The organism is Salmonella sp. NW884, from assembly GCF_051700745.1.
In the GTDB taxonomy this organism is placed as follows: domain Bacteria; phylum Pseudomonadota; class Gammaproteobacteria; order Enterobacterales; family Enterobacteriaceae; genus Salmonella; species Salmonella enterica.
In genome coordinates, this window is the sequence record NZ_JAMMDE010000006.1 from 1 (window position 1) to 114,701 (window position 114,701).

113 protein-coding genes, 1 tRNA gene and 2 pseudogenes (1 of these 116 running past the window's edge) are annotated in these 114,701 nt (G+C 52.8%); 72 read left to right on the plus strand and 44 right to left on the minus strand.

All coding sequences use genetic code 11. The annotated features are described in order from the left end of the window. Positions 1-76, plus strand: a tRNA-Gly gene (locus tag NA197_RS14180). 269 nt (positions 77-345) lie between these two features. On the opposite strand, the gene queG is transcribed toward NA197_RS14180, so the two are convergent. Then, positions 346-1,485: a tRNA epoxyqueuosine(34) reductase QueG gene (gene queG / locus NA197_RS14185; RefSeq protein WP_001670426.1), complete on the minus strand. Its 1,140-nt coding sequence runs from the start codon at positions 1,483-1,485 to the stop codon at positions 346-348. On the opposite strand from queG, the gene nnr reads away from it, so the two are divergent. From nnr to NA197_RS14295, 22 genes and pseudogenes are all read left to right on the plus strand, one after another. Continuing rightward, positions 1,484-3,031, plus strand: coding sequence for a bifunctional ADP-dependent NAD(P)H-hydrate dehydratase/NAD(P)H-hydrate epimerase (nnr, locus tag NA197_RS14190; RefSeq protein ID WP_064043010.1), 1,548 nt, complete (start codon positions 1,484-1,486; stop codon positions 3,029-3,031). The two genes, queG and nnr, sit on opposite strands and share 2 nt — an antisense overlap. Beyond that, a complete protein-coding gene (gene tsaE / locus NA197_RS14195; protein ID WP_000981984.1) occupies positions 3,003-3,464 on the plus strand; it encodes a tRNA (adenosine(37)-N6)-threonylcarbamoyltransferase complex ATPase subunit type 1 TsaE in 462 nt (153 codons plus the stop codon). The genes nnr and tsaE overlap by 29 nt, the downstream gene beginning before the upstream one ends. A gap of 16 nt (positions 3,465-3,480) precedes the next feature. Next, the gene (amiB, locus tag NA197_RS14200; protein WP_000640355.1) at positions 3,481-4,803 is read left to right on the plus strand and encodes an N-acetylmuramoyl-L-alanine amidase AmiB; all 1,323 of its coding nucleotides are present in this window, start codon (positions 3,481-3,483) and stop codon (positions 4,801-4,803) included. Positions 4,804-4,812: 9 nt separating this feature from the next. Next, positions 4,813-6,669: a DNA mismatch repair endonuclease MutL gene (gene mutL, locus NA197_RS14205; RefSeq protein ID WP_064043011.1), complete on the plus strand. Its 1,857-nt coding sequence runs from the start codon at positions 4,813-4,815 to the stop codon at positions 6,667-6,669. Then, complete coding sequence (gene miaA / locus NA197_RS14210; protein WP_048591153.1) at positions 6,662-7,612, plus strand: tRNA (adenosine(37)-N6)-dimethylallyltransferase MiaA; 951 nt, start codon at positions 6,662-6,664, stop codon at positions 7,610-7,612. The genes mutL and miaA overlap by 8 nt, the downstream gene beginning before the upstream one ends. Positions 7,613-7,694: 82 nt before the next feature. Then, a complete protein-coding gene (hfq, locus tag NA197_RS14215; RefSeq protein WP_001051875.1) occupies positions 7,695-8,003 on the plus strand; it encodes an RNA chaperone Hfq in 309 nt (102 codons plus the stop codon). Between the two features lie 71 nt (positions 8,004-8,074). Further along, the gene (gene hflX, locus NA197_RS14220; RefSeq protein ID WP_000460338.1) at positions 8,075-9,355 is read left to right on the plus strand and encodes a ribosome rescue GTPase HflX; all 1,281 of its coding nucleotides are present in this window, start codon (positions 8,075-8,077) and stop codon (positions 9,353-9,355) included. 214 nt (positions 9,356-9,569) lie between these two features. Then, the gene (hflK, locus tag NA197_RS14225; protein ID WP_000312505.1) at positions 9,570-10,829 is read left to right on the plus strand and encodes an FtsH protease activity modulator HflK; all 1,260 of its coding nucleotides are present in this window, start codon (positions 9,570-9,572) and stop codon (positions 10,827-10,829) included. Positions 10,830-10,831: 2 nt separating this feature from the next. Then, a complete protein-coding gene (hflC, locus tag NA197_RS14230) occupies positions 10,832-11,836 on the plus strand; it encodes a protease modulator HflC (RefSeq protein WP_001232417.1) in 1,005 nt (334 codons plus the stop codon). Positions 11,837-11,914: 78 nt separating this feature from the next. Continuing rightward, positions 11,915-12,112 carry a DUF2065 domain-containing protein gene (locus NA197_RS14235; protein WP_001089290.1) on the plus strand — a complete coding sequence of 66 codons (198 nt, stop codon included), beginning with the start codon at positions 11,915-11,917 and terminating at the stop codon, positions 12,110-12,112. A 102-nt stretch (positions 12,113-12,214) separates the two neighbouring features. Continuing rightward, positions 12,215-13,513 (plus strand): adenylosuccinate synthase, encoded by a 1,299-nt coding sequence (purA, locus tag NA197_RS14240; protein ID WP_000527972.1) that lies wholly within the window; start codon positions 12,215-12,217, stop codon positions 13,511-13,513. Between the two features lie 206 nt (positions 13,514-13,719). After that, positions 13,720-14,145 carry a nitric oxide-sensing transcriptional repressor NsrR gene (nsrR, locus tag NA197_RS14245; RefSeq protein ID WP_001177632.1) on the plus strand — a complete coding sequence of 142 codons (426 nt, stop codon included), beginning with the start codon at positions 13,720-13,722 and terminating at the stop codon, positions 14,143-14,145. A gap of 37 nt (positions 14,146-14,182) precedes the next feature. Further along, positions 14,183-16,621: a ribonuclease R gene (rnr, locus tag NA197_RS14250; RefSeq protein WP_000076359.1), complete on the plus strand. Its 2,439-nt coding sequence runs from the start codon at positions 14,183-14,185 to the stop codon at positions 16,619-16,621. Positions 16,622-16,711: 90 nt separating this feature from the next. After that, complete coding sequence (gene rlmB / locus NA197_RS14255; RefSeq protein WP_001293277.1) at positions 16,712-17,443, plus strand: 23S rRNA (guanosine(2251)-2'-O)-methyltransferase RlmB; 732 nt, start codon at positions 16,712-16,714, stop codon at positions 17,441-17,443. Between the two features lie 131 nt (positions 17,444-17,574). Beyond that, a complete protein-coding gene (locus NA197_RS14260; RefSeq protein WP_001621793.1) occupies positions 17,575-17,979 on the plus strand; it encodes a YjfI family protein in 405 nt (134 codons plus the stop codon). Positions 17,980-17,993: 14 nt separating this feature from the next. After that, complete coding sequence (locus NA197_RS14265) at positions 17,994-18,692, plus strand: PspA/IM30 family protein (RefSeq protein ID WP_064043012.1); 699 nt, start codon at positions 17,994-17,996, stop codon at positions 18,690-18,692. Continuing rightward, positions 18,692-18,793, plus strand: a pseudogene (locus NA197_RS14270) (hypothetical protein); the annotation flags it as partial. The gene NA197_RS14265 and the pseudogene NA197_RS14270, both read left to right, overlap by 1 nt. 122 nt (positions 18,794-18,915) lie before the next feature. Continuing rightward, positions 18,916-19,599 carry a YjfK family protein gene (locus tag NA197_RS14275; RefSeq protein WP_000090290.1) on the plus strand — a complete coding sequence of 228 codons (684 nt, stop codon included), beginning with the start codon at positions 18,916-18,918 and terminating at the stop codon, positions 19,597-19,599. Between the two features lie 17 nt (positions 19,600-19,616). Continuing rightward, complete coding sequence (locus NA197_RS14280) at positions 19,617-20,015, plus strand: DUF350 domain-containing protein (protein ID WP_000547737.1); 399 nt, start codon at positions 19,617-19,619, stop codon at positions 20,013-20,015. A gap of 9 nt (positions 20,016-20,024) precedes the next feature. Beyond that, positions 20,025-20,663: a DUF1190 domain-containing protein gene (locus NA197_RS14285; RefSeq protein WP_064043013.1), complete on the plus strand. Its 639-nt coding sequence runs from the start codon at positions 20,025-20,027 to the stop codon at positions 20,661-20,663. A gap of 2 nt (positions 20,664-20,665) precedes the next feature. Next, positions 20,666-21,829 (plus strand): glutathionylspermidine synthase family protein, encoded by a 1,164-nt coding sequence (locus NA197_RS14290; protein ID WP_064043014.1) that lies wholly within the window; start codon positions 20,666-20,668, stop codon positions 21,827-21,829. 84 nt (positions 21,830-21,913) lie between these two features. Continuing rightward, positions 21,914-23,536 carry an isovaleryl-CoA dehydrogenase gene (locus NA197_RS14295; RefSeq protein WP_064043015.1) on the plus strand — a complete coding sequence of 541 codons (1,623 nt, stop codon included), beginning with the start codon at positions 21,914-21,916 and terminating at the stop codon, positions 23,534-23,536. Between the two features lie 44 nt (positions 23,537-23,580). On the opposite strand, the gene yjfN is transcribed toward NA197_RS14295, so the two are convergent. Together yjfN and bsmA are read right to left on the minus strand one after the other, a co-directional pair. Continuing rightward, positions 23,581-23,856: a DUF1471 family protease activator YjfN gene (gene yjfN / locus NA197_RS14300; protein WP_001518964.1), complete on the minus strand. Its 276-nt coding sequence runs from the start codon at positions 23,854-23,856 to the stop codon at positions 23,581-23,583. 130 nt (positions 23,857-23,986) lie between these two features. After that, positions 23,987-24,316 (minus strand): biofilm peroxide resistance protein BsmA, encoded by a 330-nt coding sequence (bsmA, locus tag NA197_RS14305; protein WP_000586836.1) that lies wholly within the window; start codon positions 24,314-24,316, stop codon positions 23,987-23,989. 183 nt (positions 24,317-24,499) lie between these two features. Here bsmA and yjfP point away from each other — a divergent pair, with 183 nt between their 5' ends. Next, complete coding sequence (gene yjfP / locus NA197_RS14310) at positions 24,500-25,249, plus strand: esterase (protein WP_058116279.1); 750 nt, start codon at positions 24,500-24,502, stop codon at positions 25,247-25,249. On the opposite strand, the gene ulaR is transcribed toward yjfP, so the two are convergent. Beyond that, positions 25,246-26,001 (minus strand): HTH-type transcriptional regulator UlaR, encoded by a 756-nt coding sequence (gene ulaR, locus NA197_RS14315; protein ID WP_000133618.1) that lies wholly within the window; start codon positions 25,999-26,001, stop codon positions 25,246-25,248. The genes yjfP and ulaR overlap by 4 nt on opposite strands. Before the next feature lie 104 nt (positions 26,002-26,105). Beyond that, the gene (ulaG, locus tag NA197_RS14320) at positions 26,106-27,170 is read right to left on the minus strand and encodes an L-ascorbate 6-phosphate lactonase (RefSeq protein WP_000049161.1); all 1,065 of its coding nucleotides are present in this window, start codon (positions 27,168-27,170) and stop codon (positions 26,106-26,108) included. 362 nt (positions 27,171-27,532) lie between these two features. Between ulaG and ulaA the strand changes: the two genes are divergently transcribed. From ulaA to NA197_RS14350, 6 genes are read left to right on the plus strand one after another with little or no spacing between them, the layout of a single operon-like run. After that, positions 27,533-28,930, plus strand: a complete 1,398-nt coding sequence (ulaA, locus tag NA197_RS14325) for a PTS ascorbate transporter subunit IIC (RefSeq protein WP_064043016.1) — start codon at positions 27,533-27,535, stop codon at positions 28,928-28,930. A gap of 15 nt (positions 28,931-28,945) precedes the next feature. Continuing rightward, on the plus strand, positions 28,946-29,251 hold the full coding sequence (ulaB, locus tag NA197_RS14330; protein WP_000218358.1) for a PTS ascorbate transporter subunit IIB: 306 nt from the start codon (positions 28,946-28,948) through the stop codon (positions 29,249-29,251). 9 nt (positions 29,252-29,260) lie between these two features. Further along, positions 29,261-29,725, plus strand: a complete 465-nt coding sequence (ulaC, locus tag NA197_RS14335; protein ID WP_000776531.1) for a PTS ascorbate transporter subunit IIA — start codon at positions 29,261-29,263, stop codon at positions 29,723-29,725. Positions 29,726-29,738: 13 nt separating this feature from the next. Continuing rightward, positions 29,739-30,389, plus strand: coding sequence for a 3-keto-L-gulonate-6-phosphate decarboxylase UlaD (ulaD, locus tag NA197_RS14340; protein ID WP_000056761.1), 651 nt, complete (start codon positions 29,739-29,741; stop codon positions 30,387-30,389). Positions 30,390-30,398: 9 nt separating this feature from the next. Further along, positions 30,399-31,253: an L-ribulose-5-phosphate 3-epimerase UlaE gene (gene ulaE / locus NA197_RS14345; RefSeq protein WP_000949529.1), complete on the plus strand. Its 855-nt coding sequence runs from the start codon at positions 30,399-30,401 to the stop codon at positions 31,251-31,253. After that, positions 31,253-31,939: an L-ribulose-5-phosphate 4-epimerase gene (locus NA197_RS14350; RefSeq protein WP_001170772.1), complete on the plus strand. Its 687-nt coding sequence runs from the start codon at positions 31,253-31,255 to the stop codon at positions 31,937-31,939. The genes ulaE and NA197_RS14350 overlap by 1 nt, the downstream gene beginning before the upstream one ends. A gap of 128 nt (positions 31,940-32,067) precedes the next feature. Here NA197_RS14350 and yjfY read toward each other — a convergent pair whose 3' ends face one another. After that, positions 32,068-32,343 carry a DUF1471 family protein YjfY gene (yjfY, locus tag NA197_RS14355; protein WP_023226968.1) on the minus strand — a complete coding sequence of 92 codons (276 nt, stop codon included), beginning with the start codon at positions 32,341-32,343 and terminating at the stop codon, positions 32,068-32,070. Positions 32,344-32,512: 169 nt separating this feature from the next. Here yjfY and NA197_RS14360 point away from each other — a divergent pair, with 169 nt between their 5' ends. The 6 genes from NA197_RS14360 to NA197_RS14385 all read left to right on the plus strand — a co-directional run bounded on the left by NA197_RS14360 (position 32,513) and on the right by NA197_RS14385 (position 35,327). Next, positions 32,513-32,743 (plus strand): hypothetical protein, encoded by a 231-nt coding sequence (locus NA197_RS14360; protein WP_024148172.1) that lies wholly within the window; start codon positions 32,513-32,515, stop codon positions 32,741-32,743. A gap of 70 nt (positions 32,744-32,813) precedes the next feature. After that, positions 32,814-33,209, plus strand: a complete 396-nt coding sequence (rpsF, locus tag NA197_RS14365; RefSeq protein ID WP_001216673.1) for a 30S ribosomal protein S6 — start codon at positions 32,814-32,816, stop codon at positions 33,207-33,209. Between the two features lie 6 nt (positions 33,210-33,215). Beyond that, positions 33,216-33,530, plus strand: a complete 315-nt coding sequence (priB, locus tag NA197_RS14370; RefSeq protein ID WP_001519453.1) for a primosomal replication protein N — start codon at positions 33,216-33,218, stop codon at positions 33,528-33,530. A 4-nt stretch (positions 33,531-33,534) separates the two neighbouring features. Next, positions 33,535-33,762, plus strand: coding sequence for a 30S ribosomal protein S18 (gene rpsR, locus NA197_RS14375; RefSeq protein ID WP_000135199.1), 228 nt, complete (start codon positions 33,535-33,537; stop codon positions 33,760-33,762). A 41-nt stretch (positions 33,763-33,803) separates the two neighbouring features. Further along, the gene (rplI, locus tag NA197_RS14380) at positions 33,804-34,253 is read left to right on the plus strand and encodes a 50S ribosomal protein L9 (RefSeq protein WP_001196065.1); all 450 of its coding nucleotides are present in this window, start codon (positions 33,804-33,806) and stop codon (positions 34,251-34,253) included. Positions 34,254-34,400: 147 nt separating this feature from the next. Next, positions 34,401-35,327, plus strand: coding sequence for a DMT family transporter (locus tag NA197_RS14385; RefSeq protein WP_023226969.1), 927 nt, complete (start codon positions 34,401-34,403; stop codon positions 35,325-35,327). A 49-nt stretch (positions 35,328-35,376) separates the two neighbouring features. On the opposite strand, the gene NA197_RS14390 is transcribed toward NA197_RS14385, so the two are convergent. After that, complete coding sequence (locus tag NA197_RS14390; RefSeq protein ID WP_023226970.1) at positions 35,377-36,012, minus strand: LysM-like peptidoglycan-binding domain-containing protein; 636 nt, start codon at positions 36,010-36,012, stop codon at positions 35,377-35,379. 219 nt (positions 36,013-36,231) lie between these two features. On the opposite strand from NA197_RS14390, the gene fklB reads away from it, so the two are divergent. Next, positions 36,232-36,852, plus strand: a complete 621-nt coding sequence (fklB, locus tag NA197_RS14395) for an FKBP-type peptidyl-prolyl cis-trans isomerase (protein WP_000235161.1) — start codon at positions 36,232-36,234, stop codon at positions 36,850-36,852. A gap of 295 nt (positions 36,853-37,147) precedes the next feature. After that, positions 37,148-38,557 carry a D-serine/D-alanine/glycine transporter gene (gene cycA / locus NA197_RS14400; RefSeq protein ID WP_023217940.1) on the plus strand — a complete coding sequence of 470 codons (1,410 nt, stop codon included), beginning with the start codon at positions 37,148-37,150 and terminating at the stop codon, positions 38,555-38,557. 111 nt (positions 38,558-38,668) lie between these two features. Here the strand turns inward: cycA and ytfE are convergent, their stop codons facing one another. The 3 genes from ytfE to NA197_RS14415 form a co-directional block, all read right to left on the minus strand. Then, on the minus strand, positions 38,669-39,331 hold the full coding sequence (gene ytfE, locus NA197_RS14405; protein WP_023226971.1) for an iron-sulfur cluster repair protein YtfE: 663 nt from the start codon (positions 39,329-39,331) through the stop codon (positions 38,669-38,671). A gap of 102 nt (positions 39,332-39,433) precedes the next feature. After that, complete coding sequence (locus tag NA197_RS14410; RefSeq protein WP_371062074.1) at positions 39,434-40,399, minus strand: DMT family transporter; 966 nt, start codon at positions 40,397-40,399, stop codon at positions 39,434-39,436. Positions 40,400-40,479: 80 nt separating this feature from the next. Beyond that, a complete protein-coding gene (locus tag NA197_RS14415; protein WP_000560616.1) occupies positions 40,480-41,328 on the minus strand; it encodes an SDR family oxidoreductase in 849 nt (282 codons plus the stop codon). An 87-nt stretch (positions 41,329-41,415) separates the two neighbouring features. On the opposite strand from NA197_RS14415, the gene NA197_RS14420 reads away from it, so the two are divergent. Continuing rightward, entirely contained in the window at positions 41,416-41,802 is a 387-nt protein-coding gene (locus NA197_RS14420) for a winged helix-turn-helix transcriptional regulator (RefSeq protein ID WP_001201297.1), read from the plus strand. 57 nt (positions 41,803-41,859) lie between these two features. On the opposite strand, the gene NA197_RS14425 is transcribed toward NA197_RS14420, so the two are convergent. Beyond that, complete coding sequence (locus tag NA197_RS14425; protein ID WP_048590413.1) at positions 41,860-43,803, minus strand: bifunctional 2',3'-cyclic-nucleotide 2'-phosphodiesterase/3'-nucleotidase; 1,944 nt, start codon at positions 43,801-43,803, stop codon at positions 41,860-41,862. 267 nt (positions 43,804-44,070) lie between these two features. Here NA197_RS14425 and cysQ point away from each other — a divergent pair, with 267 nt between their 5' ends. Further along, positions 44,071-44,811, plus strand: a complete 741-nt coding sequence (gene cysQ / locus NA197_RS14430) for a 3'(2'),5'-bisphosphate nucleotidase CysQ (protein WP_064043017.1) — start codon at positions 44,071-44,073, stop codon at positions 44,809-44,811. Here cysQ and NA197_RS14435 read toward each other — a convergent pair. Further along, positions 44,801-45,358, minus strand: a complete 558-nt coding sequence (locus NA197_RS14435) for a YtfJ family protein (RefSeq protein ID WP_064043018.1) — start codon at positions 45,356-45,358, stop codon at positions 44,801-44,803. The genes cysQ and NA197_RS14435 overlap by 11 nt on opposite strands. 325 nt (positions 45,359-45,683) lie before the next feature. Between NA197_RS14435 and NA197_RS14440 the strand changes: the two genes are divergently transcribed. Next, positions 45,684-45,890 (plus strand): DUF1107 domain-containing protein, encoded by a 207-nt coding sequence (locus NA197_RS14440; RefSeq protein WP_000689229.1) that lies wholly within the window; start codon positions 45,684-45,686, stop codon positions 45,888-45,890. A gap of 85 nt (positions 45,891-45,975) precedes the next feature. On the opposite strand, the gene NA197_RS14445 is transcribed toward NA197_RS14440, so the two are convergent. After that, positions 45,976-47,319, minus strand: coding sequence for a hemolysin family protein (locus NA197_RS14445; RefSeq protein WP_000934974.1), 1,344 nt, complete (start codon positions 47,317-47,319; stop codon positions 45,976-45,978). A gap of 182 nt (positions 47,320-47,501) precedes the next feature. Then, positions 47,502-48,140, minus strand: coding sequence for a peptide-methionine (S)-S-oxide reductase MsrA (gene msrA, locus NA197_RS14450; protein ID WP_000051466.1), 639 nt, complete (start codon positions 48,138-48,140; stop codon positions 47,502-47,504). A gap of 211 nt (positions 48,141-48,351) precedes the next feature. Between msrA and tamA the strand changes: the two genes are divergently transcribed. From tamA to NA197_RS14465, 3 genes are read left to right on the plus strand one after another with little or no spacing between them, the layout of a single operon-like run. Then, on the plus strand, positions 48,352-50,085 hold the full coding sequence (gene tamA / locus NA197_RS14455) for an autotransporter assembly complex protein TamA (RefSeq protein ID WP_001120237.1): 1,734 nt from the start codon (positions 48,352-48,354) through the stop codon (positions 50,083-50,085). Beyond that, complete coding sequence (gene tamB, locus NA197_RS14460) at positions 50,082-53,861, plus strand: autotransporter assembly complex protein TamB (protein ID WP_064043019.1); 3,780 nt, start codon at positions 50,082-50,084, stop codon at positions 53,859-53,861. Before tamA ends, tamB begins: the two co-directional genes overlap by 4 nt. Before the next feature lie 2 nt (positions 53,862-53,863). After that, positions 53,864-54,208 (plus strand): gamma-glutamylcyclotransferase family protein, encoded by a 345-nt coding sequence (locus NA197_RS14465; protein WP_001219167.1) that lies wholly within the window; start codon positions 53,864-53,866, stop codon positions 54,206-54,208. A 53-nt stretch (positions 54,209-54,261) separates the two neighbouring features. On the opposite strand, the gene NA197_RS14470 is transcribed toward NA197_RS14465, so the two are convergent. The 4 genes from NA197_RS14470 to fbp all read right to left on the minus strand — a co-directional run bounded on the left by NA197_RS14470 (position 54,262) and on the right by fbp (position 58,795). After that, the gene (locus NA197_RS14470) at positions 54,262-55,470 is read right to left on the minus strand and encodes an MFS transporter (protein ID WP_000203131.1); all 1,209 of its coding nucleotides are present in this window, start codon (positions 55,468-55,470) and stop codon (positions 54,262-54,264) included. Continuing rightward, positions 55,467-56,630: a metallo-dependent hydrolase gene (locus NA197_RS14475; RefSeq protein WP_064043020.1), complete on the minus strand. Its 1,164-nt coding sequence runs from the start codon at positions 56,628-56,630 to the stop codon at positions 55,467-55,469. The genes NA197_RS14470 and NA197_RS14475 overlap by 4 nt, the downstream gene beginning before the upstream one ends. A gap of 409 nt (positions 56,631-57,039) precedes the next feature. Continuing rightward, positions 57,040-57,570 carry an inorganic diphosphatase gene (gene ppa / locus NA197_RS14480; RefSeq protein WP_000055079.1) on the minus strand — a complete coding sequence of 177 codons (531 nt, stop codon included), beginning with the start codon at positions 57,568-57,570 and terminating at the stop codon, positions 57,040-57,042. Positions 57,571-57,796: 226 nt separating this feature from the next. Beyond that, positions 57,797-58,795 (minus strand): class 1 fructose-bisphosphatase, encoded by a 999-nt coding sequence (gene fbp, locus NA197_RS14485; protein WP_000853764.1) that lies wholly within the window; start codon positions 58,793-58,795, stop codon positions 57,797-57,799. A 174-nt stretch (positions 58,796-58,969) separates the two neighbouring features. On the opposite strand from fbp, the gene mpl reads away from it, so the two are divergent. Then, positions 58,970-60,349 (plus strand): UDP-N-acetylmuramate:L-alanyl-gamma-D-glutamyl-meso-diaminopimelate ligase, encoded by a 1,380-nt coding sequence (gene mpl / locus NA197_RS14490; RefSeq protein WP_001219833.1) that lies wholly within the window; start codon positions 58,970-58,972, stop codon positions 60,347-60,349. A gap of 490 nt (positions 60,350-60,839) precedes the next feature. Then, the gene (iolR, locus tag NA197_RS14495) at positions 60,840-61,673 is read left to right on the plus strand and encodes a myo-inositol utilization transcriptional regulator IolR (protein ID WP_000033840.1); all 834 of its coding nucleotides are present in this window, start codon (positions 60,840-60,842) and stop codon (positions 61,671-61,673) included. 50 nt (positions 61,674-61,723) lie between these two features. Here iolR and iolT1 read toward each other — a convergent pair whose 3' ends face one another. Together iolT1 and NA197_RS14505 are read right to left on the minus strand one after the other, a co-directional pair. Next, complete coding sequence (gene iolT1, locus NA197_RS14500; RefSeq protein ID WP_000107709.1) at positions 61,724-63,157, minus strand: myo-inositol import MFS transporter IolT1; 1,434 nt, start codon at positions 63,155-63,157, stop codon at positions 61,724-61,726. A 227-nt stretch (positions 63,158-63,384) separates the two neighbouring features. After that, a complete protein-coding gene (locus NA197_RS14505) occupies positions 63,385-63,579 on the minus strand; it encodes a hypothetical protein (protein WP_017465835.1) in 195 nt (64 codons plus the stop codon). Positions 63,580-63,615: 36 nt separating this feature from the next. On the opposite strand from NA197_RS14505, the gene iolT2 reads away from it, so the two are divergent. Then, on the plus strand, positions 63,616-65,052 hold the full coding sequence (gene iolT2, locus NA197_RS14510) for a myo-inositol import MFS transporter IolT2 (RefSeq protein ID WP_000083108.1): 1,437 nt from the start codon (positions 63,616-63,618) through the stop codon (positions 65,050-65,052). A 353-nt stretch (positions 65,053-65,405) separates the two neighbouring features. Here iolT2 and iolB read toward each other — a convergent pair whose 3' ends face one another. Genes iolB through NA197_RS14525 form a run of 3 tightly spaced genes read right to left on the minus strand, consistent with a single transcriptional unit; the run spans position 65,406 to position 68,063 of the window. Further along, on the minus strand, positions 65,406-66,215 hold the full coding sequence (iolB, locus tag NA197_RS14515; protein WP_000002010.1) for a 5-deoxy-glucuronate isomerase: 810 nt from the start codon (positions 66,213-66,215) through the stop codon (positions 65,406-65,408). A gap of 24 nt (positions 66,216-66,239) precedes the next feature. Continuing rightward, on the minus strand, positions 66,240-67,745 hold the full coding sequence (iolA, locus tag NA197_RS14520) for a malonate-semialdehyde dehydrogenase IolA (protein ID WP_000450729.1): 1,506 nt from the start codon (positions 67,743-67,745) through the stop codon (positions 66,240-66,242). A 15-nt stretch (positions 67,746-67,760) separates the two neighbouring features. Further along, complete coding sequence (locus NA197_RS14525) at positions 67,761-68,063, minus strand: hypothetical protein (protein ID WP_074181584.1); 303 nt, start codon at positions 68,061-68,063, stop codon at positions 67,761-67,763. 122 nt (positions 68,064-68,185) lie between these two features. Here NA197_RS14525 and reiD point away from each other — a divergent pair, with 122 nt between their 5' ends. The 5 genes from reiD (at position 68,186) to iolI1 (ending at position 73,493) form a co-directional block, all read left to right on the plus strand. Continuing rightward, positions 68,186-69,010 carry a myo-inositol utilization transcriptional regulator ReiD gene (reiD, locus tag NA197_RS14530; RefSeq protein ID WP_000332219.1) on the plus strand — a complete coding sequence of 275 codons (825 nt, stop codon included), beginning with the start codon at positions 68,186-68,188 and terminating at the stop codon, positions 69,008-69,010. A 258-nt stretch (positions 69,011-69,268) separates the two neighbouring features. Beyond that, complete coding sequence (gene iolE / locus NA197_RS14535) at positions 69,269-70,189, plus strand: myo-inosose-2 dehydratase (RefSeq protein WP_012601329.1); 921 nt, start codon at positions 69,269-69,271, stop codon at positions 70,187-70,189. 18 nt (positions 70,190-70,207) lie between these two features. After that, positions 70,208-71,218, plus strand: a complete 1,011-nt coding sequence (gene iolG1, locus NA197_RS14540; protein ID WP_064043021.1) for an inositol 2-dehydrogenase IolG1 — start codon at positions 70,208-70,210, stop codon at positions 71,216-71,218. A 97-nt stretch (positions 71,219-71,315) separates the two neighbouring features. Further along, entirely contained in the window at positions 71,316-72,659 is a 1,344-nt protein-coding gene (srfJ, locus tag NA197_RS14545) for a lysosomal glucosyl ceramidase-like type III secretion effector SrfJ (protein WP_000678388.1), read from the plus strand. Continuing rightward, on the plus strand, positions 72,660-73,493 hold the full coding sequence (gene iolI1, locus NA197_RS14550) for a 2-keto-myo-inositol isomerase IolI1 (RefSeq protein ID WP_077950660.1): 834 nt from the start codon (positions 72,660-72,662) through the stop codon (positions 73,491-73,493). Here the strand turns inward: iolI1 and NA197_RS14555 are convergent. Then, the gene (locus tag NA197_RS14555) at positions 73,490-74,656 is read right to left on the minus strand and encodes an MFS transporter (protein ID WP_064043022.1); all 1,167 of its coding nucleotides are present in this window, start codon (positions 74,654-74,656) and stop codon (positions 73,490-73,492) included. The genes iolI1 and NA197_RS14555 overlap by 4 nt on opposite strands. Before the next feature lie 60 nt (positions 74,657-74,716). After that, positions 74,717-76,654 carry a bifunctional 5-dehydro-2-deoxygluconokinase/5-dehydro-2-deoxyphosphogluconate aldolase gene (locus tag NA197_RS14560; RefSeq protein WP_014343940.1) on the minus strand — a complete coding sequence of 646 codons (1,938 nt, stop codon included), beginning with the start codon at positions 76,652-76,654 and terminating at the stop codon, positions 74,717-74,719. Positions 76,655-77,070: 416 nt separating this feature from the next. On the opposite strand from NA197_RS14560, the gene iolD reads away from it, so the two are divergent. The 5 genes from iolD (at position 77,071) to iolH (ending at position 83,426) form a co-directional block, all read left to right on the plus strand. Next, entirely contained in the window at positions 77,071-79,011 is a 1,941-nt protein-coding gene (iolD, locus tag NA197_RS14565) for a 3D-(3,5/4)-trihydroxycyclohexane-1,2-dione acylhydrolase (decyclizing) (RefSeq protein WP_000849477.1), read from the plus strand. Between the two features lie 180 nt (positions 79,012-79,191). Then, positions 79,192-80,214, plus strand: a complete 1,023-nt coding sequence (gene iolG2 / locus NA197_RS14570; protein WP_024149458.1) for a D-chiro-inositol-2-dehydrogenase IolG2 — start codon at positions 79,192-79,194, stop codon at positions 80,212-80,214. Positions 80,215-80,286: 72 nt separating this feature from the next. Next, positions 80,287-81,513 carry an MFS transporter gene (locus NA197_RS14575; RefSeq protein ID WP_000661783.1) on the plus strand — a complete coding sequence of 409 codons (1,227 nt, stop codon included), beginning with the start codon at positions 80,287-80,289 and terminating at the stop codon, positions 81,511-81,513. A 160-nt stretch (positions 81,514-81,673) separates the two neighbouring features. Further along, positions 81,674-82,489, plus strand: a complete 816-nt coding sequence (gene iolI2 / locus NA197_RS14580) for a 2-keto-myo-inositol isomerase IolI2 (protein WP_001019386.1) — start codon at positions 81,674-81,676, stop codon at positions 82,487-82,489. Between the two features lie 52 nt (positions 82,490-82,541). Next, positions 82,542-83,426: a sugar phosphate isomerase/epimerase IolH gene (gene iolH / locus NA197_RS14585; RefSeq protein WP_064043023.1), complete on the plus strand. Its 885-nt coding sequence runs from the start codon at positions 82,542-82,544 to the stop codon at positions 83,424-83,426. Between the two features lie 55 nt (positions 83,427-83,481). Here iolH and yjgA read toward each other — a convergent pair whose 3' ends face one another. Then, the gene (gene yjgA, locus NA197_RS14590) at positions 83,482-84,033 is read right to left on the minus strand and encodes a ribosome biogenesis factor YjgA (RefSeq protein WP_000166287.1); all 552 of its coding nucleotides are present in this window, start codon (positions 84,031-84,033) and stop codon (positions 83,482-83,484) included. A gap of 95 nt (positions 84,034-84,128) precedes the next feature. On the opposite strand from yjgA, the gene pmbA reads away from it, so the two are divergent. The 11 genes from pmbA (at position 84,129) to NA197_RS14645 (ending at position 93,673) form a co-directional block, all read left to right on the plus strand. After that, a complete protein-coding gene (gene pmbA, locus NA197_RS14595; RefSeq protein WP_000852989.1) occupies positions 84,129-85,481 on the plus strand; it encodes a metalloprotease PmbA in 1,353 nt (450 codons plus the stop codon). A gap of 98 nt (positions 85,482-85,579) precedes the next feature. Then, positions 85,580-85,966: a cytochrome b562 gene (gene cybC, locus NA197_RS14600; protein WP_001232231.1), complete on the plus strand. Its 387-nt coding sequence runs from the start codon at positions 85,580-85,582 to the stop codon at positions 85,964-85,966. Between the two features lie 277 nt (positions 85,967-86,243). Further along, positions 86,244-86,582 (plus strand): glycine dehydrogenase, encoded by a 339-nt coding sequence (locus NA197_RS14605; RefSeq protein WP_001255103.1) that lies wholly within the window; start codon positions 86,244-86,246, stop codon positions 86,580-86,582. Between the two features lie 10 nt (positions 86,583-86,592). Beyond that, entirely contained in the window at positions 86,593-86,955 is a 363-nt protein-coding gene (locus NA197_RS14610) for an SFCGS family glycine-rich protein (protein ID WP_000435389.1), read from the plus strand. After that, positions 86,955-87,257, plus strand: a complete 303-nt coding sequence (locus tag NA197_RS14615) for a DUF4312 family protein (protein ID WP_000975187.1) — start codon at positions 86,955-86,957, stop codon at positions 87,255-87,257. Before NA197_RS14610 ends, NA197_RS14615 begins: the two co-directional genes overlap by 1 nt. A gap of 22 nt (positions 87,258-87,279) precedes the next feature. Then, complete coding sequence (locus NA197_RS14620; protein WP_000478578.1) at positions 87,280-88,056, plus strand: DUF4311 domain-containing protein; 777 nt, start codon at positions 87,280-87,282, stop codon at positions 88,054-88,056. A gap of 11 nt (positions 88,057-88,067) precedes the next feature. Beyond that, on the plus strand, positions 88,068-88,712 hold the full coding sequence (locus NA197_RS14625) for a DUF4310 family protein (protein ID WP_000392128.1): 645 nt from the start codon (positions 88,068-88,070) through the stop codon (positions 88,710-88,712). Between the two features lie 58 nt (positions 88,713-88,770). Next, positions 88,771-89,904, plus strand: a complete 1,134-nt coding sequence (locus tag NA197_RS14630; RefSeq protein ID WP_064043024.1) for an amidohydrolase/deacetylase family metallohydrolase — start codon at positions 88,771-88,773, stop codon at positions 89,902-89,904. Continuing rightward, on the plus strand, positions 89,888-91,006 hold the full coding sequence (locus NA197_RS14635; protein WP_064043025.1) for a DgaE family pyridoxal phosphate-dependent ammonia lyase: 1,119 nt from the start codon (positions 89,888-89,890) through the stop codon (positions 91,004-91,006). The genes NA197_RS14630 and NA197_RS14635 overlap by 17 nt, the downstream gene beginning before the upstream one ends. Next, entirely contained in the window at positions 91,003-91,743 is a 741-nt protein-coding gene (gene dagF, locus NA197_RS14640) for a 2-dehydro-3-deoxy-phosphogluconate aldolase (RefSeq protein ID WP_048591337.1), read from the plus strand. The genes NA197_RS14635 and dagF overlap by 4 nt, the downstream gene beginning before the upstream one ends. A 16-nt stretch (positions 91,744-91,759) precedes the next feature. Further along, positions 91,760-93,673: a BglG family transcription antiterminator gene (locus tag NA197_RS14645; protein ID WP_064043026.1), complete on the plus strand. Its 1,914-nt coding sequence runs from the start codon at positions 91,760-91,762 to the stop codon at positions 93,671-93,673. Between the two features lie 60 nt (positions 93,674-93,733). Here the strand turns inward: NA197_RS14645 and NA197_RS14650 are convergent, their stop codons facing one another. From NA197_RS14650 to treR, 7 genes are all read right to left on the minus strand, one after another. Beyond that, positions 93,734-94,150 (minus strand): type II toxin-antitoxin system VapC family toxin, encoded by a 417-nt coding sequence (locus tag NA197_RS14650; protein WP_000048134.1) that lies wholly within the window; start codon positions 94,148-94,150, stop codon positions 93,734-93,736. After that, positions 94,147-94,377, minus strand: a complete 231-nt coding sequence (gene vapB, locus NA197_RS14655) for a type II toxin-antitoxin system VapB family antitoxin (protein WP_001261294.1) — start codon at positions 94,375-94,377, stop codon at positions 94,147-94,149. Before vapB ends, NA197_RS14650 begins: the two co-directional genes overlap by 4 nt. Positions 94,378-94,543: 166 nt before the next feature. Continuing rightward, the gene (gene nrdG / locus NA197_RS14660; RefSeq protein ID WP_001009177.1) at positions 94,544-95,008 is read right to left on the minus strand and encodes an anaerobic ribonucleoside-triphosphate reductase-activating protein; all 465 of its coding nucleotides are present in this window, start codon (positions 95,006-95,008) and stop codon (positions 94,544-94,546) included. A 216-nt stretch (positions 95,009-95,224) separates the two neighbouring features. After that, positions 95,225-97,363, minus strand: coding sequence for an anaerobic ribonucleoside-triphosphate reductase (gene nrdD / locus NA197_RS14665; RefSeq protein ID WP_000187818.1), 2,139 nt, complete (start codon positions 97,361-97,363; stop codon positions 95,225-95,227). Between the two features lie 408 nt (positions 97,364-97,771). Next, positions 97,772-99,424 (minus strand): alpha,alpha-phosphotrehalase, encoded by a 1,653-nt coding sequence (treC, locus tag NA197_RS14670; RefSeq protein ID WP_000155045.1) that lies wholly within the window; start codon positions 99,422-99,424, stop codon positions 97,772-97,774. 49 nt (positions 99,425-99,473) lie between these two features. Then, positions 99,474-100,892, minus strand: a complete 1,419-nt coding sequence (gene treB / locus NA197_RS14675; protein ID WP_064043028.1) for a PTS trehalose transporter subunit IIBC — start codon at positions 100,890-100,892, stop codon at positions 99,474-99,476. A gap of 137 nt (positions 100,893-101,029) precedes the next feature. Next, a complete protein-coding gene (gene treR / locus NA197_RS14680) occupies positions 101,030-101,977 on the minus strand; it encodes a trehalose operon repressor TreR (RefSeq protein WP_001181297.1) in 948 nt (315 codons plus the stop codon). 189 nt (positions 101,978-102,166) lie between these two features. Between treR and mgtL the strand changes: the two genes are divergently transcribed. Further along, positions 102,167-102,220, plus strand: coding sequence for a mgtA regulatory leader peptide MgtL (gene mgtL / locus NA197_RS14685; protein WP_099374030.1), 54 nt, complete (start codon positions 102,167-102,169; stop codon positions 102,218-102,220). A gap of 140 nt (positions 102,221-102,360) precedes the next feature. Further along, the gene (mgtA, locus tag NA197_RS14690; protein ID WP_000920862.1) at positions 102,361-105,069 is read left to right on the plus strand and encodes a magnesium-translocating P-type ATPase; all 2,709 of its coding nucleotides are present in this window, start codon (positions 102,361-102,363) and stop codon (positions 105,067-105,069) included. A 115-nt stretch (positions 105,070-105,184) separates the two neighbouring features. Here the strand turns inward: mgtA and NA197_RS14695 are convergent, their stop codons facing one another. The 5 genes from NA197_RS14695 to pyrL all read right to left on the minus strand — a co-directional run bounded on the left by NA197_RS14695 (position 105,185) and on the right by pyrL (position 107,715). Next, a complete protein-coding gene (locus tag NA197_RS14695) occupies positions 105,185-105,631 on the minus strand; it encodes a transposase (protein ID WP_000252555.1) in 447 nt (148 codons plus the stop codon). Between the two features lie 74 nt (positions 105,632-105,705). Beyond that, positions 105,706-106,092, minus strand: a complete 387-nt coding sequence (gene ridA, locus NA197_RS14700; RefSeq protein WP_000047544.1) for a 2-iminobutanoate/2-iminopropanoate deaminase — start codon at positions 106,090-106,092, stop codon at positions 105,706-105,708. A gap of 76 nt (positions 106,093-106,168) precedes the next feature. After that, positions 106,169-106,630: an aspartate carbamoyltransferase regulatory subunit gene (pyrI, locus tag NA197_RS14705; RefSeq protein ID WP_000148570.1), complete on the minus strand. Its 462-nt coding sequence runs from the start codon at positions 106,628-106,630 to the stop codon at positions 106,169-106,171. Between the two features lie 12 nt (positions 106,631-106,642). Further along, entirely contained in the window at positions 106,643-107,578 is a 936-nt protein-coding gene (gene pyrB / locus NA197_RS14710) for an aspartate carbamoyltransferase (protein ID WP_000013055.1), read from the minus strand. Between the two features lie 35 nt (positions 107,579-107,613). Continuing rightward, positions 107,614-107,715: a pyr operon leader peptide gene (gene pyrL / locus NA197_RS14715; RefSeq protein ID WP_064043029.1), complete on the minus strand. Its 102-nt coding sequence runs from the start codon at positions 107,713-107,715 to the stop codon at positions 107,614-107,616. Here pyrL and NA197_RS14720 point away from each other — a divergent pair. Next, positions 107,695-107,836: pseudogene (locus tag NA197_RS14720) on the plus strand (hypothetical protein). The gene pyrL and the pseudogene NA197_RS14720 sit on opposite strands and share 21 nt — an antisense overlap. Here NA197_RS14720 and NA197_RS14725 read toward each other — a convergent pair. The 5 genes from NA197_RS14725 to arcA all read right to left on the minus strand — a co-directional run bounded on the left by NA197_RS14725 (position 107,806) and on the right by arcA (position 113,219). Next, entirely contained in the window at positions 107,806-108,294 is a 489-nt protein-coding gene (locus NA197_RS14725; RefSeq protein ID WP_000666051.1) for an arginine repressor, read from the minus strand. The pseudogene NA197_RS14720 and the gene NA197_RS14725 overlap by 31 nt on opposite strands. Positions 108,295-108,480: 186 nt before the next feature. Further along, positions 108,481-109,884 carry a YfcC family protein gene (locus NA197_RS14730; RefSeq protein ID WP_000514435.1) on the minus strand — a complete coding sequence of 468 codons (1,404 nt, stop codon included), beginning with the start codon at positions 109,882-109,884 and terminating at the stop codon, positions 108,481-108,483. A gap of 55 nt (positions 109,885-109,939) precedes the next feature. Beyond that, entirely contained in the window at positions 109,940-110,944 is a 1,005-nt protein-coding gene (argF, locus tag NA197_RS14735; protein WP_000237031.1) for an ornithine carbamoyltransferase, read from the minus strand. Positions 110,945-111,055: 111 nt separating this feature from the next. Continuing rightward, the gene (gene arcC / locus NA197_RS14740) at positions 111,056-111,988 is read right to left on the minus strand and encodes a carbamate kinase (RefSeq protein WP_064043030.1); all 933 of its coding nucleotides are present in this window, start codon (positions 111,986-111,988) and stop codon (positions 111,056-111,058) included. 10 nt (positions 111,989-111,998) lie between these two features. Continuing rightward, the gene (gene arcA, locus NA197_RS14745; protein ID WP_064043031.1) at positions 111,999-113,219 is read right to left on the minus strand and encodes an arginine deiminase; all 1,221 of its coding nucleotides are present in this window, start codon (positions 113,217-113,219) and stop codon (positions 111,999-112,001) included. 675 nt (positions 113,220-113,894) lie between these two features. Here arcA and NA197_RS14750 point away from each other — a divergent pair. Then, positions 113,895-114,347: a YhcH/YjgK/YiaL family protein gene (locus NA197_RS14750; RefSeq protein WP_000583462.1), complete on the plus strand. Its 453-nt coding sequence runs from the start codon at positions 113,895-113,897 to the stop codon at positions 114,345-114,347. A 73-nt stretch (positions 114,348-114,420) separates the two neighbouring features. Here the strand turns inward: NA197_RS14750 and argF (NA197_RS14755) are convergent, their stop codons facing one another. Next, positions 114,421-114,701 carry the final stretch of an ornithine carbamoyltransferase gene (gene argF, locus NA197_RS14755; protein WP_000103041.1) on the minus strand. It continues 724 nt past the right edge of the window, so 281 of the gene's 1,005 nt are visible here — the last part of the coding sequence; its start codon lies off the right edge, out of view — the gene reads right to left on this strand; its stop codon occupies positions 114,421-114,423.

Here is a 114,701-nt window from a genome sequence, read left to right on the forward strand (position 1 = left end):
GCGGGAATAGCTCAGTTGGTAGAGCACGACCTTGCCAAGGTCGGGGTCGCGAGTTCGAGTCTCGTTTCCCGCTCCAATTCTTATCTACAGTAAAATTATCCACAACGAATATCGCGTTGGGGCACGTTTTGTTCCGCTTTCGTCAGATCCTTGTAAACAGACTTATCCACAGGGCGGCCCATTACTCCTGGAATGCAAAAAATTATACCTGACGCGTAGAATTTCTATAATTTACTGAAAAATATAGAAAAAATAAGATTTCAAAACGTTAGCGTTATTGTCTGTTCCTTTTTTCCCTCTTGAATCGCAATGTGTTTTTATTTTTATACACAGCCTGTGAATAATTCACGCATCGCGCACCAGCCCTTTTTCAATCACCCTGACCAGACGCTGTTTTTTCGGTAGCTGCACTTCAATGATGCAGGCGTTCCGCTTTTCAATTTGTTGCGCAATCGCCCATTCGATATGCTCATCAAGAAGTGGATGCTCACCCTTGCGGCTTTCCAGCGCCGTAATGACGGCATTACTCCACGGCGCATTCCCCAGCGCGACGGCAACATTGCGCAGCCAGCGTAAATGACCAATGCGCCGAATCGCAGAACCTTCAGTGACTTTCAGAAACTGCGCTTCGCTCCAGCTAAACAACTCAAGCAAATCTGGATTATGCAGCGCCTTGCGTGGGCTAAAATCTGCTTCGTCGGTCAACTGAGAGTAACGATTCCACGGACAGATAAGCTGGCAGTCATCGCAGCCGTAAATACGGTTACCTATCAGTGGGCGAAATGCTTCCGGAATAGCGCCTTCCAGCTCAATGGTGAGATAAGAAATACAGCGCCGCGCGTCCACCGTATACGGTTCGACAATCGCCCCGGTCGGGCAAATGGTCATACAGGCGACGCATTTGCCGCAACCTTCCTCGACCGGCTGGTCGACCGGCAGCGGTAAATCAATCAGCAATTCCCCCAGGAAAAAGAATGAGCCCGCCTCCCGATTAAGGATAAGTGAGTGCTTACCCGTCCAGCCAAGTCCGGCTTTTTCCGCTAATGGGCGTTCAAGAATAGGCGCAGAGTCGACAAACGGTCTAAAATTCAGCGAACCGCAGTACTGCTGGATCTGCTCGCCCAGTTTTTTAAGGCGGCTGCGCAACAGCTTGTGATAATCACGCCCCAGCGCATATCGGCTAACGTAGCCCAGCGTGGGATCCTTCAACGTACTGGCAAACGCGGCGTTGGCGGGCAGATAGTTCATGCGCACGCTGATGACACGTAGCGTACCGGGTAAGAGTTCATGAGGCCGGGCGCGCATCATACCGTGGCGCGCCATCCATGCCATCTCGCCGTGGTATTGTTTGTCCAGCCACGCCTGCAGCGCAGGTTCGGATGCGCGCAGATCGGTATCAGTAATACCGACCTGCTGAAAGCCCAGCTCCAGCCCCCACTGCTTAATATTTTGCGCTAACTGATTGAGATCGAGGGGCTTTGACATGATGGACCATAACATGAAGAAAAACCCTGTAAGTATACCACACTCCATTTGGCCCGCCGATGACATCAAACGGCTGGAACGCGATGCGGCGGATGCCTTCGGACTCACACTCTATGAATTGATGCTGCGCGCTGGCGACGCGGCATTTCGGGTAGCCCGTGACAGTTATCCTGACACCCGACACTGGCTGGTGTTGTGTGGTCATGGCAACAACGGCGGCGATGGTTACGTCGTGGCGCGACTAGCGCAAGCGGCGGGCATTAGCGTAACGTTGCTGGCGCAGGAGAGCGACAAACCGTTACCTGAAGAAGCGGCGCAGGCGCGCGATGCCTGGCTGAATGCCGGCGGCATTATCCATGCTGCCGATATTATCTGGCCGGAAGCGACGGATCTGATTATCGACGCGCTGCTTGGCACCGGCATAGCCCAGGCGCCGCGCGCCCCGGTAGCCCGTCTGATTGAACAGGCGAACGCCCATCCTGCGCCGGTTGTCGCCGTCGATATCCCGTCAGGCCTGTTGGCGCAAACGGGCGCCACGCCTGGCGCGGTGATAAGCGCCGCGCATACGGTCACGTTTATCGCCCTGAAACCAGGCCTGCTGACCGGCAAAGCGCGTGACGTTATCGGCATACTGCATTATGACGCGTTGGGACTGGAAGGCTGGCTGGCGAGCCAGACGCCGCCGCTCCGGCGTTTTGACGCGACGCAGTTGGGGCAATGGTTAACGCCGCGTCGACCGACCTCGCATAAGGGCGATCATGGTCGTCTGGCGATTATCGGCGGCGATCAGGGAACAGCGGGCGCAATTCGGATGGCTGGCGAGGCAGCGCTGCGTACGGGGGCTGGGTTGGTCAGAGTACTGACCCGCGGTGAAAACATTGCGCCGTTGCTGACGGCCCGCCCGGAACTGATGGTACATGAACTCACGCCTCAGTCGCTGGAAGAGAGCCTGACCTGGGCTGACGTTGTGGTGATCGGCCCGGGGCTTGGGCAGCAGGAATGGGGCAAAAAAGCCTTACAGAAAGTAGAAAACGTCCGTAAACCTATGCTGTGGGATGCGGATGCGTTGAACCTACTGGCAATCAATCCTGATAAACGTCACAATCGCGTGATTACGCCGCATCCGGGAGAGGCGGCCCGCCTGTTAGGATGTTCTGTGGCAGAAATTGAAAGTGATCGCTTACTTTCAGCACAGCGTCTGGTAAAACGGTACGGAGGCGTGGTCGTGTTAAAAGGCGCAGGAACGATTATTGCCGCTGAACACCACCCTCTGGCTATCATTGACGCTGGTAATGCGGGGATGGCGAGCGGCGGGATGGGCGATGTCCTGTCCGGCATCATCGGCGCATTGCTCGGACAGAAGTTTACCCCGTATGATGCGGCATGTGTGGGATGTGTGGCTCACGGCGCGGCGGCGGACTTACTGGCAGCGCGTTATGGCGCTCGCGGCATGTTGGCGACCGATCTTTTTACTACGCTGCGGCGTATTGTTAACCCTGATGTGATTGACGTAAACCATGATGAATCGAGTAATTCCGCTACCTGACGAACAGGCGACGCTAGACCTGGGGCAACGGGTAGCCAACGCCTGCGATGGCGCGACCGTTATTTATCTGTATGGCGATTTAGGTGCCGGTAAAACGACGTTTAGCCGGGGATTTTTACAGGCGTTAGGCCATAACGGTAATGTAAAAAGCCCCACCTATACGCTGGTAGAGCCTTATGCGCTTGATAACATGATGGTGTATCACTTCGACTTATACCGTCTTGCGGACCCGGAGGAGCTGGAGTTTATGGGCATTCGCGATTATTTCGCCAACGACGCCATTTGTCTGGTGGAGTGGCCGCAACAAGGTAAAGGCGTTCTCCCCGACCCGGACGTCGAAATCCATATTGATTACCAGGCGCAGGGGCGTGAGGCTCGCGTAAGTGCGGTATCCTCATCGGGTCATTCGTTACTGGCGCGTTTAGCCGATTAGCTATAAAGGTGGCGGGATGATTTATCGCATCAAAAATGCCGTAATAGCAGCCTTAATCCTGCTGTGCGCGCAGGCGGGCGCCGCCAGTCTCTCTGATATTCAGGTGTCCAACGGCGAGCAGCAGGCGCGCATTACGCTGAGTTTTATCGGCGAGCCGGAATATGCTTACTCACAGGACGGTAAACGGACCGTGGCGCTGGATATCAGGCAGACCGGCGTGATTCAGGGGCTGCCGCTTCAGTTTAGCGGTAACAATCTGGTAAAAACGATCCGTGCCGGAACGCCGAAAGATGCGCAATCTTTACGGTTGCTTGTCGATCTGACGGAAAATGGTAAAACCGAGGCGGTGAAGCGGCAAAACGGCGGCAACTATACGGTCATTTTCACCATTAATGCCGATGTTCCGCCGCCGCCACCACCGCCTGTCGTCGCGAAACGGGTTGAAAGCGCGCCCCGCCCGACGGAGCCGGCCCGTAATCCGTTTAAATCTTCTGATGATCGCCTGACCGGCGTAACCAGCAGCAATACCGTTACGCGGCCTGCGGCGCGCGCGTCGGCAGGCGCTGGCGATAAAGTGGTGATTGCTATTGATGCCGGACATGGAGGCCAGGACCCCGGCGCGATAGGCCCGGGCGGTACGCGCGAGAAAAATGTCACCATCGCTATCGCGCGTAAGTTACGCACATTGCTGAATAACGATCCGATGTTTAAAGGCGTGCTGACGCGTGACGGCGACTATTTTATTTCGGTGATGGGGCGGTCTGACGTGGCGCGTAAGCAAAACGCCAACTTCCTTGTCTCTATTCATGCGGATGCCGCGCCAAATCGCGACGCCACCGGCGCCTCCGTCTGGGTATTGTCCAATCGTCGCGCGAACAGCGAAATGGCAAACTGGCTTGAGCAGCATGAGAAGCAATCCGAACTGTTAGGCGGCGCTGGCGATGTGCTGGCGAACAGTCAGTCAGACCCTTACCTGAGCCAGGCGGTACTGGATTTGCAATTCGGTCATTCGCAGCGGGTAGGGTATGATGTGGCGACGAACGTACTAAGCCAACTCGACGGCGTGGGGTCGCTGCATAAACGTCGCCCGGAACACGCGAGCCTGGGCGTGCTGCGTTCGCCGGATATCCCGTCCATTTTGGTGGAGACGGGTTTTATCAGTAATCACGGCGAAGAACGATTGCTGGCGAGCGACCGCTATCAGCAGCAGATTGCTGACGCTATATACCGGGGGTTGCGTAAGTACTTTGCAGCGCATCCGATCCAGTCTGCGCCGCAGGGCAGCCCAGGCCAGACGGCCAGTACCAACCAGCCTGGCGCTATAACCGCCGCGAATTAAGGAGATTTCATGCCGATTCAGGTTCTGCCGCCGCAGCTTGCGAACCAAATCGCCGCTGGCGAAGTGGTGGAACGCCCTGCGTCGGTTGTTAAAGAGCTGGTAGAGAATAGTCTGGATGCAGGCGCCACCCGCGTTGATATCGACATCGAGCGTGGCGGCGCGAAGCTTATTCGTATTCGCGACAATGGCTGCGGCATTAAAAAAGAGGAGCTGGCGCTGGCGCTGGCCCGTCATGCCACCAGTAAAATCGCCTCGCTTGACGATCTGGAAGCGATTATCAGTCTGGGATTTCGCGGCGAAGCGCTGGCCAGTATCAGTTCGGTCTCGCGTTTGACGCTAACGTCGCGCACGGCGGAGCAGGCGGAAGCCTGGCAGGCGTATGCGGAAGGGCGTGACATGGACGTGACGGTAAAACCCGCCGCGCACCCGGTCGGCACCACCCTGGAAGTTCTGGATCTCTTTTATAATACGCCCGCCCGTCGCAAATTCATGCGTACCGAAAAAACGGAATTTAATCACATCGATGAGATCATCCGTCGTATTGCATTGGCCCGTTTTGACGTCACGCTTAACCTGTCGCACAACGGCAAATTGGTACGGCAGTATCGCGCTGTCGCAAAGGACGGGCAAAAAGAGCGCCGGTTAGGCGCCATCTGCGGCACGCCGTTTCTCGAACAGGCACTGGCGATCGAGTGGCAGCATGGCGATCTGACCCTGCGCGGCTGGGTCGCCGATCCGAATCACACCACCACGGCGTTAACGGAGATCCAGTACTGCTATGTGAATGGCCGCATGATGCGCGACCGCTTGATCAACCATGCCATTCGCCAGGCCTGTGAAGATAAACTGGGCGCGGACCAACAGCCTGCGTTTGTGTTGTATCTGGAGATTGACCCGCATCAGGTGGATGTCAATGTTCATCCCGCCAAGCACGAAGTGCGTTTTCATCAATCGCGGCTGGTGCACGACTTCATCTATCAAGGGGTGCTGAGCGTTCTACAACAGCAGACGGAAACGACGCTGCCGCTGGAGGAGATTGCGCCAGCGCCGCGGCATGTCCCGGAAAACCGTATCGCCGCCGGGCGCAACCATTTTGCTGTACCCGCCGAGCCAACTGCGGCGCGCGAGCCCGCGACACCGCGTTATTCCGTCGGCGCATCGGGCGGTAACGGCGGGCGTCAGTCCGCTGGTGGTTGGCCGCACGCGCAGCCAGGTTATCAGAAGCAGCAGGGCGAGGTTTATCGCGCGCTTTTACAGACGCCGACGACGAGCCCCGCGCCGGAGGCGGTTGCGCCTGCGCTTGACGGACATAGCCAGAGTTTCGGTCGCGTACTGACGATAGTCTGCGGTGACTGCGCGTTGCTGGAACACGCGGGGACTATCCAGCTCTTGTCGCTGCCGGTTGCGGAGCGTTGGCTGCGTCAGGCGCAGCTTACACCGGGTCAAAGTCCGGTTTGCGCGCAGCCGTTGCTGATTCCGCTGCGTTTAAAAGTGAGCGCCGATGAAAAAGCCGCACTGCAAAAAGCCCAATCTTTGTTGGGAGAATTGGGTATTGAATTTCAGTCAGATGCGCAGCATGTGACCATTCGGGCGGTGCCTTTACCCTTACGACAACAAAATTTACAAATCTTGATTCCTGAACTGATAGGCTACCTGGCGCAACAGACCACATTTGCAACGGTCAATATTGCACAATGGATAGCGCGTAATGTGCAGAGCGAACATCCGCAGTGGTCGATGGCGCAGGCCATATCGCTGCTGGCGGATGTTGAGCGGCTATGTCCGCAGCTGGTAAAAGCGCCGCCGGGTGGCCTGTTACAACCTGTTGATTTACATTCGGCGATGAACGCCCTGAAGCATGAATGATGTAAGCAAGGCGAGCCTGCCTAAGGCGATATTTTTGATGGGGCCGACGGCCTCCGGCAAAACGGCGCTGGCGATAGAACTGCGTAAAGTTTTGCCAGTAGAGTTGATAAGCGTTGATTCCGCCCTCATTTATCGGGGGATGGATATTGGCACGGCTAAGCCGAATGCCGATGAGCTGAAAGCGGCGCCGCATCGACTACTGGATATACGCGACCCGTCGCAGGCGTATTCGGCGGCGGATTTTCGCCGCGACGCGTTAGCGCAAATGGCGGAGATCACTGCTGCGGGGCGTATCCCGCTGTTAGTGGGCGGTACCATGCTGTATTTTAAGGCATTGCTGGAAGGGTTATCGCCGCTGCCTTCAGCAGATCCGGAAGTCAGATCCCGGATAGAGCTGCAAGCAGCGGAGCTTGGATGGGAGGCGTTGCATCAGCAACTTCAGGAGATAGATCCGGTTGCCGCCGCGCGAATTCATCCAAATGATCCGCAAAGACTTTCCCGGGCACTGGAAGTTTTTTTCATTTCGGGTAAAACTTTAACGGAGCTAACGCAAACGTCAGGAGACGCGCTACCGTACCAGGTGCATCAGTTCGCTATCGCCCCGGCGAGCCGTGAACTGCTCCATCAGCGCATTGAACTGCGTTTTCATCAGATGTTGGCTTCAGGTTTTGAAGCAGAAGTCCGGGCGCTTTTTGCCCGAGGAGATTTGCATACGGACTTGCCTTCCATCCGTTGTGTGGGATACCGCCAGATGTGGTCATACATTGAGGGCGAAATCTCATATGATGAAATGGTTTATAGAGGTGTTTGCGCCACGAGACAGTTGGCGAAGCGCCAGATGACCTGGTTGCGCGGTTGGGAAGGGGTGCGCTGGCTTGACAGTGAGAATCCCGATCGGGCGCGAAAAGAAGTATTACAGGTTGTTGGTGCTATCGCAGACTGAATGTGTACAATTGAGACGTATCGTGCGCAATTTTTCAGAATCGAAAGGTTCAAAGTACAAATAAGCATATAAGGAAAAGAGAATGGCTAAGGGGCAATCTTTACAAGATCCGTTCCTGAACGCATTGCGTCGGGAACGTGTTCCAGTTTCTATTTATTTGGTGAATGGTATTAAGCTGCAAGGTCAAATCGAGTCCTTTGATCAGTTCGTGATCCTGTTGAAGAACACGGTCAGCCAGATGGTTTATAAGCACGCGATTTCTACTGTTGTCCCGTCTCGCCCGGTTTCTCATCACAGCAACAATGCCGGTGGCGGCGCCAGCAATAACTACCATCACGGTAGCAACGCGCAGGGTTCTACTGCGCAACAGGACAGCGAAGAGACTGAATAAGTTCACGCGCTGTTTATCCATGTCGGGGGCGTCGGATAATCGCCCCCGCTGGTTATTAAGAGGGTTTACGCTTGTTTGACCGTTATGATGCCGGTGAGCAGGCGGTACTGGTACACATCTATTTTTCGCAAGACAAAGATATGGAAGACCTCCAGGAGTTTGAATCTCTGGTCTCTTCCGCCGGTGTCGAAGCAATGCAGGTGATTACCGGTAGCCGTAAAGCACCGCACCCGAAGTACTTTGTAGGTGAAGGTAAGGCAGTTGAAATTGCGGAAGCCGTGAAAGCGACTGGCGCAGCGGTCGTATTGTTTGATCATGCATTGAGTCCAGCCCAGGAGCGAAACCTGGAGCGTTTGTGCGAGTGCCGGGTTATCGATCGCACCGGTCTTATCTTAGATATTTTTGCCCAACGTGCGCGAACCCACGAAGGTAAGTTGCAGGTTGAGCTGGCGCAGCTACGCCATCTGGCTACGCGTCTGGTGCGTGGCTGGACCCACCTTGAACGTCAGAAAGGCGGGATTGGTTTGCGCGGTCCGGGTGAAACCCAGCTCGAAACCGACCGTCGTTTACTGCGTAATCGCATTGTGCAGATTCAGTCGCGCCTGGAGAAAGTTGAGAAGCAACGTGAGCAGGGGCGGCAGTCGCGCATCAAGGCCGACGTTCCGACAGTATCGCTGGTGGGCTATACCAACGCCGGAAAATCCACCCTTTTTAATCAGATCACTGAAGCGCGGGTCTATGCGGCAGATCAGCTATTTGCGACGCTGGACCCCACGTTACGTCGTATTGATGTAGCGGATGTCGGTGAAACCGTTCTGGCGGATACGGTAGGCTTTATCCGCCATTTACCGCACGATCTGGTGGCTGCCTTTAAAGCCACCCTGCAGGAGACGCGTCAGGCGACGCTGCTGCTGCATGTAGTCGATGCGGCGGATGTTCGTGTGCAGGAAAACATCGAGGCGGTAAACACCGTTCTTGAAGAGATTGATGCTCACGAAATCCCCACCTTAATGGTGATGAACAAAATCGATATGCTGGACGACTTTGAACCGCGTATCGACAGAGATGAAGAGAATAAACCCATCCGCGTTTGGCTTTCAGCGCAAAGCGGCGTGGGAATACCACAGCTTTTTCAGGCTTTGACGGAGCGTCTTTCCGGCGAGGTGGCGCAGCATACGCTGCGTTTGCCGCCGCAGGAAGGGCGTCTGAGAAGCCGGTTTTATCAGCTTCAGGCAATAGAAAAAGAGTGGATGGAGGAAGACGGTAGCGTCAGTCTGCAGGTACGAATGCCGATTGTCGACTGGCGTCGCCTCTGTAAACAAGAACCGGCGTTGATCGAATACGTGATCTAGACGCGAAGTCATTCAGGTCGTATTGAAGCGGTAGCTGAGAGAATTTCAGGAGCTCACAACGAAGTGACCTGGGGTAAAAAAGCCGCCACTCAAGGCGTGGCCTGAAAGATGATGTCTGTAACGGCGGTTCGTCTGAAGCATGGAGTAATTTCGCCTTATCCTCTGAGGTCGAAAGACAACGGGGATCACCGCATAACAAATATGGAGCACAAACATGGCGTGGAATCAGCCCGGTAATAACGGACAGGACCGCGACCCGTGGGGAAGCAGCAAACCTGGCAGCAACTCTGGGGGAAATGGAAACAAAGGTGGCCGCGATCAGGGACCTCCCGATCTGGATGATATCTTCCGTAAGCTGAGTAAAAAACTCGGTGGTTTTGGGGGCGGTAAAGGCACCGGTTCCGGCGGCGGTAGCTCATCGCAAGGCCCGCGTCCGCAACTGGGAGGCCGTATTGTCGCCATCGCCGCGGCGGCAGTAGTCATTATCTGGGCGGCCAGCGGTTTTTATACCATTAAAGAAGCCGAGCGCGGCGTTGTGACGCGTTTTGGTAAATTCAGCCATCTGGTAGAGCCAGGTCTGAACTGGAAGCCGACATTTATTGACGACGTCACGCCGGTGAACGTCGAAGCGGTGCGCGAACTGGCGGCGTCAGGCGTGATGCTGACGTCTGATGAAAACGTCGTGCGCGTTGAAATGAACGTGCAATACCGCGTCACCGATCCGCAGAAATATCTGTTTAGCGTGACCAGCCCGGACGATAGCCTGCGTCAGGCCACCGACAGCGCGTTGCGTGGCGTCATTGGTAAATACACGATGGATCGCATTCTGACCGAAGGTCGTACCGTTATTCGTAGCGATACCCAACGCGAGCTGGAAGAGACTATCAAACCGTACAACATGGGGATTACCCTGCTGGACGTGAACTTCCAGGCTGCGCGTCCGCCGGAAGAGGTGAAAGCCGCCTTTGACGACGCGATTGCCGCACGTGAAAACGAGCAGCAGTACATTCGTGAAGCGGAAGCGTATACCAACGAAGTTCAGCCGCGCGCCAACGGTCAGGCGCAGCGTATTCTGGAAGAGGCACGCGCCTATAAAACCCAGACTATCCTGGAAGCGCAGGGTGAAGTCGCCCGGTTTGCGAAGATTTTGCCGGAATATAAAGCCGCGCCGCAGATTACACGCGAGCGTCTGTATATTGAAACGATGGAAAAAGTGCTGAGCCATACCCGTAAAGTACTGGTTAACGACAAGAGCGGTAATTTAATGGTGCTGCCGTTAGATCAGATGCTGAAAGGCGGGAATGCGCCGGCGGCAAAGAGCGACAATAGCGCCAGCAACCTGCTGCGCCTGCCGCCGTCCACAAAGTCTAACGCCAGCGGAGCAAGCAACACGTCGTCCTCAAATCAGGGCGATATTATGGACCAACGCCGCGCGAATGCGCAGCGTAACGACTACCAGCGTCAGGGGGAATAACGATGCGTAAGTCAGTTATTGCGATTATCATCATCGTGCTGGTAGTGCTCTACATGTCCGTCTTTGTGGTCAAAGAGGGCGAGCGCGGCATTACGCTGCGTTTTGGTAAAGTTCTGCGTGACGATGAGAACAAACCGCTGGTTTACGCGCCGGGTCTGCACTTTAAGATCCCGTTTATTGAATCAGTGAAAATGCTTGATGCGCGTATCCAGACGATGGATAACCAGGCCGATCGCTTTGTGACTAAAGAGAAGAAAGACCTGATTGTCGACTCCTACATCAAATGGCGTATCAGCGACTTTAGCCGTTACTATCTGGCGACCGGCGGCGGCGATATTTCGCAAGCCGAAGTGCTGTTAAAACGTAAATTCTCGGACCGTTTGCGTTCTGAGATTGGTCGCCTGGACGTAAAAGACATCGTGACCGATTCTCGTGGTCGTCTGACTCTGGAGGTGCGCGACGCGCTGAACTCCGGTTCAGCCGGTACCGATGATGAAGTAGCGACCCCGGCGGCGGATGACGCGATTGCCGAAGCGGCGGAACGCGTTACGGCGGAAACCAAAGGTAAAGTACCGGTCATCAACCCGAACAGTATGGCGGCGTTGGGTATCGAAGTGGTCGATGTGCGTATTAAGCAGATCAACCTGCCGACCGAGGTTTCTGAGGCGATTTACAACCGTATGCGCGCCGAGCGTGAAGCGGTCGCGCGTCGTCATCGCTCACAAGGTCAGGAAGAAGCGGAAAAACTGCGTGCGGCTGCTGACTATGAGGTGACGAAAACTCTGGCGGAAGCCGAGCGTCAGGGGCGTATCATGCGTGGTGAAGGTGATGCTGAAGCCGCGAAGCTGTTTGCCGACGCGTTCAGCCAGGACCCTGATTTCTACGCGTTCATTCGTAGTCTGCGCGCTTACGAGAAGAGCTTCGAAGGTAATCAGGACGTGATGGTACTGAGCCCGGACAGCGATTTCTTCCGCTACATGAAGACACCGAGTTCGACGACACGCTAAAATAGCGTCAGCGGTTTTAGACCAGCAAAACCACCGCATCCAAAGGATGCCGGTGGTTTTCTTTTATAAGGGCGATAAATGAATTCAACAATCTGGTTGGCGCTTGCTCTGGTATTAGTCCTCGAAGGGCTGGGACCGATGCTGTATCCCGGCGCATGGAAAAAAATGGTTTCGGCACTGGCGCAACTGCCGGAAAATGTTTTACGTCGTTTTGGCGGCGGACTTGTGGTCGCGGGAGTTGTGGTCTACTACATGTTGAGGAAAACGATTGGCTGAGCAAAAAGTGGTCGGATTTGCCGCAGATTGAGTGCAAAAAGTGCTGTATATCTGAAAAAGCGATGGTAGAATCCATTTTTAAGCAAACGGTGATTTTGAAAAATGGGTAACAACGTCGTCGTACTGGGCACCCAATGGGGTGACGAAGGTAAAGGAAAGATCGTCGATCTTCTGACTGAACGGGCTAAATATGTTGTACGCTACCAGGGCGGTCACAACGCAGGCCATACTCTCGTAATCAACGGTGAAAAAACCGTTCTCCATCTTATTCCATCAGGTATTCTTCGCGAGAATGTAACCAGCATCATCGGCAACGGTGTTGTGCTGTCTCCGAGCGCGCTGATGAAAGAGATGAAAGAACTGGAAGACCGTGGCATCCCCGTTCGTGAGCGTCTGCTGCTGTCTGAAGCCTGTCCGCTGATCCTTGATTATCACGTTGCGCTGGATAACGCGCGTGAGAAAGCGCGTGGCGCGAAAGCGATCGGCACCACCGGTCGTGGAATCGGGCCTGCTTATGAAGATAAAGTGGCACGTCGCGGTCTGCGTGTTGGTGACCTTTTCGACAAAGAAACCTTCGCTGAAAAACTGAAAGAAGTGATGGAATATCACAACTTCCAGTTGGTTAACTACTACAAAGCTGAAGCGGTTGATTACCAGAAAGTTCTGGATGATACGATGGCTGTTGCCGACATCCTGACTTCTATGGTTGTTGACGTTTCGGACCTGCTCGACCAGGCGCGTCAGCGTGGCGATTTCGTCATGTTTGAAGGTGCGCAGGGTACCCTGCTGGATATCGACCACGGTACTTATCCGTACGTAACTTCTTCTAACACCACTGCAGGTGGCGTGGCGACCGGTTCCGGCCTGGGCCCGCGTTATGTTGATTACGTTCTGGGTATCCTCAAAGCTTACTCCACTCGTGTAGGTGCAGGTCCGTTCCCGACTGAGCTGTTTGATGAAACCGGCGAGTTCCTCTGCAAGCAGGGTAACGAATACGGCGCTACTACCGGCCGTCGTCGTCGTACCGGCTGGCTGGACACCGTTGCCGTTCGTCGTGCGGTACAGCTGAACTCCCTGTCTGGCTTCTGCCTGACCAAACTGGACGTGCTGGATGGCCTGAAAGAGGTGAAACTCTGCGTGGCTTATCGTATGCCGGATGGTCGCGAAGTGACTACCACTCCGCTGGCAGCTGACGACTGGAAAGGTGTAGAGCCGATTTACGAAACCATGCCGGGCTGGTCTGAATCCACCTTCGGCGTGAAAGATCGTAGCGGCCTGCCGCAGGCGGCGCTGAACTACATCAAACGTATCGAAGAACTGACCGGCGTGCCGATTGATATTATTTCTACCGGCCCCGATCGTACTGAGACGATGATTCTGCGCGACCCGTTCGACGCGTAAATCTGGTACGCCTGGCAGATATTTTGCTTGCCGGGCTAACAGTGTGATACATTGCTGTGTCGGGTAAGCCATTACGCTATCCGACACAGTGTTAAATCCTCGCTTTTTTCCTTCCCCGAACTGAAATAAATTAGCGACACAGCTTGTGGCTGGTTTATCATCAATATAAATGTATTTTTCCCGTTTTCCCTTTTCCTGAGGTTGATGTGCAGTTAACGAGTTTCACCGATTACGGCTTACGTGCGCTAATCTATATGGCGTCGTTACCAGATGGACGAATGACCAGCATTTCTGAGGTGACAGAAGTCTACGGCGTGTCCCGTAATCATATGGTCAAAATTATCAATCAGCTTAGCCGGGCGGGCTTTGTCACCGCCGTTCGGGGAAAAAATGGCGGTATCCGCCTGGGTAAACCGGCTAATACTATTTGTATTGGCGATGTGGTGCGTGAGCTGGAACCCTTATCACTGGTCAACTGTAGCAGCGAATTTTGCCACATCACCCCTGCCTGTCGTCTGAAACAGGCGCTTTCTAAGGCCGTGCAGAGTTTTCTCAAGGAGCTGGATAACTACACGCTTGCCGATTTGGTTGAAGAGAATCAACCGCTTTATAAATTATTACTGGTGGAGTGAAGTAAACTTCATTAGAGATGACAATGGAGGAACCTCAATGTCACAAGATCCTTTCCAGGAACGCGAAGCAGAAAAATACGCGAATCCTATCCCGAGCCGGGAATTTATCCTCGAACATTTAACGAAACGTGAAAAACCGGCCAGTCGCGAAGAACTGGCCGTAGAACTGAATATTGAAGGCGAAGAGCAGCTTGAAGCCTTACGTCGCCGCCTGCGCGCGATGGAGCGCGACGGACAACTGGTCTTTACCCGCCGCCAGTGCTATGCGCTGCCGGAACGCCTCGACCTGCTGAAAGGCACCGTGATCGGTCATCGTGATGGTTACGGTTTCTTACGTGTCGAAGGCCGCAAAGACGATCTGTATCTTTCCAGCGAGCAGATGAAAACCTGTATTCATGGCGATCAGGTGCTGGCGCAGCCGCTGGGCGCCGATCGTAAAGGTCGCCGCGAAGCGCGTATCGTCCGTGTACTGGTACCGAAAACCAGTCAGATAGTCGGGCGTTATTTCACCGATGCGGGCGTCGGCTTTGTGGTGCCGGACGACAGCCGCCTCAGCTTCGACATTCTTATCCCGCCAGAAGACGTCATGGGCGCGCGGATGGGGTTCGTGGTCGTGGTTGAACTGACCCAACGTCCAACTCGCCGTACTAAAGCGGTAGGGAAAATCGTCGAAGTGCTGGGCGACAATATGGGCACCGGTATGGCGGTTGATATGGCGCTGCGTACCCATGAAATACCCTACATCTGGCCGCAGGCGGTAGAGCAGCAGGTCGCCGGGCTGAAAGAAGAGGTGCCGGAAGAGGCGAAAGTCGGTCGTGTCGATCTGCGCGATTTGCCGCTGGTCACTATTGATGGCGAAGATGCCCGTGACTTTGACGACGCGGTTTACTGTGAGAAAAAACGCGGCGGCGGCTGGCGTTTGTGGGTCGCTATTGCTGACGTGAGCTATTATGTACGGCCGCCAACGCCGTTGGATCGCGAGGCGCGCAATCGCGGCACGTCGGTTTACTTCCCGTCACAGGTTGTCCCAATGTTGCCGGAGGTGCTCTCCAACGGCCTGTGTTCGCTAAACCCGCAGGTTGACAGGCTGTGTATGGTCTGTGAAATGACCATCTCGGCGAAAGGTCGGCTGACCGGCTACAAATTCTATGAAGCGGTGATGAGCTCCCATGCGCGTCTGACCTATACCAAAGTCTGGCATATGCTGCAGGGCGATCAGGATCTGCGTGAACAATATGCGCCGCTGGTGAAGCATATTGAAGAGCTGCACAACCTCTACAAAGTGCTGGATAAAGCGCGTGAAGAGCGCGGGGGGATCTCGTTTGAGAGCGAAGAGGCGAAGTTTATCTTTAACGCCGAACGTCGCATTGAGCGTATCGAACAGACCCAGCGTAATGACGCGCATAAGCTTATCGAAGAGTGCATGATCATGGCGAATATCTCGGCGGCGCGCTTTGTCGAAAAAGCTAAAGAGCCGGCGCTATTCCGTATTCATGATAAGCCCACCACCGAAGCGATCACCTCATTCCGCTCCGTACTGGCGGAGCTGGGATTGGAGCTGCCGGGCGGAAATAAACCGGAACCGCGCGATTATGCCGAACTGCTTGAATCGATTGCCGACCGGCCGGACGCCGAAATGCTGCAAACTATGCTGCTGCGTTCAATGAAGCAGGCGATTTACGATCCGGAAAACCGCGGGCACTTTGGCCTGGCGTTGCAGTCTTATGCGCACTTTACCTCGCCGATTCGCCGCTATCCGGATCTTTCTTTGCACCGCGCCATTAAGTACCTGCTGGCTAAAGAGCAAGGGAACAAGGGCAACACCACAGAAACGGGCGGTTATCACTACTCGATGGAAGAGATGTTGCAGCTCGGCCAGCACTGTTCGATGGCGGAACGCCGCGCTGATGAAGCGACGCGTGATGTCTCCGACTGGCTGAAATGTGACTTTATGCTGGATCAGGTAGGCAACGTCTTTAAGGGCGTGATTGCCAGCGTCACCGGTTTCGGCTTCTTTGTCCGTCTTGATGAACTGTTTATCGATGGGCTGGTACACGTTTCCTCACTGGATAACGATTACTATCGCTTCGATCAGGTAGGGCAACGTCTGATTGGCGAGTCCGGCGGGCAGACATATCGCCTGGGCGACCGGGTAGAGGTACGCGTCGAAGCGGTGAATATGGACGAACGGAAAATTGACTTTAGCCTGATCTCCAGCGAGCGCGCACCGCGTAACGTCGGCAAAACGGCGCGTGAAAAAGTGAAAAAAGGTGAAAGTAAAAACGCCGGTAAACGTCGTCAGGTAGGTAAAAAGGTTAACTTTGAGCCTGATAGCGCCTTCCGCGGCGAGAAAAAAGCGAAGCCGAAAGCAGCGAAGAAAGACGCGAGAAAAGCAAAAAAGCCATCGGCTAAAACGCAGAAAATAGCCGCAGCGACCAAAGCGAAGCGTGCGGCGAAGAAAAAAGCGGCAGAGTGAGCAATACCCTCTTCAAACAGAAGAGGGTGAATTATCTGTAGGCCGGGCAAGCGTAGCGCCCCCGGCAAAACGTAAACAACGAGTACATTAATGAGCGAAATGATTTACGGCATCCACGCAGTGCAGGCCCTGCTGGAGCGCGCCCCTGAACGTTTTCAGGAAGTCTTTATTTTAAAAGGCCGTGAAGATAAACGTCTGTTGCCGCTGATTCACGCCCTTGAGTCCCAGGGCGTGGTTATCCAGCTGGCAAACCGCCAATATCTCGACGAGAAAAGCGACGGTGCCGTGCATCAGGGTATTATCGCTCGCGTGAAACCAGGCCGGCAGTATCAGGAAAACGATCTGCCGGATCTGATCGCATTACACGAACGCCCCTTTTTGTTGATCCTCGATGGCGTCACCGATCCGCATAATCTTGGCGCCTGTCTGCGCAGCGCCGATGCCGCTGGCGTACATGCGGTAATCGTGCCGAAAGACCGCTCCGCGCAACTTAACGCGACGGCGAAGAAAGTCGCCTGCGGCGCAGCGGAAAGCGTGCCGTTGATCCGCGTCACCAACCTGGCGCGCACGATGCGCATGTTGCAGGAAGAGAATATCTGGATTGTCGGAACGGCGGGCGAGGCTGACCATACGCTGTATCAGAGCAAAATGCCTGGCCGCATGGCGCTGGTCATGGGCGCAGAAGGTGAAGGTATGCGTCGTCTGACCCGTGAGCACTGCGATGAGCTGATCAGCATTCCTATGGCCGGTAGCGTGTCATCGCTGAATGTCTCTGTGGCGACCGGGATTTGTCTGTTTGAAGCCGTTCGCCAGCGTACCTGACGCTACTAGTATTTTTTAAGAAAAAACCATCCATAATCGGATGGTTTTTTTTTATCTTTGGCTGGTAATATAAAAAGCAAAACCTACCCTGTAACTCCCTTTATTTATAAAAAAGAGATAGAGATAATAATATGGCATGGACTCCACGGACGCTGGCGGATGCGTTAAACAACATCGCCGAATTAGATATTGATATAGAAAATAATGAATCTTCATTAATAATAAAAATGAATGATTATGGCGATTTACCACTGACGGTTTTATTTACCTCGCAACAAATAGTTATCGAGACTTATATTTGTCCGGTAAATACGATTAGAGATACCGCGGAATTTAATCTTTTCTTGCTGAGAAATCAGAAGGTTTTACCGCTGTCTTCGGTCGGTATTACCCAGGTAAAACAGGAGGAATATTATGTCGCTTTTGGCGCGTTGTCGTTAAATTCGTCGCTTGCCGACGTGACGCTGGAAATCACCACGCTTGTAGAAAATGCGTTGGATATCGCTGAAATAACACAAGTCTATTCACAGGAATAATACAGGCGGCTTACATGGGAATTTTAAAAAGTTTGTTCACATTAGGTAAATCATTCGTTGCTCAGGCAGAAGACGCCATTGATGAAGCGCAGGGTGTACGTATGCTGGAGCAGCATATTCGCGACGCAAAAGCCGAGCTGGATAAAGCGGGTAAATCCAGAGTGGATTTATTGGCGCGGGTGAAGTTAAGCCATGACAAGCTGAATGATTTACGTGAGCGTAAAGCCAGCCTTGAAACACGGGCGCTGGCGGCAATGAGTAAGAATGTCGACGCCGCTTTACTCAACGAAGTGGCGGAAGAAATAGCCCGTCTGGAAAATGCCATTCTTGCCGAAGAACAGGTGCTGACTAATCTGGAAGCCTCTCGCGATGCGGTGGAGAAGGCCGTAACGGCGACAGGCCAGCGGATTGCGCAGTTTGAGCAGCAACTTGAAGTGGTTAAGGCGACAGAAGCCATGCAGCGCGCGCAGCAGGCGGTGACGACCTCGACCGTCGGAGCCGCGTCGAATGTGTCTACGGCGGCGGAGTCGCTTAAACGTTTACAAACGCGTCAGGCTGAACGCCAGGCCCGGCTGGATGCCGCCGCGCAGCTGGAAAAAGTCGCCGATGGACGCGACCTGGATGAAAAACTGGCGCAGGTGGGTATTGGCGCAACCAATAAAAGCAATGCTCAGGATGTGTTGGCGCGTTTACAGCGTCAACAAGGCGAATAATGCTCTTTACGTGGATTGTCAAAACCTGCCAGCGTCATTTGTCCAGACTGACCTGGCCCGCTTTGCTGGGCCTGTTTATCGGGCAGTATCTGCTTTGTTATCGGTAGCGCGAAAGCGCGCTACCGTGCTGAGCTTCGTCGCTTTCATACGAGACGGCACATGAATGCGCGATCTCAAATGGCATTATGCCCAACGACAATCGCATTCTGGCTGAAGAGGTCGCATGGCAAGAGATAGAGGTTCCCCTATGATGCAATTTTTTCAGCGTTTGCTCGGTAAAACAAGCGCGCCAGCGCCGATTCGCGGACCATTAGGATTACATCTTAACGCCGGTTTCACGCTGGATACGCTGGCATTCCGGCTACTGGAGTCGTCGTTGCTGGTGGCGCTACCAGGTGAAAAATACACTGTCGCGGCAGCGAGTCGCATAGATTTAGGCGGCGGCAGTCAGATTTTTCGCTACTACACCTCTGGCGATGAGTTTCTACAAATTAACACCACTGGCGGCACGGATGTTGACGACATTGATGACATCAAACTTTTTGTATATGAGGAAAGTTTCGGTATTAACGAGGAACGTCACTGGCGTTCAGCCATTGCGCCAGCGGCAATAGGGCCGATGACGCTCAACTGGCAAGAACGGCGCTGGCAGCGCTTTTTTAACCATGAAGAGCCGGGCAATATTGAACCTGTCTACATGCTGGAAAAGGTTGAAAATCAGCAGGCAGAGAAATGGGACGTTCACAATTTTACGATGGGCTTCCAGCGCCAGGTGACGGACGACGCCTGGGAGTATCTTCTATTGAACGGGGAAGAATCATTTAACGAGCGCGGTGAGCCTGAATGGGTGTTTTCACGCGCCCTAGGCGTGGATATTCCGCTCACTTCACTGACGGTTATTGGTTAAGCACATACAGGGAAATTATGCATATACTGGACGCATTACTGGCTTTCTGCGCCTATTTTTTTATTGGCGCGGCAATGGTCATTGTATTTCTTTTTATTTACTCAAAGATAACGCCGCATAATGAATGGCAGTTGATAAAAAATAACAATACTGCGGCATCGCTGGCCTTTAGTGGTACGTTGCTGGGCTATGTCATCCCCTTATCCAGCGCGGCGATAAACTCGGTCAGTATCCCGGACTATTTTGCCTGGGGCGGCATTGCGCTGGTGATTCAACTGCTGATTTATGGTTGCGTAAGGTTATACATGCCTACGCTGAGCGAAAAAATTATTCATCACAACGTGGCGGCGGGGCTATTTATGGGAACCGCAGCGCTGGCTGGCGGTATTTTTAACGCTGCCTGTATGACATGGTAACGGAAGATCATGGCAAAAAAACGAAAATCCAGAAGCACATCCGGCGTAGGCCATTCGGCAATAAGACGAATAGCCGAACCGGTTAATCCCTTTGAGCGGCAACGAAATCGCTACACGCCAAAATGCCTGACGCTGGCGATTATGGGTGGAGCGGCCTTTTTTCTCCTGAAAGGGTGCGGTGATGGCGGCAATAGTGACAACGACGGCGATGGGACGTTTTACGCCACGGTGAACGACTGTATCGACGATGGCAACAGCGCCAGCGTTTGCGCTGACGGCTGGAATAATGCGAAAACAGAATTTTACGCTAATGTGCCTAAGCAATTGACGCAGGAGCGCTGTCAGTCGCAGTTTGGCGATTGCTACTTTGATAGCACCGAGCGGAGCTGGGTTCCGGTATTAAGCGGCTTTTTACTCAGCCGCGCGATTCGTCAGAACCGTGATGAACAATACATCTATAGCAGCGGCGGTTCATCTTACGTCTCCCGTCCCGTCTGGCGCACCACATCCGGCGATTATGCGTGGCGCAGCGGCACAGGGAAAAGCGATACCGCGACCAGCCCTGGTTATATCACACGGAAAGCGTCCACCGTCTCCCGCGGCGGCTATGGCCGTTCTTCCAGCGCCCGCGGGCACTGGGGAGGCTAACCATGCTACGACATAACGTACCGGTACGCCGGGATCTGGATAAGATCGCCTGCGATCACGGTTTTGACTTTCATGTTATCGATAACGAAATTTACTGGGATGAAAGCCGGGCCTACCGTTTTACATTACGGCAAATTGAAGAACAGATCGAAAAACCGACCGCAGAGCTTCATCAGATGTGTCTGGAGGTTGTCGAGCGGGCCGTCCGGGATGAGCAGATCATGCAGCAGCTGGCGATCCCGCCATTGTACTGGGATGTCATCGCCGGAAGTTGGCGCAGCCGCGATCCTTCGCTTTACGGGCGGATGGATTTCGTCTGGTGCGGCAAAGATCCGGTTAAATTGCTGGAATACAATGCGGATACGCCGACGTCGCTCTATGAGTCCTCCTACTTTCAATGGCTATGGCTGGAGGATGCCCGTCGTAGCGGCGCCATCCCGCGTGATGCCGATCAATACAACGCGATACAGGAGCGGCTGATCGCCCGCTTCAGCGAGCTGTACAGTCGGGAACCGCTCTACTTTTGCTGTTGTGAAGATACCGACGAAGATCGCACGACGGTGCTGTACCTTCAGGATTGCGCGCAGCAGGCGGGGCAGGAAACGCGATTTATCTATATTGAAGAACTGGGGCTTGGCGTAGGCGGCGTGCTGACCGATCTGGACGATAACGTGATTCGCCGCGCCTTTAAGCTCTACCCGCTGGAATGGATGATGCGCGATGACAACGGCCCGCTGTTGCGAAAACGTCGTGAGCAATGGATTGAGCCATTGTGGAAAAGTATTCTGAGTAACAAAGGGCTGTTGCCGTTATTGTGGCGCTTTTTCCCTGGCCATCCGAATCTTCTGCCGGCCTGGTTTGAGGGCGAAAAATCGCTCGCAGCGCCAGGCGAAAGCAGCGTGCGGAAGCCTATTTATTCACGTGAAGGCGGCAACGTCACGATTTTCGACGAGCGGCAAAATGTTATCGATCATGCCGACGGCGACTACGCTGACGAGCCGATGATTTACCAGGCGTTTCAGCCTTTGCCGCGCTTTGGCGATAGCTATACGCTGATTGGCAGTTGGATCATTGACGATGAAGCCTCCGGGATGGGGATTCGCGAGGACAATACGCTAATTACCAAAGACACTTCCCGTTTCGTCCCACATTATATTGCCGGTTAATCATACTTTTGTGATCTTGCTCCGGCGTCAATGGCGCAGTCATGACCATACTTGACTTCAGCGCCATTGAAGGAGGGAGACACCATGTCCTGGCAAACACATACCGTCTTTAATCAACCTGCTCCGCTCAATAACAGTAACTTATTCCTGTCTGATGGCGCGCTGTGTGAAGCGGTTTCCCGGGAAGGCGCGGGATGGGATAGCGATCTTCTCGCCAGCATTGGCCAACAACTGGGAACGGCGGAATCACTGGAGCTGGGTCGTCTGGCGAACGCGCATCCTCCTGAGTTGCTGCGTTACGATCCCCAGGGACAGCGTCTGGATGACGTTCGCTTTCACCCCGCCTGGCACCTGTTGATGCAGGGGCTTTGCGCTAATCGGGTACATAACCTGGCCTGGGAGGAAGAGGCAAGGGCGGGAAGTTTTGTCGCCCGGGCGGCGCGTTTTGTATTACATGCTCAGGTAGAAGCGGGAACACTCTGTCCTGTCACGATGACCTTTGCCGCGACACCGTTGCTATTGCAGATGCTTCCCACCACTTTCCATGACTGGCTGGCGCCGCTGCGCAGCGATCGCTACGATTCGCATTTGCTGCCGGGCGGGCAAAAACGGGGCCTGCTCATCGGCATGGGAATGACGGAAAAGCAGGGCGGATCTGACGTACTCAGTAATACGACCCACGCGGAGCGGCTGGCGGATGATTCATATCGGCTGGTGGGACATAAATGGTTTTTCTCTGTGCCGCAAAGCGATGCGCACCTCGTGCTGGCGCAGGCAAAAGGAGGACTATCCTGTTTCTTTGTGCCGCGTTTCCTGCCAGACGGGCAACGGAACTCTGTTCGTCTTGAACGCCTGAAAGATAAACTCGGTAATCGATCTAATGCCAGCGCCGAAGTCGAGTTTCAGGATGCCGTCGGCTGGCGGCTGGGAGAAGAGGGCGAAGGGATTCGGCATATCTTAAAGATGGGCGGTATGACGCGTCTTGACTGCGCGCTCGGGAGTCATGGCTTAATGCGGCGCGCATTTTCAGTCGCCATTTACCATGCTCATCAGCGTCAGGCTTTTGGTAAGCCGCTGATCGAACAACCGTTGATGCGACAAACCTTAAGTCGTATGGCGCTATGCCTGGAAGGGCAGACAGCGCTTTTGTTTCGGCTGGCGCGCGCCTGGGAGCAACGTCGCGAGGCGAAAGAGGCATTATGGGCGCGATTATTCACGCCAGCGGCGAAATTCGCCATCTGTAAGCAGGGAATCCCTTTTGTGGCTGAGGCGATGGAGGTTCTCGGCGGGATGGGGTATTGCGAAGAGAGCGAACTCCCGCGCCTGTACCGTGAAATGCCGGTGAACAGTATCTGGGAAGGTTCCGGCAATATCATGTGTCTGGATGTACTGCGGGTGCTGACAAAACAACACGGCGTCTATGACGTATTGAGTGAAGCTTTTGCGGAAGTCAAAGGTCAGGATCGCCATTACGACCGCGCGGTACGCCAGCTACAGCAACGTTTACGCAAACCGGACGAAGCAATGGGCAGAGAGATTACGCAGCAGCTTTTCTTGCTGGGGTGCGGAGCGGAAATGCTGCGTCATGCCTCGCCGCCGCTGGCGCAAGCGTGGTGTCAGATGATGCTGGATACACGCGGCGAAATGCCGCTGCTTGCCCAGGTGCAAAATGATTTACTGTTAAGGGCGACCGGGGGACTGCGGTAACGTTTGGCCTGTAGTACATGCCATCCGGCGCGAGCCACGCGGCATCAGGCATAGAGTATCGCCTGTACGCGCCAGTTATCCGACTGTTGTTCTTCATACATTTGAATAATTCTGTACCAGGACGCACCCTGTTCATCGGCTTTGAGGGCGATAATCCGCTCTACATCTTGTGGGTTTCCTGCAACATTACTGACCGAGATCAGGCCGATTTCATTCAGACCCGTTACGCAGTCAGCACTGGCGAATTCGGCAGACTGTGCCGTCGTACTCACCAGTCCGGCAGAAAGCAGCAGTGAGGATAAGGCAAGTTCTTGTTTCATCGTCAGCTCCTTATTACATACCCCGCATTTAACAGGACGCTCCATCACGGTAAACCTGTTTGTTTATTGTGCACAGGTAAACGCATAGGGGCGCAAAGCAATGTAAAACTGACTAAAAATCAATCTACTGTTATTGACGATACAAAATGGCTTGTGAATACCACTGGCCGGTTACAACCGTTTCATCAACCATTAAGATAACGTAATAATCGGCTTTCGCAGCGACGGCTTTCGCTCTGATTTCATCTATTGCATCATCCGGGGAGCCCCGAACCAGCGCGCTTACGGTCCCCATCCGCTGTAGTCCTTGCGTTTGATCGCGACGGATTTCCTGCGGGTGATCGGCGACAGGCGGCGCAGGTTGCGGCGTACCCTGCAGCACGCTACACGCGCTTAATAACAGCGCTGCTATCAATGAAGCAAACCGACGCATAACTCTATCTCGTTTCCTGATAATCATAGTGTAATGCCTTATTGATTTCCCTTTAGGGGGAATGTTCCCGAAGTGTTACCTGTCACGCGATTTTCGAATGAAAACGTTGCGAAAGCGTAACCCAGTTCTCAAACATTATGAATTATTGCGCTATCCATAAACTTGCGTTAAGTATTTCTCCGTGGCATACCGGATAAAAAGGAGAGAATAATGATAGCGATTGAAACACGACAATTAGCCGGAGGCGTCGTACTACATGCCTTCCCGGAAGGGAAACGCGCCGTGCCGCTTCCCTGTGTGGTGTTCTATCATGGCTTCACCTCCTCCAGCATGGTTTATAGTTATTTTGCCGTTGCCCTGGCACAGGCAGGATTCCGGGTAGTCATGCCGGATGCGCCGGAGCATGGCGCTCGCTTCGGCGGCGACTCACAGGGACGGATACACCGATTCTGGCAGATTCTGCACCAAAACATGCAGGAATTTACGACGTTACGTGCGGCGATTCAGGCGGAAAACTGGCTACTTGACGGGCGGTTGGCGGTGGGCGGCGCATCCATGGGCGGTATGACGGCGCTGGGCATTATGACGCGTCACCGTGAGGTAAAATGCGGGGCCAGTTTAATGGGGTCGGGCTATTTTACCGGGCTTGCCCGGACGCTTTTCCCGCCGTTATCCCCGCAGAACCCGGCACAGCAGGCGGAATTCGACAATATCATCGCGCCGCTACGTGAATGGGAAGTCACACACCAGTTGGAGCGACTGGCCGACAGGCCGCTTCTGTTGTGGCATGGTCAGGAGGATGACGTGGTGCCTGCTATCGAAACCTTCCGGCTCCAGCAGGCACTCGCCGCGGCGAAGCTGGATAAGCATGTGACCTGTTTATGGGCCGCAGGCGTGCGGCATCGCATTACGCCAGAAGCGTTGTCGGCGACGGTAGCGTTTTTCCGACAGCATCTTTAAACGCGGAGTATGCTTACACCCTGGGCTTCAAGCTGTTGCAAAACCTGCGGATTGGCATTTTTGCCGGTAATCAGCATAGCGATCTGATCGGCGCGGCTGAACAGCATTCCCGCGCGCTCGCCAATTTTACTGCTATCGACCAGCGCGACCAGTTTCCCGACGACGCTGAGCATTTTTTGTTCCGCCATGGCGGTTAGCATATCGGTTTTGTACAGGCCATCCGCAGTTAAGCCCTTTCCGCTGGTAAACATCCAGTGGCCAGCATAGAGACTATTTTCACTTCCCTGCGGGCTCAGGGTAATCGACTGGCTTTTGTTGTACTGACCCCCCATGATAATCACGCTGTCATGCTCTTGATCGATCAGATAATTCGCCAGCGGCAGATAGTTGGTAATGATCTGTACCGGCTTCCCGCACATTTCGCGCCCCAGCAGGAAAGCGGTGGAGCCGCAGTTAATCACTACGCTCTCACCCGGGTTTACCAGCTGCGACGCCGCTTTCGCGATGCGTACTTTTTCATCGTGGTTTTGCGCCTGGTGCAGATTCATCGGCGTCCAGCGGGGCCGCTGTTGGGTAATGGCCTCTGCGCCGTTGCGCACTTTTTTAAGTTTCCCGCTTTCGTCGAGCTTGTTGATGTCGCGGCGCGCCGTCGCCGGGGAGATTCCCAGACGCTCAATCACGTTTTCGACGGTAACAAAGCCCAACTGTGCCAGCATATCCAGCAGTATTTGATGTCTTTGTGCTTCAGTCATGAGCTATTCCGATACAAATTGATTTGAAAAGATGATATTTGAAATAGCCTGGAAATACTAAAGTAAATGGAAAAAATGCCGGGTAATCCCGGCATGATATCGACTCACAGGAAGGATTTGAACGGTAGATCGGGTTCAATGGTAAAGCAATCGTCAAACCCACGCGGATAGTGGTATTCGAAATTGTCTTTATCCAGCGGCCAGGTAAACTTGCCGCCAACCTGCCAGATAAACGGTTTAAAACCATACTTCAGGCGATCTTTCTTCATTTCCCATAGCACGCGGATCTCTTGCGGATCGGCCTGGAAGTTCGACCAGATATCGTGATGGAACGGGATCACCACTTTGGTATTCAGCGATTCCGCCATGCGTAAAATATCCGCGCTGGTCATTTTGTCCGTAATACCGCGCGGGTTTTCACCGTAAGAACCGAGCGCGACATCAATTTGATGTTCGTTACCGTGTTTCGCGTAGTAGTTGGAATAGTGAGAATCGCCGCTGTGATAGAGATTGCCGCCCGGCGTTTTAAACAGATAGTTAACCGCGCGTACATCCATGCCGTCCGGCAGTACGCCAGCAGCTTTCTGATCGGCGGGCAGGGTGATTAATGCAGTGCGGTCAAAGGCATCAAGCGCATGAATTTCAATATCTTTCACTTTCACGACATCGCCCGGTTTTACCACGATGCAGCGTTCTTTCGGCACGCCCCAGCCAACCCACAAATCCACGCAGGTCTGCGGGCCGATAAACGGAACATCATCGGCGCAATTCTGCATTACGGCAGCCGCGACATTGACGTCAATGTGATCGTTATGGTCGTGGGTCGCCAGTACGGCGTCAATCTGACGGATAGCGAAAGGATCGAGAACAAACGGCGTGGTGCGCAGGTTAGGCTGTAATTTTTTGACGCCAGCCATACGCTGCATCTGATGGCCGGTTTTCATCAACGGATTACCGTGGCTCTGTTTACCGGTACCGCACCAGAAATCGACGCATACGTTAGTGCCGCCTTCAGATTTTAGCCAGATCCCGGTACAGCCCAGCCACCACATAGCGAACGTACCCGGCGCGACCTGCTCTTGTTCAATCTCTTCGTTCAGCCAGCTTCCCCACTCCGGAAACGTGCTCAGAATCCATGATTCACGCGTGATGCTTTGTACTTTACTCATCGCATTTACCTTCATGTTTGTTCAAAATGGTTCAAAACGTGATTTGTTTTGATTAATCCTGACACTATTTTCTCAAGAAGGCAATGGGCTATTTTTTGACTTTTTGGCAGGAGAGAACGCAGTCAGGAGAAGATTTAATCTTGTCTGGCGTCATGTGAATGTTGGCATCTTTATGATTTTACTTATTTTAATGAAAAAATGAGTTACCTATAAGTAAACCATGTATTAAGTGTGCTAATTATTTGCGCGCTACGTCACATTTAATCAAATTTAATCTTGTTGTGATTACTTTTGAAAATTAAAGTGAAGGGACATTATCCTGAGCGCCTGTGACTCAGCAACCTTATCTGCCGGAGATCGTTATGGAGATCCTCTACAACATCTTTACCATTTTCTTTAATCAGGTAATGACTAATGCCCCGCTATTACTGGGTATTGTGACCTGCCTGGGCTATATCCTGTTGCGCAAAAGCGTCAGCGTGATCATCAAAGGGACGATCAAAACCATCATTGGCTTCATGCTGCTACAGGCCGGGTCCGGCATTCTGACCAGCACCTTTAAACCGGTGGTGGCGAAAATGTCTGAGGTTTACGGCATCAACGGCGCGATTTCCGATACCTATGCTTCGATGATGGCAACGATCGAACGGATGGGCGATGCGTATAGTTGGGTAGGCTATGCGGTGTTGCTCGCGCTGGCGCTGAATATTTGTTACGTCTTATTGCGACGCATTACCGGTATTCGCACCATCATGTTGACCGGGCACATCATGTTCCAGCAGGCGGGGCTGATTGCGGTCTCTTTCTATATCTTCGGTTATTCCATGTGGACCACCATTATCTGCACGGCGATACTGGTTTCCCTGTACTGGGGGATTACCTCCAACATGATGTACAAGCCGACTCAGGAAGTGACGGACGGCTGCGGTTTCTCCATCGGTCACCAGCAGCAGTTTGCTTCCTGGATTGCCTATAAAGTCGCGCCGTTCCTGGGCAAAAAAGAGGAAAGCGTTGAAGACCTCAAACTGCCGGGCTGGCTGAACATTTTCCATGACAACATCGTCTCCACGGCGATTGTAATGACCATCTTCTTTGGTGCCATTCTGCTCTCCTTTGGTATCGATACCGTACAGGCGATGTCGGGTAAAACCCACTGGACAATCTATATCCTGCAAACCGGTTTCTCCTTTGCGGTGGCGATCTTCATCATCACCCAGGGCGTGCGTATGTTTGTGGCTGAACTCTCTGAGGCCTTTAACGGTATCTCCCAGCGTCTGATTCCGGGCGCAGTACTGGCGATTGACTGCGCCGCTATTTATAGCTTCGCGCCGAACGCGGTGGTCTGGGGCTTTATGTGGGGCACCATCGGTCAGCTGATTGCGGTTGGCATCCTGGTTGCCTGCGGCTCCTCGATCCTGATTATTCCTGGCTTTATCCCGATGTTCTTCTCTAACGCCACTATCGGCGTGTTCGCTAACCACTTCGGCGGCTGGCGTGCGGCGCTGAAGATTTGTCTGGTGATGGGGATGATCGAAATCTTTGGTTGCGTCTGGGCGGTGAAACTCACGGGGATGAGCGCCTGGATGGGTATGGCGGACTGGTCGATTCTGGCACCGCCGATGATGCAGGGCTTCTTCTCCCTCGGTATCGCCTTTATGGCCGTCATCATTGTAATTGCACTGGCTTATATGTTCTTCGCTGGCCGCGCACTGCGCGCAGAAGAAGATGCAGAAAAACAACTGGCAGAACAGTCTGCTTAATAAGGAGTTTTGATTATGACCGTACGTATTCTGGCTGTGTGTGGCAACGGACAGGGCAGTTCCATGATCATGAAAATGAAAGTGGACCAGTTTTTAACCCAATCAAACATTGACCACACGGTAAACAGCTGCGCGGTTGGCGAGTACAAAAGCGAGTTGAGCGGCGCGGATATCATCATCGCTTCTACCCATATTGCAGGCGAAATCAGCGTGACGGGCAACAAATATGTGGTTGGCGTGCGCAACATGCTATCGCCCGCAGACTTCGGCCCGAAACTGCTGGAAGTGATCAAAGAACATTTCCCGCAAGACGTGAAGTAAGGATGCAACATGAAATTACGTGATTCACTGGCGGAGAATAATTCTATCCGCCTGCAGGCTGAAGCTAATACCTGGCAGGAAGCCGTAAAAATTGGTGTGGATTTGCTGGTGGCGGCGGACGTTGTCGAGCCGCGTTACTACCAGGCGATTCTCGATGGCGTGGAACAGTTCGGCCCTTATTTCGTTATCGCTCCGGGGCTGGCAATGCCGCACGGGCGTCCGGAAGAGGGCGTGAAGAAAACCGGTTTCTCACTGGTGACGCTGAAAAAGCCGCTGGAGTTCAACCACGAAGATAACGATCCGGTCGATATTCTGATCACCATGGCGGCGGTTGATGCCAACACTCACCAGGAAGTGGGCATCATGCAGATCGTCAACCTGTTTGAAGACGAAGCTAATTTTGACCGTTTACGCGCCTGCCGTACCGCGCAGGAAGTCCTGGATCTCATTGACCGCACCAACGCGGCAGCTTAAGAAGGAATTGAACATGTCATTACCGATGTTGCAAGTCGCGCTGGACAACCAGACTATGGATAGCGCCTACGAAACCACTCGCCTGATTGCCGAAGAAGTCGACATTATCGAAGTGGGCACCATTCTGTGCGTGGGCGAAGGCGTGCGTGCGGTTCGCGATCTGAAAGCGCTTTACCCGCACAAAATCGTGCTGGCAGATGCCAAAATTGCCGATGCGGGCAAAATCCTTTCTCGTATGTGCTTCGAAGCCAACGCAGATTGGGTGACCGTGATTTGCTGTGCGGATATCAACACCGCGAAAGGCGCGCTGGATGTGGCAAAAGAGTTTAACGGCGACGTGCAGATTGAACTGACCGGTTACTGGACCTGGGAACAGGCGCAGCAGTGGCGCGATGCGGGCATTCAGCAAGTGGTTTACCACCGCAGCCGCGACGCGCAGGCCGCAGGCGTGGCGTGGGGTGAAGCGGATATTACTGCGATTAAACGGCTGTCCGATATGGGCTTTAAAGTGACCGTGACCGGCGGACTAGCGCTGGAAGACCTGCCGCTGTTCAAAGGCATTCCGATCCATGTCTTTATTGCTGGCCGCAGCATTCGCGATGCTGAATCGCCGGTAGAAGCCGCACGGCAGTTCAAACGCTCCATTGCCCAACTGTGGGGCTAAGGAGCGGCTATGCTGTCGAAACAAATTCCGCTCGGCATCTATGAAAAAGCTCTCCCTGCCGGGGAGTGCTGGCTGGAACGCCTGCGGCTGGCGAAAACGCTGGGTTTTGACTTCGTTGAAATGTCGGTGGACGAGACCGACGCCCGACTGGCGCGGCTCGACTGGAGTCGCGAGCAGCGCCTGGCGCTGGTGAGCGCGGTTGCTGAAACCGGCGTGCGCGTGCCGTCCATGTGTCTGAGCGCGCATCGTCGTTTTCCGCTCGGTAGCGAAGATGACGCGGTACGGGCGCAGGGGCTGGAGATTATGCGTAAAGCGATTCAGTTTGCGCAGGACGTCGGGATTCGCGTCATTCAACTGGCGGGGTACGACGTTTACTATCAGCAGGCCAACGACGAAACGCGTTGCCGCTTCCGCGATGGGTTAAAAGAGAGCGTTGATATGGCTAGCCGCGCCCAGGTGACGCTGGCGATGGAGATCATGGATTACCCATTGATGAATTCCATCAGTAAAGCGCTAGGCTATGCTCACTACCTCAATAACCCGTGGTTCCAGCTCTATCCGGATATCGGCAATCTGTCGGCGTGGGATAACGACGTACAGATGGAGCTACAGGCGGGAATCGGGCATATCGTCGCGGTACACGTCAAAGATACTAAACCCGGCGTGTTCAAAAATGTGCCGTTTGGCGAAGGCGTTGTCGATTTCGAACGCTGCTTCGAAACGCTCAAACAGAGTGGTTATTGCGGGCCCTATCTGATTGAGATGTGGAGCGAAACAGCAGAGAACCCGGCGGCAGAAGTGGCGAAAGCGCGTGACTGGGTGAAAGCGCGCATGGCCAAAGCAGGCATGGTGGAGGCGGCATAATGCAAAAGCTCAAGCAGCAGGTATTTGACGCTAACATGGATTTGCCCCGTTATGGACTGGTGACGTTTACCTGGGGCAACGTCAGCGCTATCGATCGCGAACGCGGGCTGGTGGTGATTAAGCCAAGCGGTGTCGCCTATGAAACCATGAAGGTAGATGACATGGTGGTGGTGGATATGGATGGCAAAGTGGTGGAGGGACGTTATCGTCCTTCTTCCGATACCGCTACCCATCTGGCGCTGTATCAACGCTATCCGTCGCTTGGCGGCGTCGTTCATACCCATTCAACCCACGCCACGGCATGGGCGCAGGCGGGGATGGCTATTCCGGCGCTCGGTACCACGCACGCGGACTATTTCTTTGGCGATATTCCTTGTACCAGGGCGTTAAGCGAAGAAGAAGTGCAGGGCGAGTACGAGCTGAACACTGGTAAGGTGATCATCGAAACGCTGGGCGAGGTGGAACCGCTGCATACGCCAGGCATTGTCGTGTATCAACACGGGCCGTTCGCCTGGGGGAAAGATGCGCACGATGCGGTACATAACGCGGTGGTCATGGAGGAAGTGGCGCGAATGGCGTGGATTGCGCGCGGTATTAACCCTGGCCTCAACCCCATCGACGATTATCTGATGAATAAACACTTCATGCGTAAGCATGGCCCGAATGCGTATTACGGGCAGAAGTGAAGTATGAGCTCCGGAATGTGAATATTATCGGGATGTCACAGGTCTAATTCCGGAGCCATCTTTCCGCGAAAAAAGCCCCCTGTTCAGGGGGCAAATCAACTATGGCTTTTTCGTTGGTTTTCCTGATGCTAGCGATAAATATTCGCGCTGGCGTGTATATTGCCATTGCTACCCGGTTCCCGGATAAGTATGACGTGATAATACATTGCGTTTCGCACGTCGGCCTCTTCATTCAGCGCCAGATTGGCTTCACTTTCCGTGGCGAAGTTGTGGTTGATGTAGATTACGCCTAAGCTGCGCACATCATCCATATTTCTGGCCTGATGATTATTTAACTCGATGGCTGCCGTTGCCGTTACGCCAGGCAAAAGCGCAGCCAGAAATAACATTATCCGGGCTCGCATAGAGTACCTCCTCAGCCGCGCGGTCTGGTTGGCGATATCCCCTTTTAGTGAATCGCTTCTGGTTTAATTTTAACCATAACCCGCCGCAGAGATGGCGACCTTTTCTGATGCTGTTGTTCAAAAAATTATCGTATTGTCGTTTTTTATCTGATTAACAACCCATTGATGTATGCCGCTATGTTTAAGAAACCCTGTATGGCAAAAAAGCGCGCTGACCACAGTGTCAATTTCTCTGCCGCAACAGGCCGTTTATAGTGGCATGCGATATGAAGTTAATATCTCAGCAGCAAAATGCGACGGGACAGGCGTTACGTTCGGCACGATAAATAATTGTACAATCACCTTGAGTTTGCCCGCAGGCGCCAGTATTATAACGCGTCATTTTTCAGCCGACCTTTAACACGTTCCTTGCCTCCATGGGCCGCGGCTGACCCAGACAGGAGGCTGAATAATCCGTAAGGAGCAATTCGATGCGTCATTACGAAATCGTTTTTATGGTCCATCCTGACCAGAGCGAACAGGTTCCGGGCATGATCGAGCGTTACTCTGCCGCCATCACTGGCGCAGAAGGCAAGATCCACCGTCTGGAAGACTGGGGCCGCCGTCAGCTGGCTTACCCGATCAACAAACTGCACAAAGCGCACTACGTTCTGATGAACGTTGAAGCGCCGCAGGAAGTGATCGATGAGCTGGAAACTACCTTCCGCTTCAACGATGCCGTTATCCGCAGCATGGTTATGCGTACTAAGCACGCTGTTACCGAAGCATCTCCGATGGTTAAAGCGAAAGACGAGCGCCGTGAGCGTCGCGATGATTTCGCTAACGAAACCGCAGATGATGCTGAAGCTGGGGATTCTGAAGAGTAATTTCTGATGACCAACCGTCTGGCGTTGTCCGGCACCGTGTGCAGGGCCCCCCTTCGAAAGGTCAGTCCATCAGGAATTCCGCATTGCCAGTTCGTGCTTGAGCATCGTTCTGTGCAAGAGGAAGCCGGCTTTCACCGGCAGGCGTGGTGCCAAATGCCCGTTATTGTTAGCGGACACGAAAACCAGGCCATTACTCACAGTATAACGGTCGGCAGCCGCATAACCGTTCAGGGGTTTATTTCTTGCCACAAGGCAAAGAACGGTCTGAGCAAAATGGTTCTGCATGCCGAGCAGATTGAATTGATAGATTCTGGAGACTAGCCATATGGCACGTTATTTCCGTCGTCGCAAGTTCTGCCGTTTCACCGCGGAAGGCGTTCAAGAGATCGACTATAAAGATATCGCTACGCTGAAAAACTACATCACCGAAAGCGGTAAGATTGTCCCAAGCCGTATCACCGGTACCCGTGCAAAATACCAGCGTCAGCTGGCTCGCGCTATCAAACGCGCTCGCTACCTGTCTCTGCTGCCGTACACTGATCGCCATCAGTAATCGGTCACGGTCCATTAATACGACTTTGAGAGGATAAGGTAATGCAAGTTATTCTGCTTGATAAAGTAGCAAACCTGGGTAGCCTGGGTGATCAGGTTAACGTTAAAGCGGGCTATGCTCGTAACTTCCTGGTACCACAGGGTAAAGCTGTTCCGGCTACCAAGAAAAACGTTGAATACTTCGAAGCACGTCGCGCTGAACTGGAAGCTAAACTGGCTGACGTTCTGGCTGCTGCAAATGCACGCGCAGAGAAAATCAACGCCCTGGAAACCGTTACTATCGCGTCTAAAGCAGGCGACGAAGGTAAACTGTTCGGTTCCATCGGTACTCGCGACATCGCTGACGCTGTGACTGCAGCTGGCGTTGACGTGGCTAAGAGCGAAGTTCGTCTGCCGAACGGCGTTCTGCGTACCACTGGCGAACACGAAGTGAACTTCCAGGTTCACAGCGAAGTATTCGCAAAAGTTATCATCAACGTGGTTGCTGAGTAATCAGTCATTCTCGTTTTTGCTAGCAACAAAACGTCGGCCCAGCGCCGGCGTTTTGCTTTTTTAACTCCATCGCTTTTCGACTGGCTATCTCCCCCTCTTTTCGCGATAATTAAAAATAAAACATTATTTTAATTTCTTGGTGAAAGAATGGATACCCAACGCCAGGCCTCCCCGTTTGCCCGCAAAAACGTCGTTTATGTGTGTGCCGCATTTTGTTGCCTGCTATGGGGCGGCGCTTATCCAGCCATCAAAAGCGGTTATGACCTCTTTCAGATAGCCACCGACGATATCCCTTCTAAAATTGTTTTTGCTGGTTATCGTTTTTTGTTTGCGGGTGGGTTGCTGCTACTGTTCGCGCTGCTTCAGCGTAAACCGATTGGTCGGTTTCGTCCGCGCCAGTTTGCTCAGTTGACGTTACTGGGGCTGACCCAGACGTCGCTGCAATATCTCTTTTTCTATATCGGCCTTGCGTTCACCTCCGGCGTGAAAGGCTCAATCATGAACGCGACAGGCACATTCTTCAGCGTATTGCTGGCGCACTTTATTTATCAGAACGACCGATTGAGCTACAACAAAACGCTCGGCTGTATTCTGGGCTTTGCGGGCGTCATGGTGGTGAACGTCAGCAACGGCCTGGATTTCAGCTTTAATCTGCCGGGAGAAGGCTCCGTGGTGCTGGCGGCGTTTATTCTTTCTGCGGCCACGTTGTATGGCAAACGTCTCTCGCAGACGGTCGATCCGATGGTCATGACTGGCTATCAATTGGGGATTGGCGGTCTGGTACTGGTCTTTGGCGGTTACGTTTTTGGCGGTACGCTGACGATACATGGCTTCTCGTCGGTGGCGATTTTAGTCTACCTGACGCTGCTCTCGTCGGTCGCTTTTGCGCTATGGAGCATTTTACTCAAATATAATCGCGTGGGGATGATTGCGCCGTTTAACTTTCTGATCCCGGTTTCCGGCGCGGCTCTTTCGGCTATTTTTCTCGGCGAGAATATATTGGAGTGGAAATACATGATTGCGCTGGTGCTGGTGTGTTCGGGGATTTGGTGGGTGAATAAGGTGAAGCGGTAATGCTTCACCTGAACGAATAGGGTATAGGCGGGGTAAGGCGTAGCCGGCGTTACTGTGCGCGAATAAAACTGCCGTCAGGCTGACGCGTAAACAGCACCTGTTGACCGTTATCACCATCTATCGTTAAACCTGTCACCACCCCGCTGACATTCTGGCGAATTTTAATCATTTGACCATTTTTGAGATTACTCAGCGGTTTGCCAGCGCCTTCTACCTGCGCCATTGCATAAACGTCTGTCGGGGGCAGCCCGTGGTCACGGAACAGTTGCGCCAGAGTTTTACCAGACTCTACCCGGTACGAGCGCCACTGTTGACCGATGCCGCTATCCTGCTGGAAAGGCTGCGTCTGCGGCTGGTTTTGTTCTTCCGGCTGGCCTTCCTGGATAGGTTCCGGCGCAACGGGCGCCACCTGATCCGGATCGTTTTGCGGCGCGACCAGCTGCGCCTGAAGCTGGGCCTCCGTCGGCGGCTGTGATTGCGATTGCAGATCCAATTGCGCTTCCCGCGTGACGACAGGCGAGTCGCTGGTCTCGCTGGCGGGCAGCAGGAAACCGATCACCAGCACGATAGCGGCAATGATAATGCCACGACGATGCATAGGCGGCAGCGGCTCCATGATGCGAAAATTATCCGGCGCGTGCCAGATTTTCGCCAGGGTTGGTTTTAATTCAAAGCGCCCGGGCATGGTTTACCTCCTGCTCCGCATCTCGTTCCTTAATCATAGAGTATAGATGGCTAACGCTATGATACTGGTAGTGCTATCCGCTTTCGTGACATCAATACGGATAATCTATTGTTTCTTTTTCCCTGCGATTTGTCATCCTCCCTGAGACAAAGTTTTACCAGAAGAAGCGTGGCTGTTATGCTGCCCGCTACTTTTTTGATATCCGATGAAGGAAAAATAATGGCCACCCCGACTTTTGACACTATTGAAGCGCAAGCGAGCTACGGCATTGGTTTGCAGGTAGGGCAGCAGCTCAGCGAATCCGGTCTTGAAGGGCTATTGCCTGAAGCGCTGGTTGCAGGTATTGCTGATGCGCTGGAAGGTAAACACCCGGCGGTTCCTGTTGATGTGGTGCATCGTGCGCTGCGTGAAATTCATGAGCGTGCGGACGCGGTGCGTCGTGAGCGTTTCAAAGCAATGGCGGCCGAAGGCGTGAAATACCTGGAAGAAAACCGCGAAAAAGACGGTGTGAACAGTACTGAATCTGGTTTACAGTTCCGCGTTCTGACGCAGGGCGAAGGCGCGATTCCGGCGCGTACCGACCGTGTACGCGTGCATTACACCGGTAAGCTTATTGATGGCACCGTATTTGACAGCTCCGTCGCGCGCGGCGAACCGGCTGAATTCCCGGTAAATGGCGTGATCGCCGGCTGGATTGAAGCGCTGACTCTGATGCCGGTAGGTTCCAAATGGGAACTAACTATTCCACAGGAGCTGGCCTATGGCGAGCGTGGGGCCGGGGCATCTATTCCGCCATTCAGCACCCTGGTGTTTGAAGTGGAACTGCTGGAAATTCTCTAAGCGCCCCTAGTTTGCCGGATGGCGGCGTAAAGGCCTTATCCGGCAACCCTGACTTCAGTAGATGCCAATATTTTATTTTGCAAATGGCGTCGTTACGTGTATTTTTGTGAGCTAATTCGCATTATCAAAGTGATATAACACTCATTTTAAACATAAAATTAACATTGTATTTGAATCTGAGTATTCATCCCGCCGATTCTTACCTAATATCGATGAGTCCTGATAACAGGATCGTCGTATCATAGACCAAAGGCCGTAGAGCCCGCACAACACAGACAGGTACAGGAAGAAAAACATGGTAGATCAGGTAAAAGTCGCAGCCGACGAACAGGCTCCGGCTGAACAGTCGCTACGGCGCAATCTTACAAACCGTCATATACAGCTTATCGCTATTGGCGGCGCTATTGGTACCGGTCTGTTTATGGGATCGGGTAAAACGATCAGTCTCGCCGGACCGTCGATCATTTTTGTGTATATGATCATCGGTTTTATGCTTTTTTTCGTGATGCGCGCCATGGGGGAATTGCTGCTCTCGAATCTGGAATATAAATCGTTTAGCGATTTTGCTTCCGACCTGCTTGGCCCCTGGGCGGGATATTTCACCGGCTGGACGTACTGGTTTTGCTGGGTAGTGACCGGTATGGCTGACGTGGTGGCGATTACCGCCTACGCGCAGTTCTGGTTTCCCGGCCTTTCCGATTGGGTCGCCTCGCTGGCGGTAGTGGTCCTGCTGCTAAGCCTCAACCTCGCCACCGTTAAAATGTTTGGTGAAATGGAATTTTGGTTTGCTATGGTCAAAATCGTCGCCATCGTGGCGTTGATTGTGGTCGGGTTGGTGATGATTGCGATGCACTTTAAATCGCCGACCGGCGTTGAAGCGTCTTTCGCGCATCTGTGGAATGACGGCGGCTGGTTCCCGAAAGGTATTAGCGGGTTCTTTGCCGGTTTCCAGATTGCGGTGTTCGCCTTCGTGGGCATTGAGCTGGTCGGTACTACCGCCGCAGAAACTAAAGATCCGGAAAAATCGCTGCCGCGCGCGATCAACTCAATACCGATCCGTATCATCATGTTCTACGTCTTTGCGCTGATTGTCATTATGTCGGTGACGCCGTGGAGTTCCGTGGTGCCGGATAAGAGCCCGTTTGTTGAGCTGTTTGTACTGGTGGGTCTGCCTGCCGCCGCGAGCGTGATCAACTTTGTTGTGCTGACCTCGGCGGCGTCTTCCGCCAACAGCGGCGTCTTCTCGACCAGCCGTATGCTGTTTGGCCTGGCGCAAGAAGGCGTGGCGCCAAAAGCGTTCGCTAAGCTATCGAAACGCGCGGTACCGGCGAAAGGCCTGACCTTCTCCTGTATCTGCCTGCTGGGCGGCGTGGTTATGCTGATGGTCAACCCGAGCGTGATTGGCGCATTCACCATGATCACTACGGTTTCGGCCATCCTGTTTATGTTTGTCTGGACCATCATTCTGTGTTCATACCTGGTGTACCGCAAAAAGCGTCCCCACCTGCATGAAAAATCCATCTATAAGATGCCGCTCGGTAAGCTGATGTGCTGGGTCTGCATGGCGTTCTTTGCGTTCGTGCTGGTATTGCTGACGCTGGAAGATGATACGCGCCAGGCGCTGATCGTGACGCCGCTGTGGTTTATCGCGTTGGGTCTGGGCTGGCTGTTGATAGGTAAGAAACGGATGGCGGGAATGCGTTAATTGTTTTGCCCGGTGGCGCTGGCGCTTACCGGGCTTACAGCGTAGCGTTGATTTGGAGGCCGGATAAGGCGCCGTTTACAGCCGCCATCCGGCAAAATGCCCGGCTGGCGATTATTCTCCGGCCAGTGCGCGTGGGAACAGCACGTTATTCTCCAGGCTGATGTGCTCCATCAGATCATCAATCATCTCATTAATGCCGTTATACATCGTTTTCCAGGTGGTGCAGGCTTCTGGCGGCGGCGTTACATTTTGGGTGACGTGTTTGATGACGTCTACCAGCTCTCCCGCCTCGTCATGCTCGCTTTCCATTACGCTTATCGGGCCCGTTGCCTGGCGACCCATACCCTGTTTGATCATGGGGAACAGGATCTGTTCTTCTTTCATCATATGGCTGGAAAGCTCTTCATGCAGCGCGGTGAGATATTTTGTCAGGCCGCGTGGGACGTTTGGCTTATCCGCGTGAACGCGTTCCACTTTGGTTGCCTGCAGGATAAGCTCCGGCAGTTGTTCGCGGTGTCGATCATGATAGCGCACAACGATATGGTCAATAATGTCCGCCAGCGGAACGGCGCGCCAGTCTTTTTCGATGGGCTGTTCAGCCAATTGCGCCAGTTGCGCTTCAATGATGTCAATATCGACGTCGTGACGCGCGGCGGCGCGCGCCAGCGTCTGTTTTCCACCGCAGCAGTAATCCATATCGTACTGGCGAAACAGCGCCGATGCGCGGGGAATAGAGAGCGCCAGTTCGCCTAAAGGTTGATCGCGATAAGCCATAGCCGTTACCTCATTTGCAATAATATAAGTTGTATTTTAAGTGCATCTTTAAGGCGAGGCTATAACTCTTTCGGGGTGCGTATAATTTAAGCGAGTATGAAATTAGCGTTCCGTGACCGGAACGACGGTCGCTTTTTCCGGTTTCGCTCTCACGGCAATGACCACGCCCGCCACCAGGAGCGCAATGCCGCTTAACGTCAGGAATGGCGGGATTTCCTGGCGCAGAATGAAGGTATAGAGCAGTCCTGCCAACGTTTCAAAAACAATCAGCGGCCCTAAAATAACGGTTGGCAATTTTTGGCTGGCGATATTCCAGCACAACGCGCCCACCCAGGAACACAGCACCGCGATGGCGATCATCAGACCGATAAACAGCGCGGGATGCGGGCCAAAGGGCAGGGTAAACATCGGGTTCTGGATACTCAGCCACAGACAGGTTGCCGCATAGCCGATTAACGAGACCGGCAGCGTAACCAGCGCCTGCGCCGTTGCCCACATCATGGGATGTTTGTCGGGATTTTCCCGCAGCCAGCGGGCGTTGCGCAGCGCATACCATGCCCAGCACGCTACGGAAATCAGCGCCAGCACAATGCCTGAACCATAGCGCCAGCCGCTAACATCGGACAATCCCTGGCTAAGTTCAGCAATATTGACGCACAGCAGGCCAAAACCGATAAGCGCCAGCGCGGGCGCTAAACGCCGCCAGGATAATCTGCCGTCTCGTTGGCTATAGAGAACGTTAGCGAAAAGCGGAATGACGACCGGCAATGTCCCGATGATCATCGTCGAAACCGGCGCGCCGGTTCGCTGAATGGCGCTGGCGAGGCAGGCGTAATAGATTACATTGCCCATCAGAGTCAGCGACAGGGCGGTGAACCAGTCTTTGCGCGTCAACTGGCGTAACCGCGTGCGGCCTAACCAGGCAATTGGCAGGGCAATCAGCCCCAGCACCAGATAGCGTCCCATTGACTGTAAGAGGGCCGGGTAATCCGGCACGATTAACGGGCCGACGAAAATCAATCCCCACATTAGCCCTGCCAGCAGGGCGTATAGCACGCCGCTAATCATCAGATTCTCCTCATAAACCGTTCCGTCATTATCTGAGATGGTCTATGAGGATGCTACATAAATTAACTAAATTTTAACACTTACAGTACGGAGCGAAGGCTTTCTGTGAGCGTCGTCGTCGGGCGACCGATGAGTTTACGCAGCGTATGGCTGTCATCAAACAGGCCGCCTTTCGCCGCGCCAGCGTCAGAATTGGCCAACATATCCGCCAGTCCGTCAGGCAGGCCTGCGCCTTTCAGCGCGGCGGCAAAATCGACTTCGCTCAGGTTCTGGTAGACGATTTTTTTTCCGCTTTGATGAGTAAGTTCATCCGCCAACTGGCTTAATGTCCAGGCGTCATCACCCGCCAGTTCGTAGACATTCCCGGCGTGACCCTCTTCACGGATGACGCGCGCGGCGGCGGCGGCATAGTCAGCGCGCATTGCGGAGGCGATTTTCCCTTCTCCCGCCGCGCCAATAAAGACGCCATGCTTCAGCGCGGCAGGGACGCTCGCCAGGTAGTTTTCCGTATACCAGCCGTTACGTAATAGCGTGTGAGGAATACCTGACTCAGCCAGCATCTTTTCCGTTTCAATATGTTCATCGGCGAGCGCCAGCGGCGATTTATCCGCATGTAGCAGGCTGGTATAGGCGATGAATTTCACCTTCGCGGCAATGGCGGCCTGAATGACGTTGCGGTGCTGCGCGGTGCGTTGTCCCACTTCGCTGGATGAAATGAGCAGCAGTTTATCAACGCCCTGTAAGGCGGTGGTCAGCGCGGCTTCGTTAGCGTAATCCGCCTGGCGAACGGCAATCCCGCGCTGACTGAGCGGGGCGGCTTTTTTCGGGTTACGGACGATCGCGACGAGGTGGCTGGCGGGCGTCGTTTTTAGCAGGTTTTCAATAACGTGTTGGCCCAGTTGGCCCGTTGCGCCAGTGATAGCAATCATGGTGAACTCCTCAGTGTTGGTCTTGTGTTTTATTACGCTACCACCTAAACTTACTTTTAGTAAGTACGTACAAAAAGGTAAGTATCAATGCGCGCTCATACTCTTTCCCGGCAGTTGCGTGAAGGCAATCTCTTTGCTGAACAGTGCCCGTCCCGTGAGGTGTTAAAACATGTCACCAGTCGCTGGGGCGTACTGATTCTGGTGGCGTTACGCGACGGTACACACCGTTTTAGCGACCTGCGCCGCAAGATGGGAGGCGTGAGTGAAAAGATGCTGGCGCAGTCGTTACAGGCGCTTGAACAGGACGGATTTCTTAACCGGGTGTCATATCCAGTTGTTCCGCCGCATGTGGAGTACAGCCTGACGCCGCTTGGCGAGCAGGTGAGTGATAAAGTCGCCGCGCTGGCGGACTGGATAGAACTGAATTTGCCGCAGGTATTGGCGCAGCGGGAGCGTTTATCAGATGGCGGCTAGCGCTTTATTCGGCCTGCCAGTCAGGCCGAATAAACGCAGCGCCATACGGGACTCACGTTACTTGCTCAAATCCACCTGATAAATGGCAAAACCGATATCATCGACACCAACCTTTTTCATCGGATACTGCCCTTTCTCTTTAATGAAGGCCGCGGCTTTATCGCCTGGCGATGTTTCAAAGCGGATATCCAGCGCCGTATCGCTGTGGATTGGCGCCAGACGCCAGTTATTATCCGCCGCCGGATGGATTTCGCCCGCGCGTTTTGACTCTGCGCCAATCCATGCCGCCAGCACGGCGCGATTTTCATCCGGAGACGCAAAGGCGATATGGCTGTCGCCCGTGCCGGCAAACTTGCCGCCGTAAGCGCGATAGTTATTCGTGGCGACCAGGAACGTAGCGTTCGGGTCGACAGGCTTACCGTTAAAGGTCAGGTTTTTAATACGTTCCGCCTGCGGATTCACCATCTGGCATTCGCCATCATAGCGGGCGGGCTGTGACACATCGATTTGATAATTCACGCCGTCAATGACATCGAAATTATAGGTGCGAAAGCCATCCCAATTGATCAACGATTGCGGTTTGTTGCTGTGAATATCAATCTGATTAAACTGTCCGGCAGAACATTCCAGCCACTCTTTTACCTCTTTGCCGCTGGCTTTTACCACCACCAGCGTATTCGGATAGAGATAAAGATCGGCGGCGTTACGGAAGGTCAACTGGCCTTTTTCCACCTCGACAAAGCTGGCAGGATCGTTCTTACGCCCGCCAACTTTAAACGGCGCGGCGGCGGACAGCACCGGCAGTTTCGCCAGATCCGGATCGCCCTGAATAAAGTGTTCCACATACGCTTTTTGCGCGTTATTCACCACCTGTACGGTAGGATCGTCCTGCACCAGAGCAAGATAACTGTACATATTATCGGCGGACTTGCCGATGGGCTTGCTGACAAACTCGCGGGTGGCATCGTGATCGGCTTTCAGAATACCGACCAGCTTACTATCTTCCGCCGCCAGCGACTTTTTAGCGGCGGCGTCGTAAATAGGCCGCGCTTCCGCTTTCGCCTGCGTAACCTGCCATTTGCCGCTGTCGTTGTTGAGTACCAGATCGACCACTCCCAGATGGTCGCCCCACATGCCAGGCATTACCGCAGGAATGCCGTTAAGTGTACCTTTGGCGATATCCGCGCCTTTGATGTCGGCAAAATCTTTACCGGGGAAGACGGCATGAGCGTGGCCAAACATAATCGCGTCGACGCCGGGAACTTCGCTGAGGTAATAAACCGAGTTTTCCGCCATGCTGTGGTACGGATCGGCAGAAAGGCCTGAATGAGCAATGACTACCACGATATCAGCGCCTTTCTCGCGCATTTCGGGCACATATTTCCGGGCGGTTTCCGTAATGTCATTGACGGTAACTTTGCCGCTCAGGTTCGCTTTATCCCAAATCATGATTTGCGGCGGAACAAAGCCGATATAGCCGATTTTCAGAGTTTGCGGGTTGCCGTCTTTATCAATAACGCTCGTCTCTTTAATCAGATAAGGCGTAAAGAGCGGCTTTTGGGTTTTAACGTCGATAATATTGGCGTTAACATAAGGGAATTTCGCGCCAGCCAGCGCGTTATGCAGATAGTCCAGACCATAATTAAACTCATGGTTGCCGAGGTTTCCAACCGCGTAATCCAGAGTGTTGAGCGCTTTATAGACCGGGTGAACGTCACCGTCTTTGAGCCCTTTTGCCGCCATATAATCGCCCAGAGGGCTCCCCTGAATCAGGTCGCCGTTATCCACCAGCACGCTGTTTTTGACTTCATTTCGGGCGGCATGAATCAAACTTGCGGTACGTACCAATCCGAATTTTTCGGTTGCGGTATCCTTGTAATAATCGAAATCCATCATGTTGCTATGTAAATCAGTAGTTTCCATGATACGGAGATCGACGGTGGCCGCATTCACGCTGGCGGCGATCAGCGTAGCCAGAAGCGTTGCACTAAACTTAATCATCAGAGGCACCTTTTAAGAACGCAATAGAAAAGCCGGATAGTGAAAAATAGCGATGATAAACAGTGAAACCCGATATCGTTCCGACCGTCGCCATAAGAAGGCGAAACCGCCCCATCCGGCCGATTTTTTGCGAGTGTTCACAGAAAGGTGAATCATGCCATGAAAGCTATTATCAAAACCGCTGACGGTATCACAGTTGGCGGAACCCTTAACGATCGGGTATAAGTAAAACAACGAGTTAACGCCCCCGTCATAAAGAGGTGGAGAATGTTAGAACAAGTATGCCAGCTTGCACGGAACGCGGGCGATGCCATTATGCAGGTTTATGATGGAGCCAAACCGATGGAGTACGCCCGCAAGCAGGACGATTCTCCAGTCACTGCGGCGGATATCGCCGCACATACCGTGATTCTCGAAGGGTTACGCACGCTCACGCCGGATATTCCGGTGCTTTCAGAAGAAGATCCGCCCGCCTGGGAAGTGCGCCAGCACTGGCAGCGTTACTGGCTGGTCGATCCGCTCGACGGCACCAAAGAGTTCATCAAGCGCAATGGCGAATTCACGGTCAATATCGCGCTGATTGAGCAGGGCAAGCCGGTGTTGGGCGTTGTCTATGCGCCGGTGCTGAAAGTGATGTACTACGCGGCGGAAGGTAAGGCCTGGAAAGAGGAGTGCGGGGTACGTAAGCAGATTCAGATCCGGGATGCCCGCCCGCCGCTGGTGGTGATTAGCCGTTCGCATACGGATGATGAACTCACCGAATATCTCCAACAGCTTGGCGAACATCAGACCACCTCTATTGGTTCCTCGCTGAAATTCTGCCTTGTGGCGGAAGGCCAGGCGCAGCTTTACCCCAGATTTGGGCCGACCAGCGTCTGGGACACTGCCGCAGGTCATGCCATTGCTGTTGCAGCCGGGGCGCACGTTCACGACTGGCAGGGAAAAACGCTGGACTATACCCCTCGTGAATCGTTCCTTAACCCCGGCTTCCGGGTGACTATTTACTGAGGAGCTTATGCAGCAGGTCGACCACCTGCTGTACCTCTTGCTGGGTTAACGCGCCATCTTTCACCCATTGAACCCGACCGTCTTTGTCAAGCACGATGACGGCGGACCCCTCTTCTTTTAATTGCCAGGCGTTACGCGCCACGCCATTGCTGTCGACAATAAATTGCGACCACGGGTAGAGCTTTTTATTACTTTCTATACTGCTACGCACGAACATACCGGAGCCGGGGATCGCATCATCGGTGTTCACAATTGTGGTCGTCTGGTATCTGTCATACGGGAGCTTGGCTGATTTAATCGCTTCAATCAGCGTGGCGTTTTTTTCCTTCGCTGACGTTCGACCCGCAATATGCAGCAGGACGCGCACTTTTCCCGCCAGCTGCGCGCTATTCCAGTTTTTATAACTAAAATCATCTTTATTCAACGTCAGTTCGCCACGATCGGCAATGCCTACCGGCGGCACCCGTTGGTTATCTTCAAGGTTATGCGCACAAGCCATTATGGGGAGTAGCAGACACGACATCGCCAGAATTTTACGTAGGGTCATGGTCATTCCTTCTTTATTTTTTGCAGGTGATCCGACCACTTTGGGCCGATAGTTAATCATATGTGCGATTGATGCTTTTTCCCGCAAAGGGGATGCCAGTTTGCGGGCGGGCGCACACTTCCTGTGAAAAATGAAGGCATATACTGAGAAAAATGAGCTGATGTTTAGATAATTCTGAATAACTGTAATCAAAAGGTAAATATACTTATGCACACTGGAAACGACGTAGATATGGTCTATAGTCATATGGCATTAAAATTTGCGCCTTAAAACTGTTGGGCCGATTGTGGCACCGCAAGGGCGTAATACTCTGCAGGAGACAACAATGAAAATTTTCCAACGCTACAACCCGCTACAGGTGGCGAAGTACGTGAAGATCCTGTTCCGTGGACGGTTATATATCAAGGATGTTGGCGCTTTTGAGTTCGATAAGGGTAAGATTCTTATCCCAAAAGTGAGAGACAAGCAGCACTTGTCTGTGATGTCTGAAGTTAACCGTCAGGTTATGCGTCTGCAAACTGAGATGGCGTAACCAAAAGTGCTATGCAGTAGGTTAAAAAAGTAAAAAAAAAACGGCTCCTGAATCAGGAGCCGTTGATGTTTCTGGCAAACGTATTTCAGGCCGCGCTGTCTTCTTTACCTTGCGCATCGGGCAGTTTCGGCGCCGGTACGTTGCTTTTATTGTCGAGACGCGTCACCAGCAACTGATCGATACGGTAGTTGTCGATATCCACCACTTCAAATTTGTAGCCGGAAAACTTCACCGAATCAGTACGTTTTGGGATCTTGCGCAGCATAAACATCATAAAGCCGCCAATGGTTTCATAGTTGCCGGATTGCGGAAACTCATCGATATCCAGCACGCGCATGACGTCGTCAATCGGCGTGCCGCCGTCAACCAGCCAGGAATTTTCATCGCGCGCCACAATTTGCTCTTCCAGTCCCTGGCCGACCAGGTCACCCATTAGCGTGGTCATCACATCGTTCAGCGTAATGATACCGACGACCAGAGCGTATTCATTCATAATGACCGCGAAATCTTCGCCCGCCGTTTTGAAACTTTCCAGCGCCTCAGAAAGGGTCAGCGTATCCGGCACAATCAAGGTATTGCGAATTTGCACGCCGCTATTCAGCGCCATACTTTGGTTCGCCAGCACGCGATTCAGCAGATCTTTGGAGTCTACATAGCCGATGATGTGGTCGATATCTTCATTACACACCAAAAATTTTGAGTGCGGATGTTCGGCGACCTTTTTCTTCAGGCTTTGTTCGTCTTCGTGCAGATCAAACCAGATGATACTTTCGCGCGACGTCATAGAAGACGGTACGGTGCGGGATTCAAGTTCAAACACATTTTCAATCAGTTCGTGCTCTTGCTTGCGCAAGACGCCCGCCAGCGCGCCGGCTTCTACCACTGCGTAAATATCATCAGAAGTAATGTCGTCTTTCCGCACCATTGGAATTTTGAACAGGCGGAAGATGTTGTTTGCCATGCCGTTAAACAGCCACACCAGCGGGCGAAAAACGAACAGGCAGAAGCGCATCGGGTTGATGATACGCAAAGCCACAGCTTCTGGCGCAATCATACCGATGCGTTTCGGGGTTAAATCCGCGAACAGGATAAACAGCCCCGTTACCAGCGAGAAAGAGAGAATAAAGCTCAGCTGCTCGGAGAGTTCTGGCGACATATAGTGCGAGAAAAGGGCGGAAAAGGCGGGCGAAAATGCCGCATCGCCGACGATACCGCCAAGAATAGCGACGGCGTTCAGGCCAATTTGCACAACGGTGAAAAACATGCCGGGATTTTCCTGCATTTTCAATACGCGTTGTGCGTTGATACTGCCTTCATCAGCTAATAACTTAAGTTTAATCTTACGTGATGCGGCAAGCGAGATCTCGGAGATGGAGAAGAACGCACTTACAGCGATCAGGCAGAATATAATGAATATACTGTTTAACATATCTTATCCGGCGAAACGCCAGATCCTCGGAAGGGAAGTTTATAAATCCGTGTGGTAACGTTTAATGAAAACCGGCTCGTAGCAGTGAGCCGATAAGTTCAGGGCTAGTATAGCGTAAGCTACTGTAAAGTCGCCAGAGGGTTCATTTTCAACTCCGACAAGTTCCCCCTACGCCAGCGTCGTCACGCGTCAGGCGGCAGGCAAACGCCGATCCCGCCAATCCCGCAGTAACCGTATGGATTTTTGTGCAGATACTGTTGGTGTTCATCTTCGGCGTAGTAAAACGGCGTCGCATGGGCGATTTCCGTGGTAATAGGGCGATGGTCTCCGGCGGCGGCCATTGCCGCCTGAAAGCGCTCGCGACTGGCGTGAGCGGCGGCATTCTGTTCCGGCGTTAAGGGATAAATCGCAGAACGGTATTGCGTACCGTGATCGTTACCCTGTTGCATCCCCTGCGTCGGATCGTGATTTTCCCAGAAGGTCTGTAAAAGCTGCTCATAACGGATAACGGCAGGATCGTACACTATCCGTACCGCTTCGGCATGACCGGTCTGCCCGGAGCAGACTTCCCGGTAGGTTGGATTAGGCGTGTAACCGCCCGCATACCCTGCCGCGGTGCTATATACGCCGGGCAATTGCCAGAATAAACGTTCTACGCCCCAGAAACAGCCCATAGCGAAGTAGGCGATCTCCATCCCGGCAGGGACATTGGTCATAGAGTGTTCATTTACCGCATGCAGAGTGGCGATCGGCATCGGGGTGTTGCGTCCTGGTAACGCATCTGCTTGAGTAACCAGATGTTTTTTATCAAATAAACTCATGAGCTATTCTCCCGAAAGCGTTAATTGGCGTTAAGGTTGTAACGAGACGCATCTTTGCACACAATAACAACATTAATGTATCTGGATTTAACCATAAGAAATATTTGGGCAGTCGTCTGCTTTTCAATCGAAATTGTTGATTTTATGTTAAGCCGCGGAGCGGTAGTGTGATTTTTCCAGGGGTGGGAATAGGGGATATTCAGGAGAAAATGTGCCACATATCCGTCAGTTATGTTGGGTTAGCTTACTGTGCCTGAGCAGTTCTGCGGTAGCCGCAAATGTTCGTCTGAAAGTCGAAGGGCTATCCGGAGAGCTGGAAAAAAACGTTCGCGCACAGCTCTCTACGATTCAGAGCGATGAGGTGACGCCGGATCGGCGCTTTCGCGCCCGAGTTGATGATGCGATTCGCGAAGGGCTTAAAGCGTTAGGCTATTACGAACCCACTATCAAATTCGACTTGCTTCCACCGCCTGCGAAAGGACGGCAGGTATTAATCGCCAGGGTTACGCCCGGCCAGCCGGTGTTGATTGGCGGTACAGAAGTCATTTTACGCGGCGGCGCGCGTACGGACAAAGATTATCTGGCCTTACTGAAAACGCGTCCGGCAATCGGCACGGTGCTGAATCAGGGAGACTATGACAATTTTAAAAAGTCGTTAACCAGCGTGTCGCTACGTAAAGGCTATTTCGACAGCGAATTCGTTAAAAGTCAGTTGGGAATTGCTCTGGGTCGTCATCAGGCGTTTTGGGATATTGATTATGATAGCGGTGAGCGCTATCGCTTCGGACCTGTCACCTTCGAAGGTTCGCAGATTCGTGATGAATATTTACAAAATCTGTTGCCGTTTAAAGAGGGTGATGAGTACGAATCGAAAGATTTGGCGGAACTAAACCGCCGACTTTCCGCTACCGGATGGTTTAATTCTGTCGTGGTGGCGCCGGAATTTGAGAAATCGCGTAAAACAAAAATTCTGCCGTTAAAAGGCGTGGTATCGCCGCGAACCGAAAATACGATTGAAACCGGGGTGGGGTACTCCACCGACGTCGGGCCGCGCGTGAAAGCGTCGTGGAAAAAACCGTGGATGAACTCCTACGGTCATAGCCTGACCACCAGCACCAGTATTTCTGCGCCGGAACAGGTGCTGGATTTTAGTTATAAAATGCCGCTGCTGAAAAACCCGCTGGAGCAATACTATCTGGTCCAGGGCGGTTTTAAACGTACCGATTTGAATGATACGGAGCAGGACTCGACCACGCTTGCCGTGTCGCGTTACTGGGACCTTTCCAGCGGTTGGCAGCGGGCGATTAACCTGCGCTGGAGTTTCGACCACTTTACCCAGGGGAACGTCACCAACACCACCATGCTGTTCTACCCGGGCGTGATGATCAGCCGAACCCGCTCGCGAGGGGGGCTGATGCCAACCTGGGGCGATTCGCAGCGCTACTCGGTAGACTATTCGAATACGGCCTGGGGCTCCGACGTGGATTTCTCCGTGCTGCAGGCGCAAAACGTCTGGATTCGGACTTTGTACGATCGCCACCGTTTTGTGATGCGCGCCAATTTGGGCTGGATAGAAACCGGTGATTTCGACAAAGTTCCGCCGGATTTACGTTTCTTCGCCGGGGGCGACCGCAGTATTCGCGGCTATAAATACAAATCTATTTCGCCTAAAGACAGCGACGGCAATCTTAAAGGCGCCTCAAAACTGGCAACCGGATCGCTGGAGTACCAGTATAACGTCACCGGCAAATGGTGGGGGGCGGTGTTTGTCGATAGCGGCGAGGCGGTGAGTGATATTCGCCGTAGCGATTTCAAAACCGGGACCGGGGTCGGCGTGCGCTGGGCGTCGCCGGTTGGGCCTGTCAAACTCGATTTTGCCGTACCGGTTGGCGACAAAGACGAACACGGTTTACAGTTTTATATCGGTCTGGGGCCTGAATTATGAGTTTATGGAAGAAAATAAGCCTCGGCGTGTTGATTTTCATTGTGGTGTTACTGGCGAGCGTTGCGTTTCTGGTCGGGACGACGACGGGGCTGCATCTGGTATTCAGTGCGGCGAACCGCTGGGTGCCGGGGCTGGAGATTGGGCAGGTCTCCGGCGGCTGGCGGGACTTATCGTTAAAAAATATCCGCTATGAGCAGCCGGGCGTTGCGGTGAATGCGGGCGAAATTCATCTGGCCGTCGGGCTTGATTGCCTGTGGCGCAGTAGCCTGTGCGTCAATGATCTGGCGCTAAAAGACATTAATGTCGCTATCGACAGCAAAAAAATGCCGCCTTCCGAACCGGCGCAAGAAGAGGAAGAAAGCGGACCGCTGAACCTCTCCACGCCCTGGCCCATCACGCTGTCGCGCGTGGCGTTGAATAACATCAATATCAAGATTGATGACACTACCGTTTCGGTGCTGGATTTTACCTCCGGGCTGGCATGGCAGGAGAAAAACCTGACGCTGAAACCGACGCGGCTTCAGGGATTGCTGATCGCGCTGCCGAAGGTCGCTGACGTGGCGCAGGAAGAGGTGGTTGAACCCAAAATCGAGAAACCTCAACCGGATGAAAAGCCGCTTGGCGAAACGCTAAAAGATCTGTTTGCAAAACCAGTAATGCCGGAGATGACCGATGTTCACCTGCCGCTCAATCTGAATATCGAGTCATTTCGCGGCGAGCAGCTACGCATCACCGGCGATACCGATCTGACGGTGCGCACGATGCTGCTTAAAGTCAGCAGTATCGACGGTAATATGAAGCTGGATACTCTGGATATCGACGCCAACCAGGGCACGGTGAAAGCCTCCGGTACGGCGCAGCTCGCCAATAACTGGCCGGTTGATATTACGCTCAACAGTACGCTGAATATCGATCCGCTAAAGGGTGAAAAGATAAAACTCAAGGTCGGCGGCGCGTTACGCGAACAACTGGAGGTCGGGGTGAACCTTTCCGGGCCGATGGATGTCGCGCTTCGCGCCCAGACGCGGCTGGCGGAGGCCGGTTTACCGCTCAATCTTGAAGTCGTCAGCCAACGCATTGCCTGGCCATTGACGGGTGATACCCAGTTTCAGGCTGACGATCTGAAGCTCAAACTGAGCGGTAAGATGACCGACTATACGTTGTCGATGCGAACCGCCGTGAAAGGACAAGATATTCCGCCGGCGACCATCACGCTGGATGCCAAAGGGAATGAGCGGCAGATTAATCTCGATAAACTCACCGTCGCCGCTCTGGAGGGAAAAACCGAACTGAAAGCGCTGGTGGACTGGCAGCAGGCGATTAGCTGGCGCGGCGAACTGACGCTGAATGGCATCAATACCGCTAAAGAGATCCCGGACTGGCCCGCGAAGCTTAACGGCGTCATGAAAACCAAAGGCAGCCTCTACGGCGGCACCTGGCAGATGGATGTCCCGGAGCTCAAGCTGACCGGCAATGTGAAGCAGAACAGCGTTAACGTCAACGGGACGCTAAAGGGCAACAGCTACATGCAGTGGACGATCCCGGGGCTGCACCTTGCGCTGGGCCCAAACAGCGCCGATATAAAAGGCGAGCTTGGCGTTAAGGAGCTGAATCTTGACGCCGCCATCGATGCGCCAGGGCTGGATAATGCGCTGCCAGGACTGGGCGGCATGGCAAAAGGAATCGTTAAAGTCCGCGGTACGGTAGAAGCGCCGCAGCTGTTGGCGGATATCACCGCCCGCGGCTTGCGCTGGCAGGAGCTGTCTGTCGCCCAGGCGCGCATTGAGGGCGATATTAAATCCACCGATCAGATAGCGGGCCATCTCAACGTTCGCGTAGAGCGGATTTCGCAGCCCGACGTTAACATCAATCTGGTGACGCTTGACGCCAAAGGCAGCGAGAAGCAGCATCAGCTACAGCTCCGTGTTCAGGGAGAACCGGTATCCGGTCAACTCTCCCTGACAGGCAGTTTTGATCGCGAGGCGGCGCGCTGGAAAGGGACGTTAAGCGACACCCGTTTCCAGACGCCAGTGGGGCCATGGTCGTTGACCCGCGCGATTGCGCTGGACTACCGTAATAAAGAACAGAAAATCAGTATCGGGCCGCATTGTTGGCTGAACCCGAACGCCGAGCTGTGCGTACCGCAAACCATTGATGCGGGTGCCGCAGGACGGGCGGTGGTCAATCTCAACCGCTTTGATCTGGCGATGCTGAAGCCATTTATGCCTGATACCACTCAGGCCAGCGGGATCTTTAGCGGGAAAGCGGACGTGTCGTGGGACACCACCCAGGAGGGATTGCCGCAGGGGAAGGTCACGCTTTCCGGTCGTAATGTGAAGGTCACGCAGACCGTCAATGACGCGCCGTTACCGGTCGCGTTTGAGACGCTGAACCTCAGCGCCGATCTGCACAATAATCGCGCCGAGCTGGGATGGCTGATTCGCCTGACGAACAATGGTCAATTCGATGGCCAGGTGCAGGTAACCGATCCTCAGGGGCGGCGCAATCTCGGCGGTAACGTCAACATGCGCAATGTCAATCTGGCGATGATCAACCCTGTCTTTTCGCGCGGAGAAAAAGCGGCGGGAATGTTAAACGCCAGGCTACGTCTGGGCGGCGATGTACAAAGCCCGCAGTTGTTTGGTCAGTTGCAGCTTAGCGCGCTGGATATTGACGGTAATTTTATGCCGTTTGAGATGCAGCCGAGCCAGCTCACCATGAACTTTAGCGGGACGCGTTCGACGCTCGCCGGTATCGTGCGAACACAACAAGGGCAAATTAACCTGAACGGCAACGCCGACTGGAGTCAGATTGACAACTGGCGCGCGCGGGTGACGGCGAAAGGCAGCCGGGTGCGGATTACCGTTCCGCCGATGGTGCGCCTGGATGTCTCGCCGGATGTGGTCTTTGACGCGACGCCTTCGCTGTTCACGTTGGATGGACGTGTGGACGTTCCGTGGGCGCGAATTGTGGTGCACGACCTGCCGGAGAGCGCGGTCGGCGTCTCCAGCGATGTGGTTATGCTCAACAATGACCTGCAACCAGAAACGCCGCAGACAGCGTCTATTCCCATCAACAGTAATCTGACGGTACATGTCGGCAACAACGTGCGCATCGACGCCTTCGGGCTTAAAGCGCGTTTGACCGGCGATTTGAAAGTCGCGCAGGATAAGCAGGGGCTGGGGCTGAATGGTCAAATCAATATTCCTGACGGCCGATTCCGCGCCTACGGCCAGGACCTGCTTGTCCGTAAAGGCGAGCTGCTGTTCTCCGGCCCGCCGGATCAGCCGCTGCTCAATATCGAAGCGATCCGTAACCCTGACGCCACCGAAGACGATGTCATTGCGGGCGTGCGTGTCACAGGCACTGCTGATGAACCCAAAGCGGAAATCTTCTCCGATCCGGCGATGCCGCAGGCTGAAGCGCTTTCTTATCTGCTGCGTGGGCAGGGGTTGGACAGCAATCAGAGTGATAGCGCAGCAATGACTTCCATGCTTATTGGCCTGGGGGTTGCGCAAAGTGGTCAGGTTGTGGGTAAAATCGGAGAGACATTCGGTGTAAGTAATCTGGCGCTGGACACGCAAGGGGTGGGCGATTCGTCTCAGGTTGTGGTCAGCGGCTATGTACTGCCGGGTCTACAGGTGAAGTATGGTGTAGGGATATTTGACTCTCTGGCGACGCTCACGTTACGTTATCGCCTGATGCCTAAGCTATATCTGGAAGCAGTGTCTGGCGTAGATCAGGCACTTGATTTGCTCTATCAGTTTGAGTTTTAGCAATGCGAATATTTGTCTATGGCAGTTTACGACAGAAACAAGGCAACAGTCACTGGATGACCAATGCCCAATTGCTTGGCGATTACCGTATCGATAACTACCAGTTGTATAGTCTGGGCCACTATCCAGGCGCAGTTCCGGGAAACGGAGCGGTATACGGTGAAGTTTATCGAATTGATAACGCCACGCTGGCCGAACTTGATGCTTTGCGCACCAGGGGCGGTGAATACGCACGCCAGTTAATCCAGACGCCTTACGGCAGCGCATGGATGTATGTATATCAACGTCCTGTTGATGGGTTAACTCTGATTGAAAGCGGTGACTGGTTAGACAGAAACCAGCCCTGAACTGAACACGCCACCCTCGGGTGGCGTTGTTTTTTACATTCTGGCTGATGGCGTTAACGCCGGGCATGGTGAGCTCTTATTCTGCCGTAAATCAATAATGACGCGCCGCCCAGGATAACAATGCATCCGAGAACCATAAATCCCTGCATATAGCTGCCGGTTGTCCGGTAAAAATAGCCGACCATTAGGCCTGCCAGCGTACCGCCGCCGCCGGCGCCGATGCCATTAATAATACCGGAGGCTGGGCCAATCGCATGGGGTTTAACGTTCGACTGGATAATCGACCAGATATTGGGGGTAAAGCTGGCGGCATAATAGCCCATCGCCAGGGTAATGAGCGTGATTTTAAAGCCTGGCGCATCGACAAATGGCAGGAGAAATAACATCACGCCGGGGATTAGTAGGCCCAGTGAAGCAATAAGTACACGTTTTTGTGTCTTATCACTGATCCATGAGATAGGGATTGCCAGTATAACCGCAGTCAGATAAGGCAGAGAACTGACCAATGCTTTACTGAATCCGGTATAGCCGAGAGAATTGACAACCATGGGGATCCATAACGTAATTCCCCAGAACAACATCCCTTGAGTAATGTAGGTAAAAATAAGAAGTAGGAAGGGGGTTCCGCCCAGCGATTCCAGGGTAAGTTTAGTTTTCTCTGTTGGCGCCGGCGCACGATAATAAGGCGCTTCTTCCTGTTTTTTTAGCATTGTTATATAAAGTGGAACTACAACAACAATGCCGATCACACCAGTGATAATAAAAACATTTCGCCAACCGAAGGCAGCATCCAGCGGGGACAAAATCATAAATCCCAGGCCTAATGCCAGGAACTGTCCATAATACTGGATAATACTGTTCGCCTGCGTCCGTTCTTTGTCTGAAAACCAGTCGCTGGCGAAGCGGGACTGCTGCGGCCAATAAATGCCTTCGGTAATGCCAAGCACCAGCCGACAAATCAAAATAACGTACACTGACGAGGTAAATCCGACAAAAACGGTCGCAATCGACCAGATTAGCACCATCAGAATGACTATTTTTTTCGGATCGTATCGCTGGGTAAATACGCCGCCAAAAATATTTGAAAAGGCATAGCCAATAAGAAATATGGTTAATACAATGCTGGCCGTTGCGCCATCAATATTCAGGTCGTGTGTAATCGTAGGTAACGTAACGGAAAGATTAGAACGGTCAAGATAAGCAACAAAAAGGCCGAACATTAATGTCGCGCCGATCCGTAGCCATTTTTGCATTGAGGTCATTTTTCAACTCCGTTTGGCCGCGCGCCAAAATCAATTTGACGAAATAATATCTCACCGGATTTTATGGTCATTTGTGGTACCAGCACATGCGTCCCCGTGAGCGTTTCACCATGAATATCGGCAAATTCAACATGCCTGTTTTTTAATTTAAAGATGGCGATATCGGCAAATGCCCCAGGGGCCAGCGTACCAATTTCTGCTGCCATGCCCAATAAAACTGCTGGGGTATGGGTACAGGCGTTAATGACATCGGTAAGCGCGACGCCGAGTGCTAAGTATTTCGATAAAATCCATGGTAAGGCGTAAACAGGCCAGGCGAGTTTAGTGATGGTTGAGAGATCGCTACTGATGATATCCGGAAGAAAGCCATTGGCGATGGCCCGGCGTGCCGTGTTCATTGAAAAATGGCTGCGACCATTGGCGGCATCAAATATAACGCCTCTTTCCCTTGCCTGACGGACTTCGGCTAAGACAGCGCCTTCATCAGTAAGAATGGTGCTACCTTTGCCGTGAAACGCATGAGCGATAATATCGCCGCGGCGTAGCAAGGAGACAAGTTCTTTCATGGGAACGATGGGATGAGTCGAGTGTATTGCCACGGGGCACCTTAAATCGTTGGCAATACGAAGGGATTCAGTCAGCGGTTTTAAGCCATATTCAGCAATGTCCTCAGTCTGAACCTTGAGTTTTAATCCCTGAAGAACGTTGCGATACTGGCGAAACAGCGCGTGGATCTTATTTTCATCAATATTGTCAGGATCATAATTTTCTTGTGACCAGGTTTGGCCCGGCGGCGACACGGTCAGAAACGCTTTGATTCGAACTTTGCTGGCGCAAATCACCGTTCGGTAGAAGGCATCAAAGTTTGCCGTACCGGCAGAACCTGCATCCACGACGGTGGTGACGCCATTCGGCGGCATGTACATATCAGGCCTGACGCCGCCTTCCGTCGCGTCATAAAAAACATGCGCGTGATAATCGATAAGACCGGGAGTGACGATCATGCCGTCGGCATGGATAATCCGGGTCTCCGAAGTTACAGGATATTTATCGGCATCAACGATAATATCGTTAATGATGCGTAACTTGTTAATCTCATTAATATTACGAGCGGGATCGATGATATGTCCACCGGTAATTAATATATCATTTTTCATCATAATCTCTTAAAGTAGTAAATAATTATGGCAGCCCTTAAAAATATATTAAAAAGTGTGTTTTGAGCGGATGTTATGTTGGATTAAAAATACGGTTATTGGTAGGGAGAGCTTAGGATACCTTATTAAAAAGGTAATCGGGCCTATGCACTAAATAAGAATTTAGCGCTTGCTAATATTTAGGGCGTAAGTCCAGAGGAGTCTGCGGGCATTCACAAAAAAATTATTATCTTAAGCTTTTTAGAGAAACCGTGAGCGTATTCAACCCTTTTTAATAAAAAATAAGGTAGAGTATTATTCATTCCGTGAATGTTAAACTAATAATGATAAAAATTGTGTTCTATTCATTAGCCAATAAAAAGGCCCTCATTACTATGAGAGCCTTTATCTTGACGCTTATGTAAAAGCGAACTTATTTCTTCGCTGCGCGCTCGAAGGAGGCAACGATTTCCGCTTTAGCCGCTTCGGCGTTGTCCCAACCGTCAACTTTCACCCATTTGCCTTTTTCGAGATCTTTATAATGCTCGAAGAAATGAGTGATCTGCGCTTTCAGCAGTTCCGGCAGATCGTTCACATCTTTAATGTGATCGTACTCTTTGCTCAGTTTGGTGTGCGGTACGGCAACCAGTTTCGCATCTTCACCGGATTCGTCGGTCATTTTCAGTACGCCAACCGGACGGCAACGGATGACGGCGCCTGGCTGCAGCGGGTACGGCGTCGGGACCAGAACGTCTACCGGGTCGCCGTCCAGAGACAGGGTATGGTTGATGTAACCGTAGTTGCACGGATAGAACATCGCGGTGGACATGAAGCGGTCAACGAACAGCGCGCCGCTCTCTTTGTCAACTTCGTATTTGATCGGATCTGCGTTAGCCGGGATCTCGATAACGACGTAGATATCTTCCGGCAGTTCTTTACCCGCCGGGACGTTGAGTAAGCTCATGTCTGTTTCCTTTGAATTTATGACAAACAAGTGGCGAGTATTATAGCCAACTCACGCCGAAAGTCTTCGCTTGTTTTCGTTTCCGCCTCATCTGGCGCGTCGTTGCGGAGCATAAACGACAAAGGTTAAGAACCGGAAAAATCACGGGCCTGATAAGGCAACGCCGCCATCGGACATGTTATTGCCCAATGGCGGCTTCATGCGTTATTCCGCATGGTGGTAAAGATTACGCGTCCGGGTATTCGCGGATAAAGCGTTCCACATCGTCAACCATATGGCGGTTGCCGACGAAGAACGAGCGGCGCTGGTGCAGGCTTTCCGGAATGATATCCAGAATACGTTCTTTACCATCGCTTGCTTTGCCGCCGGCCTGTTCCGCGAGAAACGCCATCGGGTTGCACTCATACAGCAGACGCAGTTTTCCCTGCGGATGGCTGGCGGTGCTGGGGTAGAGATAGATGCCGCCTTTCAGCAGGTTGCGGTGGAAATCGGCCACCAGAGAGCCAATGTAACGTGAGGTATAAGGGCGACTTGTTGAACTATCCTCTTCCTGGCAGAATTTGATGTACTTCTTCACGCCATTCGGGAATTTAATGTAGTTGCCTTCGTTAATGGAGTAGGTTTTACCCTTTTCCGGGAAACGCATACGTTCCTGGCACAGACAGAACACACCTAACGACGGATCGTAGGTGAAAGCGTGTACGCCGCAGCCGGTGGTGTAAACCAGCATGGTGGACGAGCCATACACGACATATCCCGCAGCGACCTGTTTGTTGCCTGGTTGCAGGAAATCTTCTTCGGTGACCGGCGTGCCGACGGGCGTCACGCGGCGATAAATCGAGAAAATCGTACCGACAGAGACGTTAACGTCGATGTTAGAAGAGCCATCCAGAGGGTCCATCAGCACCACATATTTCGCGTGTTCGCAGCCTTCAAAGACGACAATTTCGTCCTCTTCTTCCGATGCGATGCCCGCTACAATATCGCGCGCTTTTAGTGCAGCTTTCAGTTTCTCGTTCGCGAACAGATCGAGTTTCTGCTGAACCTCGCCCTGTACGTTCTCAGCACCGCTGGCACCCAGGATATCGACCAGACCGGCCTTGTTGATATCGCGGTGGATGATCTTGGCGCCCAATTTTATTGCCGACAGCAAAGCAGTGAGCTCACCGGTAGCCTGAGAGAACTCGTGCTGCTTTTCGACAATAAATTCACCTAACGTTTTCATAACACTTTCCCTGCAATTGATTGGAGTAAAGCGACCGTAACAATCTTAACAAACATTTCAGATGATGCGCTCAGGTGAATCGCGCCAGCAAAGTACAGATTTACCTGAAATGCGTTTCTCACTTGCCAGACATGTGCGTAAAATGGCTCGCAGATAAAAAAAGGATAGTGACGTATGCGCATTCATATTTTGGGAATTTGTGGCACTTTCATGGGGGGGCTGGCGATGCTGGCTCGCTCGCTTGGTCATGAAGTAACGGGTTCGGACGCCAATGTGTATCCGCCGATGAGTACCTTACTTGAGAAGCAAGGCATTGATCTGATCCAGGGGTATGACGCCAGCCAGCTCGATCCGCAGCCGGATCTGGTGATTATCGGCAATGCGATGACGCGCGGGAATCCGTGCGTGGAAGCGGTGCTGGAAAAAAACATTCCCTTTATGTCTGGTCCACAGTGGCTGCACGACTTTGTGTTGCGCGACCGCTGGGTACTGGCGGTCGCCGGTACCCACGGCAAAACCACGACCGCAGGCATGGCGACCTGGATACTGGAAGCGTGCGGGTACAAACCGGGCTTCGTGATTGGCGGCGTACCGGGCAACTTTGAGGTTTCCGCGCGCCTGGGCGAGAGCCCATTTTTTGTTATCGAAGCGGATGAGTACGACTGCGCGTTCTTTGATAAACGTTCTAAATTTGTGCATTACTGCCCGCGGACGTTGATCCTCAACAACCTTGAGTTTGATCATGCCGACATCTTCGACGATCTGAAAGCGATCCAGAAGCAGTTCCACCATCTGGTGCGCATCGTGCCGGGGCAGGGGCGCATCATCTGGCCGGAAAACGACATCAACCTGAAACAGACCATGGCGCTGGGCTGCTGGAGCGAGCAGGAGCTGGTGGGCGAGCAGGGACACTGGCAGGCGAAGAAGCTGACTACGGATGCTTCCGAGTGGGAAGTGTGGCTGGACGGCGAAAAAGTCGGCGATGTGAAATGGGGCCTGGTCGGCGAACATAACATGCACAACGGTCTGATGGCGATTGCCGCCGCGCGCCACGTGGGCGTCGCGCCCGCAGAAGCGGCCAGCGCGCTGGGGTCATTTATTAACGCCCGCCGCCGTCTGGAGCTACGCGGTGAAGCGAACGGCGTGACGGTGTATGACGATTTTGCTCACCATCCGACGGCAATTCTGGCCACGCTGGCGGCGCTGCGCGGTAAAGTGGGCGGCACCGCGCGCATTATCGCAGTGCTGGAGCCGCGCTCTAACACGATGAAGATGGGGTTATGCAAGGATGACCTGGCGCCGTCGTTAGGGCGTGCGGATGAAGTGTTCCTGCTGCAGCCGCCGCATATTCCGTGGCAAGTGGCGGAAGTCGCCGAAGCCTGCGTACAGCCTGCTCATTGGAGTGGCGATGTCGATACGCTGGCGGAAATGGTGGTGAAAACCGCACAGCCTGGCGATCACATCCTGGTGATGAGCAACGGCGGTTTCGGCGGCATCCATCAGAAATTGCTGGATGGGCTGGCGAAAAAAGCTCAGAACGTAACAGCGTATTAAATGACTATGCGGTCAGCCAGCCTTGTGGCTGGCTGTTTTATATGGGGCATCTTGCCATCGAAAGCGCATTCCGCTCGCCGGGAGACGTTAAAGCAATACTGAAAAATCATTTGCCGCTCAGTATTGAAAAAGAGTAGACGCATATCCTTAAAGTAATCAGTGTAATACACTAAGAGTGTTCCGCCGGTTGCCGTATGCGGGACGAAAAGAGCCAGTTCGCAATAACAGATGAAGGTTTCGTGATTTATAAACGTCATCTTCTGCCTTTCAACGTTTGCGATGCCGCCTGGCTGCGGGCATCGTCCAGTCATAACAATGCTGATCCTGTCGCATTTATGCGGTCAGATTCAGATTGCTCAGAACCCAGCCCGCCAGCAAATTCTGTACTGAAGGTAACCACAGCGCAATTTGAATGTTGTTAACTGTATGTTCAGTTCATTTGTGCTAATATGGTTATTTACGAAATTTTCGTTCTATTAGAGTATCATGCATGTCTAAACATCAAACTCAACTTTCCTTACTGCAGGATGATATCCGCAGTCGCTATGACAGCCTTAGCAAACGTCTTAAACAAGTTGCTCAGTATATTCTGGATAACAGTAATAGCGTTGCTTTTGACACGGTAGCTTCCATCGCGCAACATGCCGATGTTCCCCCTTCGACACTGATTCGTTTTGCTAATGCGTTTGGTTTTAGCGGATTTAATGAAATGAAACAGGTATTTCGCCAGCACCTGATGGAGGAAACAGTAAGCTATACCGAGCGGGCGCGTCTGTTCAGACAGAAAAATGCGGATGAAGGGGAACCTACCCCGGAAAAGCCGGGTGAAATTCTGAAGCTATTTTCAATGGTGAATGCACAGGTATTACAACAATTACCGGTGCAGATTAAAAATGAGCAGTTGGATGCGGCGGTAAATCTGTTAGCGAAAGCCGACAATATTTATGTGATTGGATTACGTCGTTCGTTTAGCGTGGCCAGTTATTTAACCTACGCATTGCGTCATCTGGAGAGACGGGCATTTTTAATTGACGGTATTGGCGGAATGTTCTCTGAACAGCTAAGTATGGTCAGCCCCGACGATGTTGTTATTGCCATCAGCTATTCGCCTTACGCGCAGGAAGTGGTGGAATTAGTCGAGCTTGGCGCGAAACGCGGTGCGCACCATATTGCGATAACCGATAGCCAGGTTAGCCCGCTGGCAGCGTTCAGTGAAGTCTGTTTTGTGGTACGTGAAGCGCAGGTCGATGGTTTCCGTTCTCAGGTCGCGTCCATGTGTCTGGCGCAAACGTTAGCGGTTTCACTGGCGCTGGCGACGGAGTAAAAAAACAAGCCGATGATCGTATTTAGCGATCATCGGCATTGTGGTGAAACTTAATCAGAATAACGTTCGGTTTGAATTGGCTGCAGTTTTTTTCTGCGTTTTGCTAACACTACGCTCTCCATTTTCTCCAGCGAAATGCCTTTTGTTTCCGGCAGGTAACGGCAGATAAAGAAGTAACTGAAGATGCAGCAGATGGCGAATATCCACATTGGAAATGCGCCGTGGAAATGCGAAAGTAAATACGGGTTTTCATTAATCATCGGGAAGAATTGCGAAACTAAAAAGTTTGCCATCCACATAAATCCGACCGAAATACTCATTCCCTGCGACCTCATCCGGTTAGGGAATATTTCAGAAATAAGCACCCATGCGCCCACGCCCCAGGAAAGCGCGTAGAAAATCATAAAGAACAGCATACCGAATAGCGCGAAATAACCGGTTGCCTGGCTGTACAGCGCCCATGAGGTGAGCAACAAGCCGATGATGCTGCCGATAGTGCCTTTACGCATCAGCGACAAACGCCCCATCTTATCCATAATCATTGCGCCAATAATGGAACCGATAAGCTGAATCACGCCGATCCAGATTGTCTGGAACAGAGCCTCCTGGGCGCTACCGGTCACATCCTTCAGGACGATTGGCGCGTAATACATCATGACGTTAACCCCTGTTACCTGTTGCAGCATAGCGATCATGCAGCCCAGAATCAGGATGAAACGCACGTTCCCGTCGCGGTAATTGAGTTTTTGATGGGCGTTTAGTTGGTCGTTTTGCAGTGAGGTTTTTATATCGGCAAGAAGATGTCTGGCATGTTCTTCGTTGGATATTTTGGTCAGTATTTTTAGCGTCTCCTCCTCGCGACCAATCATCATCATCCAGCGGGGAGATTCCGGGATTAAAAAGACTAAAATACAGAACAAAATGCAGGGAATAATACCCGCAGCAAACATATAGCGCCAGCCAAGTTCAATGAGCCAGGTATCCGCTGCAATCGATGCTATTTTGTAGTTAACGTAGAAGATCAGAATCTGACCGAAAACGATAGCGAACTGCTGCATACTTAATGCTCTGCCGCGCATGTTTTTCGGTGAGACTTCAGACATATACATCGGTGATACTGTTGCCGCCAGGCCGACTGCCAGTCCACCGATAATGCGATAAATCACAAAATGGGTGAACGTGTAGGAGAGGGAGGTGCCCACTGCGGAAATAGTGAATAACAGCGCTGAAACCATCAATGATTTCTTGCGTCCAAAACGTTTGGATAAATATCCAGCGCTAAACGAACCAATAACGCACCCCACCACAACGCAGGAAACCGCCCAGCCGGTCTCAGCAGGAGATAGATGAAAGTAGCTGGTCAGTGAACCAATCGCACCTGAAATAACAGCAGTATCGTAGCCAAATAATATTCCGCCCAGTGCGGCAATCGCGCAGATGCGTAATATGTAACCCGTATTATAACAACTATCTGATGTGGACATAGGTAGATTATCTCCAGAATAAACTTCATCTATCTGTTTGAATTTAGTGAACAAATAGACAAATTCATCTTATGTCGGTCATTGCCGTAGCTCTGCCGACGATCTTATAGCTATTGAGAACTCTCGTTTCACAACCTATGTTTTAATTTCAAAACGATCAATAATGAAACTTATGTTTTGTTATGGGTATCACATTTCGAATTTCATAATCCTGGCGTTTTTTATCGTTAAGATGCTGCGTTTTGCGCAGTGCTCTCCTCTATCTTGCTGAAGTTACTTGATTTTATTGCTTTCGCGACAATGCCTGAACTCAATTTGTCAGGGGCCGTACTTTTTGTTCTTTCCTGGAATATCTCCATTTCGTGATCTTTTGCATGGAATTTTTCTTCTAATGAATGCAAAAATAAAATGAAAAATTTCATTGGTGTGTTGTTTCCTCAACAGGCAAGGGAGGGATTATGTCTCAGAGAAGTAAGTACAATTCGGCCTATGTGTACGTCCTGTGTTGTATTGCGGCGCTGGCTGGATTGATGTTTGGTTATTCAACGGCGGTGATTACCGGGGTGGTATTGCCTTTACAGCAGTATTACCAACTGACGCCAACCGAGACCGGATGGGCCGTTTCCAGTATCGTGATTGGTTGTATCATCGGCGCGCTGGTCGGTGGAAAAATTGCCGATAAACTGGGGCGTAAACCTGCGCTTCTGATCATTGCGATCATTTTTATCGCTTCTTCCTTAGGGGCGGCGATGAGTGAATCGTTCATGATCTTCTCCCTTTCCCGCATTGTGTGTGGTTTTGCGGTTGGGATGGCCGGAACGGCATCCACCATGTATATGTCTGAACTGGCGCCTGCTGAAATTCGCGGCAAAGCGCTGGGCATTTACAATATCTCCGTGGTATCTGGCCAGGTTATCGTGTTTATAGTCAACTATCTGATAGCAAAAGGAATGCCTGCTGATGTGCTGGTTTCCCAGGGCTGGAAGACTATGCTTTTTGCCCAAGTGGTACCCTCCATTGCGATGTTAGCGATTACGCTTTTCCTACCCGAATCACCGGCATGGTGCGCCCGTAACAACCGCAGCGAAGCTCGTTCGATAAAGGTGCTTACCCGGATCTACAGTGGATTAACGGCCACAGATGTGGCCGCTATTTTTGACAGCATGAAAGAAACCGTACGTCCACAGGACAACGTCGCCGGGGGAGAACGCACCAACCTGAAAAGCTCGCCGGTGCTCCGCTATATTCTGTTGGTTGGATGCTGTATCGCCGTTTTGCAACAGTTCACAGGCGTTAACGTAATGAACTATTATGCGCCGCTGGTGTTGCAGAACAGCAGTACCGAAGTGGTTATGTTCCAGACCATTTTTATCGCGGTATGTAATGTGGTGGGCAGTTTTATCGGCATGATCCTGTTCGACCGCTATGGCCGTATACCGATTATGAAAATTGGTACCATCGGCTCAATTGTCGGCCTGTTGATCGCGTCATACGGTTTGTACACCCACGATACAGGCTACATTACCATCTTTGGCATCCTGTTTTTTATGCTGCTGTTTGCCGTCAGCTGGAGCGTTGGCGCATGGGTACTGATTTCTGAGGTTTTCCCTGAAAAGATAAAAGGTTTTGGGATGGGGCTGGCGGTGAGCCTGATGTGGATAGCCAACTTCCTCATCTCACTGTTGTTCCCGGTCATAAATGATAACGCCTGGCTGCAGGAGACCTTCGGCGGCGCTTTCTCGATGTGGATTTTTGTCGTCTTTAATTTGGTCTGCTATGTCTTTATTTCTCGTTATGTGCCGGAAACAAAAGGGGTGCCGCTAACAGAAATTGAACGGCTGGCCGAGAACAAGCTGCGTGAAATTCAGGGGAAACGTCGCGATGTAATAGCCTGATACCTCTCCAATATTAGCGGAGAATATCCAGAGATATTCTCCGCTGGTTACACAACCTTTACTCCCTCCAGCGAGTGCGCACAGGATATACCCTGTTGAAACCTCCCCAGTGTTTACCACCTCTACGTAACTAATTGATCCATAATAATATCGGCAAATAGGGTAAGTCTTCTTCTGCATCATTATTTTATTGCGTATTCCTGGTGGGGGCCGTGCCGTAAATACGCTATATACAAAACAGGGAAATAATTTAAGAGAAGGCGGATAGCGATCTTATGAGCGTGTGTGGCGCAGAGTTGAATAAAAAAAGCCAGCCGCAGAGGACGGCTGGCAAAGTACCACTCAACGAAGTGTTATCGCGGGTAGTCTGGTGAGTTAATCCACGCGTGGTTCTCTTCCCAGGTGAAACGCCATTTTCGTAGCGGGCCGGCCATCACGTTCAGATAGTAGTTATCGTAACCCGCGATGGTGGCAACCGGGTGGTAGCCCTTAGGTACTTTCACTACATCCCGGTTATAGACCGCCATACATTCATCCAGGCTGCGATCGTCGGTGTAGACGCGCTGTAAGCAGAATCCCTGAGGTGGATTGAAACGGTGATAGTACGTCTCTTCCAGATAGGTCTCCTGGCCTTCAACTGCCGTATCGTGCTTGTGCGCGGGCCAGGAGCTGGTATCGCCTTCATTAGTGTACACTTCAACGACTAGCAGGCTGTCGGCGAGCTGGCTATCAGGAAGGATGTTATGCACCAGGCGCTGATTGCGCCCTTTTCCCCGATGCTCTACCCCGACCTCTTGTGGCGAGATCAGACGTACCGGAAGCTCTCCGAATCCCGGCGCGCTGCATACGGCCAGCTCAAGGTCGGTTTCGGCTGTCACTTTCGCCTCCGTATGATGGGGGAGGTAAACCGAATAAGCCGGAATGCGTTCAAACGGACTCATGCGCTGACCAATCCGATAGAAAAAACTGTCGGCGGCCTTAACGCTGGCCAGCCCGGCAACCAGCACCAGACAGCGTTCACGCTCATCGGACGGCAGGGTTATCGACTCTCCAGCCTTCAACTGCCAGACATCAAAACCGACATACTCCCAGCCTGCATTTTGAGGGGAAATGTGTTGGATATTTCCCGACTCAGAGGTACAGGTACTCAGCAAGTTGGCCATAATCTTCTCCTTCCTGAAAGCGTATTAACCGAGAGTCGGCATACTGAACTCCGATACGATCTGCTGTCCGTTCGGCCAACGCGAGGTAACGGTTTTCATCCGGGTATAGAAGCGCACGCCATCCGGCCCATGGACGTTCAGGGCGCCAAACACCGAGCGCTTCCAGCCGCCAAAAGAGTGAAATGCCATCGGAACCGGAACTGGAATATTAATACCGACCATCCCGGCTTCAACCGACTGGGCGAATTCGCGCGCATAGTGGCCGTTGGTGGTGAAAATCACGCTGCCGTTGCCGAATTCATGGGAGTTTACCGTGCTAATGGCGGTGGCATAATCCGGGACGCGCACAATTCCGAGAACCGGGCCAAAAATTTCTTCACGCCAGATGGTCATCTCAGGCGTGACGTTATCAAACAGAGTGCCGCCGACATAAAAGCCTTCAGGATATCCCGCCACGCTATAGTTGCGGCCATCCATGACCAGAGTTGCTCCCTCGCTAACCCCTTTGTCGATGTAACCCAACACTTTCTGTTGGTGAGCACGTGAAACAACCGGGCCCATTTCATTTTCATCTTTGCCGCGCAGCTCTCCCGGGCCGATACGTAGCGCCGCAATCAGCGGTTTCAGGCGTTCGATCAGACGGTCCGCCGTTTCATCGCCCACCGCGACCACTACCGGCAGCGCCATACAGCGTTCGCCCGCGGAACCAAATGCTCCGCCCATAATGGCGTTGACGGTGGCGTCCAGGTCTGCATCCGGCATGACGATTGCGTGATTTTTGGCGGCCCCGAAGGCCTGTACGCGTTTGCCATGGGCGCTGGCGGTGGTATAGATATGTTCCGCGACGGCGGAGGAACCGACAAAGCTGACGGCCTGTACACGAGGGTCGCTGGTCAACAGGCTAGCCGCCTCATTGCCACAGTGAACAACGTTAAACACGCCGTCCGGCAGGCCAGCCTCCTGCAGAAGCTGCGCCATACGTAACGATGCGGACGGCACCAGTGCGGGCGGCTTCAGGACGAAGGTATTGCCGCAAGCCAGAGCAACCGGGAACATCCACATAGGCACCATTGCCGGGAAGTTAAACGGTGTGATGCCTGCCACAACCCCAAGCGGCTGCATTAATGAAAAGCTGTCAACGCCTGAGCCGACGTTAAAGGAGTACTCTCCTTTGCTGAGATGCGGGATCCCGCAGGCAAATTCGACAACCTCTATGCCGCGCGTCAGTTCGCCAAGCGCATCTGACCAGACTTTGCCATGCTCGCTGACGATCAGCGCCGCCAGTTCGTCCCGATGCTTTTCCAGTAATACTTTGAATTCAAAAAGGATACGTGCCCGGCGTAGCGGAGTCATTTTACTCCATGCCGGAAAAGCCTCATGTGCGCTTTGAATTGCCGCCAGCATCTCCTCTCGGGTGCTCTGGGTGACCTGACGAATTACTTTACCGGTGGCCGGATTAGTCACCGGTAGCGTCTCGCCGCTGCTGCTCAGTGTCGTTTTACCATGAATAAAATTGCCGACTGTTTCCATCTCTTTTTTATCCTCTTAAACCGATGTTGACGACGTTCTGACTGAGCGGTCACAGGAAAACCTGGTTATCTTCAGCCTAAAACGCATACCGTATTCAATGTAAATTTTAGGATTAAAAATTTCAAATTTATTTTTATGAAATTTTATTTTGAAAATTTGACGACTGATTTTTATACGAGGGTATGTGCAGTAAGAAATCAAAAATCCAATTAACTTATTGATTTTTGTTGTTTTTATTTGGTGTGGCATCAATGGTTGTCTGTTGTGACGAGGAAAGATTTGGAAAAAATTATGATCTATATAGCATTTTTGTTTCATTTGGTGTGGTATAAAAATTCAAATTTCAGGGGTGTTTCGGCACCACAGTTTCGGATATTGGAGGGTAAATCATGCGCTTGTGCTTCTGTCCTTCAGAACGAGAGAATAAGGCTCAGCCCCAGTTGGCGTATGTGAGTCAGGTCAGTGAGAGCAATGGTCCGTTTGTCCGGTTCATGCATATGCACCCACAGACCGTTGAACTGATTCTTATCACCGAAGGAGACGGAGAGTATTTCATTGGCGATCGCATCTACCCGGTTCGTAAAGGCGACCTGGTCATTTATAACAGCCAGGTGGTGCATGATGAGTATCTGGAAAGCGGGCGACCAATTGGCACTATTTGTTGTGGGATTAACAATATTTCGTGTCCGGGTCTACGTGAGAATGCGCTAATACCGGATGATATTGTGCCGGTTATTCCACTGTATCACCATTATGCGACGGTGGAAAAACTGATGAGCTCCGTGTTTACCGTTATTAATCAGCATGCGGTAGAAGGGCCAGCAATGGCGCAGCTATTGACCCAGGTAGTACTCAAATACATTGAGGGAAATGTCTTATTACGCACAGGTAACGATGCCATACAGCGTCATGAAAATTTACTTGATTCAATAAAATCCTATATTGATCGCAATTTCTATGAGCCAATTCGGCTGGATACACTGGCGACGAAATTTAATGTCAGTCCTTATTATGTTTCCCATGAATTTAAACGCCGCTATGGTTATTCACCGATGGATTACCTGATAAAACGTAGGCTGGGGGAGGCGCAATCGTTACTAACCACGGATGAAGGCGGGCGCGAAAAGATCACCTCTATTGCTTATCGTGTTGGCTTTAGCAACCTTAGTCATTTTCAGAATTACTTCAAAAATAAAGTAGGGAAAACGCCCGGTCAATATCGCAAGGACTATCGTAAAGCTAATTATTTATTATTTGAATATTAATGCTTGCTAAAATTTAATCGTTATGAGAATGGTCGCAATACTGCGGCCATTTTTATTTGTCGGTATATTTTATGCGTTTATCTATAGCGCGAAAAGTCTGGCAATATCATTAAAGAGTGATGATTTTTTTGTGATACCTGACGCATTTATCCCACTTCTTCAACCAGGATAGATAAAGTTTTTCAGGCTACAAAAAGTAATATGTTGTCCATCAAAGGTTAATTTGCATCGCGGTATGCAGTAAAAGCGTTTCATTAAGTGGGAGCCAGCAACATGTACAATGTAAAAAAGAGCATTAAGTTGGGGATTGCGCCTATCGGTTGGCGCAATGATGATATTCCTGAGATTGGTAAAGAAAATACATATAAACAAATACTTAGTGATGCCGCGCTCACCGGTTTTTCCGGGACGGAAGTTGGCGGTTGTTATCCGCAGGATCCTGCTGAGTTAAATAAAGAGTTAATGCTTCGCGGACTGGAAATACCAGGCCAGTGGTTTTCTTCCTTTATTATTCGCGATGGTATTGCATCTGCGATGAATGCTTTTGAACAGCATTGTGCTTATTTGCAGGCAATACATGCATATGTCGCCGTTGTTTCTGAACAAACTTATAGTATTCAAGGTATTATCGATAAGTGCGTTTATACAGAGAAGCCTAACTTCAGCGACAGCGAATGGCAGCTTTTATGCGAAGGACTTAATGCGCTTGGAAAGATTGCCAATGCGCACGGGCTGAAGCTCGCTTTCCATCATCATATGGGCACCGGTGTGCAGACTCTGCCAGAAGTGGATCGACTCATGGAGAATACCGATCCGCAATTTGTACATCTGCTGTTTGATACCGGGCATATATATGTTTCTGACGGCGATGTCATGCCGCTACTGAGTAAACATTTTGATCGTATTAAACACGTTCATTTTAAAGATGTGCGTAATGAAAAACTCAAAGCATGTCGCCTCGCGAAGAAATCATTCCTCAATTCTTTCCTTGATGGTGTGTTTACCGTCCCCGGCGATGGAAATATTGATTTTAAATCCGTATTAGCTTATCTGGTCGGGCATCAATATTCTGGCTGGATTGTTGTTGAGGCCGAGCAGGATCCTAAGAAATATAACCCATTGGAATATGCGCAAAAAGGTAAAAAGCATATTGATGAGTTACTGAAAAATTATCTTTAATTGAAAAGGAAACAGAAAATGACTTTAAAAGTAGGTATTGTAGGTATCGGCATGATCGGCTCCGATCACTTAAGACGTCTGGCCAACACCGTGTCGGGTGTAGAGGTTGTTGCCGTATGTGATATCGTCGCGGGTAGGGCGCAGGCGGCGCTGGATAAGTATGCGATCGAAGCCAAAGATTATAATGACTATCACGATCTGATTAATGATAAAGACGTTGAAGTGGTCATCATTACCGCATCAAATGAGGCGCATGCCGATGTGGCCGTTGCCGCGCTAAATGCTAACAAATATGTTTTCTGCGAAAAACCGTTAGCGGTGACGGCTGCGGATTGTCAGCGTGTGATTGAAGCAGAGCAGAAAAATGGTAAGCGCATGGTGCAGATTGGTTTTATGCGCCGCTACGACAAAGGTTACGTTCAGCTGAAAAATATTATCGACAGCGGCGAAATCGGTCAGCCATTAATGGTTCATGGACGTCATTACAATGCCAGCACGGTGCCAGAATACAAAACGCCACAGGCTATTTATGAAACATTGATTCATGAAATTGACGTTATGCACTGGCTGCTTAACGAAGATTATAAAACCGTTAAGGTTTACTTCCCGCGTCAGTCCAGCCTGGTGACGACTCTGCGTGATCCGCAGCTGGTTGTAATGGAAACCACCTCCGGCATCAATATTGTGGTTGAAGTGTTTGTGAACTGCCAGTATGGCTACGACATTCACTGCGATGTTACCGGCGAGAAAGGAATGGCGGAGCTGCCAACCGTCGCCAGCGCCGCGGTACGGAAAGCGGCGAAGTATAGCACCGACATCCTGGTTGACTGGAAACAGCGCTTTATTGATGCCTACGACATTGAGTTCCAGGATTTCTTCGATCGCCTGAACGCAGGATTGCCGCCGGCAGGCCCAACGTCATGGGATGGTTATCTGGCTGCGGTTACCGCTGATGCCTGCGTGAAGTCTCAGGAAACAGGGAATACCGAGATTGTTGAATTACCCTCAAAACCTGATTTCTACAAATAAACCTTCCGCGTATTAAAACCTTCTGCCGGATAGCGATGCTTAAGCGTCCTATCCGGCATATCACAATTTATTATCTTCTTTTATCCGGAACTTCCCTATGAAAGGCAGACTCATCTCTTCCGATCCGTATCGTCAGCAATTCCTTGTTGAGCGTGCGGTCTCTTTTTCGCATCGTCAGCGTGATTGCAGTGAATTAATCAGCGTCTTACCGCGCCACACGTTACAGCAGATTGACGGATTCGGCGGCAGCTTTACCGAAGGTGCGGGCGTGGTATTCAACAGCATGAGCGAAAAGACGAAGGCGCAATTTCTTTCCCTTTATTTTTCTGCTCAGGAACATAATTACACTCTGGCGCGGATGCCAATTCAGAGCTGTGATTTTTCCCTGGGCAATTACGCGTATGTCGATTCCAGCGCTGACCTGCAGCAGGGACGGCTCTCCTTTTCCCGCGATGAAGCGCATTTAATACCGCTGATTTCCGGGGCGTTGCGGTTAAATCCACATATGAAGCTGATGGCTTCGCCGTGGAGTCCGCCGGCGTTTATGAAAACTAATAACGATATGAACGGTGGCGGCAAGCTGCGGCGCGAATGCTACGCCGACTGGGCCGATATCATTATCAACTACCTGCTGGAATACCGCCGCCACGGCATTAATGTGCAGGCGCTCTCCGTGCAGAATGAGCCGGTGGCGGTAAAAACCTGGGACTCCTGTCTGTATAGCGTGGAAGAGGAGACAGCCTTTGCCGTGCAGTATCTGCGTCCGCGCCTCGCCCGGCAGGGTATGGATGAGATGGAGATCTATATCTGGGATCACGATAAAGATGGCCTGGTGGACTGGGCTGAACTCGCCTTTGCTGACGAAGCTAATTATAAGGGAATTAACGGGCTGGCATTCCACTGGTATACCGGCGACCATTTTTCGCAAATACAGTATCTGGCCCAGTGCCTGCCGGATAAAAAACTCCTGTTTTCCGAAGGCTGTGTGCCAATGGAGAGCGATGCCGGTAGCCAGATTCGCCACTGGCATACCTATCTCCATGACATGATTGGTAATTTCAAATCGGGTTGTAGCGGGTTTATCGACTGGAATCTGCTGTTGAACAGTGAGGGTGGGCCGAATCATCAGGGTAATCTGTGTGAAGCGCCCATTCAATACGATGCGCAAAACGACGTGCTGCGGCGTAACCACTCCTGGTATGGTATTGGCCACTTCTGCCGCTATGTGCGTCCGGGGGCGAGGGTCATGCTTTCTTCAAGTTACGATAATCTTCTGGAAGAGGTGGGATTTGTGAATCCCGACGGCGAGCGTGTGCTGGTGGTGTATAACCGCGATGTCCAGGAAAGGCGTTGCCGGGTGCTGGATGGCGATAAAGAGATCGCGTTAACGCTGCCGCCGTCAGGCGCCAGTACGTTGCTATGGCGGCAGGAGTCGATCTGAATGATGAAGCTGGGATTTAATGAAGCGACCTGTATGCGAAACTCCACGCTGGCACAGGATGTTGTGTTGGCGGAACGTTTTGGCTATGACTACATCGAAATCCGTCTGGATATGTTGCAGGAGTGGTTGCAGAAACATACGTTAAGCGAGCTGGCAGACATTTTCGCCGTCGGCCACCTTAAGCCCTGGGGCTACAATTCGCTGGAAGACATTACGTTTTGTGATAGCGAAAGCTGGGCGGAGAAACGGCGGCAGTTGGCTTTCGCCTGCCATGCTGGCTCAGTGGTGGGGGGTGATTGTCTGGTTGTGGTGCCCACCATTCGTCAGGGGGGAAATTTTCCGCCAGGGGAAACGGTGAAAGATTCAGTGAAGCGTCTGCGCGAGATGGCGGCAGTGGCGGAAGAAAGCCAGATGCGGCTGGCCTTTGAGCCGATCGGTTCCGCAGGATGCTGTGTGCGCAGTCTTGCCATGGCGATGGAGATCGTAGATGCGGTCGATCGCAGTAACGTCGGGCTGGTCGTCGATGCCTTTAATCTTTACCTGCACGATCAATGGCGGGATCTGACCACGCTTCGCCAGATCCCTGTGGAAAAGATCTTCGTTTACCATATTGATGACGCCGATAATCTGCCGCTGGCAACGCTGGAGCATTGCCATCGTCTGTTTCCTGGCAACGGCGTGATCCCACTGCATGAGATCACGCATGAGCTAGTGCAGAAGGGCTATGAGGGGAGCTGTTCGCTGGAACTGTTTAACCCTGGCTACTGGCAGATGGCGGCCAGCGAAGTCTTTGCGATAGGGGCGGAAAAGACTCGCCCCTTCTTAACAGCTTAATGTTGCCGCAGCAGGAGATGGACAACCGCCGCGCCCAGCAGCGCGCAGGCCGCGGCCAGAAGAAAGACCTGCTGATAGCCGATAAACGGCGTCAGCAGGCCCGCTATTGGTCCGGTAAATCCGTAGGCCAGATCCTGAAACGCTGACCAGACGCCGAGGGCCGTACCACGAATCTCCGGTGGCACTCTGCGCACAACCTCTACGCCCAGCGATGGGAACATCAGCGAACAGCCGCAGCCGGTAATCGCCGCGCCAATCAGCGCAGCGCCTGCTGACGGAGCGGCCCACATTACCGCCAGTCCGGTCCCCTCTACCAGTAGTGAAAAGGTTGCGACCGTGGCGCCGCCGTAACGGTCTGGAAATTTGGCGCAGAAAAAGCGGACAGCGATAAACGCAATGCCAAACAGCGTCATCGCAAAACCGGTGTTATCCCAGTGACGCTCGTTGAACCAGAGGGCGGTAAACGCGCTTAGGGTGGCAAAACCAATGCCCTGGAGCACAAGCCCTGTTCCGGGCCGCCACACCAGGCCGACGACCCGTAGCACTGGCACGCGGGGACGGGCTGTTGCGATATTCCCCGGAATGCCATAGATGACTCCGCTGGCGATGATCGGCAACAGTACGACGAGGAGCGCCGGAAGCGCCAGGCCGGCCCTGGCGTAAAGCGACAGCCCCAGCGGCGCGCCGATAGCCAGCGCACCGTAGGTCGCCATGCCGTTCCAGGAAATAACCTGACCCGCGTGGGTCGAGCCCGCCAGCCACATCCCCCAGGTTAAATTACCGGTCAAAATGAAACTTTCACCGATGCCCAGCAGCACACGACCAACAATCAGTATGGCCCATGCGAGCAGCGGAACCGGGTGAGCGATTAGACTGACCAGCATCAGCAGACCTGATGCGGCGCAGTAGAACTGACCGGTGATAACCGTCCGACGTCCGCCTGACGTGTCGGCTTTTCGACCCGCGGCGCCCCGGGTAAGCAAGGTGGCGATAAACTGGCTGCCTACCGCGATACCGATCAACAGATCGCTCAGATGCAACTGCTGCTGAACGTACAGCGGCAGCATGACTAACGGGATGCCAATAGTCAGATAGTTGAGAAACATCGCGGCGCTGATGCGAAACAGCGTGATCGATGTGGAATGTTGTGTGAGAGCTGGCATGGAATCGTCCTTGAACACGCCCCTTGTCCGATGCAGACACGGGGCGTGATGAGGCAGGCATTAACGTGCCGGGCGGTATTCGCGCCAGTAGTCGATAAGCATGCGGTATTTTTGTTTCACCGTTGCAATGAGCTGTTCATCGTTAAGCTGGCCGCCTAACCACTGGCGTGACGGTTCGCCAAAGATGGTCCGGCCGACGGCGAAACCTTTCACCCAGGGCATATCCGCTGCTGCGGCGAATCCTGACTTCAACTCGCTTTCCGGTGCGTCCAGGCCAAGTATCAATATACCGCGACATTCAGGGTCATAATGCTCAATATGCTGGCTGATTTCTCGCCAACGATCTGGGCTTAACGGCGGCAGTTTCCACCAGTCCGGCAGGATCCCCAGTTGATAAAAACGTTCCACAATCTGAGGATAGTATTGCTCATTTTGGTCTGCCGCATCGCGCGGCAAGATGACTTCCAGCAGCAGATCGTGACCAGACTGGCAGCAGGCGCGGTAAACCTCGTCAATGAGCGCCTCTTGTTCAAGACGTACCGACTCTGCATCGAGTGGATGATAGAAGACCAGACATTTCACGACGTGCTCTTGCGGCCAGCTGACAAGCTGAGAGCCAATATCGCCATGTTCCAGCTTCAGCGGATACGAACCGGGCATCTCAACCGGTCGGCCAATCCACCATCCCTGGCCGGTCACGTCGTTAAGCGCCTGCTGACCAAAGGTGGTATCGGCAAGGATGCCGCTATTATTCTGTAAACCGGCCTCAAGCGCCGCCTGACGCGCCCCTTCCAGCAGTAGCATCTTCAGGGGAGGGATCGCGGATTCACTGGCGCCGACTTCATTTGCGATATCCACCAGTTGCTTGCGATGGTCAAAGGCGAATACGCACAGCTCCGGCCAGTGCTGTTTACGGGTTGTGACCCGATGAAGGTGATTCAGCCGCGGGTCTTTGTCTGGCCGGGTGATGGATTGTTCACGCGCGAGGTAGTCGTCCAGCTCTTTTTTGGTTGGCATGGCGGGGGCACAACCGTGGCGCGATACCACTAACGCGCCGCAGGCGTTTGCATAACGGCAGGCTTGCTCCCAGCTTTCATCGTTCAGGTATCCCCGCAGCAGTCCTGACATAAAGGCATCGCCCGCGCCCAGCACGTTCAGAACGTCTACACGAACGCCGCTATGTATCTTCACCTGCGACCAGTCATCGGCGATGTTGCCTTCAAAGACTGAGCAGCCCAGCGCGCCGCGTTTGCACACCAGTACGGCCTGGGTCAACTGACGGACGCGCCGCAGGGCGGTCAGCGTGTCGGTACTGCCGCCGGCGATATGGAATTCTTCTTCGGTCCCAACGATCAGATCGAAATGGCGCAATACCTGCTGGAGCTGTTCGGTAACCTGTGATGAGGCGATGAAACGTGTTTCACCGTCTCCTAGCGACGTCAGGCCCCACAGTACGGGGCGGTAGTCGATATCCAGTGCCCGCCGCAGCCCGTGTTTTTGCGCATACTCCAGCGCTTTAAGAACGGCGGCGCGCGTATTGGGGTGAGAAAGATGGGTACCGGTGACGGCTAATGCGCGTGAAGAAGCGATGTAATCTTCGCGGATATCCTCGGGTGTTAGCGCCATGTCCGCGCAGTTATCGCGGTAGAAGATCAGAGGAAAGGTGTCCTGATCTTTAATGCCGAGGATCACCAGCGCGGTCAGACGATCGCGATCCGACAGCAGGCACTGCGTATCCACACCAACGCGGTTTAATTCTTCACGAACGAAACGTCCCATATGCTCATCGCCGACGCGGGCCAGCATAGCGGAACGTAATCCCTGAATGGCCGTGCCGTAGGCAACATTGCCTGACGATCCCCCTAAATATTTAGCGAAAGTCGTCATATCCTCCAGCCGCGACCCGATTTGTTGACCATACAAATCAACGGCAACTCGTCCCAGACAGATAACGTCCAGCGGCTTTTGCTCACTACTGACTGCTTTATTCATTGACATATCCCCTAACAGAAGACGGTGTTATTTTTGCCCATACTAAGGTTTGGTGATTTCATTTTCAATAAAAATGGAAATAATGTTTTCATTTATTGTTTGAACAAGATCACAGAAATGGTATTTCCGGGCAACGCGTATGATCGTTTTTTGTTGTGTTTTTTGTTTTAATTGATTGATTATTAATGTGTTATTTCTTTTAAAAGCACATGGAAGATAAATTTCATTTTCATGAAAAATACGCCTGAATGGCGAAATTTTTTAACCGTTTTTTGATCTCCTTCCCATAAATGAAATATAAATTCCATATAATTGTGAGAACGGAAATTTTGATCCTATGATAAGTCTCTGTGTTTTTGGGGCTGAAGCGATGCATAAGCAGGCAACGACAGCCGAACGGTTGATAAAAGCAGGTGGGGTACATGAAAACAATCAGGTTGACCATGGCGCAGGCTTTGGTGCGCTTTCTTGATAATCAGTACATCGACGTAGACGGCAGCGAAATCAAATTTGTAAAAGGGATTTTCGCCATTTTTGGCCACGGGAACGTCGTCGGATTGGGGCAAGCGCTGGAAGAGGACTGTGGCCAACTTAGCGTTCATCAAGGGCGTAACGAACAGGGAATGGCGCATATCGCGACGGGATTTGCCCGCCAGATGCGTCGCCATCAGATTTATGCCTGCACCTCCTCAGTGGGGCCAGGGGCCGCCAATATGATCACCGCAGCGGCGACCGCGACGGCTAACCGTATTCCACTGCTTTTGCTGCCGGGCGATGTGTACGCATCTCGTCAACCCGACCCGGTTTTGCAACAGGTTGAACAAGAACACGATCTGACGCTGAGCACCAATGACGCTTTCCGTGCAGTTAGCCGCTACTGGGATCGCATTACGCGTCCGGAACAGCTAATGAGCGCCTGTATCAGCGCGATGCGGGTGTTAACCGATCCGGCGGATACGGGGGCCGTGACGCTTTGCCTGCCACAGGATGTGCAGGGTGAAGCCTGGGATTATCCGGATTATTTTTTCGCTCGCCGGGTCTATCGTCTTGAGCGTCACGCGCCGACGGAGCCGATGCTGAACGAGGCGGTTGCGCTGATTCGCCGCCACCAGCGGCCGCTGATCGTTTGCGGCGGGGGCGTGAAGTACTCGCAGGCTGAAGAGGCGCTGCTGAGATTTGCCGAACGCTGTCATCTGCCGATTGCTGAAACCCAGGCTGGCAAGGGAGCGCTCAGTTCTGCACACCCGCTGAACGTCGGCGGGATTGGCGAAACCGGTTCACTGGCGGCGAATCTGCTGGCGCAGGAGGCCGATCTGATTATCGGTGTAGGGACGCGCTATACCGATTTCACCACCTCCTCAAAGTGGATCTTCCAGAATCCCGACGTGCGCTACTTAAATATCAACGTTAGCCGCTTTGATGTCTTCAAGCTGGATGGCGTACAGATGCAGGGTGACGCTCGCGTCGCCCTGACGCAGCTTAGCGAACGGCTGGCCCAGGAGCATTATGCTTCGCAATGGGGTGAGACTATTCACCGCGTCCGCTCGCAATATATGGCGGAAGTTGAGCGCGTCTATGCTGTGGAATATAGCGGAGAGGGCTTCAAACCTGAAATTGAGGATCATATGGATACTCAAAAGGTGTTTGAAGAGTTTAATGAGATTACGCGGTCGTGGCTGACCCAGACGCGCGTGTTGGGCGTGCTTAACCGGATGTTGCCGGAAAACGCGCTGGTGGTGGCGGCGGCGGGCAGCCTGCCGGGCGACCTCCAGCGTGTCTGGCAAAGCCGCGGCGAGAATGATTACCACGTCGAGTACGGCTACTCCTGTATGGGCTACGAAGTCAATGCCGCATTGGGGGCCAAGCTGGCGCAGCCGGAACGCGAGGTGTACAGCTTCGTGGGCGACGGTTCGTTCATGATGCTGCACTCTGAGTTGGTCACTTCCGTCCAGATGGGGAAAAAGATTACCGTCATTTTGCTCGATAACATGACCAACGGCTGTATCAATAATCTGCAAATGGAACACGGTATGGACAGTTACTTCACCGAGTTTCGTTTCCATCAGCAGGAGAGCGGTCGTCAGGAAGGCGGGTTTATCCCGGTCGATTTCGCTCGCATCGCTGAAGGATATGGCTGTAAAAGCTATCGCGTCACCACCATTGAACAACTGCATGAAGCGTTGGAAGATGCTCGTAAACAGACCGTGAGCACGCTGATAGACATAAAAGTGCTTCCCAAAACGATGGTGCATAAGTACCTGAGCTGGTGGCGCGTTGGCGGGGCGCAGGTATCCCGTAGCGAACGTATCCAGGCGGTAGCGCGTATGCTTGAGGAACATATCGGACAGGCCCGGCAGTACTGATTAATTTGCCGTCGTTCAGGTTGCAGAAGTGTGGTTATTGTTCTGCAACCTGAACGATACAGCGTCAACGCATTGTTTGCTTTTCAGAACGGCAAAATAAAACGATCCGTTTTTCGCAGAATTACGGGTGCTTTTCTTTTGCGGTTTTAAATTTACTATTCATGAGATTAAGAGGTACGAATGAAAAAGCTTCGATGTGGTGTTATTGGCCTCGGTCGGGTAGGTAAAATGCATGTTGAGAATATGTATTTACTGCCTCAATTAGATATTATCTGCGCCGCCGATTATTTTATTGAGGAGATGAGCGATTGGCTTTATTCGGTAAATATAACTTCAGGGTATAAAAATTATCAGGAACTTTTACAGCGTGATGATATAGAGGCAGTTTTTATTTTCACCTCAACGGATATGCACGAAGAGATCGTCACGGCGGCAGCGCAGGCGGGGAAGCACATTTTTTGTGAAAAACCGCTCAGCATGAATGAAGATGAGCAGGCCTCAATGGCGGTGCTGAGAAAAGTGAAAGAGAAGGGGGTGACGTTGCAGGTTGCCTTTAACCGCCGTTTTGATCCTCAGTTTCACGAGGTCTTTGAGCTGGTGCGCAGCGGCAAGATTGGTCGGCCCCAGATGATAAAAATCACCTCCCGCGATCCGGACCTGCTACCCCATGAACTGATCAAACGTATTGGCGGTCTGATTTTTGACTTCACCATGCATGACTTTGATATGGCTCGTTTTATGATGCAGGATGAAGTCAGCGAAGTCTATGTTAAGGGCAATACGCTGATTGATCCCAGCCTGAAAAATATTGATGATGTTGATACGCTTGCGGTGATGCTGACTTTCAGAAACGGCGGCTACGCGCTCATTGATAACAGCCGTCGGGCGGTATATGGCTATGACCAACGGGTGGAGGTTTTTGGCTCAGAAGGGATGGCGTATGCGGATAACGTTAGTGAGTCGACGGTGAAAGTTTTCAACAGCCAGCACTGCATAATGAAAAATCCCCTTCCTGATTTCACGGTCCGTTATCGCGAAGCTTACCGAACGGAAATATTACACTTTATTGATTCAGTCCTGCATCATACGCCGGTTGTCTGTACCGGCGAAGACGCATTATTGGCCCAGCGTATCGCTATTGCCGCGCAGCAATCATTAAAAAGCGGGCTGCCGGTGAAAATAACAAGCGATATTTATCTTTAACTGCATCTGTTAATAATGAAGAAACTCTCGCACTGAAAAGTGTGAGAGCTTTTCTATACCGAGGGTAATAAAATGAAAGAAATGCAGGCAACGCTGCCCCAGACATTTTATATAAAACCAGGTAAGTTTATCTGGAGCTACCTGGGAACATTTTTATTTATGTTGGGCGGCTGTATTGAGAACAGCTGGTTATCTGCCTGGTTAAATACGCAGGGATTTGATCAGGCGCATATCGGGCAGATTTTTGCCGGATATGGGATTGTGGTCGCGATCACCTCCTGGCTATCCGGCGTCTGTGTGGACGTTTTTGGTCCTAAAAAGGTGATGGTTACCGGTTTTATCGTCTATCTTCTGGCTTCCGTCGCGTTTCTGAACTTTGCGCTACCCAGCCATGATTTTGGCGCAATTCTTGTTACCTATATGCTGCGTGGCGTGGGGTATCCGCTGGTCTGTTACTCCTTCCTGGTACGCCTGACCATCCAGTTGGATAATCACCAGCAAGGGATCGGCACCTCGCTATTTTGGGTGGTCTATAACCTTGGTTTTACCATCATTGGGCCGGTGGTGGCGGCGTCGTTAATTCCTGAGTTGGGGCATATCAACGTGATGTGGGCCGGGATGGGCGTTGCTCTGCTGGGGGTTCTCTTCATGCTGGTGCTGGAACGCAATGAATTCATTCTGAAACCGCGAACGACGCCGGTCTTCAAAGAGTTATCTGCGGGTATCTCCATTATGTATGAACGGCCACGGATCGGTCTGGCGGTGATTGTCAAAACTATTAACGGTCTTGGCACCTATGGTTTTGTTGTCGTATTACCTCTGTTTCTGCTGGATAAGCACTTTACGCTTGAGGAATGGGCGAGTATTTGGGGGATTACCTTTATCTCTAACCAGGTCTTCAACATTATCTTTGGCTGGATGGGCGATAAAATTGGTTTTCGCCGAACCATCCAGATTTTTGGCAGCATCCTGACCGGTGTCGCTACGCTGATTGTTTACTGGGTGCCGATGATATGGGGGCATAACTATGTCGCCTTTATGCTGGCGATGTGTTTGTGGGGAGCCGGGCTGGCTGGCTTTGTGCCAATGACGCCGCTGGTGCCGATGATGGCGCCGGATAAGAAGGGGGCGGCGAACTCGGCCGTGAACTTTGGCTCCGGCCTGGGGAATTTCGTTGGGCCAGCGCTGGTCTCCGTTCTGGCAGGGTTCGGCACCGGCGTGGTGATGTATACTATGGCGGGGCTCTATTTATTCAGCGGCATCCTGGTGCAGTTTCTTAAAGTGCCTGGCGAGAAATAGCTTCAAATATTCTTCAAAAATCCCTTATAGCCTGTGATGTTCATCACTAAATTAAACCGGTTTTTATCAAGATTGATAAAGCCGGTTTTTTCACCCTACGTTAAATTGTACTAACGGATTACGGTTATTTACCCACTCATATACGTTCAGGGAGAAAATAATGAATATCGAAAAAACACGGTTTTGTATTAACCGGAAAATTGCACCGGGTCTAAGCATAGAAGCATTCTTTCGACTGGTTAAACGTCTTGAGTTTAATAAAGTGGAATTGCGTAATGATATGCCAAGCGGCAGCGTTACTGATGACTTGAATTATAATCAGGTGCGTAACCTGGCAGAAAAGTATGGACTTGAAATTGTCACAATTAATGCGGTCTATCCCTTTAACCAACTGACCGAGGAGGTAGTAAAAAAAACGGAAGGATTATTACGAGACGCACAGGGAGTCGGCGCGCGGGCATTAGTTCTTTGTCCGCTGAATGATGGAACGATTGTGCCGCCGGAGGTTACGGTTGAGGCAATAAAACGACTGAGCGATCTCTTTGCCCGGTATGATATTCAGGGGCTGGTTGAACCTTTGGGATTCCGCGTAAGTTCGCTGCGTTCTGCCGTCTGGGCTCAGCAACTGATCCGGGAAGCAGGTTCCCCCTTTAAGGTTTTGCTGGATACCTTCCATCATCATCTGTACGAAGAGGCCGAAAAGGAGTTTGCGTCGCGCATTGATATTTCTGCTATCGGGCTGGTGCATTTGTCCGGTGTGGAAGACACCCGACCAACGGAAGCATTGGCTGATGAGCAGCGTATTATGCTGAGTGAAAAGGATGTAATGCAGAATTACCAGCAGGTGCAGCGTCTGGAAAATATGGGATATCGCGGTATTTACGCTTTTGAACCTTTTTCTTCCCAGTTGGCTTCCTGGAGTGAGGCGGAAATAGAGGAACAAATTAATCGCAGCGTGTCATTGCTGCTGCAATGATACAGCTAATTTCCAGGTGACCGTTTTCAGTTTCCGCAGCGTGGTATTTACAATGAAAATTGCTTTTGATGTCGATGTTATTAAACATTTACCCATTACCCAAATGGTACGGCAGGTTTCCGAGTGGGGGTATAAATATATTGAGCAGTCGCCGCACTCGCGTATTAATCCGTTTTATAAACACCCTAAAGCTGGTCGCGATACCATGCAGGAATATAAACGCGCCTTGCAGAACTACGGTGTGGAAATCTCGTCATTTATTGTGGTTTATCGTTGGTCCGGCCCCGATGAAGAGCGTCGGCGCGCCGCGGTAACCAACTGGAAGCGGATGATTGAGATTGCCGTTGATATGGGCGTACAGGTGATTAATACCGAGCTTTCCGGGACGCCGGATGAGCCGGAGATTTGTGAAGAGATGTGGTATCGCTCCATGGAGGAATTGCTGCCGATCGTGGAACGAGAGGGAATTCGAATCGAAATTCAGTCTCACCCCTGGGATTTCTGCGAACTGAACGATGAGACGGTCGACATGGTGCAGTCTTTGCGTAGTGATAACGTGACCTATCTGTACAGTGCACCGCATGGCTTCTTTTACGATAAAGGGCAGGGCGACGTCGCAAGGATGCTGAACTATGCCGGGGCCGATCTTTCGCATGTTCTGCTGGCCGATACGCACAACCACACGCTTCCCTGCCGCTATATCATGAACCCGCCTGGCGTGAATGCGACGATTCATCAGCACATCGGGCTGGGAGAAGGTGAGGTCGATTTTGACGCGCTATTCCAGGCGCTGCGTGAAATGGATTTTGCAAACCGCACGTTTAAGGTGGGCGGTGAGGCAATTATCACCACGTCGCTGTTTGGTTATCCTGAAAAAATGAGTGTTCAGGCGGTGGAAACGCGCGAGCGGATCGAGCGGGAGCTACTCGGACGTTAAAAACGGGTGGATTTGCCTGTACCGCGCCACAGGCTGGCGCGGTCATTTGCGGCAATTACCCTTCGTTTTCCGCCAGCTCGCGCAGATACTGGAAGATCTGACGCGCTGATTTCGGCGGTTTGTTGCCTTCTTTCTCTTTCTTCGCATTGCGGATCAATGAACGAAGCTGTTGACGATCGGCGTGCGGCCACAGGGTCAGTACTTCGGCTACCGCGTCATCGCCTTCGACGATCAGACGATCGCGCAGATGCTCAAGCTTGTGAAACAGCACCACCTGCTGATTATGGCGGTTTTTCAGCTTGTCCAGCGCCTGGCGAATAGGTTCAACGTCGCGTTGGCGCAGCATTTTTCCGATAAGCTGCAACTGGCGGCGGCGTCCTTCCATTTTGATACGCTGGGCCAGTTCAATGGCGTCGCGCAGATCGGCGTCCAGCGGGATCTTATCCAGCGCGTTTTTCCCCAGATCCACCAGTTCCGCGCCCAGGCGTTTTAATTCCTCGGCATCGCGTTTAATTTCACTTTTACTGACCCAGATAATTTCATCGTCTTCGTCTTCGATGTCATCACCGGGAACGTCGTCGAGCCAGTCTTCGGGCTGCTTTGTCATGTCAGGCTCCTTAAAAAAAGAGGCTAATGTTACCAGTTAAGATGCGCACTGAAAAACGGTTCTCTGTTAGACTTCAGAGAAACTCTCTCTACATTATGGCATTTGCAATGAAAGTAATCTCACAAGTTGAAGCGCAGCGTAAGATTCTGGAAGAAGCAGTTTCGACAGCGCTGGAGTTAGCCTCAGGCAAATCGGATGGGGCGGAAGTCGCCGTCAGCAAGACCACCGGCATTAGCGTCAGCACCCGTTATGGTGAAGTAGAGAATGTCGAATTTAATAGCGACGGCGCGCTGGGCATTACGGTGTATCACCAGAACCGCAAAGGCAGCGCCTCTTCGACGGATTTAAGCCCGCAGGCGATTGCCCGTACCGTGCAGGCCGCGCTGGATATCGCGCGTTACACGTCGCCTGACCCGTGCGCAGGCGTGGCGGACAAAGAACTGCTGGCGTTTGACGCGCCGGATCTGGACTTGTTCCACCCGGCAGAGGTTACGCCAGACGAAGCCATTGAACTGGCCGCGCGTGCGGAACAGGCTTCTCTAAAGGCGGATAAACGCATCACCAATACCGAAGGCGGGAGCTTTAACAGCCATTACGGCATTAAAGTGTTCGGCAACAGCCACGGCATGTTGCAGGGATATTGCTCCACGCGCCATTCGCTCTCAAGCTGCGTCATCGCCGAAGAGAACGGCGATATGGAGCGTGATTACGCTTACACCATCGGTCGGGCAATAGCGGATCTGCAAGCGCCGGAATGGGTCGGGGCCGAGTGTGCGCGCCGCACCTTATCCCGCCTGTCGCCGCGTAAGCTCTCCACCATGAAAGCGCCGGTCATTTTCGCCAATGAAGTGGCGACAGGGCTATTTGGTCATCTGGTCGGGGCGATTGCCGGCGGCGCGGTATACCGTAAATCCACTTTTCTGCTCGACTCGCTGGGCAAACAAATTCTGCCGGAATGGTTAACCATCGAAGAACACCCGCATCTGCTAAAAGGGCTGGCGTCTTCACCGTTCGACAGCGAAGGCGTGCGTACGGAGCGCCGGGACATTGTGAAGGATGGCGTACTGACGCAATGGTTGCTGACCAACTATTCCGCCCGCAAACTGGGGCTGAAAAGTACCGGTCATGCCGGCGGCATTCATAACTGGCGTATCGCCGGGCAGGGGCTGAACTTTGAGCAGTTGCTAAAAGAGATGGGCACCGGCCTGGTGGTGACGGAACTGATGGGCCAGGGCGTCAGCGGTATTACCGGCGACTACTCCCGCGGCGCTGCGGGATTCTGGGTTGAAAATGGTGAAATCCAGTACCCGGTAAGTGAAATTACCATTGCCGGTAATTTAAAAGAGATGTGGCGTAATATTGTCACCGTGGGTGATGATATTGAAACGCGCAGTAATATACAGTGCGGTTCGGTATTGTTACCGGAGATGAAAATCGCCGGACAATAATACCCGTCATACTTCAGGCTGCAGGCGCGTTGGCTGCCTGCAACCCGAATTATTCAGGGTATTACACTTATCGTTAATAATAAAAAAGGAAGTGAGCAATGCGTAAAAGCCTGTTAGCTATTCTTGCTGTGTCATCGCTGGTATTCGGTTCGGCTGTTTTTGCTGCCGATCTTGAAGATAATATGGATATTCTCAATGATAACCTGAAAGTTGTTGAGAAAACGGATAGTGCCCCTGAACTGAAAGCGGCATTAACCAAAATGCGCGCGGCCGCGCTGGATGCTCAAAAAGCTACGCCGCCAAAGCTGGAAGATAAAGCGCCGGATAGCCCGGAAATGAAGGATTTTCGTCACGGTTTTGACATTCTGGTCGGCCAAATTGATGGCGCGCTGAAGCTGGCGAACGAAGGTAACGTTAAAGAAGCGAAAGCGGCGGCGGAAGCGCTAAAAACCACCCGCAATACGTATCATAAGAAGTATCGTTAATTTTTGTGGGATGGCGGCTTCGCTTTATCCGCAGGTCGCCATCCGGCAAACTGTAATACCCATCACACTTTCTCACTTTATACGACAACGTCATTGTTTCGCCATTTCCTCTTTATGCCGCGATAGATCTCACACTTTCCCGGCGATAATTCATTAATGCCGCCTTTTCTGTGGCGCAGATCACCTATCCCACTCGCGTTTCCACTTCGAGGTGGAAAATAACTCGCTACAAACTTTTAACCCTTGCCGCTAGTTTTATCTCATTGCCATTAACGGGGTGAGACGCGTGGATAACGGAGCAGTAAAACACGATGCCGGTGAGCGAATTAACGAACTGGCTGAACAGGTGTTAACGCAGGTGGATGGCCTGCTGGGGCGACATCACATTGTCCCCAATGCGGTACAGACGCAAATGCTGACCTCGCACGTTCGCGCGATGGCGCACCGGTCAATTACCGGGGAGCCTTTACCGGAAGTCGATGCCAGCTTGTTTGATGAAATCTCAGCCGAATCAATGGCGCTTGCCCGCGAAATCGTGGCGGCGTTTGGCAACCTTCCTGACGAAGAAGCCTGGCTATTATCGGTGCATTTTGAAGTCGCGAAAGACAACCTCTAAGGAGCAAAAAATGGAACAGATTACCGTCGTGATTGGCGATCGCCTGGGTAAAGGCCAGAAAGTGGCGGCAGGCGTGGAAAAAGCGGGCGGTCGCGCGGTCGTCGTACCGGGCGTCGCGGCAGACATGAAGCTGGGCGATGTGATGAAAGCGGAAAACGCCACCTTCGGCATTTCATTTTGCGGCAGCGGCGGCGCGGGCGCTATCACCGCGCAAAACAAGCATGGCTACAAAGCCAAATATGGAATGCGGTCAGTGGATGAAGGCGTCACCGCTATCAATGAAGGCTGCAACGTGTTGGGTTTCGGCTTTATGGATAAAGAAGAGCTCGGCGAGCGCCTGGTGCAGGCGTGGCAAAAGAAATACGGCGCCTGATGATGAAAGAGCAATTCACCACCACGGTGAGAGTAAAAGGCAAGGGCGACGCCAAAGCACGCGCCTTTGCCGATGCGCTGAACCATGTTCAGTCGGCGGTGATGAGAGAGTCGCCGTATATCTTACTGCGTATTGAGCCACAGGATGTGCGGATTGTTCAGGCGCATGAGTCGGTGCGTAAAGAGGCCTTTCTGTTTTTCTTTTTGCGCCGGGAACGACGCACTTACAGCGTGGAGCTGGATGTGACCGTCAACGTGACCGCCATCAATCTCGACAGGGTGGATTTCGTCGCGAAACGCTGATTTTTATTAAAAAGGCATAGTTATGTTCCTGATAATACTAATTAAATCGCTCATTATCGGCGCGCTGGTCGGCGTAGGGGTGGGCGCTGGGGCTGCACGCATGTTTCACGCGCCAACCACGCAGGGGATGGGCGCGTTCCGTACGTTGGGCGAACTCAACTCTTGTGAAGGCGACCCGGCATCTCACTTCTCCTTTGGACTGGGTTTCTTCTTTAACGCTTGGGCGTCGTCTGTGGCGGCCGGATCGTTCACCCAGGATGTCGATCACCGCATCATCCCTAACTGGGGCGCGGCGGCGCTAATGATCAAAAATCGTAACGTCGGCGAGACGCTGCACGACCCGAAAAAAATGGCGATCGCCTGCGCCGTCATCGGCATGATCGTCGTGACGTTCCTTAACCTGACCGCCTCATCCGTGCCAGAAGCGCTACAGGTGACGGCGGTTAAGGTGCTGGTACCGGCGGCAAACCTGCTGGTCAATATCGTCATGCCTGTGATCTTCTGGTTAGCGGCGATCGACGCTGGTAAAAAATCGGGCTTCTGGGCCACCGTTTTCGGCGGCGCGGCGCAGCTCATCATGGGGAACGCCGTACCGGGGCTGGTGCTGGGTATTTTGATCGGCAAAGGCGTAGAAGAGAGCGGCTGGAACCATGTCACCAAAGTGATGATGGTCGCCATCGTTTTGCTGTTTGTGTTGAGCGGCTTCTTCCGCGGCTTCGACATGAAAATGATCGAGTCTTTCAACATGACGGTACCGAACTGGCTTGAACTGATCCACAACTCGCTCAGCGGCAAATAACGGAGGCCACAATGGAAGAGAATAAAGGTTTTTGGTATGCCGACTGGTCGTTCCCGATCTTTGTTGGCCTGCTCTCCTCCGGCGTTTTCGCCGGGACGCACATGTACTATCTGTACGGTATCGGCGCATTTAACGAAGTCGCTTTTGTGGCGATGTTGAAAGCGGGGATGGATACCGGCGTCTACGGCGCGGTCGCCGCTTTCGGCGCCAGCTTTTTATTTGCCCGCATTATCGAAGGTTCGCTGGTCGGAATTCTGGATATCGGCGGGGCAATTCAGACTGGCGTGGGCTTAGGGGTTCCGGCGTTACTGCTGGGGGCTGGCTTTGTCTTCCCGGTGGCGAACTTTATCGCTTCGCTGATAACCGGTCTGGTGATTGGCCTGGCGATTGGCTACATCATTATTCTGGCGCGTAAGTTCACCATTAATCAGAGCGACTCCACGTACGGGGCGGACGTCATGATGGGGGCCGGTAACACTTCAGGCCGTTTTCTGGGGCCGTTGATTATCCTCAGCGCCATGACGGCATCGATTCCCATTGGTCTGGGCTCTCTGGTGGGCGCGCTGCTGTTTTATATCTGGCAGAAGCCGATTACCGGCGGCGCGATTTTAGGCGCGATGATCCTCGGTTCCATCTTCCCGGTTGCGATTAGCTAATTGTTGATTTGTAGGCCGGATAAGGCGGTTGCGCCGCCATCCGGCAAAGGAGAGAGCGATGTTTGATTTACTCCTGCGCCATGCGCGTCTGGTCGATGACACGCTGACTAATATTGCCCTGCAAGATGGCAAAATCGCGGCGTTGGGTGACGTTGATGGTCCGGCGCTGAAAACCATTGACCTGCGCGGCGAGTGTTACGTTAGCGCGGGTTGGATTGATTCTCACGTCCACTGCTACCCGACATCGCCGATTTACCACGACGAACCGGACAGCGTGGGTATTGCCACTGGCGTTACCACAGTGGTGGATGCCGGCAGCACTGGCGCAGACGACATTGATGATTTCTATGCTCTGACGCGTCAGGCGACCACCGAGGTTTATGCGCTGCTGAATGTTTCACGCGTTGGGCTTATTGCCCAAAACGAGCTGGCTAACATGGCCAATATTGACGTCGATGCGGTCCGGCAGGCGGTAAAACGCCATCCGGATTTTATCGTCGGCCTCAAGGCGCGGATGAGCAGCAGCGTGGTAGGCGTTAACGGCATCACGCCGCTGGAACGCGCTAAAGCCATGCAGCAAGAAAACGGCAACCTGCCGCTGATGGTACATATTGGCAATAACCCGCCGGATCTGGACGAAATCGCGGAGCGTCTGACGGCGGGCGATATCATTACCCACTGTTACAACGGTAAGCCGAACCGTATTCTTCGGCCTGACGGCGAGCTGCGCGCCTCGGTGACACGAGCGCTGGCGCGCGGCGTGCGTCTGGATGTCGGGCATGGTACCGCCAGCCTGAGCTTTGCAGTGGCGAAACGCGCTATTAGCCTGGGGATTTTACCGCATACCATCAGTTCCGATATCTACTGCCGTAACCGCATCAATGGCCCGGTGCATTCGCTGGCTAATGTGATGTCGAAATTCCTCGCCATCGGCATGTCGCTGCCGCAGGTCATTGCGTGCGTGACGGCCAATGCCGCCGATAGCCTGAATCTGAAAACCAAAGGTCGTCTTCAGCCTGGTCTGGATGCCGACCTGACCCTCTTTACGCTTAAACGCCAGCCTACCGTGTTGGTAGACGCGGAAAACGACAGCTTACAGGCTGAGGAATTGCTGACGCCGCTTGCCGCGATACGCGCAGGCAAGGGCTATATGACCAAACAAGGGAGCGCGGAACATGCCTTCGATTTTTGAGAAGTATCAATTAAAACAGGTGATTAACGCCTCCGGACGTATGACGGCGCTCGGCGTCTCTACGCCGCGCCCGGAAGTGATAGACGCGGCGATGGCCGGAATGAATCAGTATTTCGAGATGAAAGATCTGGTGAATAAAACCGGTGAGTACATTGCGAAATTGCTGGAAGTAGAAGGGGCGACGGTAGTCTCCTGCGCCAGTGCGGGCCTTGCCCAGTCGGTTGCCGCGGTCCTGGTTCAGGACAGCGACTGGCTGCTGGAAAACCTGCACGTTACACCGATTGAAAATAACGAAATCGTCCTGCCAAAGGGCCACAACGTCAACTTTGGCGCGCCGGTGGGAACGATGGTGGCGCTGGGCGGCGGCAAACTGGTGGAAGCCGGTTACGCCAACGAATGTTCCGCCGCCCAGTTGGCGGCGGCCATTACGCCGCGCACGGCGGCTATTCTCTATATCAAATCTCACCACTGCGTACAGAAAAGTATGCTCAGCGTGGAGCAGGCTGCGGTGGTGGCGCGCACGCATAATCTGCCGCTGATTGTGGACGCGGCGGCGGAAGAAGATTTGCAGTGCTACTACCGCGTGGGCGCAGATCTCGTTATCTATAGCGGCGCAAAAGCGATTGAAGGGCCGACCAGCGGGCTGGTGATTGGCAAAACGCAGTATGTTGAGTGGGTAAAACGTCAGTCAGCGGGCATTGGCCGGGCGATGAAGGTCGGCAAAGAGGGAATTGTTGGCCTGACCTGCGCCATTGAATTGTACCTGCGGGCGCAAAAAGAGAGCGGCGCGGAGATGGTAGAAAAAATGGCGCCCTTTATTGACACGTTGAACACGTTTAACGGCGTCAGCGCCCGCGTGGTGTGGGACAGCGCCGGACGCGACATCGCGCGCACGGAAATTAAGTTTGATGAAGCCGTTACCGGCATCGCCACAGGCGAACTGGTCGACGCGCTGAAGCAAGGAGAATACGCGATTTACTTTCGCGGATACAAAGCCAACGAAGGGATTATTGAAGCGGATGTCCGCAGCGTCGATCGCGCGCAGTTAGCGATTGTGGCGCGTCGTATTGGCGAGATGATTAATCAGGAGAAACAAGCATGAAACTGACCCCTAACTTTTACCGCGATCGCGTTTGCCTGAACGTACTGGCCGGTTCGAAAGATAACGCCCGGGAAATCTACGCGGCGGCGGAAGGTCATGTGCTGGTTGGCGTGCTCTCCAAAAACTATCCGGATGTGGCAAGCGCAGTCGCGGATATGCGTGAATATGCGGCGCTTATTGATAATGCGCTCTCCGTCGGGCTGGGGGCGGGCGATCCTAACCAGTCGGCGATGGTGAGCGAAATCTCGCGTCAGGTACAGCCGCAGCATGTCAACCAGGTGTTTACCGGCGTAGGGGTCAGTCGGGCGCTGCTGGGGCAAAATGAGACGGTGGTCAACGGTCTTGTCTCGCCGACCGGCACGCCGGGACGGGTGAAAATTTCCACCGGCCCGCTAAGCAGCCGCGCGCCGGACGGCATCGTACCCATAGAAACGGCGATTGCGCTGCTCAAAGACATGGGCGGCAGCTCCATTAAATACTTTCCGATGGGAGGGCTCACCTGTCGCGACGAGTATAAAGCGGTGGCTGAGGCCTGCGCCCGTCATGATTTCTGGCTGGAACCGACGGGCGGCATCGATCTGGAAAACTTCGCCGAGATTCTGCACATCGCCCTTGATGCAGGTGTAAGCAAAATCATTCCTCACATTTATAGTTCGATTATTGATAAGGTGAGCGGCAACACTCGTGCGGACGATGTGCGTCAGTTACTTGCTATCGTCCGGTCGCGTGTCGGCTAATCATGAGGAGAGAGACGTGCGATTCCCCAACCAACGTTTAGCGCAGCTATTTGCGATGCTGCAAAACGAGACGCTGCCGCAGGACGAACTGGCGCAGCGGTTGTCGGTCTCCACGCGTACCGTTCGGGCGGATATCGCCGCGCTGAACATGTTGCTGACGCCGCATGGCGCGCAATTTACTCTCAGCCGCGGCAACGGGTATCAGCTCAAAATTGATGATCCGGCACGTTATCAATCCCTGCAAACGCAGCAATCTCCCACGCTGGCGCGCGGTCCGCGCACCAGCCAGGAGCGGATCCACTATTTGCTGGCGCGTTTTTTAACCTCCGCCTTCTCGCTGAAGCTGGAGGATTTAGCAGATGAATGGTTTGTCAGCCGTGCGACGTTGCAGAACGATATGGCGGACGTGCGCGAGCATTTGCTGCGTTATCATCTGACGCTGGAAACGCGTCCGCGTCATGGCATGAAACTGTTTGGCGGAGAGATGGCGATTCGCGCCTGTCTGACCGACCTTTTATGGACGCTGGCGCAGCAGGAGCCCTCCCATCCGTTAATTGTTAGTACCACGCTGAACACCGAGGTGTCTCAACGGCTGCAGTCTCTTTTGCCGGATATTTTCTCTCATTGTCAAATCCGCCTGACCGATGAGGGCGAGCTGTTTCTGCGTTTATACTGCGCGGTGGCGGTACGGCGTATTCGCGAGGGGTATCCGTTATCGGAATGCGTGGCAGAGGAGGTCGATGAAAAGGTGCGCCATGCGGCGCATGAGATTGCGGAGCTACTACAACAGCTGGCTGACAAGCCGCTGTCGGAGCCGGAAGTAAGCTGGCTGAAGGTGCATATTGCCGCCCGCCAGGTACAGGAAATTGCCCCCAGCGCCATTAATGCCGATGATGAAGAGGCGCTGGTGCACTATATCCTCAATTTTATTAATACCCAGTACAACTATAACCTGTTGAATGATAAACAGCTTCACGCGGACTTGCTGACCCACATCAAAACGATGATCACCCGCGTGCGCTACCAGATCATGATCCCCAACCCACTACTGGAAAATATTAAGCAGCACTATCCGATGGCGTGGGATATGACGTTGGCGGCGATATCGAGTTGGGGAAAATACACGCCGTATACCATTAGCGAAAACGAAATCGGTTTTCTGGTGCTGCATATTGGCGTTGGGCTGGAACGTAGTTACAACATTGGCTACCAGCGGCAGCCACAGGTACTGCTGGTGTGCGATGCTGGTAATGCGATGGTGCGGATGATTGAAGCGGTACTGGCGCGGAAATACCCGCAGATTGAGATTGCCCGCACTCTGACGCTACGCGACTATGAGGCGCGGGACAACATTGTGGAGGATTTTGTGATTTCCACAGCGCGGATCGGCGAAAAAGATAAACCGGTCATCATGATCGCCCCCTTTCCTACCGACTATCAATTGGAGCAGATCGGTAAGCTGGTGCTGGTGGACAGAACCCGCCCGTGGATGCTGGATAAATATTTCGATGCCTCGCATTTTCGCATCGTGGAGGGGGAAATAGATCAACAGACGCTGTTTAAAACGCTGTGCGATCAGTTGCACGAGGAAGGCTTTGTTGATGCGGCGTTTCTCGATTCGGTTATTGAACGTGAAGCTATTGTCAGTACGTTATTAGGCGACGGGATTGCCTTGCCGCACGCGCTGGGGCTGCTGGCGAAGAAAACGGTGGTTTATACGGTGCTCGCGCCGCAGGGGATTGTCTGGGGTGACGAAACGGCGCACGTTATTTTTTTACTCGCCATCAGCAAAAGTGAATATGAAGAGGCGATGGCCATCTACGATATTTTCGTCACTTTCCTGCGCGAACGCGCCATGACGCGCCTCTGCGCATGTCAGAATTTTACGCAATTTAAAACGGTCGCGATGGAGTGCGTGAGTCGTTTTTGACACTTTCCCGTCACGTCATTGTTAAGAAGATTTATGTGCTTGTCGGTATGCCAGCACGGGTTATTTTACCCAATCTTCGTACTGCAAACCCGGTACCCGCTCAAACTCCCTCACGTTATTAGTGACCAGTATCGCCCCGGACGCAATGGCATGGCCGGCGATAGCCGCATCGTTTGATCCAATCGGCGTACCGGCGGCGGCCAGTACGGCACGGATCTCTGTGGTGGCATCCACTGCCGCCCGGTCCCAGGCCAGCACGGCATCCAGGCGACTACAGAATGCATCGACCAGTTGGGCATGGCGTGGCGAGGCCTTTTTGCCCGTACAGCCAAAACGCATTTCGGCGTAGGTAATCGCCGACACCACAATACGATGGCGGCGCAGCACTGCCTGCTCAAGGCGTTTCAGCACAGCTTCCGGCTGTTCGCGCATAATGAAAGAACAGATGCAGGTATCCAGCATGTAGGTTTTACTCATAGTTCAAAGCGCCCCTCATCGCTGATGATGTCTTCGCGTTCCGTCAGAAAGTCTGGGCTGGCTTTTTCCTCATGACGGAATGATCCCCAGGAAGGGCGGGCGGGGCGCAGAATAATCGTGTCGCCTTCGCGGAAGATTTCAAGTTCGTTGACGCCGTCAAAATCCAGATCGCGTGGAAGGCGGATCGCGCGGTTATTGCCATTTTTAAATACAGATACGGTTCGCATGGTCGTCTCCTGCCCTTGTGGGCGTGATGTTATAGGCCAGTGTCGGAGTTAATTATATGCCTGTGCGTGACATATGTATAGGCATATGCATATACCTGTAAGCAGGAGGCGAAAGAAGGGCGTAAAAGTAGCGGACGAGTAACGGTTTTGACCCAATATCCCCGCATCAACGCAAATGATGCACTACCTGGTTGCTGCTACCGCGCCAGATCAGCGCCGGGTCTTTCAGATCCTGCACAAATTTGCCATCGACCAGCACGTTGATGAGATCGACTACCTGCATTTGCGCGGCGTTGAGTTCATCGAGCTTGTAGCCGGTCCACACCCAAATATCTTTCCCCGGGCACTCCGCGCGGATGCGTTGTACCAGTGCCAGGATATCCGGTACGTTTTGCGGATGCAGCGGATCGCCGCCGGAAAGCGAGATCCCCTGACGGTGAATGCGCGTGTCGTTCAGATCGGCAATGATCTTATCTTCCATCTCTTTGGTAAACGGCTGGCCGGAGTTCAGCCGCCAGGTGCTTTTGTTATAGCAGCCAGGGCATTCATGCACGCACCCTGACACAAACAGGGTGCAGCGGGTGCCGGGGCCGTTAACGATGTCTACGGGGTAGTATTGGTGAAAGTTCATGTTTCCTCGTTGCATTTGGCGCTGTAGCGGCGTTGGCCGCTCTCACTTACCCAGGTCACTTACTTATGTAAGCTCCCTGGGATTCGTTCGTTTGCCGCCTTGCTACAACACCAACTGCTTAGAGGAAACTCATGAAATTGGAACTATAGCCAGCGGTTGTAGGCCGGATAAGGTGTTTACACCGCCATCCGGCATTTACGCATTGCAAACGGAGGATTAACCTATCTGCCCGTTGCCTAAATGCTTCACGCGGCGCTTCACTTCTTCCTGCTTGCCGGCGTTAAACGGACGCGCGTCCGGGCTGCCTAAATAACCGCACACGCGACGGGTAACCGAGACGCGCGCGGCATCGTGGTTGCCGCATTTCGGGCAGGTGAAACCTTTACTGGTACATTCGAACTCGCCGGTAAAGCCGCACTCGTAGCATTCATCGATCGGCGTGTTGGTGCCGTAATACGGTACATGCTGATAGCTGTAATCCCAGACATCTTCCAGCGCTTTCAGGTTGTGCTGAATGTTCGGGTATTCGCCGTAGCAAATGAAACCCCCGTTCGCCAGCGGCGGATACGGCGCTTCGAAATCGATTTTGTCGTACGGGTTGACCTTCTTCTCCACGTCGAGGTGGAAGCTGTTGGTGTAGTAACCTTTATCGGTTACGCCCGGCACCACGCCGAACTCGGCGGTATCCAGACGGCAGAAGCGGTCACAGAGGTTTTCACTTGGCGTGCTGTACAGACTAAAGCCGTAGCCGGTCTCGTCTTTCCACTGATCCACGGCCTGGCGCAGACGCTCCACAATCGCGATGCCTTTAGCGCGAAGCTGCTCGCTGTCGTACAGGTGTTCGCCGCCGAACAGCGCGTTAATGGTTTCATGGATACCAATGTAGCCCAGAGAGATGGACGCACGACCATTTTTAAAGATTTCAGACACGTCGTCATCCGCTTTCAGCCGCACGCCGCAGGCGCCTTCCATATACAGGATAGGCGCGACACGGGCTTTCACGCCTTCAAGGCGGGCGATACGGGTCATCAGCGCCTTCCGCGCCAGCGCCAGACGTTCATCCAGCAGTTTCCAGAATGCGGTTTCGTCGCCTTTTGCTTCCAGCGCGATGCGCGGCAGGTTAAGGCTAATCACGCCCAGGTTGTTACGCCCGTCGTGGATCTGCTCGCCGTTTTCGTTCTCCCACACGCCGAGGAAGCTGCGGCAGCCCATTGGCGTTTTGAACGAACCGGTGACTTTGACCACCTGATCGTAGTTGAGAATGTCCGGATACATGCGCTTGCTCGCGCACTCCAGCGCCAGTTGTTTAATGTCGTAGTTCGGATCGCCAAACTTGTGGTTCAAACCATCGCGGATAGCGAAGACCAGTTTCGGGAACACGGCGGTTTTGCGATTTTTACCCAGACCGGCGATACGGTTACGCAAAATAGACGCCTGGATCAGACGCGACTCCCAACTGGTGCCGAGGCCAAAACCAAAGGTCACGAAAGGCGTCTGGCCGTTAGCGGTGTGCAGCGTGTTAACTTCGTATTCCAGCGACTGGAAGGCGTCGTAGCACTCTTTTTCGGTGCGAGAACGCGCATACCCTTCGGCATCCGGGATCTGCCACTCATCGGCGGTTTTGCGGTGCTTGTTATAGCTTTCGGTGACAAACGGCGCCAGCACTTCGTCGATACGGTTAATGGTGGTGCCGCCATAAATATGGCTGGCGACCTGCGCGATAATCTGCGCGGTAACGGCAGTGGCGGTAGAGATAGATTTTGGCGGTTCGATCTCGGCGTTACCCATCTTAAAGCCCTGGGTCAACATGCCTTTCAGGTCGATCAACATACAGTTGAACATCGGGAAGAACGGCGAATAGTCGAGATCGTGATAGTGGATATCGCCGCGCTCATGCGCTTGTACTACGTCACGCGGCAACAGGTGCTGGCGGGCATAGTGTTTGGCGACAATCCCGGCCAGCAAATCGCGCTGGGTGGGAATGACTTTACTGTCTTTGTTGGCGTTTTCATTGAGCAACGCGGAGTTAGTTTGCTCTACCAGGCCGCGAATTTCCTGGTTCAGACGACCACGCTTTTCACGCTGAATGTCGCGATCGTGACGGTATTCGATGTAGGCGCGGGCAAGCTGTTTGTACGGGCCGGACATCAGTTGGTTTTCAACCGCAGTTTGGATCTCGTTAATATCCACCTGACTGCGTGCGTTCATTTGGCTGCTAACGACTTCTGCGACGGTGGCACAGTAATCTGCGTCATCGACTCCCGCTGCTTTAGCTGCACGTAGAATGGCTTCCTTAATGCGCTCTGATTTGAATGGCACTTTACAGCCATCTCGTTTCATCACATGCGGTGTCATGATCACTCCATATTTGTAAGAACAGGTTATCCACAGAGGCCGGGGAAGCCATAACAGGTTTATTCATCTCTTTTCCAACGACTTCCCGCAATCCTGACCCAGGTTATCCACAATTCACCTTGTGTCGAGTGAACAGGTGTTGTAGCAATTGTAGTCAATTAATACAACATATTGGGTTGGCGTGCATTTTAAAGTCTATATGTAGTGATTTGCATCAAGGATGTTTGCAATTTTATTGATGTAGAACAAGGTAAAAATCAGAGCGTACAGATGGCGGGCGCTGTAGCGTTTGTAAAAGATAGCAAGAAAAATCTGATTAATTATTCAACAAAAACAGACAGTAACCTGGAGCAACGCCACAGCCCGTGTCAATAGGTTTGTGGCGTTTATCCGTATAAGGACGTCGCGTTAGCGTTGTAACCACCAGATGGCTTCAAATGGGCGGAGCGTCATCGCGGCTGGCTGGCTGGCGACCTCGCCATAATTGTGCAGTAGCGCCTGCCATTGTCCTTTGATATGCGGCGGATGCCACTCCTGGCACTGGTCGCTCAGATTGGCGACAACCAGTAGGGTTTGCCCCTGCCACTGGCGGCGATAACACCATACTGATGGGCTATCCGGGAGGAGATCCTGATAATCGCCCCAGATCAGTACAGGCTGGGTTTTACGTAGAGCAATCAGCTTTTGATAGGTGTAAAACACCGAGTTTTCATCGCGTAATGCTGCCGCGACGTTAACCTCCGTATAGTTATCGCACAGGCTTATCCACGGCTCGCCCTGGGTGAAACCGGCGTTTTTACTGTTGTCCCACTGCATCGGCGTGCGGCTGTTGTCGCGGGATTTACTGGCCAGGATAGCCAGCAGTTCGTCGGGGTCGCGTCCGGCGGCGCGTAGCGCGGCAAACATGTTATGGCTTTCCACGTCGCGATAATCGGTGATGCGGGTAAAGTGTGGGTTGGTCATGCCAATTTCTTCGCCCTGATAGATATAAGGCGTCCCTTGCATACCGTGCAGCGCCATCGCCAGCATTTTCGCGGCTGGAATCCGGTATTCACCCTCGTCGCCAAAGCGGGAAACGATGCGCGGCTGATCGTGATTACACCAGAATAACGCGTTCCAGGCGACGTTATGCATCCCCTGTTGCCAGTGGCGGAACAACGCTTTCAGCGCCACATAATCAGGTTTTGCCAGCGTCCACTTTTCGCCATTGGGGTAATCCACCTTCAGATGATGAAAATTGAAGGTCATCGAGAGTTCGTCGCCGCTAAGCGCGGCATATTGCTGGCAGTTTTCCAGCGTGGTAGAGGACATTTCGCCTACCGTCATCAGATTACGCGGCGTAAAAACGTCACGGTTCATTTCGCGTAAAAACGTATGCGCGCGCGGTCCGTCGGTATAAAAGCGGCGTCCGTCGCCCGTCGGATCGTCAGGAAAATCCTGATCTTTGGCGATCAGGTTCACCACGTCCAGACGCAGGCCATCCACGCCGCGATCGGCCCAGAATTCGCAGACCTTTTTCAGCTCGGCGCGCACGGCGGGGTTTTCCCAGTTCAGGTCGGCCTGTTCAGGCGCGAAAAGGTGTAAATAATATTGTTCGCTCTGGCTATGCCAGCGCCAGGCGCTGCCGCCAAATTTGGATTGCCAGTTATTCGGGCAGACATCCGGCGTGCCATCGCGCCAGATATAAAACTGACGGTATGGGCTCTCTTTGTTCAGCGCTTCGCGAAACCAGGCGTGTTGGGTAGAAGTATGGTTAAACACCATATCCAGGATGATACGAATACCGCGTGCTTTCGCCTGCGCGACCAGCTCGTCAAAATCATCCAGCGTGCCGTAGGTCGGGTCGATAGCCGTATAATTTGCGACGTCATAACCGTTATCCACCTGCGGCGAGATATAAAACGGCGTGAGCCAGATGGCGTCCACGCCGAGTCGCTGTAGATAGTCAAGGCGCTGCGTGACGCCGCGTAAATCGCCGGTGCCGCTGCCGGTCGTGTCCTGAAAACTTTTCGGGTAGATCTGATAAATAACGCCGTTTTGCCACCAGAGGGGAATAGTCATTGTAGTTTCCTGCAAGTACGTTGGGACGCAACTGCGCCCCGAAGAAGAATTAGACAATTTGTAATGTGCCCTGACGATGCTTACGCTGATAGATAAAGGTGGTCAGAATCACCGGGATAACGATCGCGATAACCATCGCCATCGCAAACACCTGCCAGTAAGTCGGCTGGATAGAGAGAATGCCCGGCAGGCCGCCAACGCCGATGCCGTTTGCCATTACGCCATTCAGACCACAGAGCAGACCGGCAAGGCCAGAGCCGATCATCGCGCACAGCATCGGGAAGCGATATTTGACGTTGATGCCGTACATTGCCGGTTCGGTCACCCCCAGATAGGCGGAGATCGCCGCCGGAACGGAAATTTCACGTTCATTGTGTTTACGGCTGGAGATGATAATGCCCACCACGGCGGAGGCTTGCGCGATATTCGACAGCGCAATCAGCGGCCAGACTGGCGTACCGCCCATGCTCTGAACCATCTGCATATCGATAGCGAGCGTGGTCTGGTGGACGCCGGTAATGACCAACGGGGCATACAGGAAGCCGAACAGCGCCGCGCCTATCGGGGCGAAACTGCCGGTCATCAGATAACGTACCGCAAAGGCTACGCCGTCGCCGATCATGCGACCAAAGGGGCCGATAAAGGCGTGGGCGAGAAAGACGGCCAGTATCAACGAACACACCGGGACGACGACCAGGTAGAGATAATCCGGCACGATGCGTTTCAACCGCGTTTCAATAAACCCAAGCGCCAGCCCTGCCAGTAGCGCCGGGATAACCTGCGCCTGGTAGCCTATTTTCTCAATACTAAATACGCCGAAGTTCCAGACGTCCGGCGTTTGCTGGCCCAGCAGATACGCATTCATCAACTGCGGCGACACCAGCGTCACGCCGAGCACGATACCAAGAATCGGCGTGCCGCCCATTTTTTTCACCGCCGACCAGCAGATCCCCACCGGCAGATAGAAAAAGATCGCTTCGCCGATCAACCATAAAAAATCATAAAGCGTTTTTAGCGCCGGATGCATCTGCGCCAGCGTTTGGCCGTTGCTCATCGGCACATCGCCGATCACGTTACGAAAGCCTAAGATCAAACCGCCGCTGATCAACGCCGGTAGTAGCGGAAAGAAGATCTCCGCAAAGTGGGAAATTAACTGCTCATGCCACTTCATGTTCTGGCGAGCGGCTTTTTTGGCCTGCTCTTTATCGGCATATGCTTTGCCGGTGGTCTCCAGCAGCGCGTTATAGTAATCGCCGACTTCGGTGCCGATCACCACCTGAAACTGCCCGGCGTTGGTGAAACAGCCTTTAACCATCGGTAATTGTTCGATCTCTTTTGGCCTGGCGTTCGCGGGCTGGTGGAGCACAAAGCGCAGGCGAGTAATGCAGTGGCTCACCGTGGCGATGTTGTCGCGCCCGCCAACCAGGTCAATCAGCCGGTCGATATCGGCTTGTTTTACTTTGCTCATCGTAAAGCCTCATGGCAGAGGAGGTAAGTTATGGGTTGGCGCAAGAGTAGCTCTTCAACGTTGGTTTAAAAATGGGAACGTTCCCGAAACACGGCGAAGATCACAAATTACTCGTGGTATTCCGTTTAATCAGTCACTCAGGCGAGGGTAGAAGGAATGACGATCCGGCGCGGATCGCAGCGGCCATTGATCTGTTCGATCAGCTGCGAAGCCGCCTGCCGTCCGGCTTCAGCATAGCCAGGATCGACAGTGACGATCTCCGGGTGCAGGAATTTTATCAGCGGCGTGTTCCCGACGCTTGCCAGTTGCAGCGTTTCAATACGTTGCTCCTGTAAATACTTGCTGGCGCCCAACGCCAGCGTATCGGTAGCGCAGACTAACGCGGTGGTATCCGGCATGATGACGCTTGCCGTATGCTCATAACCCTGCTTCATGGCAAGACCGGGCAGGGCGGCGACGGGATGAAGTTTATGTTTTTTGCAAAACGCCAGGTATGCGTCATGCCGACGTTTGCCGGTGGTAATATCGCTATGGGGAACGCCCAGAAAGCTAATGTTGCGGTGTCCTTGCTCATACAGCCGCTGCATAAGGATATGAATCGCGCCCTCGTCGTCGTAACAGACGGAGGCAAAACCTTGCGCATCTCTTGCCAGCAGCACCAGCGAGGCTTTCCAGGGGGCGATCAACTCTTCTGTGATGCCGGTAAAGCCAAACAGCACCACGCCATCAATGTTACGTCGTCTGAGCATGCCCAGATGTTCCATTACCAGCGTCGGCGAGAACTGACTTTCCATCATAATAGGGTCGTAGCCCTGTTCGTAAAACGCAGGCAGCATGGTCTGAACCGCGAGGTTTTCAGACAACGAATCAAGGCGAGTGACGATAATAGCGACCACTTTATCGCTTTGTCCCCGCATCGCGCGGGCGGAGCGGGACGGAGAGAAACCGTGTTGATTCATCACCGCTTCGACACGCTCGCGGGTACGTTCGCTTACGCCGCTTTCATTGTTAAGCACGCGGGAAACGGTTGATTTCCCTACGCCGCTCAGGCGGGCGATGTCTTTGATAGTGAGCCGGTTTTGCATCCTGTTTTCCCGTGGCGTGACGCTGATGGTGATAAAAAGAGTAACTTTACTCAAGCGAAGGGCAATGGGCAAAGTCTGGTTTATCGTTGGTTTAATTACGTAACGGTATGATACCGCCATAATTGCCACAAAACTTATGGATTTATGCGTATAATCCGCGGCGCAAATCATTTACTTACCGGAGGCAACATGGACCCTGAACCCACCCCTCTCCCGCGATGGAGAATTTTCCTTTTCCGGTAAGCCTGCCTCTGCTGTCTTACCGGTGTGTAAGACAGTGACACAATAACGTCCCTGTTTTTATTTAAACATTGCTCATCGGGCAAGGCTTTGCCGCGCCTGAAGAATTTTCTGCGCCTGACTTCGGCGCGGAGGGATTACCTATGCTAAAAACCATTACCCGCCAGCTTTTTGCCCGGCTTAATCGTCATTTGCCTTATCGTCTGGTTCACCGCGATCCGCTGCCCGGCGCGCAGACCGCGGTAAATGCGACTATCCCGCCTTCGCTGAGCGAGCGCTGTCTGAAAGTCGCGGCAATGGAGCAGGAGACTCTCTGGCGCGTTTTTGATACGCACCCGGAGGGATTAAACGCCGCCGAGGTGACGCGCGCGCGTGAAAAGCATGGCGAAAACCGCCTTCCGGCACAGAAACCCTCGCCGTGGTGGGTGCATCTGTGGGTATGTTATCGCAATCCTTTCAACATCTTACTCACGATTCTTGGCGGCATTTCTTATGCCACGGAGGATCTGTTTGCCGCAGGCGTTATCGCCCTGATGGTCGGTATCTCAACGTTGCTGAATTTTGTGCAGGAAGCGCGCTCGACGAAAGCGGCGGACGCGCTAAAAGCGATGGTGAGCAATACCGCTACCGTACTCCGGGTTATTAATGAAAATGGCGAAAACGCCTGGCTGGAATTACCCATCGATCAACTGGTGCCCGGCGATATTATTAAGCTGGCGGCGGGGGATATGATCCCGGCGGATTTACGGATTATCCAGGCGCGCGATCTGTTTGTCGCCCAGGCGTCGCTGACCGGCGAATCTCTGCCAGTCGAGAAAGTCGCCGCGACGCGTGAGCCCCGGCAAAATAACCCGCTTGAGTGCGACACGCTGTGCTTTATGGGGACGAACGTCGTGAGCGGAACGGCGCAGGCCGTGGTGATGGCGACCGGCGCCGACACCTGGTTTGGTCAATTGGCGGGGCGCGTGTCGGAACAAGATAACGAGCAGAACGCTTTCCAGAAAGGAATTAGCCGCGTCAGTATGTTGCTGATCCGCTTTATGCTGGTCATGGCGCCGGTAGTACTGATTATTAATGGTTACACGAAAGGTGACTGGTGGGAAGCGGCGCTATTTGCGCTCTCGGTCGCGGTAGGGCTCACCCCGGAAATGTTGCCGATGATCGTCACCTCCACCCTCGCGCGCGGGGCGGTGAAGCTTTCGAAACAGAAAGTTATCGTGAAGCACCTTGACGCGATTCAGAACTTCGGCGCGATGGATATTCTGTGCACCGATAAAACCGGCACTCTGACGCAGGATAAAATTGTGCTGGAGAATCATACGGATATCTCTGGTAAGCCCAGCGAGCATGTACTGCATTGCGCCTGGCTGAACAGCCATTATCAGACCGGTCTAAAAAATTTACTGGATACGGCGGTCCTGGAGGGAGTAGACGAAACCGCCGCGCGTCAGCTCTCCGGACGCTGGCAGAAAATCGATGAAATCCCGTTTGATTTTGAGCGTCGCCGGATGTCGGTGGTGGTGGCCGAAGATTCGAGCGTGCATCAACTGGTTTGCAAAGGCGCGTTACAGGAGATCCTGAACGTGTGTACTCAGGTGCGCCACAACGGCGATATTGTGCCGCTGGACGACAATATGCTGCGCCGGGTGAAACGCGTTACCGACACGCTGAACCGTCAGGGGCTACGCGTGGTCGCCGTCGCGACCAAATACCTGCCTGCGCGTGAGGGCGATTACCAACGTATCGATGAGTCTGACCTCATTCTGGAAGGGTATATCGCTTTTCTCGATCCGCCGAAAGAGACCACCGCGCCGGCGTTGAAAGCGCTGAAGGCGAGCGGAATTACGGTGAAAATTCTCACCGGCGACAGCGAGCTGGTAGCGGCGAAAGTTTGCCATGAAGTTGGGCTGGATGCGGGCGATGTCGTTATTGGCAGTGATATTGAAGGGTTAAGCGACGACGCGTTGGCGGCGCTGGCCGCCCGTACGACGTTGTTTGCGCGTCTGACGCCGATGCATAAAGAGCGCATCGTCACTTTGCTCAAACGCGAGGGGCATGTGGTCGGTTTTATGGGCGACGGGATTAACGATGCCCCGGCGTTGCGAGCAGCGGATATTGGTATCTCGGTAGATGGCGCGGTGGACATCGCCCGTGAGGCGGCCGATATTATTCTGCTGGAAAAGAGCCTGATGGTGCTGGAAGAAGGCGTCATTGAAGGTCGTCGTACTTTTTCTAATATGTTGAAATATATCAAGATGACGGCCAGCTCAAATTTCGGTAACGTGTTTAGCGTGCTGGTAGCGAGCGCCTTTTTGCCGTTCCTGCCAATGCTGCCGCTGCACTTGCTGATTCAAAACCTGCTGTACGATGTATCCCAGGTGGCGATTCCGTTTGATAATGTCGATGAAGAACAAATTCAAAAGCCGCAGCGCTGGAATCCGGCGGATTTGGGGCGCTTTATGGTCTTTTTCGGTCCGATCAGCTCGATTTTCGACATTTTGACCTTTTGTCTGATGTGGTGGGTATTTCATGCGAATACGCCAGAAACGCAAACTTTGTTCCAGTCCGGCTGGTTTGTGGTGGGATTACTGTCGCAAACGCTGATTGTGCATATGATCCGTACCCGCCGTCTGCCGTTTATTCAAAGTCGCGCCGCCTGGCCGCTGATGGCGATGACATTGTTGGTGATGGTGGTGGGAGTCTCGTTGCCGTTTTCGCCCCTGGCGTCTTACCTGCAGTTGCAGGCGCTGCCGTTAAGCTATTTCCCGTGGCTGATTGCTATTCTGGCGGGCTATATGACGTTAACCCAGTTAGTGAAAGGGTTTTACAGCCGACGTTATGGCTGGCAGTAAACACTTTCGTCGGGGATTCGCCAGCGTGCTTAATCCCCGATATCGCTAACCAGGTCAGATGCCCGTAAAGCTCGACAAGTTTAACGCGATCGGCTTTATCTTTAAATTTCAGGGCTTATTCAAGCAACTGTAGAATGCTATATGCAGGCATAAAAAAGAGGAATGTCCAGCTAAGTTTGTAAAATACATTCTCTGCCCCCGAGCCAGAACGAGAGGAGGAGATGTCCCACCGCCGGATATGTTTTGCGGATATGCGACGAAAGCGGCGAATATAGCTAATGCAATAAACTAAGTAAGGAGGAATCGCTAAGGCGGCAGTGGGTTTAGGAAACATAAGGGTAAGCAATATGGCTGCGACAATGAAGCATAAAAAGACTATCTTCGCGGTAGATTCTATCTGTTTTAATTCCTGGCGTACGCTTTCAGCATGCTTCTCTTGCCAGCGACGGAGCGTGCTGTTGCTAAATCCATATTCTTCGCACAACGCCTTATTCGGTACGCCGTTTTTCGACTGTTGCAGAAAATCGGCTATTTGTTCCTCGGTAAAACGCGATCTTACCATTGCCGCCTCTCCATGGCTGTTGGTGCCCCGAACCGGGCAAACTTGCGCCGCCCGGCGGGGATAACGTCCGGCGCTTAGCGACGAACAGCGATCGCTTCAATCTCAATTTTCACGTCTTTCGGCAGACGGGCAACTTCCACGCAGGAACGCGCCGGGAAGGTGGCGTTGTGCTCGGTGAAGAAGGCTTCGTAGGTGGCGTTGACGGTCGCGAAATCGTTCAGGTCTTTCACGAATACGGTCGTTTTCACAATGTCGCCTACTTTCAGGCCAGCGGCTTCCACGATAGCTTTAACGTTTTCCAGCGACTGACGTGCCTGAGCGGATACGTCTTCCGCTACGGCACCGGTTTTCGGATCGACCGGGATCTGACCGGAAGTGATTACCATGCTACCCAGGTCAACGCCCTGTACGTATGGGCCGATTGCTGCTGGTGCATTTTCCGTCGCAATAGTTTTGCTCATGATTTCTCCTGAATTACAGCGGTAATAGAATGTCCCCGCTCATTATAGGGAGCCGGGATCTCATAACCAACCCAAATTAGTTGGCCAGCACCACATAATGCGAAAACTCTTTTTCACAGTATTTGCATTTGAGGGCGATATCATTGGCGCGTTTTTTCACTGCAAAGCTGGAGGATACCGGTTCCGCGTGGCTGATGCAGTTGCTGTTCGGGCAAACCAGCACATTATTAATACGCTCTGGCAGGCTGGGGCGTGATTTCCCGACTACGTCGTAGTTGTCGATGCGGTTAACGGTGGCCTGCGGCGCGTACAGAGCAAGTTGGTTAACCTGCTCTTCGGTGAGAAAGGTGTTTTCTATTTTGATTAAGTCTTTACGCCCCATCTCACCAGACGGGAGATTCAGACCGATAGTGATTCGCTGATCGGTCTCGGTCAATTTAAACAGACTCAGCAGTTTAAAGCCTACCTGCGCAGGGATATGGTCAATCACGGTGCCGCATTTAATGGCTTCAACCTGCAGTTTGTTATCGTGTGTCATCGTTTTTCTCCCTTACAGACTCAGTTCGCTATTCAGTACTAACGCCAGTAACGCCTGGCGAGCGAAAATACCGTTGCCCGCCTGTTGGAAGTACCAGGCGTGTGGCGTTTTATCCACATCCGTGGTGATTTCATCAATCCGCGGCAGCGGGTGCAGCACTTTCATATTTTCACGCGCGCCGTTCAGGTCGCTGGCGCGCAGAACAAACTGCGCCTTCACATTGGCGTACTCCGACGGGTCGAGACGCTCTTTCTGTACGCGAGTCATATAGAGGATGTCGACGTCGGCCATGACCTCTTCAATAGAACCATGCAGGCTCCAGGCCATCCCTTTTTCATCCAGCATATCCAGAATGTACTGCGGCATCGCCAGCGCGTCCGGCGCGATAAAATAAAAACGGTTGCCGCTAAATTTCGCCAGCGCCTGGGTTAGCGAATGCACGGTGCGGCCATATTTCAGATCGCCGACCATCGCGATATGCAGGTTATCCAGACGGCCCTGCGTTTCCTGGATGGTGAACAGATCCAACAGGGTTTGCGTCGGATGCTGATTCGAACCGTCGCCCGCATTGAGCACCGGCACCTGACCGGAAAACTCCGTCGCCAGACGTGCCGCGCCTTCTTGCGGATGGCGCATCACAATCGCGTCCACGTAAGTGCTAATCACTGAGATCGTGTCGGCTAACGTTTCTCCTTTTTTCCCCAGCGACGTGTTGGCGCTGTCGGAGAAGCCCACTACGCTGGCGCCCAGGCGATGCATTGAAGTTTCAAACGACAGGCGGGTACGCGTGGAGGCTTCGAAAAAGCAGCTGGCGATCACTTTATGTTTCAAAAGCTCCGGCTGCGGGTTGGCTTTTAATTTCGCCGCCGTCGCCAGTACCAGATTAAGATCGTCGCGGCTGAGGTCGTTTATGGAAATGATATGTTTTTGATATAGCGGGTTAGCCATGTTTATCTCCTGACGCCTGGGCAAAAAAAAGCCCCTCAATTGAGGGGCTTGGTATTGATTTTCAACGGAAAGAAAAACGGCAGGCCTGCGTCTTTTTTCAGACGCGGTAAGACAGAATGTCGTACACACTGAACCATGCTTCCTCCCGGCAAATTGTCCGCGATTATACTCAGCTCTGTTTTGGGATCAAGCGAATTAATGCATGATTTACTTGTCGCAAACGGTTCTTATGAATTTAAATTCATTTTAAGCAAATAATTAATTTGTTTGTGTACCAGCGCCGTGCGCTGAACGACCCGCGGTGCGACCCAGACAATACTGCTACCGGCAACGACGCCGAGAATTTCCGGCAATGCGTGGTAATCCAGAATTCTCGCGACGGCGCGACCATAACCTGCCGCCGTATGGATAAGGATAAATTCGCTATTATGTTCAACGCTGACGACCATTTCAGCTATTGAACGTCCGGCATCCGGCGAAGGACGCCGCTGGGGATTTACGGAATAAATCTTTTGTCCCTTCGTATTTCTGATTTTTATTGCGCCCAGCAGCTTGAGCAGGCGCGAAACCGTAGACTGGCTGATACCTTCAAATCCCTCATTTTGTAAATCGCGGCGAATCTCCTCCTGGGACAGGTAACTTTTTTCACTAATCAGGCGCTGACAAACCGCCAGTTGCTGTTGTTCTTTGGCGGAGTAATCATCGTATTCCTTCATAAATGCACCTTATCTTTATTATTGATATCAACGGACTGGCGAAATTCATCACATTTGTCACATCGATTGCGGATCAATCGGGCGGTTTTGCAGGAAAATGAGAAGCCGATCAAAAAAGGTGACGGCGTGCCTGATGGCGCTGTGCTTATCAGTCCTGTCGGATAAGACGCGTCGCCATCTGGCTCGTTACATCATCGCTCCGATGCTCAGTACCGCCATATTCAGCAATGTCAGGATCAGCAACAGCGGCGCGACCCATTTCAGATAGCGAACATAGGGAACCCGCGCGATCGCCAGACCGCCCATGACCACGGCGGAGGTGGGAGTAACCAGGTTCACAATCCCGGAGGCCGACTGGTAGGCGGTTACGACCAAATCCCGCTGTACGTGGGCAAAATCCGCTAACGGCGCCATAATGGGCATCGTCAATACGGCAAGACCGGAAGAGGAGGGCACCAGGAAGGAGAGCAATACTTCCAGCCAGTAGGTTACGTTTATGAAAATAGTGGTAGAGAGGCCGGAAACCAGACTTTCCGCGCTGTGCAAAATGGTGTGGGTAATCATACCGTTATCCATGACCACCACAATGCCGCGCGCGATACCAATAATTAGCGCCACGCCGAGCAAATCCCGCGCGCCGTCGATAAAGGTACTGGTAAACGCTTCCTCACCCATCCGCGTTATCACGCCAACGATAATCGCCGCCGCCAGAAAGACGCCGGAGATTTCCGCCATCCACCAGCCGAGAACCGCCACGCCGTAAATCATCACCGCGAAAGAGGCGGCGAAGATCAGCAGCACCCATTTCCGGGTAGCCGTAAACTCCAGCAGTGTATTGGCGCGATTGCCGAGAAAATGAGCGCGATTTTCCTCCATTTTATCCGCCACGATAGAAAGCTCAGGGTGGGCGCGGACTTTGCGCGCATAGCGCATTACCCAAAACACGCACAGTACGTAGCCGACAATTAACAGCAGTACGCGCATCAGCATGCCCTGCGTAAAAGGGATGCCGGCGGCGTTGGCGGCAATGACCGTGGCGAAAGGATTAATGGTCGAACCGAGCGTGCCTATCCCCGCGCCGAGCAGTACGGTTGCCGCCGCCACTAACGGATCGAAGCGGGCCGCCATCATGACCGGCACCAGCAGCGTGTAGAAGGGCAACGACTCCTCCGCCATGCCATAGATAGTGCCGCCTGCGGCGAACAGCGCCATCAGAATGGGGATCATCCACTCATCTTTGCCGTTGAGTTTGACTGTTACCCGTTCAATACCGGCATCAATCGCCCCCGTTTTATTCACCACCCCCAGAAAGCCGCCGATAATCAAGACAAACAGCGCGACGTCAATGGCGCCGGCGGTGTAGGTTTCGTGGTTATAGAGGCCGTCAATCGGCGCCAGTAAAACAGCGGTAATCCCTTGCGGATGCGCGTCCACGGGAGCATACGTTCCCGCCACCGGCACCTCTTTTCCCAGCGTGGCGTTCATCGCCATTTGGTATTTTCCCGCCGGCACAATCCAGGTCATCACCGCGACCAGGGCAATAAGAATAAACAGGATGGTATAAGCGGTGGGAAATTTAAATTTACCCATGATGTTCTCTCCTGATATCACGGATATGCGCCGCAAGGGCGCATATCCTGTGGGATTAGTCGCCGAGCGTCGCCACCATGACCGCTTTGATGGTGTGCATCCGGTTTTCCGCTTCATCGAAGACTATCGAGCCTGCGGACTCGAACACCTCTTCCGTGACCTCCAGTCCTTTCAGGCCGTAAGCCATTTCGATTTCGCGTCCCACTTTGGTGTGCTCGTTATGGAAGGCGGGCAGGCAGTGCATAAACTTCACATCAGGATTACCGGTAGCGTTTACCACCTGCTGGTTGACCTGATATGGCGTCATCAGACTGACGCGCTCCGCCCAGGCTTCTTTGGGCTCTCCCATCGAGACCCAGACGTCGGTATAGAGGAAATCCACACCGTGAACGCCGTCTTCAACGCTCTCCGTTAAGGTGATACGAGCGCCGGTAACGCTGGCGATTTCCCGGCACTGCGCGACCAGCGCGGCATCAGGCCAGAAGGACTTTGGCGCTATCAGACGGATATCCATGCCCATCTTCGCCGCGCCCACCATCAGCGAATTGCCCATGTTGTTGCGCGCGTCGCCCAGGTAGGCGAAGCTCAGTTCCGGCAGCGTTTTGCCCGGCGCATGTTCCAGCATGGTCATCAGATCGGCCAGGATCTGTGTGGGGTGAAATTCATCGGTCAGGCCGTTCCAGACGGGAACGCCCGCGTATTCCCCCAGCTCTTCCACAATGTGTTGACCAAAACCGCGATATTCGATGCCGTCATACATCCGCCCCAGGACGCGAGCAGTATCTTTCATGGACTCTTTATGGCCGATCTGCGAGCCGCTTGGGCCGAGATAAGTCACCTGCGCGCCCTGGTCGAAAGCGGCGACTTCAAACGCGCATCGGGTGCGGGTAGAGGTTTTTTCAAAAATCAGCGCGATGTTTTTGCCGATCAGCGTTTGCTTTTCGCATCCGGCTTTTTTTGCGGCTTTCAGCTCAATAGCCAGATCGATGAGGTGTTGGATTTCCGCCGGGGTGTAGTCAAGCAGCTTCAAAAAGTTACGATTTTTCAGTGAAATAACCATTACAATATCCTTGTTAAAATGAATTGCCTGATGGCGCTGCGCTTATCCGGCCCACGGTTATGCGCGCTCTGTAGGCCGAATAAGGCGGAAGCCGCCATCCGGTAAAAAGCCTTATGCGTCAACGTCGGCGGTTTCACACCGAATCAAAGTGCCTTTCTCGCCCGCGAGAATGGCTTGCCCATCCGCCAGCGAGCCGATTCCGGCAATGCCGCGGCAATGGCTGACAAACTCAGCGCAGGCGGTCACTTTCGGGCCCATCGAACCGGCGTCGAACTGTATTTCACGAAGCAGCTCCGGCGTAACCTGCGCCAGCGGGCGTTGGGTGGGTTTGCCCCAGTCGAGATACACCGCGTCGGCATCGGTCAGAATGAGCAGCGCGTCGGCGTGAATTTGGCTGGCAAGCAGGGCGGCGGACAGATCTTTGTCGATCACCGCCTCGATACCGTGGTAGCCATCGGCTTTTTCCACGACCGGCACGCCGCCGCCGCCGTTACAGATAACCAGGTGATCGCGGCTAATCAGCGCGCGGATGGCATCGTTTTCCACAATGCGTTTCGGCTGCGGGGAAGGCACAACGCGGCGGAAGGCGTTACCGTCGGCTTTGAATACCCAGCCCTTTTCTGCCTGTAACGCACGGGCCTGCGCTTTGTCGTAAATGGGGCCGATATATTTGGTTGGATTGAGGAATGCCGGGTCGTTGGCATCGACTTCGACCTGGGTGAGCAGGACGCTGATTTCACGCTCCGGCAGATGATTCTTCAGCGCCTGTTGCAGCATGTAGCCAATCATGCCCTGGCTTTCCGCACCGAGAATATCGAGCGGGTAGGGCGTAACGTTAGCGTAGGCGCTATTTTGTAGCGCCAGCAGTCCTACCTGTGGGCCGTTGCCGTGCACTAACACCACGCGCCATTGCCGCGTAAGCTGGGCGATGGTTCTGGCCGCCAGTTCGATATTTTTACGCTGAATATCAGCCTCCAGCGGTTCGCCGCGTTTGAGCAGCGCATTGCCGCCCAGCGCGACGACCAGTGTGCGTTTGTTTTCCATAACGTCTCCTTTAAATACCATCGCGTTCCAGTGGACAGCTCATGCAGCATGCGCCTCCGCGCCCGCGACCCAGTTCATCGCCGGGAATGGGAAGGACGGTAATGCCGGCTTTGTCGTATTTTTCGTTGGTCCAGATGTTGCGCTCATAGCCCACCACCACGCCTGGACGCAGGGTGAGCACGTTATTGGCGTCATTCCACTGTTCGCGCTCAGCTTCAAATGCGTCGCCGCCAGTGGTGATTAAGCGCACCTGATCGATGCCAAGCGCTGTTTCAAGAGCATGAACCAGCGTGCTCTCCTGGGTTCGTTTCAGACCGCCGCGTCCGTCTGGCGTCAGCGTCCAGCACTGAACGTCCGGGCGAACGACTTCCGGATAGACGGAGAAGGTGTCGATATCAATGTGGGTCATGACGGTGTCAAGGTGCATACAGGAGCGATGTTTTGGCAGTTCAACGGCAATGACGCGTTCCGCCTGACGATGTTTAAACAATGCCTGCGCCAGGAACTCGACGCCCTGCGGCGTAGTACGTTCAGACATACCGATCAACACCGCGCCGCGGCCAATCACCAGCACATCGCCGCCCTCTAAAGTGGCGTGGTCGTAATTAATGTCCTCGTCGCCGAAATATTTAATGAAATCACCGCCTGCGAATTGAGGATGCCAGCGATAAATAGCACGTAAATTATTCGTTTCACGTTGGCGTGCAGGTTTCGCCATGGGGTTAATTGAGACGCCGTTATATATCCAGCAGGACGTGTCACGGGTAAATAGGTGATTCGGTAATGGCTTCATAATAAAGTCATTAATATCGTGAGTATCGACCACCATATTCTTTATGGAGGCGGGGATTTCGCCGTAAGTTAAACCGCCGCTTAAATGGCGAGCCAGTTCACGGTGCGGCATATCCGCCAGCCAGGCGCGAATATCTGCGGCAAAGGTGGGCCCAAGGCGATAATCGGAAATTTGCGTGTCCAGTAGCCAGGCTTTAGCGTCAGCCACATCCAGCGTCTGGGTGAGCAGGTCGGTTAACAGCAACACTTCTATCCCTTGCTGGCGCAGCGTGTTGGCAAAAATGTCATGCTCTTCGCCAGCGCGCTCTACGGATAATACATCGTCAAAAAGTAATTCCTGACAATTTGAAGGGGTAAGTCTTTTTAGGCTGAGATTGGGCCGATGCAACATTACGCTGCGTAATTGACCGATTTCAGAACCGACAAAATGCTTTTCCATCATTATACCTTTTACATAATTTCAAGAATAAAGAAGGAGTGGCTGCAAATATTTAGCGTGCTTGCAGTCGCGGCGTTTCAGTTAAATTCGGGAGCAATGATTGAATTTTATTTGGGTTGTTAATGTGATGAGATTCACATCAATCAAGGAGTGCTATTTTTCTTACTTAATATATGAGCCGGGTCAGAGAAATTCAAAAAACAATAAGGCATTAAATGAATTACTACGCAGCTATATGGTTTGTTATTTTTTTATTGTTAATTATTTGTTTGTTGTATTGAATGATATTTAAATCTTAACTCATTGAAAATAAAATGATTATTTTTAATGGTTGCATAACTATGCGTGAGGGGGATTTTATTATCGGGGATATTTAAATAATTTAAAAATAACTATGGATAGAGAAGTCATTTATGCAGGGAGAGCGAATTGTGATCGCTAAAACGTTTTTATGTTAACGCCTTTAATATCAAAGCGTTGTTAGTGATGGCAATTTGGCGCCGCTGGGGTTTATGCATAGGTACTGCATAAAGTTGGGCGAACTATTAACAATATAGAAACACCGCTGGCGATAAACATGCGCTGGCGCAAAATCGATGAGAGTAAGGGTAGTATGGCAGCCATTTTTCTCGTATAAAGAGAAATATAAAACGCTGTTTTAACTAAGGGGATGCGATGATTATTGGCAATATTGAATATCTGGAGGCCTGGCTGCCGACGGCGTTACGGCAGGCGATTGAGCACGTCAATGCGCATGTCACGGCAACGACCGCGCCAGGTAAGTATGACATTGACGGCGACAGGCTGTTTTATATGATTTCTGAAAATATGACGGAGCCGGGCGAATCGCGCAGCGCAGAGTATCACGCCCGTTATCTTGATATTCAGATTGTGCTACAAGGTCAGGAAGGGATGGCATTCAGTACCCGGCCTGCGGGAACGCCGCACACGGACTGGCTGGCGGATAAAGACATTGCATTTTTACCGACGAGCGTCGACGAGAAAACCGTCGTCCTGAACGAAGGCGACTTTGTGGTGTTTTATCCCGGCGAAGTGCATAAGCCCCTGTGCGCGGTGGGAGAACCGGCGCGGGTACGTAAAGCGGTTGTGAAAATGCTGATGGCGTAATATTTTGTGCCGGATGGCGGCGCCTGCACGTTGCGATCTTGTAGGCCAACCGCCATCCGGCATCATCACGACATTATTTAGACAGCGTCGCTACCATTACTGCTTTGATGGTATGCATGCGGTTTTCCGCTTCATCAAAGACAATGCTGGCCGCAGACTCAAAAACCTCGTCGGTCACCTCCATCCCGCCATGTAAACCGTACTCTTCGGCCATTTTTTTGCCGAGCGTGGTTTCGTCATCATGGAACGCAGGCAGACAATGCAGGAACTTAACCTGCGGATTGCCGGTTAAGGCCATCATCTGGCTGTTGACCTGATAATCACGCAGCAGGGCAATACGCTCCGCCCATTTCT

Bases quoted from the DNA above. Each gene is read 5' to 3' on its own strand.
- nnr (WP_064043010.1), top strand. From the start codon at position 1,484: ATGATGGACCATAACATGAAGAAAAACCCTGTAAGTATACCACACTCC.
- queG (WP_001670426.1), bottom strand. From the start codon at position 1,485: ATGTCAAAGCCCCTCGATCTCAATCAGTTAGCGCAAAATATTAAGCAG.
- tsaE (WP_000981984.1), top strand. From the start codon at position 3,003: ATGATGAATCGAGTAATTCCGCTACCTGACGAACAGGCGACGCTAGAC.
- amiB (WP_000640355.1), top strand. From the start codon at position 3,481: ATGATTTATCGCATCAAAAATGCCGTAATAGCAGCCTTAATCCTGCTG.
- mutL (WP_064043011.1), top strand. From the start codon at position 4,813: ATGCCGATTCAGGTTCTGCCGCCGCAGCTTGCGAACCAAATCGCCGCT.
- miaA (WP_048591153.1), top strand. From the start codon at position 6,662: ATGAATGATGTAAGCAAGGCGAGCCTGCCTAAGGCGATATTTTTGATG.
- hfq (WP_001051875.1), top strand. From the start codon at position 7,695: ATGGCTAAGGGGCAATCTTTACAAGATCCGTTCCTGAACGCATTGCGT.
- hflK (WP_000312505.1), top strand. From the start codon at position 9,570: ATGGCGTGGAATCAGCCCGGTAATAACGGACAGGACCGCGACCCGTGG.
- hflC (WP_001232417.1), top strand. From the start codon at position 10,832: ATGCGTAAGTCAGTTATTGCGATTATCATCATCGTGCTGGTAGTGCTC.
- NA197_RS14235 (WP_001089290.1), top strand. From the start codon at position 11,915: ATGAATTCAACAATCTGGTTGGCGCTTGCTCTGGTATTAGTCCTCGAA.
- purA (WP_000527972.1), top strand. From the start codon at position 12,215: ATGGGTAACAACGTCGTCGTACTGGGCACCCAATGGGGTGACGAAGGT.
- rnr (WP_000076359.1), top strand. From the start codon at position 14,183: ATGTCACAAGATCCTTTCCAGGAACGCGAAGCAGAAAAATACGCGAAT.
- rlmB (WP_001293277.1), top strand. From the start codon at position 16,712: ATGAGCGAAATGATTTACGGCATCCACGCAGTGCAGGCCCTGCTGGAG.
- NA197_RS14260 (WP_001621793.1), top strand. From the start codon at position 17,575: ATGGCATGGACTCCACGGACGCTGGCGGATGCGTTAAACAACATCGCC.
- NA197_RS14265 (WP_064043012.1), top strand. From the start codon at position 17,994: ATGGGAATTTTAAAAAGTTTGTTCACATTAGGTAAATCATTCGTTGCT.
- NA197_RS14275 (WP_000090290.1), top strand. From the start codon at position 18,916: ATGGCAAGAGATAGAGGTTCCCCTATGATGCAATTTTTTCAGCGTTTG.
- NA197_RS14280 (WP_000547737.1), top strand. From the start codon at position 19,617: ATGCATATACTGGACGCATTACTGGCTTTCTGCGCCTATTTTTTTATT.
- NA197_RS14285 (WP_064043013.1), top strand. From the start codon at position 20,025: ATGGCAAAAAAACGAAAATCCAGAAGCACATCCGGCGTAGGCCATTCG.
- NA197_RS14290 (WP_064043014.1), top strand. From the start codon at position 20,666: ATGCTACGACATAACGTACCGGTACGCCGGGATCTGGATAAGATCGCC.
- NA197_RS14295 (WP_064043015.1), top strand. From the start codon at position 21,914: ATGTCCTGGCAAACACATACCGTCTTTAATCAACCTGCTCCGCTCAAT.
- yjfN (WP_001518964.1), bottom strand. From the start codon at position 23,856: ATGAAACAAGAACTTGCCTTATCCTCACTGCTGCTTTCTGCCGGACTG.
- bsmA (WP_000586836.1), bottom strand. From the start codon at position 24,316: ATGATTATCAGGAAACGAGATAGAGTTATGCGTCGGTTTGCTTCATTG.
- yjfP (WP_058116279.1), top strand. From the start codon at position 24,500: ATGATAGCGATTGAAACACGACAATTAGCCGGAGGCGTCGTACTACAT.
- ulaR (WP_000133618.1), bottom strand. From the start codon at position 26,001: ATGACTGAAGCACAAAGACATCAAATACTGCTGGATATGCTGGCACAG.
- ulaG (WP_000049161.1), bottom strand. From the start codon at position 27,170: ATGAGTAAAGTACAAAGCATCACGCGTGAATCATGGATTCTGAGCACG.
- ulaA (WP_064043016.1), top strand. From the start codon at position 27,533: ATGGAGATCCTCTACAACATCTTTACCATTTTCTTTAATCAGGTAATG.
- ulaB (WP_000218358.1), top strand. From the start codon at position 28,946: ATGACCGTACGTATTCTGGCTGTGTGTGGCAACGGACAGGGCAGTTCC.
- ulaC (WP_000776531.1), top strand. From the start codon at position 29,261: ATGAAATTACGTGATTCACTGGCGGAGAATAATTCTATCCGCCTGCAG.
- ulaD (WP_000056761.1), top strand. From the start codon at position 29,739: ATGTCATTACCGATGTTGCAAGTCGCGCTGGACAACCAGACTATGGAT.
- ulaE (WP_000949529.1), top strand. From the start codon at position 30,399: ATGCTGTCGAAACAAATTCCGCTCGGCATCTATGAAAAAGCTCTCCCT.
- NA197_RS14350 (WP_001170772.1), top strand. From the start codon at position 31,253: ATGCAAAAGCTCAAGCAGCAGGTATTTGACGCTAACATGGATTTGCCC.
- yjfY (WP_023226968.1), bottom strand. From the start codon at position 32,343: ATGCGAGCCCGGATAATGTTATTTCTGGCTGCGCTTTTGCCTGGCGTA.
- NA197_RS14360 (WP_024148172.1), top strand. From the start codon at position 32,513: ATGCCGCTATGTTTAAGAAACCCTGTATGGCAAAAAAGCGCGCTGACC.
- rpsF (WP_001216673.1), top strand. From the start codon at position 32,814: ATGCGTCATTACGAAATCGTTTTTATGGTCCATCCTGACCAGAGCGAA.
- priB (WP_001519453.1), top strand. From the start codon at position 33,216: ATGACCAACCGTCTGGCGTTGTCCGGCACCGTGTGCAGGGCCCCCCTT.
- rpsR (WP_000135199.1), top strand. From the start codon at position 33,535: ATGGCACGTTATTTCCGTCGTCGCAAGTTCTGCCGTTTCACCGCGGAA.
- rplI (WP_001196065.1), top strand. From the start codon at position 33,804: ATGCAAGTTATTCTGCTTGATAAAGTAGCAAACCTGGGTAGCCTGGGT.
- NA197_RS14385 (WP_023226969.1), top strand. From the start codon at position 34,401: ATGGATACCCAACGCCAGGCCTCCCCGTTTGCCCGCAAAAACGTCGTT.
- NA197_RS14390 (WP_023226970.1), bottom strand. From the start codon at position 36,012: ATGCCCGGGCGCTTTGAATTAAAACCAACCCTGGCGAAAATCTGGCAC.
- fklB (WP_000235161.1), top strand. From the start codon at position 36,232: ATGGCCACCCCGACTTTTGACACTATTGAAGCGCAAGCGAGCTACGGC.
- cycA (WP_023217940.1), top strand. From the start codon at position 37,148: ATGGTAGATCAGGTAAAAGTCGCAGCCGACGAACAGGCTCCGGCTGAA.
- ytfE (WP_023226971.1), bottom strand. From the start codon at position 39,331: ATGGCTTATCGCGATCAACCTTTAGGCGAACTGGCGCTCTCTATTCCC.
- NA197_RS14410 (WP_371062074.1), bottom strand. From the start codon at position 40,399: ATGATTAGCGGCGTGCTATACGCCCTGCTGGCAGGGCTAATGTGGGGA.
- NA197_RS14415 (WP_000560616.1), bottom strand. From the start codon at position 41,328: ATGATTGCTATCACTGGCGCAACGGGCCAACTGGGCCAACACGTTATT.
- NA197_RS14420 (WP_001201297.1), top strand. From the start codon at position 41,416: ATGCGCGCTCATACTCTTTCCCGGCAGTTGCGTGAAGGCAATCTCTTT.
- NA197_RS14425 (WP_048590413.1), bottom strand. From the start codon at position 43,803: ATGATTAAGTTTAGTGCAACGCTTCTGGCTACGCTGATCGCCGCCAGC.
- cysQ (WP_064043017.1), top strand. From the start codon at position 44,071: ATGTTAGAACAAGTATGCCAGCTTGCACGGAACGCGGGCGATGCCATT.
- NA197_RS14435 (WP_064043018.1), bottom strand. From the start codon at position 45,358: ATGACCCTACGTAAAATTCTGGCGATGTCGTGTCTGCTACTCCCCATA.
- NA197_RS14440 (WP_000689229.1), top strand. From the start codon at position 45,684: ATGAAAATTTTCCAACGCTACAACCCGCTACAGGTGGCGAAGTACGTG.
- NA197_RS14445 (WP_000934974.1), bottom strand. From the start codon at position 47,319: ATGTTAAACAGTATATTCATTATATTCTGCCTGATCGCTGTAAGTGCG.
- msrA (WP_000051466.1), bottom strand. From the start codon at position 48,140: ATGAGTTTATTTGATAAAAAACATCTGGTTACTCAAGCAGATGCGTTA.
- tamB (WP_064043019.1), top strand. From the start codon at position 50,082: ATGAGTTTATGGAAGAAAATAAGCCTCGGCGTGTTGATTTTCATTGTG.
- NA197_RS14465 (WP_001219167.1), top strand. From the start codon at position 53,864: ATGCGAATATTTGTCTATGGCAGTTTACGACAGAAACAAGGCAACAGT.
- NA197_RS14470 (WP_000203131.1), bottom strand. From the start codon at position 55,470: ATGACCTCAATGCAAAAATGGCTACGGATCGGCGCGACATTAATGTTC.
- NA197_RS14475 (WP_064043020.1), bottom strand. From the start codon at position 56,630: ATGATGAAAAATGATATATTAATTACCGGTGGACATATCATCGATCCC.
- ppa (WP_000055079.1), bottom strand. From the start codon at position 57,570: ATGAGCTTACTCAACGTCCCGGCGGGTAAAGAACTGCCGGAAGATATC.
- fbp (WP_000853764.1), bottom strand. From the start codon at position 58,795: ATGAAAACGTTAGGTGAATTTATTGTCGAAAAGCAGCACGAGTTCTCT.
- mpl (WP_001219833.1), top strand. From the start codon at position 58,970: ATGCGCATTCATATTTTGGGAATTTGTGGCACTTTCATGGGGGGGCTG.
- iolR (WP_000033840.1), top strand. From the start codon at position 60,840: ATGTCTAAACATCAAACTCAACTTTCCTTACTGCAGGATGATATCCGC.
- iolT1 (WP_000107709.1), bottom strand. From the start codon at position 63,157: ATGTCCACATCAGATAGTTGTTATAATACGGGTTACATATTACGCATC.
- NA197_RS14505 (WP_017465835.1), bottom strand. From the start codon at position 63,579: ATGAAATTTTTCATTTTATTTTTGCATTCATTAGAAGAAAAATTCCAT.
- iolT2 (WP_000083108.1), top strand. From the start codon at position 63,616: ATGTCTCAGAGAAGTAAGTACAATTCGGCCTATGTGTACGTCCTGTGT.
- iolB (WP_000002010.1), bottom strand. From the start codon at position 66,215: ATGGCCAACTTGCTGAGTACCTGTACCTCTGAGTCGGGAAATATCCAA.
- iolA (WP_000450729.1), bottom strand. From the start codon at position 67,745: ATGGAAACAGTCGGCAATTTTATTCATGGTAAAACGACACTGAGCAGC.
- NA197_RS14525 (WP_074181584.1), bottom strand. From the start codon at position 68,063: ATGAAACAAAAATGCTATATAGATCATAATTTTTTCCAAATCTTTCCT.
- iolG1 (WP_064043021.1), top strand. From the start codon at position 70,208: ATGACTTTAAAAGTAGGTATTGTAGGTATCGGCATGATCGGCTCCGAT.
- srfJ (WP_000678388.1), top strand. From the start codon at position 71,316: ATGAAAGGCAGACTCATCTCTTCCGATCCGTATCGTCAGCAATTCCTT.
- iolI1 (WP_077950660.1), top strand. From the start codon at position 72,660: ATGATGAAGCTGGGATTTAATGAAGCGACCTGTATGCGAAACTCCACG.
- NA197_RS14555 (WP_064043022.1), bottom strand. From the start codon at position 74,656: ATGCCAGCTCTCACACAACATTCCACATCGATCACGCTGTTTCGCATC.
- NA197_RS14560 (WP_014343940.1), bottom strand. From the start codon at position 76,654: ATGTCAATGAATAAAGCAGTCAGTAGTGAGCAAAAGCCGCTGGACGTT.
- iolD (WP_000849477.1), top strand. From the start codon at position 77,071: ATGAAAACAATCAGGTTGACCATGGCGCAGGCTTTGGTGCGCTTTCTT.
- iolG2 (WP_024149458.1), top strand. From the start codon at position 79,192: ATGAAAAAGCTTCGATGTGGTGTTATTGGCCTCGGTCGGGTAGGTAAA.
- NA197_RS14575 (WP_000661783.1), top strand. From the start codon at position 80,287: ATGAAAGAAATGCAGGCAACGCTGCCCCAGACATTTTATATAAAACCA.
- iolI2 (WP_001019386.1), top strand. From the start codon at position 81,674: ATGAATATCGAAAAAACACGGTTTTGTATTAACCGGAAAATTGCACCG.
- iolH (WP_064043023.1), top strand. From the start codon at position 82,542: ATGAAAATTGCTTTTGATGTCGATGTTATTAAACATTTACCCATTACC.
- yjgA (WP_000166287.1), bottom strand. From the start codon at position 84,033: ATGACAAAGCAGCCCGAAGACTGGCTCGACGACGTTCCCGGTGATGAC.
- pmbA (WP_000852989.1), top strand. From the start codon at position 84,129: ATGGCATTTGCAATGAAAGTAATCTCACAAGTTGAAGCGCAGCGTAAG.
- cybC (WP_001232231.1), top strand. From the start codon at position 85,580: ATGCGTAAAAGCCTGTTAGCTATTCTTGCTGTGTCATCGCTGGTATTC.
- NA197_RS14610 (WP_000435389.1), top strand. From the start codon at position 86,593: ATGGAACAGATTACCGTCGTGATTGGCGATCGCCTGGGTAAAGGCCAG.
- NA197_RS14615 (WP_000975187.1), top strand. From the start codon at position 86,955: ATGATGAAAGAGCAATTCACCACCACGGTGAGAGTAAAAGGCAAGGGC.
- NA197_RS14620 (WP_000478578.1), top strand. From the start codon at position 87,280: ATGTTCCTGATAATACTAATTAAATCGCTCATTATCGGCGCGCTGGTC.
- NA197_RS14625 (WP_000392128.1), top strand. From the start codon at position 88,068: ATGGAAGAGAATAAAGGTTTTTGGTATGCCGACTGGTCGTTCCCGATC.
- NA197_RS14630 (WP_064043024.1), top strand. From the start codon at position 88,771: ATGTTTGATTTACTCCTGCGCCATGCGCGTCTGGTCGATGACACGCTG.
- NA197_RS14635 (WP_064043025.1), top strand. From the start codon at position 89,888: ATGCCTTCGATTTTTGAGAAGTATCAATTAAAACAGGTGATTAACGCC.
- dagF (WP_048591337.1), top strand. From the start codon at position 91,003: ATGAAACTGACCCCTAACTTTTACCGCGATCGCGTTTGCCTGAACGTA.
- NA197_RS14650 (WP_000048134.1), bottom strand. From the start codon at position 94,150: ATGAGTAAAACCTACATGCTGGATACCTGCATCTGTTCTTTCATTATG.
- vapB (WP_001261294.1), bottom strand. From the start codon at position 94,377: ATGCGAACCGTATCTGTATTTAAAAATGGCAATAACCGCGCGATCCGC.
- nrdG (WP_001009177.1), bottom strand. From the start codon at position 95,008: ATGAACTTTCACCAATACTACCCCGTAGACATCGTTAACGGCCCCGGC.
- nrdD (WP_000187818.1), bottom strand. From the start codon at position 97,363: ATGACACCGCATGTGATGAAACGAGATGGCTGTAAAGTGCCATTCAAA.
- treC (WP_000155045.1), bottom strand. From the start codon at position 99,424: ATGACTATTCCCCTCTGGTGGCAAAACGGCGTTATTTATCAGATCTAC.
- treB (WP_064043028.1), bottom strand. From the start codon at position 100,892: ATGAGCAAAGTAAAACAAGCCGATATCGACCGGCTGATTGACCTGGTT.
- treR (WP_001181297.1), bottom strand. From the start codon at position 101,977: ATGCAAAACCGGCTCACTATCAAAGACATCGCCCGCCTGAGCGGCGTA.
- mgtA (WP_000920862.1), top strand. From the start codon at position 102,361: ATGCTAAAAACCATTACCCGCCAGCTTTTTGCCCGGCTTAATCGTCAT.
- NA197_RS14695 (WP_000252555.1), bottom strand. From the start codon at position 105,631: ATGGTAAGATCGCGTTTTACCGAGGAACAAATAGCCGATTTTCTGCAA.
- ridA (WP_000047544.1), bottom strand. From the start codon at position 106,092: ATGAGCAAAACTATTGCGACGGAAAATGCACCAGCAGCAATCGGCCCA.
- pyrI (WP_000148570.1), bottom strand. From the start codon at position 106,630: ATGACACACGATAACAAACTGCAGGTTGAAGCCATTAAATGCGGCACC.
- pyrB (WP_000013055.1), bottom strand. From the start codon at position 107,578: ATGGCTAACCCGCTATATCAAAAACATATCATTTCCATAAACGACCTC.
- pyrL (WP_064043029.1), bottom strand. From the start codon at position 107,715: ATGGTTCAGTGTGTACGACATTCTGTCTTACCGCGTCTGAAAAAAGAC.
- NA197_RS14725 (WP_000666051.1), bottom strand. From the start codon at position 108,294: ATGAAGGAATACGATGATTACTCCGCCAAAGAACAACAGCAACTGGCG.
- NA197_RS14730 (WP_000514435.1), bottom strand. From the start codon at position 109,884: ATGGGTAAATTTAAATTTCCCACCGCTTATACCATCCTGTTTATTCTT.
- argF (WP_000237031.1), bottom strand. From the start codon at position 110,944: ATGGTTATTTCACTGAAAAATCGTAACTTTTTGAAGCTGCTTGACTAC.
- arcC (WP_064043030.1), bottom strand. From the start codon at position 111,988: ATGGAAAACAAACGCACACTGGTCGTCGCGCTGGGCGGCAATGCGCTG.
- arcA (WP_064043031.1), bottom strand. From the start codon at position 113,219: ATGGAAAAGCATTTTGTCGGTTCTGAAATCGGTCAATTACGCAGCGTA.
- NA197_RS14750 (WP_000583462.1), top strand. From the start codon at position 113,895: ATGATTATTGGCAATATTGAATATCTGGAGGCCTGGCTGCCGACGGCG.